Origin of the sequence: Hydrogenophaga sp. Root209 (genome assembly GCF_001428625.1) — a bacterium.
In the GTDB taxonomy this organism is placed as follows: domain Bacteria; phylum Pseudomonadota; class Gammaproteobacteria; order Burkholderiales; family Burkholderiaceae_C; genus Hydrogenophaga.
On the sequence record NZ_LMIE01000012.1, the window covers coordinates 123,827 to 233,742 of the forward strand.

Here is a 109,916-nt window from a genome sequence, read left to right on the forward strand (position 1 = left end):
GCCAGGCTGACCGCGGCCCCACACCCCTCCGACCCGGCATGAAAATCTTTCGTGGCTTGCGCAGCCGCCGCACCAACGCCCTCGATGCAGTCCCCAGCGGCTGCGCGCTCACCATCGGCAATTTTGACGGCGTGCACCGCGGCCACCAGGCCATGCTGGCGCTTCTCAACAACGAAGCAAAGCACCGCGGCGTGCCCAGCTGCGTGATGACCTTCGAGCCGCACCCGCGCGACTACTTCGCCGCGCTACACCACCAGCCAGAGCTCGCCCCCGCCCGCATCGCCACGCTGCGCGACAAGCTGCAGGAGCTCGAACGCTGCGGTGTCGACCAGTGTGTGGTGCTGCCGTTCAATACCAGGCTCGCCGCGCTGACACCACAGGCCTTCATCGAAGACATCCTGGTCGGCTCGCTGGGCGTGAAATACGTATTGGTGGGTGACGACTTCCGCTTCGGCGCCAAACGCGCCGGCGACTACGCCATGCTGGATGCCACCGGCAACCGGCTGGGCTTTGATGTGGCACGCATGCAAAGCTACGAGGTGCACGGCCTGCGCGTGTCCAGTTCGGCCGTGCGTCAGGCTCTGGCAGAAGGCCGCATGGACGACGTCGCGGCGCTGCTCGGCCGGCCCTACAGCGTCAGCGGCCATGTGGTGCACGGGCGCAAGCTGGGCCGCCAGCTGGCCGAGAGCAGCCCTGGGCGGGGCGACGGTTTTCGCACACTCAACCTGCGGTTTTCCCACTGGAAGCCCGCTGCCAGCGGCATCTTCGCGGTGCTGGTGCACGGTCTCGGCCCCCATGTCGATTCACCCCCCCTGTCCGGTGTGGCCAACCTCGGCGTGCGTCCTTCGCTCGACCCCGATGACGTGAACGGTGGGCGGGTGCTGCTCGAAACCCATTGCCTCGACTGGCCCGGGGCTCTGACAGAGAGCCTGCCCGATGGGGAGGCCTACGGTAAAATCGTCCGCGTGGAACTGCTGCACAAACTGCATGACGAGTTGAAATACGACAGTCTGGACGCCCTGACCCAGGGCATCGCACGCGACTGCGCCGACGCACGCGCCTTCTTCGCCTCGCTGCATACCCAAACCCACCGCCAGACCACGCGCGACCGAATTTAGACCTCGCGTCTATCCGGTCGCTGCCCTTCGACAGGCTCAGGGCGAACGGTGTCTCCTTCCGTCTTTTCTCACTCCCCGTTCGGGCTGAGCTTGTCGAAGCCACCACGGAATCCCCGCCATGTCTGAATCCACCGCCGCTGCTGCCGACTACCGCAGCACCCTGAACCTGCCCGACACCCCGTTCCCCATGCGCGGCGACTTGCCCAAGCGCGAGCCGGGCTGGGTCGACAGCTGGAAAGAAGGCGGCCTGTACAAACGCCTGCGCGACGCACGCGCCGGTGCGCCGCTGTTCGTGCTGCACGACGGCCCGCCCTACGCCAACGGCAAGCTGCACATCGGCCACGCGCTCAACAAGGTGCTCAAGGACATGATCGTCAAGAGCCGCCAGCTCTCGGGTTTTGACGCGCAGTACATCCCCGGCTGGGACTGCCACGGCCTGCCGATCGAAAACGCGATCGAAAAACTGCACGGCCGCAACCTCAGTCGCGACGACATGCAGGCCAAGAGCCGCGCCTTCGCCACCGAGCAGATCGGCCAGCAGCGCGAGGACTTCCGCCGCCTGGGCGTGCTAGGCGACTGGGAGCGCCCTTACCGCACCATGGACCCGGCCAACGAGGCCGGCGAGATCCGCGCCTTCAAGCGCGTGATCGAGCGCGGCTTTGTCTACCGTGGCCTGAAGCCGGTGTACTGGTGCTTCGACTGCGGCTCCTCGCTGGCCGAGTTCGAGATCGAATACGCCGACAAGAAGAGTGACACGCTGGACGTGGCCTTCGAGACCGACGACGGCGCAAAGCTCGCGACCGCCTTTGGCCTGGGTGTGTTGCCCGCGGAGAAGACCGCCTTCGCCGTGATCTGGACCACCACCGCCTGGACCATCCCCGCCAACCAGGCGCTCAACGCCCACCCGGATTTCACCTACGCCCTGGTCGACACGCCCCTGGGCTGCCTGGTGCTGGCCGAGACCCTGGTCGACAAATGCCTGGAGCGCTTCGGCCTCACCGGCACCGTGGTCGCCACCGCACCGGGCAAGGCTTTGGGTGGCCTGAACTTCCGCCACCCGCTGTTCGACGTTGATGCCGGCTATCGCCGCCTATCGCCCATGTACCTGGCCGAGTACGTGAGTGACGCCGACGGCACCGGCATCGTGCACTCCTCACCCGCCTACGGCGTGGACGACTTCAACTCCTGCGTGGCGCACGGCATGTCGGTCGACGACATCCTCAACCCGGTGCAAGGCAACGGCGCGTATGCGGCCGAGCTTGCGCTCTTTGGCGGCCTGCACATCTGGAAGGCCGTGCCGGTGATCCTGGAAGCGCTCAAGGCCGCCGGGCGCCTCATGGCCACGCAAAGCATCACCCACAGCTACCCGCACTGCTGGCGCCACAAGACACCGGTGATCTACCGCGCCGCGGCACAGTGGTTCGTGCGCATGGACGAAGGCGAGGGCGTGTTCACGAAAGACAAGGCTCCCAAGACGCTGCGTCAGCTCGCGCTCGATGCCATCGACGCCACGCGCTTCTACCCCGAGAACGGCCGCACCCGGCTGCGCGACATGATCGCCAACCGGCCCGACTGGTGCATCAGCCGCCAGCGCAGCTGGGGCGTGCCGGTGCCGTTTTTCCTGCACAAGGACAGCGGTGAACTGCACCCGCGCACCATGGAGATCCTCGACCAGGCGGCCAACATCGTGGAGAAAGGTGGCATCGAGGCCTGGAGCCGCGTGACGACCGAGGAGATCCTCGGCGCCACCGACGCACCGCACTACACCAAGAGCACCGACATCCTGGAGGTGTGGTTCGATTCCGGCTCCACCTTCTGGCACGTGCTGCGCGGCAGCCACGCAAACGCCTACCCCAACGGCGCGTTTCACACAGAAGGCCCCGAGGCCGACCTCTACCTCGAAGGCCACGACCAGCACCGTGGCTGGTTCCACAGCTCGCTGCTGCTGGGCTGCGCGCTCTACGACCGCGCGCCCTATAAAGGCCTGCTCACCCACGGCTTCGCCACCGACGGCCAGGGCCGCAAGATGAGCAAGAGCCTGGGAAACACGGTGGAGCCGCAGAGCGTGACCAGCAAACTGGGCGCCGAGATCGTGCGCCTGTGGGTGGCCAGCACAGACTACTCGGGCGACCTCAACATCGACGACAAGATCCTCGCCCGCGTGGTCGACGCCTACCGTCGCATCCGCAACACGCTGCGCTTCCTGCTCGCCAACGTGAGCGACTTCGACCCCGTCACCGACGCCGTGCCGCCGGACCAATTGCTGGAGATCGACCGCTACGCCCTGGCGCGCGCGGCGCAGTTCCAGGCCGAGGTGCTCGCGCACTACGCGGTGTACGAGTTCCACCCGGTGGTGGCCAAGCTGCAGGTGTACTGTTCGGAAGACTTGGGCGCGTTCTACCTCGACGTGCTCAAGGACAGGCTCTACACGACGGCACCGGGCAGCCTGGCCCGGCGCAGTGCGCAGACCGCGCTGCACCAGATCACCCACGCCATGCTGCGATGGATGGCGCCGTTCCTCAGCTTCACGGCCGAGGAAGCCTGGCCGGTGCTGGCCGGTGCGCAGAACCAGGGCTCGATCTTCTTCGAGACTTTTGCAAAGCTGCCCGATGCCGATGAAGCACTGCTGGCGAAGTGGTCGCGCATCCGCGCGGTGCGCGAGACGGTGAACAAGGAGATTGAAACGGTGCGCACCGCTGGCGGCGTGGGCTCGTCCCTGCAGGCCACGGTCAGGCTCACCGTGCCGGCCGACGACCACGCCCTGCTGACCTCGCTCGGTGACGACCTCAAGTTCGTGTTGATCGTCTCGCAGGTCGAATTGCTGGAAGGCGATGCCCGGGTCGAGGTGAATCCGGCCACCGCCGCCAAGTGCGAGCGCTGCTGGCACTACCGCGACGACGTGGGGGTGGACATCGCGCACCCCACGCTGTGCGGCCGCTGCATCAGCAACCTGTTCGGCGCGGGTGAAGCGCGTTCGGTGGCCTGAGATGAACCCCCACGCTCATCACTTCGTGTATTCGCTGCCCCCCATGGGGGCGCATGCCTCCCTTGGGACGGCCCGGCGGGAGGCATCATGACCCGCACCAACACTGGCGGCATCTGGCCCTGGCTGGGTCTGGCCGCCTTGCTCGTGGTGGCCGATCAGGCCATCAAGGTGCTGATCCTGGCCAACTACGAGTTGGGCGAGAGCACCACCATCACCAGCTTCTTCAACGTCGTGCGCGTGCACAACACGGGTGCCGCCTTCTCGTTCCTGGCCGATGCGGGTGGATGGCAACGCTGGTTCTTCACCGCGGTGGGGGCGGCCGCGGCCGTCTTCATCGTGTGGATGCTGCGTTCGAACCCGGGCCAGAAGCTGTTTGCGTTCGCGCTGGCCTGCATCCTGGGCGGCGCCATCGGCAACGTGGTCGACCGCCTGCTGCACGGCTACGTGGTGGACTGGCTGGACTTCCACTGGGACTTTCTCGGAGGCCTGTTCCCGGGCGGCCACTTCCCGGCATTCAACATCGCCGACATGGCCATCACGGTCGGAGCCATGGCGTTGATCCTCGACGAAGTCCTTCGCGTGCGGCGCAACCGTTGAACCGGCCTCGTTCACCAGGCAGCCACGCCGCCCAAAGGCGGCAGCGCCCGGGCGTATAGTTTCTGCGTCAATGAAACATCTGTTGGATCTTCTGGCGGCCATCGCCCTCCTCGTCTGGGGCACGCACCTGGTGCGCAACGGCGTGCTGCGTGTTTTCGGCAGCAACCTGCGCCAGATCCTGGCCGCGAGCATGGGCAACCGCTTCACGGCGGCGCTCTCGGGTCTGGGCGTCACGGCGCTGGTGCAGTCCAGCACCGCCACCGCGCTCATCACGGCGTCGTTCGTCGGTCGCGGCCTGATTGCCCTGCCGGCCGCCCTGGCCGTGATGCTGGGCGCCGACATCGGCTCCAGCCTGATGGCCGTGGTGTTTTCCTTCGACCTGTCGTGGCTCTCGCCGCTGTTCATTTTCCTGGGCGTCACGCTGTTCATCTCGCGCCAGGGCACGTCCGTGGGTGACTGCGGGCGCGTGCTCATCGGCCTGGGCCTGATGCTGCTGGCCTTGCGGCTCATCTCCGGCGCCACCAGCGTGCTGACGCAGAACCCGGCGGTGCAACTGATGCTGGAGTCGCTCACCAGCGACCTGCTGCTCGAAATCCTGGTGGGTGCCGCGCTCGCGGTGGTGGCCTATTCCAGCCTGGCCGTGGTGCTGCTGGCCTCCACGCTCGCGTTGCAGGTGGTGGGGCTCGATGTGGCGCTGGGCATCGTGCTGGGGGCCAACCTGGGCAGCGGTCTGCTGGCCGTCATCACCACCGCCAAGTCCGGCATCAGCACCCGCCAGGTGCCGCTGGGCAACCTGCTCTTCAAGGTGTTCGGCGTGGCCATCGCCATCTGGCTCATTCCCACCTGGCTGCGCTTCATGCAGCCCATGGTGCAGGATCCGGCCACGCTGACCGTGCTGTTCCACCTGAGCTTCAACCTGATGGTGGGCGCGGTGTTCATCGGCCTCACCCGGCCGGTGGCCAGGCTGGTGGAGCGCCTGCTGCCGTTGAAGGCGGACAAGAGCCCGCTGGACCGGCCCAACCACCTCGACCCTTCAGCGCTGGCCACGCCCTCGCTCGCCATTTCCTGCGCCGCGCGCGAGGCCATGCACCTGGCCGACATCGTGGAGACCATGCTGCGCGGCGTGGTCACCGTGATCAAGACCAACGACCTCAAGCTGGCACAGGACCTGCGCAAGCTCGATGATTCGGTCGACAGCCTGTACACGGCGATCAAGTACTACCTCACCAAGATCTCGCGCCAGCAACTCAGCGAGGCCGAGAGCCGGCGCTGGACCGACATCATCAGCTTCACCATCAACATGGAGCAAATCGGCGACACGGTCGAGCGCGTGCTGCTCGACATCGAGGACAAGAAGATCCGCAAGGGCCGCAACTTCTCCGAAGCCGGCATGGCCGAGATCAGCGAGCTGCACGCCCGACTGCTGGACAACCTGCGCCTGGGCATGAGCGTGTTCCTCAACGGCAACGTGCGCGACGCCCAGCGGCTGCTGGAAGAGAAGGTGCGCTTTCGCGACATGGAGCGCGAGTACGCCGCGACCCACCTCGATCGCCTTTCGGGCCTGAGCCAGCAGAGCATGGACACCAGCGCGTTGCATCTGGACCTGATCAGTGATCTCAAGCGCATCAACTCGCACATCTGCTCGATCGCCTACCCCATCCTCGACAGTGCGGGCGTGCTCGCTCCCAGCCGGCTTCGCGAGCCACCCTCGGCAGACGTCAGCCGCCTCTGACGGTGTCCGGGCCTTGTGCTGCGCGGCTGCGAAATCGCAGGTGCTGTGCTACGCTGGCCCTCCCTTCCGCGACCCGCCCAGGAGACAACAACATGCCCGGACTGCTGCCCCACATCGACCCCGACGGCCTGCTCGAGTTTTCGGTGGTCTACACCGACCGCGCGCTCAACCACATGTCCAAACGCTTCCAGGGCGTGATGACCGACATCTCGGCCATGCTCAAGCGCGTGTACGGTGCGCACTCGGCGGTGCTGGTGCCCGGCAGCGGCACCTTCGGCATGGAATCGGTGGCGCGCCAGTTTGCCCACGGCAAACACGTGCTCGTCATCCGCAATGGCTGGTTCAGCTACCGCTGGACGCAGATCTTCGACATGGGGAGCATCCCCGCCAGCCACACGGTGATGAAGGCCCGGCGCACCGGCACAGGCGCACAGGCCGCGTGGACTCCGGCACCGATTGAAGAGATGGTCGCAACCATCGCACGCGAGAAGCCCACGCTGGTGTTCGCACCGCACGTGGAAACCGCCGCCGGCATGATCCTGCCCGACGACTATCTGAAGGCCGTGGCCGATGCGGTGCACGCGGTGGGGGGCCTGTTCGTGCTGGACTGCATTGCCTCCGGCGCCATGTGGGTCGACATGAAGGCCACTGGTGTGGACATCCTGATCTCGGCTCCCCAGAAAGGCTGGAGCAGCTCACCCTGCTGCGCCATGGTGATGCTCAGCGAGCGAGCCCGCACCGCCATCGACGCCACGCAGAGCACCACCTTTGCAATGGATCTGAAGAAGTGGCTGCAGATCATGGAAACCTACGAAGGCGGCGGCCACGCGTACCACACCACCTTGCCCACCGACGCGCTGACGCGGCTGCGCGAGACGATGGTGGAGACCGAGGCCTATGGCTACGAGCGGGTGCGGCAGGAGCAGATCGCCCTCGGTTCGCAGGTGCGCGCACTGCTGGAGCGCCATGGTTTCCCCAGCGTGGCGGCCAGCGGTTTTCAGGCGCCCGGCGTGGTGGTGAGTTACACCACCGACCCCGAGATCCAGTCGAGCAAGAAGTTTCTGGCGGTGGGTCTGCAGACGGCTGCGGGTGTGCCGTTGCAATGCGATGAAGGCCCGGAGTTCAAGACCTTCCGCATCGGCCTCTTCGGCTTGGACAAGTGGCACGACGTGCCGGCCACGCTGCAACATCTGGAGCGGGCGTTGGCTGACGTTGCACCCAGGCAGGCGCAGCCTGCCTGACTTTCCGTGCATTGACCTCGCGGGATCGGGGCGTGACGGCGCTCTGCTCCGCGAATGTCCCCCGGGGCCTGCGGCCCCTCCTCCTTTATTTCGCTGCGCAGAACGCCATCACGCCCCGATCAGAGACGTGTGGGCGTTCGAACGTTGGATCGCCCGGGTGCTCGCGGCCTTGGAGCATTGGGTAACCGACGCAGCGAAATAAAGGAGGAGGCGGCTCCAGCCGCCGGGGGACATTCGCGGAGTCGGCTACCCAATGCTCCAAGGCAACCAACAACGCAGGCACGAAAACTCAGGGCAACAGAATGGTGCAGCCAGTGGTAGCCCGCGCCTCAAGACTCTCATGCGCCTTGCGCACCTCGGTCAGGGGAAAACGCTGGTCGATGTGGATCTTCACCTGATTGCCTTCGACCATCGCGAACAAGTCGTCGGCCATGGCCTGCGTGCGCTCGCGGCTGGTGATGTGCGAGAACAGGGTCTGGCGCGTCACGTACAACGAGCCCTTGGGGCCGAGGATGCCGGGCGCGAAAGGCGCCACCGGGCCGGATGCATTGCCAAAGCTCGCCATCAGGCCGAAGGGGCGCAGGCAGTCGAGCGATTTGTCAAACGTGTCCTTGCCCACCGAGTCGTACACCACCTTCACACCCTGGCCGTTGGTGATCTCCTTCACCCGCGCGGCAAAGTCTTCGGTGCGGTAGTTGATGGCGTGGCTGGCACCGTTCTCCAGGGCCAGTTTGCACTTCTCGTCCGACCCCGCCGTACCGATCAGTTGCAGACCGAGCGCCTTGGCCCACTGGCAGGCGATCAGGCCCACGCCACCGGCAGCAGCGTGAAACAGCACGAAGTCGCCCGGCTCCAGTCCGTCGACCGGGCGGCAGTGCTTGAGCAGGTACTGCGCGGTGAGGCCCTTGAGCATCATGGCCGCGCCGGTCTCGAAATCGATCGCCTCGGGCAACTCGCACACGTTCATGGCCGGCATCACGCGCACGTCGCAGTAGCTGCCGGGCGGGTTGGCCGCGTAGGCCGCGCGGTCACCGGCCTTGAGGTGCGTCACGCCCTCGCCCACTGCTTCGATCACGCCCGCGCCTTCCATGCCCAGCGACAGCGGCATGGGAAACGGGTAGAGACCGCTGCGCTGGTAGACATCGATGAAGTTCAGACCGATGGCGTGGTGGCGGATGCGCACCTGACCCGGGCCAGGGTCGCCCACGCTCAGGGTGTCGATGACGAGTTGCTCGGGGCCACCGGGGGCGTGGATGCGGACAGCGCGGGTTTCTTGTGTGCTCATGGAGGGTCTCCTCGTTGTTGAAACAGTGCCCTTGGATGCTGCCACGAATGCACCGGATCGCCGGGGCGACAGCCCATCGTCCCCATCAACCGACCGGACATGCTCGGGTTGCTACAGTCCAGCCGATGTCAGCTGCACCCACCCCACGCCTCACGCCCGCCACCATCGCCCTCCTGGTGATCCCACCGCTCATGTGGGCAGGCAACGCCGTGGTGGGCCGGATGATGCAGGGCGTGGTGCCACCGGTCACGCTCAACTTCCTGCGCTGGGCGCTGGCCCTGTTGCTGATGCTGCCCATTGCCGGGCGCGTGCTGCTTCCGGGCCGCGACGGCATGTGGCCACACTGGCGGCGTTTCGCGCTGCTGGGCCTGCTGGGCGTGGGCTGCTACAACGCCCTCCAGTACGTGGCCCTGAAAACCTCCACGCCATTGAACGTGACGCTGGTCGCGTCGAGCATGCCGGTGTGGATGTTGCTGCTGGGCCGCATCCTTTACGGCGAGGCCATCTCGCGCCGTGCGGCGCTGGGCGCCGTGCTGTCGCTCACCGGCGTGGCGGTGGTGCTCTCGCGCGGCGAACTCGACCACCTGCTGGCGGTGAAGCTGGTGCCGGGTGACGCCTGGATCCTGCTGGCTTCGCTGCTCTGGGCCTGGTACAGCTGGCTGCTGGTGCGGCCCAAGCCAGGCACGGAACCGGCCCACATCAAGGCCGACTGGGCCACCTTCCTGCTCGCGCAGATCGTGATGGGCGTGCTCTGGTCGGGCCTGTTCGCCGCTGGCGAGTGGCTCACGCTGCCGCCGCTGGCCGATGGCGCGCACCACATCCAGTGGGGCTGGCCGCTCGCGGCCGCGCTGGTCTACGTGGCGGTGGGTCCTTCGCTCGTGGCCTACCGCTGCTGGGGCGCCGGCGTGGCGCGGGTGGGCCCGGCCATGGCGTCCTTCTTCAACAACCTCACGCCCCTGTTCGCCGCCCTGCTCTCGGCCACGCTGCTGCGCGAGCCACCGCAGCTCTACCACCTGGCCGGCTTCGTGTTGATCGTGGGCGGGATTCTGGTCAGCTCCCGGCGCTGAGGCAGGCCCGATTCAGCCCGACAATGCGCGGTCGGGCGAGACACCCGCGCCACCCATCCGAGGGCATGCCCATGAGAATCCTGTTGGCCGAAGACGAAACCGAACTGGGCAACTGGCTCACCAAGGCCCTTGCCCAGAGCGACTTCCAGGTCGACTGGGTGAACGACGGCCGCCTGGTGCGCCGCAGCCTCAAGGCCACGAAATACGACGCGCTGATCCTGGATCTGGGTCTGCCCGGACTGGGTGGACACGATATACTGGCCGACCTGCGCGAGGCCGACGAGCGCCTGCCGGTTCTCATCCTCACCGCGCGCGACTCGCTCATGGAGCGCGTGAGCTGCCTGCACGGCGGGGCTGACGACTTCCTGGCCAAGCCCTTCGAGGTGAGCGAACTCGAAGCGCGGCTGATCGCATTGATCCGCCGTTCGCGCGGACAGGAACATCCTCGCTTTGCCTGCGGGCCTCTCAGCTACGACAGCGCCGCCAGACAGTTCCGCCTGCTGCATGAGCCACTCACCCTCACGCCGCGCGAACACGCGGTGTTGCGCGCGCTGATCCAGCACAGTGGCGAAGCCCTGTCCAAGCGCGAACTGGTGGAGCGCGTGTTCTCCGACGAACAGGACGTGAACCCGGAAGCCATCGAGGTGCTGGTGCACCGCCTGCGCAAGCGTCTCGAAGCATCTCCCGTGCGCATCACCACGCTGCGAGGCATGGGTTACCTCCTGGAATGTCCAACATGAGGCTGTCGCACTGGCTCGGCGGCAGCATCCGCCGCACGCTGCTGGTGGTGCTGGTACCGGGCATGCTGCTGGTGTTTTCGGCCGAGCTCTGGCTGGCCTGGCGCACCGCCAGCGAAGCGGCCGACGCGGCCTACGACCGATCCCTGCTGGGCGCGGTGAAGTCCATCGACTCCAGCATTTCCACTGCCAGCGGCGGTCTGGGTGTGGAGTTGCCCTACCGCATGCTGGAGTTCTTCGAGCTCACCGCCAACGGGCAGGTCTACTACAGGATCGCCACCGAAGACGGACTGGTCGAGATCGGCAGTTCCGATCTGCCCCTTGCGCCCAGTCCGCTGCAGTCGGGCAAGCCCCAGTTTCACGAAGGTGTGTACTTTGGAGAACCGGTGCGCGTGGGCAGCTACGCGCGCGAGCTGTCCACACCATTGGCAGGCCAGCCAGGACCGCAGCGTGTGGTGATTCAGGTGGCCGAGACGCTGGAGGCCCGCACCGACTTCCGGCGCTCCCTGGTGCTGCAGTCGGTGGCGCGCGACTTCCTGCTGGTCGCGGTGGCCAGCACCCTGTTCGGTCTGGCCATCGCCTGGGCCATGCGCCCCCTGGCGCGGCTGCGCCAGGACGTGGAAGCCCGCCCACCGCAGGATCTCACCCCGATGGACAGCGAGGGTGTGCCGGCCGAGGTGCTGCCGCTGGTGGGTGCGATCAACCACCATATCGGGCGCAACCGCGAACAGGCCGAGGCGCGCCGGCGCTTCATCGACGACGCCTCGCACCAGCTGCGCACGCCGCTGACCACGCTGGCCACACAGGTGGCCTTTGCCCAACGCGAGGACGACCCTGCCGCGCTGCGCGAGGTGATGGACAACATCCGCCAGCAACTCGACGAAACCATCCGCCAGACCAATCAGATGCTCTCACTGGCCAAGGCGGACAGCGCGGCGCCCGAACCCGAACTGCTGGACGCGGTGGTGCTGGCCGAAGACCTGATGCGCCGCTGGTGGCCGATGGCACGCGAACAGGGGGTGGACCTGGGCCTGCAGGCGCCCATGGCCACGCTGCCCTTTCGCGGCGAGCCCGGCCTGCTGAAGGAAGCCTTGTCCAACCTGCTGCACAACGCCATCCGCCACGGCGGTGCAGGCTGCCACGTGACGCTCGCGGTGGGCCACAGCGAGGACCGTGTGCGCTTCAGCGTGGTCGACAACGGGCCTGGCCTGCCGCCCGACGAACTGGCGCGCGCCGGCGAGCGGTTCTTCCGCGGCCGCCAGGGCCCGTTGCCCGGCTCCGGCCTGGGGCTGGCGATTGCGCGCACCGTGGCCCAGCGCCATGGTGGCGAGATGCGGGTGAGCGCCGGGCCCGAGGGGCGCGGGCTGGAGGTCACGATGGAGTTGGCGAGCGCCGGCACCTCGGCGAGGGATCCGGGTTAACCCTGAAAAATCGGCCTCATCGCTGAAAGCGGCCTGAAAGTGAGCTTTTTCTACAGTGCCCTCATCGCAACAGATCCGTTGCGAGCGTTTCACCCCCAAGAGGAGACACTTTCATGAGCATCACATCCCGTCTGGTTGCTGTGGCCGTCTCGGCCAGCGCCGTCACCGCTTTCGCCGCCGGCGCTCTGGACAAGACCGAGTGCATCGCGCCGGCCAAGCCCGGCGGCGGCTTCGATCTCACCTGCAAGCTGGTGCAAAGCGCGCTGCAGGAGGGCAAGTTCATCGCCGACCCGATGCGCGTGACCTACATGCCCGGCGGCATTGGCGCCGTGGCTTACAACACCGTGATCGCCCAGAAGCCCGACGCGGCCAATGCCATCGTCGCGTTCTCGGGCGGTTCGTTGTTGAATCTGGCCCAGGGCAAGTTCGGCCGCTACACCGAGAACGACGTGCGCTGGCTCGCCGCCATCGGCACCGACTACGGCGCCGTGGTGGTGGCCGAGAACTCACCCTTCAAGTCGCTCAAGGATGTGATGGCCGCCATCAAGGCAGACCCCACCAAGGTGGTGCTGGGCGCCGGAGGCACCGTGGGCAGCCAGGACTGGATGAAGGCTGCACTGACCGCGCGCGCCGCCGGCGTGAACCCCAAGACCATGCGCTACGTGGCCTTTGAAGGCGGCGGTGAAGCACTGACCGCGCTGCAGGGCGGTCACATCCACGTGTTCACCGGCGACGCGGCCGAGGCAGGACAGCAGATCAAGGCCGGCGCCAAGGTCCGCATCCTGGCGGTGATGAACGACAAGCGCCTCACTGGCGACATGGCCAGCATCCCGACCGCCGCCGAGCAGGGTTATGACGTGGAATGGCCCATCGTGCGCGGCTTCTACCTCGGCCCCAAGGTCAGCGACGCCGACTACAAACTCTGGGCCGACACCTTCACCAAGCTGATGGCCACGCCCGCCTACGACAAGCTGCGCAGCGAGCGCGGCCTGTTCCCCCTGGCCCTGACTGGCGCGCCGCTGGACGCCTACGTCAAGAAGCAGGTGGCCGGCTACCGCAAGCTGGCCGAAGAGTTCGGCCTGAACGTCGTGCCCGCCAAGTGATACCCGCAGGGCCACGGCCCTGCTTCGCGGCGCCACCCCTGCGGTGGCTCGCCTCCCGCTTTCTCACCGGAGTCTCCCCATGAGTGACCGCGTTCTCGGCGTGGTGTGTGTTGTCGCGTCCGCCGCCATGGCCTGGGCCGCGCAAGACTACGCCGCCGCCATCTCTTACGAACCTGTCGGCCCGCGCGCTTTCCCGTTGCTGCTGGCGTGTGGTCTGGGCCTCTCGGGCCTCTGGCTGGTGCTGCGCCCCAGCGCAGGCGCCGAAGCCTTCCACGGTGTTCCATGGAAGTCCACGGCTCTGTGCGCGGCCGCCGTGCTGGCCTACGCGCTGCTGTTTCAGTGGCTGGGCTTCCCGCTGGCCACGGCCCTGATGGCCGTGCCGGTGGGCATGGCGTTTGGCGGCAGCTGGAAACAGTCGCTCGCCGGAGGCACTGCACTGGGCCTGGTGCTGTTCCTGCTGTTTGACAAGCTGCTGGATGTGGTGCTGCCGACCGGCCCGCTGGCCGCGCTGCTCGGAGGAAACTGACATGGACGTCCTGCAACACCTGGTCATGGGCTTTGGCGTGGCGCTGAGCCCGACCAACCTGCTCATCGCCGCGCTGGGCTGTTTCATCGGCACCATCGTCGGCCTGCTGCCCGGCCTGGGCCCGATCAACGGCGTGGCCATCCTGATGCCGCTGGCCTTTGCCATGAAGCTGCCGCCGGAAAGCTCGCTCATCCTGCTGGCGGCTGTGTACATCGGCTGCGAATACGGCGGGCGCATCTCGTCCATCCTGCTCAACGTGCCGGGCGACGCGGGCGCCATCATGACCGCGCTGGACGGCTACCCGATGGCACGCAACGGCCAGGGCGGCGTGGCACTGTCCATTTCGGCCTGGAGCTCTTTCGTGGGCTCGCTGGTGGCCACCATCGGCATCGTGCTGTTCGCGCCACTGCTGGCCCGCTGGGCGCTCTCGTTCGGCCCGGCCGAGTACTTCGCGCTCATGTGTTTTGCCTTCGCCTGCATCGCTGGCCTCATGGGCGACGCGCCGGTCAAGGCCGGTCTGGCGGCCCTCATCGGCCTTTCGATGGCCTGCGTGGGCCTGGACTCCAATTCCGGCGTGTACCGCTTCACCGGCGGTGACGTTCATCTGTCTGACGGCATTCAGTTCGTGGTGGTGGTGATCGGCGTGTTCTCGATCAGCGAACTGCTGCTGATGCTGCAGCAACACCACAGCAGCACCGGCATGGTCACCCAGACCGGTCGCATGCTCTTCAACTGGAAGGAACTCAAGTCCACCTGGTGGGGCACGCTGCGCTCCAGCGTGGTCGGTTTTGCGGTGGGCGTGCTGCCCGGCGCGGGCGCCACCATCGCCAGCGCCATGACCTACTCCATGGAAAAGAGCCTGACCGACAAGGAAGGCACGTTCGGCAAGGGCGACATCCGCGGCGTGGCCGCGCCCGAAGCGGCCAACAACTCGGCCGCCACCGGTTCCTTCGTGCCCATGCTCACGCTGGGTGTGCCCGGCTCGGGCACCACGGCGGTGATGGTGGGCGCGCTCTCGCTCTACAACATCACGCCCGGCCCGGCCCTGTTCACGCAGCAGCCCGATCTGGTGTGGGGCCTGATCGCCTCGCTGTTCGTGGCCAACGTGATCCTGCTGGTGCTCAACATCCCCCTGGTGGGCGTGTTCACCAAGGTGCTGAGCGTGCCCAACTGGCTGCAGGTGCCCGGCATCGTGGCCGTCAGCAGCGTGGGCGTTTACGCGGTGCACGCCACCACGTTCGACCTGGTCCTGATGACCGGCCTGGGCTTCGCGGCCTACCTGTTGCGCAAGCAGGGCATCCCCATGGCGCCGCTGATCCTGGGCTTTGTGCTGGGCGACATGATGGAGCAGAACCTGCGCCGCGCGCTGTCCATCAGCAACGGCGACGCGGCCATCCTGGTGGCCAGCCCGATCTCGATCGGTTTGTGGGCCGCTGCCGCGCTGATGCTGCTGGTGCCGCTGGCCACGCGCCTGCTGGCCGCCTTCAAGCCCAGGGTTGTGTGCGCCTGATCGCGATCGGCTTCTGCACGCCCCCTCAGAACGTGCCCGGGTAAGCCCCTCCATCGGCCAGCACGTTCTGGCCATTGATGTAGCCAGCGTGCACGCTGCAGAGGAATGCGCAGATGGCGCCGAATTCCTCCGAGGTACCAAAGCGCTTGGCCGGGATGTTCTTGCGTCGCGCATCGGCGATCGCGTCCACCGACTGACCGGTTTTTTCGGCGGCACCGGCCAGCGTGGTCTTGAGACGGTCGGTGTCAAAGGCTCCGGGCAGCAGGTTGTTGACCGTCACGCCCTGCGCTGCCAGCGGGCTGCGCGCCACGCCGGCAACGAAGCCGGTGAGGCCGCTGCGCGCCCCGTTGGACAGGCCCAGGATGTCGATCGGCGCCTTCACCGCACCCGAGGTGATGTTGATGATGCGACCGAAGCCGCGCTGCGCCATGCCGTCCACCGTGGCCTTGATGAGCTCGATGGGCGTGAGCATGTTGGCGTCAAGCGCCTTGATCCACACGTCGCGGTCCCAGGCTCGGAAGTCGCCCGGCGGCGGACCACCCGCGTTGTTGACCACGATGTCGAAGGCCGCGCCGGGACCGCCCGGCACCGACAGCGCGGCCACACGGCCCTCGGGCGTGGTGATGTCGGCGGCCACCGTCAGCACCGTCACGCCCGCAGCCTCGGCCCGCAGTGCCTGCGCGGCGGCGTCCAGGTCACGCGCACCGCGCGCCACCAGCACCACGTTCACACCCTCGGCGGCCAACGCCTGCGCGCAGCCCAGCCCCAGTCCCTTGCTCGCACCACACACCAGCGCCCATTTGCCCTTGATACCCAGATCCATGAAAAGTCTCCTGAAAAAATCGATCAACTGGCACGGCCGAAGCGCGTCACCAGAAACACACCGGAGAGCACGAGCACCGTGCCCACCACGATCCAGCCGTTGAACGGCTCACCGAGAATCACCACGCCCATGACGATGGTCGACATCGGGCCCACCATGCCGGTCTGCGCCGCCAGGCCCGAGCCGATGCGCTCGATGGCCATCATCACCATGAGCACGGGCGCGAAGGTGCACAGCGTGGCGTTGAGCACCGAGAGCCAGATCACCTCGGGCGCCACCAGTGCCGCGCTCATGGGGCGCAACAACGCGAACTGAGCCAGGCACAACACACAGGCCACGCTGGAGGCCAGCCCCACCAGCCGCATGGAGCCCAGCCGCCGCACCAGCTCGCCGCTGTAAACGAGGTAGATGGCGTAGCTCACTGCGCTGCCGAACACCAGCAGAGCACCCAGCAGCGCGTTGGGTCCCTGCAGACCGGCCTCGTGGCCAAACACCAGCAGCACGCCGCCGTAGCTCACGGCCATGGCGAGTGCCTGCAGTCGCGTGATGCGACGCTTGTAGATCACCCAGCCCAGCACCAGCACCAGCGTTGGATTGAGGTAGAGGATGAGTCTCTCCAGGCTGGCGCTGACGTACTGCAGGCCCCAGAAATCCAGGAAGCTGGCGAGGTAATAGCCGGTGAAGCCCAGGCCCAGGATGCCCATCCAGTCCCGGCGGGTGAGCGGCGCCTTCGCTCCACCTCCTTGCCGGTAGGAGGCCCACCAGGCCAGCGCCAGAAACAGCGGCAGCGCAAACAGCATGCGGTACATGATCAGCGTGACCGCGTCCACACCATGGCGGTAGGCAAGCTTCACGATGATGGCCTTGCCGCTGAAGGCAACGGAGCCTGCGCCCGCGAGCAGCAATCCGGTGGCGAGATGAGGTGTGGGGGCGGCGCGCATCGATCGATTATCGGCAACGCGCGATAACGGACGCCAAGGCGGGGTATGTCTCATGCCGATCCCCCAGGCGTTCCTGTCGCATGCATGACTTCACCTTGATGAAGCCCTGCGCGATCACCCCGCACGCCAGCAAGTCCCTAACCTGTGCCACAGCCAGCTCCGCACCCAGCCTGCGGTTGCTCCGAACACGCCTCACAGGATTTGCCACATGCCATCTTCCCCACGTCCCGCGCCGCTCCTCGAACACGTCGACACCTTGCTGAAAGCCTTGACCGATTCGCGCCGCGGTTCGACCGTGCTGCGCGTGAACGACACCCGCGTGTTGCTACGCCCCCGCGACAACGAGCCCAAGCTGGTGATGCAGGCCCACATCTGCGCCCTGCCGCGCCACAGTGGCCCGCGCGCGTCGCTGTGCGAGGCCTTGTTGATGGGCAACACCAGACTCGGAGACAGCGACCGCCTGGGCATCGAACCCACCGAGAACGCGGCGGTGTACCAGCGCGTGGTGGACATCGAGCTCGATGCCGACGCGCTGGGTCAGGAGGTGTGGGACCTGATCGATGCCGCCGAGCAGTTCAGGCACGGACTCGGGCGGGACTGATGCCCACTGCGGGCCTCACTGCACCGGTGGCGTGCAGGCCAGCACCTCGTCCATGGTGGTCAGGCCCTCGGCCACGCGCATGGCACCGGCCAGGCGCAGCGGGCGCATGCCGTCGGCCACGGCCTGCTTGCGCAGCGCATCCAGGCGCGGCTCGCGGCTGACCTTGTCCTTGAACGATTCGGTGACCGTGAGCAGCTCGTACAGGCCCATGCGCCCGCGAAACCCGGTCATGCGGCAATCCACACAACCCACGGGCTGGTAGGGCCGGTAGCTGCCACTGATCTGCCAGGGCTTGACCAACTCGGCCAGCGACTCGCGTGATGCAGCGGCCTGGGTCTTGTCCTGCTGCGTTCTGCAGGCCAGGCACAGTGTGCGCACCAGGCGCTGCGCGAGCACGCCGAGCACCGTGGCGTTGATGAGGTAGGGCGGAATGCCCAGCTCCATCAGCCGCATGATGGCCGAGGGCGCGTCGTTGGTGTGCAGCGTGGTGAACACCAGGTGGCCGGTGAGCGCGGCCTGCACCGCCATCTCGGCGGTGGCGAGATCGCGCACCTCGCCCACCATGATGATGTCCGGGTCCTGCCGCATGAGGGCGCGCAGGCCCTGCGCGAAGTCCAGGTCCAGGTGGGCCTGCACCTGCGTCTGGTTGAAGGCCGGCTCGATCATCTCGATCGGGTCCTCCACCGTGCTCACATTCACCTCTTCGGTGGCCAGGCGCTTGAGCGTGGCGTAGAGCGTGGTGGTCTTGCCCGAGCCGGTGGGACCGGTCACCAGCACGATGCCGTGCGGGTGTTTGGTGAGCGCCTCCCAGCGCTGCGCGTCGTGGGCGGCGAAGCCCAAGGCACTGAGGTCCTTCACCGTCGACTCGGGGTCGAAGATGCGCATGACGAGTTTTTCACCAAACGCGGTGGGCAGCGTGGACAGGCGCATCTCCACCTCTTCACCGCGCGCGCCCGCCACGCCGGGGCGCAGCGTCTTGATGCGGCCGTCCTGCGGGCGCCGGCGCTCCACCACGTCCATGCGCCCGAGCAACTTGATGCGCGCGGTCATGGCGGTGAGCACACCGATGGGCATCTGGTAGACCGGGTGCAGCACGCCATCGATGCGAAAGCGGATCACGCCCTGCTCGCGCCGCGGCTCCAGGTGGATGTCGCTGGCGCGCTGGTCGAAGGCGTACTGCCACAACCAGTCGACCACCTGCACCACGCCCTGGTCGTTGGCGTCGAGCTGCTTGTTGGCCTTGCCCAGCTCCACCAGTTGCTCGAAGCTGCCAAAGCCGTTCTGGCCACCACTCTTGCTGGCTGCGCGCACCGACTTGGCGAGCGCGAAGAACTCGGCGGTGAAACTGCTGATGGCCTGCGGGCTGGCGAGCACCAGGCGCACATTCTTGCGCGTCTGGCGCTGCACCTCGGGCACCCAGTCGCGGATGTACGGTTCGGCCGTGGCCACCACCACCTCGGTGGGGCTCACCTGCACCGGCAGCACCTTGTGGCGCTCGGCGTAGGCCGCGCTCATCACGTCGGCCACCTTGCCCACGTCCACCTTGAGCGGATCGATGCGCATGTAATCCAACCCGCTGCGCTGGGCCAGCCACTGCGTGAGCAGCTCCACATCGAGCACATGGCTGTCGGCCTTGCGCGCCATGCCCACCACCGACAGGCGTTGCAGCGGATGCTGCGCGCTGTGCGCCGAAGCGCAGCGCGCCACGGTGCGCTCGGCCTCGGCGCTGGAGATCACACCGTCATCCTGCAGCCACTGCACCAGCGTGCGCCAGTCCAGAGGGCCGGTGTGGTCTGTTGCAGCAGGGGATCTGGTGGTTTGTTTCATAGGCGTTTCAGGCAACGGGTTTGAACAGCTTCAACCACTTGACCGCAGGCAGACCCCAGCGTTCCTGCACAAGCTCGGCCCGCGCCAGCAGCTGCATGCGGGTGGGCCGGTGCGGCGTGCGCTGGGCCAGCACCACGGTGTTGCCTTCGCGCGTGGGCTTGAAGGCCCACACGGCGTCGTCGCCGAAGGCGGCGCACAGGCTTTGCAGCGAGCGCTCGTAGCTGGCGTCGCGCCCGAACAGGTTGACCGTGAGGCAGCCTTCGTCGGTGAGGGCGTTGCGGCAGTCGGCGTAGAAGTCCGGGCTGTCGAGCACGGGTGCGGCGGCCTCGTGGTCGTACAGGTCCACCTGCAGCGCGTCGTAGGCGCCCAGGTGGTCGGCCCGGCGAATCTCCTCACCCGCATCGGCCAGCACCACGCGCAGCCTGGGCCCATCGGCGGGCAGCTTGAACCAGTTGCGACACACCACCACCACCTGCGGGTTGATCTCGATGGCGGTGGTGTCCATGCGCAGCTTCTTGAAGCAGAACTTGGTGAGCGCGGCCGACCCCAGGCCGAGCTGCAGGGCGCGGCGTTTGCTCACCGAATCGGGTTCCACGAACAGCAGCCAGGCCATCATGCGCTGGACGTAGTCGAGCTCGATGTCGAACGGTGCGTCCAGCAGCATGGAGCCCTGGATCCACTCGGTGCCCAGGTGCAGAAAGCGCACCTCGCTGTCTTCGGAGATGGTCACCTCGGGCAAGGTCTGCACCGTGCTTCGCTTGCGTGCGGCGGCGTTGGCGCCGGCCTTCATGCGGCAACCCCGTCAGCGCAATGGCATGGCCTGGAGCACAATGCCTCCGCCACGGGGGGCAGGGTATCGAAGGGATTCGGTTCCCCGAGCGGGTGATGTGGGTGCTGCATCTTTGTATCTAACCTGAGGAGGAACGATTATGAACACGGAAGTCATCTGGGATTTTCTCGTCACGCAGGGCGCGGACTTCGGCCTCAAGGTGCTCGGCGCCATCGCGGCCTGGATCGTGGGGCGCTGGCTGATCGGCATTGCCGTGGGTCTGATGGGGCGGGCGATGGAGAAGGGCCGAAAGCTCGACCAGACGCTGATCCACTACCTCAAGTCCATCATTTCGGTGCTGCTGACCATCGTCCTGATCCTCGCGATCCTGGACATCTTCGGCGTGCGCACCACCTCGTTCGCGGCCTTGCTGGCGGGCGCGGGCCTGGCCATCGGTGTGGCCTGGAGCGGCATGCTGGCGAACTTCGCGGCGGGCATCTTTCTGCAGGTGCTGCGGCCCTACAAGGTGGGTGATTTCATCTGCGCCGGCGGCACCACCGGCACCGTGAAGGAGCTCGGCCTGTTCGCCACCACCATCCTCACACCCGACAATGTGACCACCATCGTGGGCAACAACAAGGTGTTCTCCGACAACATCCAGAACTTCAGCCACGAGCCGTTCCGCCGCGTGGACTGCCTGGCGAAGGTGGCGAACAGCGTGGACGTGAACGACGCCATGACGCGCCTGCGCACCGCCGTGGCCGCAATCCCCAACGTGGTCGCGTCGCCGGCGCCCGATGTGGAAATCCTGCAGTTCACGCCCGAGGGACCCCTGCTTTGCGTGCGTCCGTACACGCACACCGACCACTACTGGCAGGTCTACTTCGACACGCACAAGGCGGTGGTGAGCACGTTTGGCGCGGCGGGGTATCCGGTGCCCGAGACGCCTGTTGCTCATCGAACGGTGCCTGTCTGAGTTTTTCTCCGACGGTTCCCTGTCGCTCACAGCGGGGCGGCCGACTCCGCGAATAAGATGGCGCGCCAACATCCGGCTCAGGCCGCTGCACCGGTGTGCTCTGCAGAGCGAAATCAAGGAGGAGGTGGCCGCAGGCCACCGGGGGACATTCGCGGCGCAGAGCGCACCGGTGCAGCGAGCCCGCGATGCCTGTCGAGCGAAAGCACTCACAAGTGACGCAGCAACACGTCAGACCAGGCCGCCAACTTCCGATCAAAGCTCCAACTCGCATTCGCCGGGCTGGTGGACGGCAGCTTGTAGACCGGCAAACCCAGCTTTTCGGTGTGCCGCGCATGCCGAAAACTCTCGCCACCGTTGTGCGCGATCGCTTCGAGCAACGGACACGAGCGCATCACCCACGTGAAATCGTTGAGCTCCGCGTTCTGGATGTTCGCGTCCAGACTGCCCTCACGCTCACAAGCCCCGTACACATCCCACACGCCCACACCACGCTCCAGCAAGGCGGCCACTCGCTCGGGGTAGGCCATGGCGGGCAGGGGCAACCGCCACAACGCGCCCAGGATCTTCCAGAAATGGTTCTGCGGATGGCCGTAGTACTGCTGGGCGCGCAACGATGCCACGCCGGGGAAACTGCCCAGCACCAGCACACGCGTGCTCGCGTCGAGCACCGGCGGCAAACCCTGCAAGCGGCTCATGCGGCAGCAGCCAGCGCCGCCAGCCGCGGCAATGCCGCCAGGGCACTGGCGGTGGTGGCCTTCATCAACGCATCGACCGGCATGCCGCGCAGCTCGGCCACCACCCCACAGATGCGCGGCAGCTCGGCCGGGCTGTTGACGCCTTGCGCCCGGCCCGCTGCCCGCTCGGCCGCGGTGGCGTAGAGCCAGTGCGGCGGAATGTCGGGCGCGTCGGTCTCCAGCACCAGTGCCGCCAGTGGCAACTCGGCGGCCAGCCGACGCAATTGCCGCGCCGGCTCAAAGGTGCACGCACCCCCAAAACCCAGCTTGAAACCCAGACCCAGGAAGGCCTGCGCCTGCTGTTCGCTGCCGTTGAACGCGTGCGCGATGCCACCGCCCGTGGGCAGCTCGCGCAGGTGCTTGAGCAACTGGTCGGCGCTGCGCCGCACATGCACGATCACCGGCAGGCGGTGCTTGCGTGCCAGCCGCAGCTGCGCGCGGTAGAACAAGGCTTGGCGTTCACGCATTTCGGGTGTGCACAGCGCGGGGACGAAGAAGTCGAGCCCGATTTCTCCCACGGCGACCAGCCGCGGATCGTCGCGGTGCTCGGTCAGTGCCGCGTCGAGCGCATCCAGGTCGGCGTCCTGCGCGCGCGGCACACACAGCGGGTGGATGCCCAGGGCGTAGGCGTCACCCAGCCGGTGCGCGAGCTGGCGCACCGTGTCGAAGTTGGAGCGCTCCACAGCGGGAATCACGCACAGGCCCACCCCGAGCGCGGCCGCACGCTCGCGCAGGCTCAGTGCAAGAGCATGGTCGGCGCCGAACTCAGGCGCATCCAGATGGCAGTGTGTGTCGATCCACATGGCGGTATAACGACCATTGTGCCGGCAAGGCTCTCGCTCGCCGGCATCCCGCAACAGGAAGGAACCACCATGCCACCCACTCCCCGCCTCGCCTGGCTCGCCGCTCCCGTGCTGATGGCACTCACCGCCTGCGCCATGCCCGGCGCGCCCGACGCAGCGCCGCTGGTGGGCAGCGAGTGGCGGCTGGAAGACATGGGCGGGCGCGGCGTGCTCGACACCGTGCAGGCCACCCTCGCCTTTCCCGAGGCCGGGCGCGTGGCGGGCAACAGCTCGTGCAACCGCTTCTTTGGCTCCTACACGCTCATGCAGGACCGCATTGCGCTGGGGCAGCTGGGGGGCACACGCATGGCGTGTGCGCCGGCGGTGGACGAGCAGGAAACGCGCTACCTGGACGCGCTGCAGAAGGCGCAGCGGCTCGAAGTGCGGGGCAGGACGATGCTGATGCACGTGCAGGGGTGGGAGAAGCCCCTGCGCTTCGTGCGGACCAAGCCTTAGGTCAGCACACCCGCCGTCAAGCGCAGCACGCGGTTGCATCGCGCTGCCAGCGTCTCGTCGTGTGTGACGACGATGAAGGCCGTGCCTTGGTCGCGGGCGAGCTCCAGCATCAACTGAAACACGCCTTCGGCGGTGGTGCGATCGAGGTTGCCGGTGGGCTCGTCGGCCAGCACGCAGGCGGGCTGCGTGACCAGTGCGCGCGCAATGGCCACGCGCTGGCGCTCACCCCCCGAGAGCTCGGCCGGACGGTGGCCCAGGCGCTCGGCCAGACCCACCCGCGTGAGGATTTTCCGGGCCTGCTCGGCCGCCTCGGCACGCGGCAGACGGCGGATCCACAGGGGCATGGCCACGTTGTCTCGCGCGCTGAACTCGGGCAACAGGTGGTGGAACTGGTAGACGAAACCCAGGTGCTGGTTGCGCAACACGCCCTGCTGCGTGGCGCTCAGCCCCGACATGGTCTGCCCCATGAGCTGCACGCTGCCACTCGTGGGTGCGTCCAGGCCGCCGAGCAGGTGTAGCAAGGTGCTCTTGCCAGAGCCGGAGGCCCCGACGATGGCCACGGTTTCTCCCGCTCGCACCGTGAGGTCCACGCCGGTGAGCACGGTGACGTCGAGGCGGCCTTCGGTGAAGCGTTTGGTGAGGCCTGTGGCGCTCAACACGACATCCGATCGGGCTGAGCTGGGCTCCGTTCGCCCTGAGCCTGTCGAAGGGCTCACCAAGACCGTGGCGGGGGCTTCGACAAGCTCAGCCCGAACGGAGTTGGGGCCAGTTCGAACGGGGTTGTATTCACTCATAACGCAACGCCTCGGCAGGGTTGACGCGGCTTGCGCGCCAGCTCGGGTAGATCGTGGCCAGGAACGAGAGCACCAGCGAGATCACGGCCACCGGCAGGATGTCGGTCTGCTGTGGGTCGCTGGGCATGCGGCTGATGAGGTAGATGTCCTGCGGCAGGAAGCTCGCGCCCAGCAGGCGCTCCAGCGCGGGCACCAGGGTGTCGATGTTGAAGGCGATGCCCAGGCCCAGCAGCAGGCCCGCGCCGGTGCCGATCACGCCCACCATCGCGCCCTGCACCATGAACACGCCCATGATGCTCTGCGGGCTCGCGCCCAGCGTGCGCAGGATGGCGATGTCCGCGCGCTTGTCGGTCACGGTCATCACCAGCGTGGACACCAGGTTGAATGCGGCCACGGCCACGATCAGCGTGAGGATGATGAACATCATGCGTTTTTCAAGCTGCACCGCCGCAAACCAGGTGCGGTTCTGGCGCGTCCAGTCGCGCACCAGCAAGCCGGGGTCGAGGTCGGCGGCGATGGACACGGCCACCTCGCGCGCGGCGTGCAGGTCCTTGATCTTCACGCGCACGCCGGTCGGGCCTTCCACGCGAAAGATGCGCGCGGCATCTTCCTGATGCAGCAGGGCCAGCGCCGAGTCGTATTCGTAGTGGCCTGAATCAAACGTGCCCACCACCGTCATCTGACGGATGCGGGGCACCACGCCGGCCGGAGTCACCTGCCCGCTGGGTGCGATCAGCGTGACGCTGTCGCCGGCGATCACGCCCAGGCTGCGTGCGAGTTCACCGCCCAGGATCACGCGGAATTCACCGGGCACCAGACGCGGCAACACGGTGTCCGCCAACTGAGCCGCGAGGTCGGTCACCTTGGGCTCCAGCGCCGGGTCGATGCCGCGCACCAGAGCGCCCTTCATGTCTTCGCCGCGCGCGATGAGTGCCTGCGCCCCCACGAACGGCGCCGCACCCACCACCTCGGGATGGCGCTCGATTTTTGCCAGCGTGTCGGCCAGGTTGGGAATGGCTTGACCGCCGGGCTCGAACACCTCGATGTGCGAGAGCACACCGAGCATGCGGTCGCGCACTTCCTTCTGGAAGCCGTTCATGACCGAGAGCACGATGATCAGCGCGGCCACACCCAGCGCAATGCCCAGCATGGACACGCCCGAGATGAAGGAGATGAAGCCGTTGCGCCGGGTGGCGCGGCCAGCGCGCGTGTAGCGCCAGCCGAGAATGAGTTCGTAAGGGGTTTGCATGTGAGGTCCAGCGGGCATTGTGGCATCCCCGACAATCGCGTCATGCCCGTTCCCCACATGGCCTCTGAGCCTGCCACGCACCTGCTGGTTCCTTTTGCCAGCGCCAGCGACCCCGCTTGCCGGGCGGCGCTGCCGGGCTTGCAGTTGCCCCACCTCACCGCCTTGCTGGCCGAACTTCAGCCCACACACACCGATTCCGGCACCGACAGTGCGTCCGACCACAGCCTGAGCCCACCCCACGAACGTGCGCTGGCCCAGGCCATCGGCCTGGTGCGGGCGGACGGCTCGGCCTACCCCGATGGCCTGCTGCCCTGGGCCGCAGCGGCCAGCGCCGAGCCTGGGCAACCCCAGGCCTGGTTCTCGCCTTGTCACTTTCAGGTCGGCATGGAGCAAGTCACGCTGCTGCCCGGCGACCAGTTGGGCCTGACCGACGAGCACGCGCGCCCTCTCTTCGATGCGCTGGCGCCTTACTGCGCCGAGGACGGCATCGCGCTGCGTTTTGAGTCCGCCACGCGCTGGCACGCGAGTGGCGAGGTGCTGCGCGGGATCGCCTGCGCCAGCCTGGACCGCGTGGGCGGCCGCTCCGTGGAGGCCTGGATGACCAACAGCTCGGCCAACCTGGCGGGTGGACAGCTGCTCAAGCGGCTGCAGAGCGAAGCGCAAATGCTGTTCTACACACACCCGGCACACGATGCGCGCGAGGCGCTGCGCCTGCACCCGGTCAACGGCTTCTGGCTCAGTGGCGCAGGCGCCATCGACCACCCGACAACGCTGCTGCCACCACCGGCCATGCCGGATGCCCTGCGCAACGCGGCCCTGCAGGCCGACTGGACACGTTGGAAAGACGCCTGGGCTGCGCTGGACACCAACGACATCAAAGACATGCTGGATCGCGCGCGCCGCGGCGAGCCGGTCACACTCACCCTGTGCGGCGAGCGCGCGGCGCAGCGCTTCACGAACGCCCCGCGCGGCCCCGTGGCGCGCGCTGGGCGCCTCATCAAGAACCTGCTGGGCCATGCCCCGGCCTGGAAGACGTTGGAAACCCTATGAAGATCATCACCCGCGACGTGCCACCCCGCGCCGCCTGGGCGCTGGAGCAAGGTGGCCTGCACCCGCTGCTGGCGCGCCTGTTCGCCGCCCGCGGCATCACCAGCACCGACGAGCTCGACGACGCGCTGGCCCGCCTGATCCCGCCTTCTCAAATGTTGGGTGCGCAAGACGCCGCGCGTGCCTTGGCCGACGCGATGGCCGCGAACCAGGCGATCTGCATCGTGGCCGACTACGACTGCGACGGCGCCACCGCCTGCGCGGTCGGCCTGCGCGGCCTGCGCTTGCTGGGTGCCCCCATGGGCTTCGACCGCGTCAACTACCTCGTGCCCGACCGCGTGACCGACGGTTACGGCCTCACGCCGTCGATCTCGAAGCGCGTGAAGGCGCAGGGCGCCGACGTGCTGGTGACGGTGGACAACGGCATCGCCAGCGTGGACGGTGTGCGCGCCGCGCGCGAGCTGGGCTTGCAGGTGATCGTCACCGACCACCACCTGCCCGCCATCAGGGACGGCGAGGTGACGCTGCCGCAGGACTGCATCATCGTGAACCCCAACCAGCCGGGCTGCACATTCGAGAGCAAGTCCATCGCCGGCGTGGGCGTGATGTTTTATGTGCTGCTGGCGCTGCGTGCGGAATTGCGTGAGCGCGGCGTCTTCACTGCGCAGAACCAGCCAAAGATCGACAACCTCTTGCCCTTGGTCGCGCTGGGTACCGTGGCCGACGTTGTCAAGCTCGACGCCAACAACCGCCGCCTCGTCGCTCAAGGCTTGAAGCGCGTGCGAGCTGGCGCCATGCCGCCGGGCATGACGGCCTTGTTCAACGTGGCCGCGCGCAAGCCCGATGCCGCCACCGGCTTTGACTTTGGCTTCGCGCTCGGCCCGCGCCTGAATGCCGCCGGCCGCCTGGCCGACATGACATTGGGCATCGAGTGCCTGACCACCGACGACGCGCTGCGCGCGGACGAGCTCGCGCGCACGCTGGACGGCATCAACCGCGAGCGCAAGGCGATCGAAGGGGACATGCGCGATCAGGCGCTGCAGATGGCCGAGGAGATGTTCGACGAGTCCGAGGAGCCACCGCCCGCGCTGGTGGTGTTCGATCCCGACTTTCACGAAGGCGTGGTCGGCATCGTGGCCTCACGCCTGAAGGACAAGCTGCACCGGCCCACCTTCGTGTTTGCCTCCAGTGGCGCCGAGGGCAAGGAAAACGAGCTCAAGGGCTCGGGCCGATCGATCGCGGGTTTTCATTTGCGCGACGCGCTTGACCTCGTGGCCAAGCGCCACCCGGGTGTGTTGTTGCGCTTTGGCGGCCACGCCATGGCGGCCGGCTGCACCATCGACGAGGAACATCTGGAGACGTTTGAAACCGCGCTGCAGCAGGTGGCCCACGAGTGGCTGGACGCGGCCACGTTGCAGCGCCGCATGGAGGCCGACGGCGCACTGGACACGAAGTACCGTCGCGCCGATCTGGTGGACACGCTGCACAAGGAGGTGTGGGGCCAGGGCTTTGCGCCGCCCGTCTTTTGCGAAGAGGTGCAGGTGGTGTCGCAGCGGCTGGTGGGTGAGAAGCACCTGGCGCTGAAACTCAAGCATCAGGGCGAGCCGGTGGACGGCATCTGGTTCGGCCACACCGAGCCTTTGCCGGCACGCGTGAAGATTGCGTTTCGCCTGGATGCGGATGAGTGGCAGGGTCAGCGGCGGGTGCGGTTCTTGGTGGAAGCTGCAGAGGTCTGAGATTTCACTCCGCGACCTTCGCAGGCTCGAGAGGGCAGCGCGCTCTGCTCCGCGAATGTCCCCCAAACCGGCTGCGCCGGTTTTCCTCCTTGATTTCGCTGCGCAGAACGCACCACCCTCACGAGCGAGTGGTGTGTCTGCATTCGACGCGTTTGGGTTCGCGTACCAGGGAGGTCGTTGCCGGCTGGGGTGACCGGCGCAGCGAAATCAAGGAGGAGGGGCGGCGCAGCCGACCCGGGGGACATTCGCGGAGCCGGTTGCCCCAGTCGGCGACGACCGGAGCAACCCAGGCAGAAAATCAGCTCATCAGAGCTTCACGAACCGCAGCCAGTTGACGGCGCGAGACAGCGAGACGCTCCTCTACCCCGTCCAGACGCACTGTCCAGCCCTCGCCCTCGACCGGGTCGTTGTGCTTCTCCACCGCCCGCACCGCACGGCGCGACACCAGGGCATTGCGGTGCACCCGCACGAACAGGTGCGCATAGCGCTGCTCAAGATCGCTCAACGCGCCATCAAAAATGTGTTCCTTGTCGGCCGTGCGCACCGTGATGTATTTCAGCTCGGCCTTGAGGTAGATCACGTCGGCCAGCGCCACGCGCTCGCTGCGACCACGCTCCTGGATGATCAGGCTCTCGGGCAGCCCCACATCGGCAGCGGTTTCGGCGCGCAGACGTTGCACCTTCTGCAGGGCCTGCTGCAGACGCTCGCGGCGCACCGGCTTGGTCAGGTAGTCCACCGCTTCCAGGTCAAAAGCCTGCACCGCGTGTTCGGCGTAGGCGGTGATGAACACCACCGCCGGTGGCGCCGCCAGCTCACGCAGGGTCTTGGCCAGGGTCATGCCGTCCACGCCGGGCATGTGGATGTCCAGCATCACCAGATCACATCCGGTGCGCTGGATCAACTCCATCGCCTGCACGGCGTTGGCCGCCTCGCCCACCACGTCCGCGCGCGGCTCGCTGCATTCACCCAGCAGAGTGCGCAGCCGGGACCGCGCCAATGCTTCATCGTCAACGATCAGTACCTTCAGTGTCATGTCACGCTCCGTAGCCAGACCCGTTCAATACCCGCTTATACCGGTATTTCAAGGCGAACCTGAAACACCCCATTGACCAATGCGCTCTGGAACCTGCCCTGAACATCGTGCAACAGCGCCAGGCGCTGCCGAACGTTGTCCAGCGCCAGGCCGTTGCCACGCCTCCCGCTGCCCGCCGGCACGGTGTTGGTGACCTTGATCACCACCAGACTCCCGCGCCGCTGGGTGCTGATGCGCACCACCGCGCCCGACGGGCTGGGCTCCACACCGTGCTTCACCGCATTCTCCACCAGTGGCTGCAGGATGAGGGGTGGCAATTTGGCCTTGGAGGCCGCGTCGTCCACACTCCACTCCACCTTCAACCGGTCGCCAAAGCGCACCTGTTCGATGGCCAGGTAGTGCTCGGCCAGCTCCAGTTCCTGCCACAGGGGCACCGCCTCCTGGGCGTCGGCCAGGGCGTGGCGAAACAGTTCGCTCAGATCTTCCAGCAGATTTTCGGCCTTGGCGGGCTCCTCGCGCACCAGAGCGATCGCGCTGTTGAGCGTGTTGAACAGGAAATGCGGCCGGATGCGGGCCTGCAGCTCGGCCAGCCGCGCGGTGGTGCCTGCGGGCATGCGGGCCTTGGCGCGCCACACCAGCGCGCCCACCAGGACCGCCGACACCAGCGCGCCCGAAGCCCCGCTGGCCACCCAGGGCGCCGCGCTGGCCAGCCCCATGAGCACCAGCAAGCCGCAGCCGTACAGGCCAGCCAGCACACCCAGCCCGATGCCCGTCACCCATTGGGCCTGGACCTCCATGCGCCCGAGTCTGCGTTTGAGCGCGCACACACACAGCAGCCAGGCCAGCACGGCCGGCAACGCCGCGCCAGTGAGCACCGCCATCTGGGTGATCCAGGCCACCGGGTTCGCCGCGCCAAAGATGGCCGCCACGGCCACGATGGCCTGCACGAACAGCACGGCCCGCAGCACCACGCCCACCTGGCAGGTGTCAAACACCCGGTCGCGGGCCCGGATGTGCTCGGGCATCTCCTCCAGCGACTGCGTGCCCAGGGTACTGGGCAGATCCTGGAAGGTCGATAAAATTCGGGAGTCTTTCATGGGGCGTGCGTCAATGCTCGGGTCGGTCGACGTGGAATTGTGCGTTGATCCGGGCACCGCGCCCTGGAACCGCACGGCGCTGCGATCGAAAGATCTTTCAGGCCCTTTTTGCCTGCCCCGTGTTCTGCGGTCTTCCGCTCCTATTTTTCCCTCCAAAGCCGCTGGCAACACCGTATGTCCACCAACCAACTCGACAAGAAATCCGAAGCCTGGTCCGCCCTATTCTCGGAGCCGATGAGCGAGTTGGTCAAGCGATACACCGCCAGCGTCTTCTTCGACAAACGCCTCTGGCAGGCCGACATCACCGGCAGCCTCGCGCACGCCGAGATGCTGGCAGCGCAAGGCATCATCGGCGCGGCCGACCTGGCGTCCATCCAGCAAGGCATGGCGCAGATCACGTCCGAGATCGAGGCCGGCAGCTTCGAATGGAAGCTCGATCTCGAAGACGTGCACCTCAACATCGAGGCCCGCCTGACCCAACTCGTGGGCGACGCCGGCAAACGCCTGCACACCGGCCGCAGCCGCAACGACCAGGTGGCCACCGATGTGCGCCTGTGGCTGCGCAGCGAGATCGACCTCATCATCCCGCTGCTGGGCGAACTGCAAGTCGCGCTGGTGGAGGTGGCCGAGAAGAACGTGGAAGTGATCATGCCGGGCTTCACCCACCTGCAGGTGGCCCAGCCGGTGAGCTTCGCGCACCACCTGCTGGCCTATGTGGAGATGTTCTCGCGCGATGCCGAGCGCATGGTCGACGTGCGCCGCCGCACCAACCGCCTGCCACTGGGCAGCGCCGCGCTGGCCGGCACCACCTACCCGCTGGACCGCGAGCGCGTGGCGCGCAAACTGGGCATGGTCGACGAGCGCGGTGAGCCGCAGGTGTGCCAGAACAGCCTGGACGGCGTGAGCGACCGCGACTTCGCGATCGAATTCACCGCCGCCGCTTCGCTGTGCATGGTGCACATCAGCCGGTTCAGTGAAGAACTGATTCTGTGGATGAGCCAGAACTTCGGCTTCGTGAAGATCGCCGACCGCTTCACCACCGGCAGTTCGATCATGCCGCAGAAGAAAAATCCCGACGTGCCCGAACTCGCGCGTGGCAAGACCGGCCGCGTGGTGGGTCACCTCATGGGTCTGATCACGCTCATGAAGGGCCAGCCACTGGCCTACAACAAGGACAACCAGGAAGACAAGGAGCCGCTGTTCGACACCGTGGACACCTTGAAGGACACGCTGCGCATCTTCGTGGAGATGGTGGGCGGTCAGCCGAACCCGGCCACGGGTGCGAAGGAAGGCGGCATCACGGTCAACGCCGTGGCGATGGAAGAAGCGGCCAAGAAGGGTTACGCCACCGCCACCGACCTCGCCGACTACCTGGTGAAGAAGGGTCTGCCGTTTCGCGATGCACATGAAACCGTCGCCCACGCGGTCAAGGCGGCCGTCACGCACAACTGCGACCTGTCAGAACTGCCGCTGTCGGTGCTGCAGGGTTTCAACGCGTCGATCGACAAGGACGTGTACGAGTGCCTGAGCCTGCGTGGCTCGCTGAACGCGCGCAACACGCTGGGCGGCACAGCCCCGGCGCAGGTGCGCGCGCAGATCGCGCGCCACCGCGCGCGGCTCGGCTGAGTCAGTTGCAGGGGTCGGGCTGCGGCACCTCGGTACAGCGCTGAAAGGCCTCCGGCTTGAGACCACCACCCACCACGCGGTACTGGTCAAAACACGCCGCGCTGGACGCATACCGGTGCCAGCGTGCCTCGCAGGCCGTCGTGCCGGGCGGCAGCGGCGCGGAGGCAGACTCCACGCGATCGGCGTAGCGCGGCGGCACATCGGTGATGACGCCATAGTGCAGACGGCCACCGTCGTCGGTCCAGCGCACCAGCTCCGCGCTCAGCACCGACAGCGGCAGGCCGACAGCGACCACCAGGCTCAAGGTCTTGAGAAGCTTGTTCGGTTTCATGTCCCTCTGACACGCTCGGGGCGCCAGGGTTCCTGGGGGCCTTGATGTGCGTCAAGACCCGACCGGCGTGCCGGCGCTAGAGTCCGACTCATGGAGACCACCGCCCACCCCACCGCCACCCTGGAATGGTCGTCCGCCCTGTCGGTGGGCGACGACCGCATGGACCACACCCACGCCGAATTCGTTGAACAGCTCAACCGGCTGCTGACCACCCCCGCCGATCAACTGTTGCCGCTGTACCAGGATTTCCTGGCTCACACGGTGGAGCACTTCGCCCAGGAAGAGCGCTGGATGCTGGCCACAGGCTTCGCGCCCGACAACTGCCACGCCGCCCACCACGCGACCATTCTGGAGACCATGCGGGCCGTGGAAACGCATCACCAGCAGGGTGACCTTGACATCATCACCCGCCTGGCCGAAGCGCTGGCCGAATGGTTCCCCCAACACGCGGCCAGCATGGACGCCGGACTGGCGCTGCATTTGCAAGCGGTGGGCTTCGATACACACACCGAGACCTTGGCCGACCCCGGCCGCGTGCGCCCGGCCAGCATGAGCGGCTGCGGGAGTGTGAGCTGCAGTTGAGCCGCATGGACGCTCCCCTGCCCCGTTTGATCGATGCCCTGCTGGACCCGACACGCTACCCGCACGCGGCAGCGAAGGTCGAGCTCATGGAAACCCATGGTGCGTGGGTGCTGCTGGCAGGTGTTCATGCCTACAAGATCAAGAAGCCGGTGCGCCTGCCCTTCATGGACTTCGGCACGCTCGCCCTGCGCCGCGCGGCCTGCCAGGCCGAGGTGCGGCTCAACCAGCGCTTCGAAACCAGCGACCCGGCCTCGCACCTCTACCTGGGCGCTCTCCCCATCGTCGGCCCGGCCGAGCAGCCCCGCTGGGGTGAACCCGGTCAAGACGACGAGCAGGCCATCGAATGGGCGGTGCACATGCGCCGGTTCGACGAGGCCCGGCGACTCGACCACCTGTGCGCACGCGGCGCCCTGAAGCCCGAACACCTCACATCGCTGGCGCAGCGCATGGCCTGTTTTCAGGCCGCGGCGGCGGTGGCACCCCCGGACAGCACCTGGGGTCGGGCCGCGGACACCCTGGCCTTCGCGCGCGACAACCTCGGCACCTTGCGCGACGGCTTGAACCACGCCAACGATGCGACGAAGATCGAACAACTGAGCCAGTGGACCGAATCGAGCTTCACGCAACGGGCCCCGCAGATGGCGCAGCGCCTGGGCGAAGGCCGGGTGCGCGAAGGCCACGGCGACCTGCACCTGGCCAACCTCGTGCTCATCGGTGACGAGGTGGTGCCCTTCGACGGCATCGAGTTCAATGACGCGCTGCGCTGGATCGACGTCGCCAGCGACATGGCCTTTGTCTGGATGGACCTGCTCGACCACGGCCAGCCCGGCCTGGCCAACGGCTTGCTCAGCGACTGGCTGGACGCCAGCGGCGACACCTGCGCGCCCGACGTGCTGCCGTTCTTCGCGGTCTACCGCGCGCTGGTGCGCGCCAAGGTGGCGGTGATCCGCAGCGCGCAGGCGGGCGCCGATATGGCCGCTTCGCTGAACGAAGCGCGCGGCTACACCGCGCTGGCCAGGCGCATCGCGCAACCACCCGCGCCGCAGCTCGTCATCACCCACGGCCTCTCGGGCAGCGGCAAGACCTGGGCCTCCAGCCGCTGGCTGCAGGCCGAATCCAGCGGCCGGGCCGTCCGCCTGCGCTCCGACGTGGAGCGCAAGCGCCTGCACGGTCTGGGCGCCACACAGGCCAGCGGCTCGGGCCTGAACACCGGCCTGTACAGCCCGCAGGCGCATGGCAATACCTACGCCCACCTGCTGGAACGCGCGCGGCACCTGCTGCAAGAGGGCTGGTCGGTGCTGGTGGACGCGGCCTTCCTGCGGCGCCACGAGCGCGAGGCCTTCAGCGGGCTGGCGCAGACTCTCGCCTGCCCGTTTCACATCCTGGCGACCGAGGCCCCGCTGGACACGCTGCGCGAGCGCATCAACGCGCGCCAGAGGCGCGGGGGCGACGCGTCCGAGGCCACGGTGGCGGTGCTGGAGCAGCAGTTGGGCTGGCTGGAGCCCCTGAGCGTGGACGAACGTGCACGGTGCCTGCCCGTGGCACCTTGAGTTGTTCACCAAAAATTTCAATCCGCGCTGTCGCGCTTTCACAAGCCATTTGTCCGGGGCGCCGCTACCATCGGCGCAACACCTGCCCCAACAACACCGGAGACCTCATGACCGTCATCACCACCGTGGAAGACCTGCGCGTGCTCGCCCAGAAGCGCGTGCCCCGCATGTTCTACGACTACGCCGACAGCGGTTCATGGACCGAGGGCACCTACCGGGCCAACGCCAGTGATTTCCAGAAGATCAAGCTGCGCCAGCGGGTGGCGGTCAACATGGAGAACCGCAGCACCCGCACCACCATGGTCGGCCAGAGCGTGGCCATGCCGGTGGCGATTGCGCCCACGGGTCTGACCGGCATGCAGCACGCCGATGGCGAAATCCTGGCCGCACGCGCCGCGAAGAAGATGGGCATCCCGTTCACGCTCTCCACCATGAGCATCTGCTCCATTGAAGACGTGGCGCAGCACGCCGGCGAAGGTTTCTGGTTCCAGCTCTATGTGATGAAAGACCGCGCCTTCATCGAGCGTCTGATCGACCGGGCCAAGGCGGCGAACTGCAGCGCGCTCGTGCTCACGCTCGATCTGCAGATCCTCGGCCAGCGCCACAAGGACCTGAAGAACGGCCTGTCGGCCCCGCCCAAGCTGACCATCGCCAACATGATCAACATCGCCGGCAAGCCGCGCTGGGCGCTGGGCATGCTGGGCACCAAACGCAAGCAGTTCGGCAACATCGTCGGCCACGTCAGCGGCGTGGCCGACATGAGCAGCCTGAGCGCCTGGACGGCGCAGCAGTTCGACCCAGCGCTCAACTGGGGCGACGTGGAGTGGATCAAGAAGCGCTGGGGCGGCAAGCTGATCCTCAAAGGCATCCAGGACGTGGAAGACGCGAAGCTCTCGGTGGCCTCGGGCGCCGACGCGCTGATCGTGAGCAACCACGGCGGGCGCCAGCTCGACGGGGCGCAGAGCAGCATCGAGGCGCTGCCGGCCATCGTGGACGCGGTGGGCAGCCAGATAGAAGTGCACATGGACGGCGGCATTCGCAGCGGCCAGGACGTGCTCAAGGCCCGTGCGCTGGGTGCGCGCGGTGTCTACATCGGCCGGCCCATGCTCTACGGCCTGGGCGCCATGGGCGAAGCCGGCGTGAGCAAGTGCCTGGAGATCATCCACCGCGAACTCGACCTCACCATGGCCTTCTGCGGCCACACCAACATCGAGACGGTGGACAAATCGATCCTGCTGCCCGGCACGTTCCCCACGGCAACACCATGAGTCCCACCGAACCAGCGGCGCGGCCCCGTACCTCGAAGCTGTGGTTGGGCATCAGCGTGGCACTGGCGCTGGTGCTGCTGGTGGGCGCGGCCACCATGGCCAGCATGTACGAGCAGCTCAAGGCGCAGATCGTGCACCTGCAGGAGCGCCTGGCGGTCACGCCGCAGGTGCGTTACGTGTCGGTGCTGCTGGATGCGCAGGAATTGCCGGCCCTGCTGGTGACGATGGACCCGCAGGCCGGGATCCTGCAGGTTCAGCGCCTCAATGAAGTGAAAGAAGGCCGCGAGGACAGCATGCAGCTGTGGGCGCTAGCCAGTGGCAAGCCACCGCGCTCGCTGGGCGTGATCCAGAGCAAGTTCAAGACGCTGCAGTTGCCCGCGAAAGAAGCTGCGCTGGAGGGCGTCACCCAGCTGGCCATCAGCGTCGAAAACAAGGGTGGCGTGCCGGAGCTGGTCGGACCGCGGCTGCCGTATCTGTTCCAGGGTTGGCTGATCCAGAAAGCGCTCTGACCCGGGCTCACTTCAGCTCATATTCAAAGGTACTGACCACCCGCAGCCGCTTCATGCGCGAGCTGCCGTCGTCGAAGTCATTGCCGTCATCGCCGGTGATGCGGATCACGCCCTGGTTGGCGTTCTTCAGCGGGCCGAGTTCGGCGCCCGCCTCCGCGGCAAACTTGTCGGCCTGCTCGCGCGCGTTGCGGGTGGCCTCGGCCAGCAGCGGTGCCTTCACATCGTTGAAGCCGCGCAACTGGAAACGCGGGCCGCTGCGGCCGCCCTCGTTCTCACCACCGAGCTGCACACCGGCCTGGATCAGTGGATCCACCGCGCGGGCGGCACCCTCCACCTCGGCGACGCGGGCCGATTTCACCAGCACCTGACCGGTGCCGTTGAAGCGAAACGGCTGGTTGCCCTGCGCGTACTCGCGGGTGAACAGGTCTTGCACCTGCAGCGGCTTGGCCTCCACCTCGGTGTCGGTGAAACCACGCGCCTTGAGAAAGGCCGTGACCTTGTCGCGGTCACCCGCCAGGGCCTGCTGCACACCGCCGAAGTCGTTGCCCGCACGGCGAAACGACAGCGTCCACACGGCGAAGTCACTCTCCACGTCCTTTTCGGCCAGGCCCTTGACCGTGACCGAGCGGTCCGACATGCGGAAACGCTCCAGACCCTGGCTCACGGCAAAGCCGGCGATGGCGATGCCGGCGGCGATCAACAGGGCGGTGACGAGGCGGGCAATGGTGTTCATGAAAAGTCCTCCGGAAGCGGTGCGCCGGCCGGTGGCCAGCGTCTCGCAGCATGGTAATCCCGCTATGCTCGACCGCGTGGACGCCCCTTCCGACCAGACCCTGCCGCGGCGCATCGCCCACCTCGACATGGACGCTTTTTTTGCGTCGGTCGAGTTGCTGCGTTACCCACAACTCAAGGGCCTGCCGGTGGTGATTGGTGGCGGACGGCGGCGCGAGGACGATCTGTTGCTGCGCCTGCGCGAGGCCTACCCGGACCGCGAATGGGCCACCGACAGCCTGGACCACATCCCGGTGGACTTCTTTCCGCGCCTGGCCGGCTACACCGGGCGCGGCGTGGCCACCACCGCCACCTACGCGGCGCGCCAGTTCGGCGTGGGCTCGGCCATGGGCTTGATGAAAGCCGCCAAGCTGTGCCCGCAGGCCATCCTGCTGCCGGTGGATTTCGACGAGGTCAAGCGAATTTCGCGCCTGTTCAAGAGCACCATCCGCGAGATCGCACCTGTGGTCGAAGACCGTGGCGTGGACGAGGTCTACATCGACTTCACCCACGTACCTGGCGGCCAGCGCGAAGGTGGGCGGGTGCTGGCGCGGCTGATCCAGAAGAGCATCTTCCAGGCCACGGGCCTGACCTGCTCCATCGGCGTGGCGCCCAACAAGCTGATTGCCAAGATGGCCAGCGAGTTCAACAAGCCCAACGGCATCAGCATCGTGCAACCGGGCGACCTGCAGGCGCTGATCTGGCCACTGCCCTGCCGCAAGATCAACGGCGTGGGCCCCAAGGCCGACGAGAAGCTCCAGGGCCACGGCATCCACACCATCGGCGAGCTCGCGCAGCGCGAACGCGGCTGGCTGGTCGAACACTTCGGCAAGAGCTACGGCGCCTGGCTGCACGAGGTGTCCTGGGGCCGCGACGAGCGCGTGGTGCAGACCGAAAGCGAGCCGGTGAGCATGAGCCGCGAGACCACCTTCGAGCGCGACCTGCACGCCGTGCGCGACCGCGCCGAGCTCGGCGCCATCTTCACCCGCCTGTGCCAACAGGTGGCCGCGGACCTCAGCAACAAGGGTTACCTGGGCAAGACCATCGGCATCAAACTGCGCTATGACAACTTCCAGAGCGTCACGCGCGACGTGACCCTGGACAGCTTCACCGCCGACCCCGCCACCATCCGCCGCCAGGCCGGCCTGTGCCTCAAGCGGGTGGACCTCTCCCGGCGCATCCGCCTGCTCGGCGTGCGCGTGGGCAAGCTCGTCAAGCCCGGGACAGACGGCAGCGTGCCGCAGGTCTACAGTGAGCCGGCTTCACCACCCCCACCACGAGACAAGATCCGCCATGACCGCAACGACCTGCTTTTCCCTGAGCTCGACGGATGACGTCGCCCACCTGGTGATGAGCCGCCCGGCCGAGCTCAACACCATGAACCCGACCTTCTGGCGCGAGCTCGATGAGGTGCTGACAACGCTTCACAACGAAGGCACCGCGCGCGCACTCGTCCTCAGCAGCACCGGCAAACACTTCAGCGCCGGCATGTCGCTGGACACCTTCGCGGGCGCCATCAGCATGGACGACCAGAGCCCGGAAGGCCGCGCCGCCATCTTCGACCTGCTCACCGACATGCAGGCCACCTTCACGAAACTGGAGAACCTGCGCATCCCGGTGATCTGCGCCATCCAGGGCGGTTGCATCGGCGGCGCGGTCGACATGGTGACCGCTGCCTGCATCCGCTATGCGTCGGCCGACGCCTTCTTCTGCATCCAGGAAATCAACATCGGCATGGTGGCCGACGTGGGCACGCTGCAGCGCCTGCCCAAACTGATCCCGCTGGCGGTGGTGAAGGAGCTGGCCTACACCGGCCGCCGCCTGAGTGCGAGCAAGGCACTGGCCCATGGCCTGGTCAACGAGGTGTTCGACACGCATGAGGCCACGGTGGCTGCTGCGCTGCAGTGTGCGAAAGAAATCGCGTCCAAACCCCCGGTGGCGATCTGGGGCACCAAGCAGGCCGTGAACTACGCGCGCGATCACTCGGTGGAAGACAGCCTGCGACAAATGGGCTGGCTGCAGGGCGCCGTGTGGAGCAACGCGCACGTGCGCGAATCGATCAGCGCGATGAAGGACAAGCGCGCGGGCGACTTCACGCCGCTCTCGGCCTTGCAGTCTTTCAAGACCTTGGGCTGAGCGGTCGCCTCAAGCCCCGACTGCCAAGTCGGCGCTGGCCACCGCGAGCACGCGCGGCCCGAAGCTGGAGATGTTCGTCAGCGTTGCGTTGTGGTGATCGATCACCTGGCGCGGCGTGAGCACCGCATTGCCGGCCGAGGTGTGTGCATCGGCCACCAGCGTGACGGGGTAGCCCAGCGCGAGCGCGCGGCGGGTGGTCGTGTCCACGCAGAATTCGGTGTGCATGCCGCAGACGATCAGCTCGCTCACACCATGCGCATCGAGAAGCGCCTGGAGATCGGTGTTCAGGAACGCGTCCGGCGTGGTCTTGCGCACCCGCAGATCGCCCGGCTCCACCTGCAAGCCATCGGCAAGTTGCCATGCGGGGCTGGCGTGCTCCAGATAACCAGCCGTGGACTCGTGCTGGATGAACACCACGGGCACGTGGGCGCTGCGGGCCTGGGCGGCAAGGTTGTTGATGCGCGCAATCACCGCGTCGGATTCGAAAGCGCGGCCCTCGCCTTCGCACAGGCCTTGTTGCATGTCGATGATGAGCAGAGCGCTTGTCATGGAATGGCGCCTCCTGACACGGATGCCACATCCAGGGCGGTGAGCGCATGAACAGCCTCGTAACCCGCGCCCACCACCTCGACAGCTCCGTGCCGCTCCAACTCCGCAGCGCTGAGGCGAGCCTGCGCCAGTTCGGCAACGGCAGTCCGCTCATAGCCGGTCACGAGCAAGGCCCAATCCACACCCGTGTCGGCCCCCCGGATCCGTTGTTCAGCGGTCATCTCGGGCGTCAGACCGCTGCGCAGCAGGTGAACGCTGCTCAGGCCACGCTGCTCGGGGAGCTGGGGCAGCATCTCCTGGCTCAGCCACGATGCGAGTGATGCGTCGTTGCCAGGACCCGGCTTGAAGCGAAGCAGCAACCCAAAATGCCCCATGCCATGCCCGTGGCTGCTGGCCACGGAGCACAGCCCGCGCGTCATGCCGCGGTAGTTCGGCATCATCTTCTGCGTCCAGGGTGAGGGGTTGTTCAGGCGCTCCAGGTAGGCGGGCGACGCGAGCGTTTCCAGGCGCTCGACTTCGTAGAGCACGAGAAACCTGGGCGCCCCCGAGGTGGCCACCCAGCGTGTTCCCCTGAGGAAGCCGGGTATGGAAAGGCGCTCGGGCAAATGCTCGTGGGTGTGCCAGTCATCGTGTTCGGGGATCGCTTCTTCGACAATGTCGAAGGACAGGAGCATGGCGGCTTGACCTGACAAGGGCATCGGGGTTCCTTCACTTCCATGGGGTTTGTCAAGAAGGCTTTGGTGGCCTGACAACCAGCTCCCTGAAGCCCGTTGCCGCATCGTGTTCGCGCGTGAGCGTGCCGTGCGGCAGCAGCGCCAGCAGCACCTCGGCCGTGGTTCTGACGGTGCTCCCGTAGCCCAGGTGACCACCGATCACACGGCCCGATGCATCGGCCACCGACATGTGCAGGTGGGCACCCGCCGCGCTGAGGCTGCCGGACAGGCTCACAATTTCCAGCGGCCCGGTGACCATGCTTGCGTCTGGCGCGTCCGCGTACCGCAGGCTGGCCTGCACAAGACTGCCCATGCCGGCCACCACGAAGGCGGAGTCCGTGCCCTGGCTGGTCGGGAGCGCTTCGAGAGAGCGCCGAAGGTCGACGCCGGGGGAGAGTCGGATGGGCAAGAACGGCATGAGTGGACTATGGCTCGGCTTGTGTGTTGGTCATCTCGCTTGCTCCCAAGTTTGAACATGGCTTGTGTCTTGGGAAATTCAGCAAGCAAAAAGGTGGCGGTACTCTCCAGCACTTCTGGTCCCGAATCATTCTGCATGCGTTTGGAGATACAACATGCACATACCCGATCCAAAATCCGATCTCCTTCCATGAAAACCTTTCACAACCCCCACCACGCCGCCCACGCCGGCCAGCAAGAGATGTTTCGCGGCCGCATGGTGCCGTGCCACGAGGTGCCCGCGCGGCTGGACTTTGTGTTGGCCGAGCTGCAGCGCCGTCCGCTGGGCGCATTGCAAACGCCCGAGGTGGATGACGCCGCCTTGGATGCCGCCATCGGTCGTGTGCACAGCGCGCGTTACGTGGACTTCCTGCGCGGTGCCTGGGCGGAGTGGGTGGCCATGGACCCGGCCAATGCAGAGCGCGATGCCCTGCCCTCGGTGTGGCCGCTGTCCAACCGCCATGGGTTTCGCAACGATGTGTTGCCGGCCAACTTTGCGGCGCGCCTGGGCCTCTTCAGCTTTGATTCGGGCTCACCGCTCACAGCAGGCACCTGGGCTGCCGCGCGCGGGGGCGCCGCCTGTGCATTGGCGGCGGCACGGGACGTGTCAGCGGGTGCACGCAGTGCGTTTGCACTCTCGCGCCCGCCGGGCCACCATGCGGGTCCCGACTTTCTGGGCGGTTACTGCTTCCTGAACAACGCGGCCATCGCCGCGCAGGCGCTGCGCGATGCGGGCCACGCGAAGGTGGCGGTGCTGGATGTGGACTACCACCACGGCAACGGCACGCAGACCATCTTCTATGAGCGAGCCGATGTGCTCACGGTCTCCATCCACGGCGACCCGGTGACCGAGTACCCCTTCTTCCTGGGCCATGCGGACGAGCGCGGCGCGGGTGCGGGCGAGGGCTTCAACGTGAACCTGGCGCTGCCCCGTGGCACTGGCTTTGACACCTGGCGCGCAACACTGACCACGGCCCTGCAAGCGGTCCAGCGTTTTGGTGCCACGGTCCTGGTGGTGCCCATGGGGCTGGACACCTTCGAAGGTGACCCGATCTCGGGCTTCACCTTGAAGAGCGCCGACTACTTTGCCGTGGGCGAAGCCCTGGCCGGTGCCGGGCTGCCCACGGTGTTCACGTTTGAAGGCGGCTACGCGGTGGACGCCGTGGGCACCAACGCGGTGAACCTGCTGGAAGGTTTCCAGCGCTCTGCCTGATCAGGCGCCGAACGAGAACGCGCCGGGCGGTAGCGGACGGCCCAGGGCGCTGGTGAGCACGGTGTAGTGCATGGTTTCGTCGGCGGCCAGGCGCGCAGCCACCTTGGCCAGCTCGCGGTCACCCAGTGCCGGAATCACGCTCAGGTAGGCGTTGGTGGCGCCCAGCTCGAGGCGAGCGGCGAGGTCCAACACATCGGCCTGGCTCTTGAGTGATGCGGCATTGAGTGACTTGGCGTAGTCCTCCAGCTTCATCTCGGCCACCGGCTTGCCGCCAAGCTTCTGGATGGTGGCGATCAGAGCGTCGCGGTGGGTCTTGTGGTGGCCCTGGAACTGCACCGCCACGTCGAGCACCGGCTTTTGCAGCAGGCCGCTGCCGGCACCGAGCTGGTAGGCGTTGATGGCTTCGTGCTCCAGGCCCAGCGCCACGTTGAGGATGCTCACGTCCTTGGACATGTCCATCTTCTGGCCGTGATTGGCTGCCATCACTTCCTGACCGGCCAGCAAGGCCACGGCCGCAGCGGAAAGCACACCCCCGCTGCGCATGAAGCCGCGGCGCGATGCAATGGAAATCAGGGAGTCGGGGGTCTGGATGTTGTTCATGGGAGTTCCTTGGTTGGGTGGGGCGATCAGCTGTCCATCGGCACCAGGCCTTGTGACAACCGTCACGTCAAATACGCAACCCCCACCGCCGGTGGATTCACAAAGCCCCTCAATCGCTGCGGGCCACTGCCGTTTGACGTCGGTTGAATCCACTTTGTTTGGCGTTGCGTATCCAGAGGGCTCGTCAACAACCCACGACCCGTTCACCATGCGCATCCACATCGCCTTCCCCATTCGACTCCTGCCCCTTGCCGCAGCCGTTGCGCTGCTGACCACGTCTCCCGCCCGTGCCGATACCGGCAAGCTGCTGCTCACCGGGGGTGTGAGCAGCATTGAAGGCGCGGCCGGTGGCGGCATTTCGCCCTGGGCCGTGATCGGCAGCCAGGCCACCGAGGGCGAAGTGGGCGTATCGGCCTATATCAGCCGCGCCAGGACGCGGGACTACGGTCTCACCGCCTATGGCGTGGCGGTGGGCATCCACGACCGCGTCGAACTCTCGGTGGGCCGGCAAGACTTCAACACCGGCATCACGGGCACCGGCCTGGGCCTGCCCGGCCTGCACCTGAAGCAGGACATCGTGGGCGCCAAAGTGCGTGTGGCTGGCGACGCCGTGCTGGACAGCGACAGCTTGATGCCGCAGATCGCCGTGGGCGTGCAGTTCAAGAACCTGCAGTCCTCCGGGCTGGACGGCACGCTGAGTGCACTGGGCGCCAAGCGCCACGGGGCCGACGTGTACTTGAGCGCGACCAAGCTGTTCCTCGCGCAAGGCATCCTGGTCAACGGCACGCTGCGCGCGACCAAGGCCAACCAGGGCGGCCTGCTGGGCTTTGGCGCCACGCTGGGCGGCGCCGACAACGGTTACGGACTGCAGCCGGAAATTACTGTGGCGTATCTGATCAACAGCAAGCTGGCGGTGGGCTTTGAATACCGCGCCATGCCCAACAAGCTGCAGCGCGCCGGCCAAGCAGCGGGCCTGGGCGCTGGCCTGCGTGCCGACGACTGGAAAGACATCTTCATCGCGTACGCGCCGAGCAAGAACGTGTCCATTGCCGCCGCCTACGTCGACCTGGGCCGCATCGTGCCGGCCACAACCGGTGGGCGCAAGCAGACGGGTGTGTACGTCTCGGCCCAGATCGCCTTCTGAACTCTTCTCCATTGAGCCTCAACATGAAACACCTCATCACCTCCACCGCCCTCACCCTGCTCGCCCTCGCCAGCGGCGCCACGCTCGCCCAGACCCTGCAACCCACCCCCTCGGCCGCCAGCGCCTACCCGGTGGCACCGGCTGCCGGCCTCTACCAGGCCTTCGGCGAAGAGGCCGGCATCCGCAGCCTCATGGACGACTTCGTGGTTCGCCTCAAAGCCGACCCGCGCATCGGCGAGCAGTTCAAGGACACCAACCTGGCCAACTTCGCAAAGTCCCTGAGCGACCAGCTCTGCCAGCTCTCGGGCGGCCCCTGCGTCTACAAGGGCCCCGACATGAAAACCGCGCACGCCGACCGCGACACGACCCGTGCCCAGTTCAACGCCCTGGTTGAAGTGCTGCAGCAGAGCATGGACGCGCGCGGCATTCCGTTCACGCGCCAGAACCAGATGCTCGCGCTGCTGGCCCCGATGCACCGCGACGTGATCACGGTTCGCTGAAACGTCACCGAGTTCACTCATGAAACACCCGAACTGCGCCGCGATGCTGATCGCCGCCGCCACGCTGTTGCCCCTGGCCGCGCAGGCCGCCACCGTGCAGGTGATCGTGCTCGGGCGCGACGGCAGACCCCTGTCCGATGCGGTGGTGGTCATCGAGCCGACGTCGGGCGCCAAGCCGGCGGCCCCGGCACCGCTCTCGACCGTCGTCACCCAGCAGAAGATGCAGTTCGTGCCCGGCACCAGCGTGGTGCCGGTGGGCTCCAGGGTGACCTTCACCAACCTCGACACCTGGGAACACCATGTGCGCGGCGTGCCTGCGGGCCTGGCCTCGTTGAATGCCGGCACCTCGTCCGGCTTTGAGCTGCGGCTCGATGGCAAGGCCGAAGGCAAGGAACCCGCCAGCACCGAAGTGAAGCTGACCAAGGCTGGTGCGGTGCAGCTGGGCTGCCACCTGCACGGCTCCATGCGCGGCTTCATCTTCGTGACCGACTCGCCCTGGACGCTGGTGACCGACGCGAACGGCGTGGCCACGGTGCAAGGCGTGCCCGAGGGCGCTGCCAAGGTGCGCGTGGTGCACGCCGACCAGATCCTTGAGACGCCGCCGGTGGCGGTCAACATCTCGCCGGTCACGGCCCTGAGCCTGCCCACGCAGGTGCAACCGCGTCGGCGCCGACCATGAACGCCCAGCCCGCCTTCTTCCATGCCCCGGCGCGGGCATGGGGGAAGCCGGTGCCCGACAATGCCCGCATGAGCGCACAACCCGATGACCTGCTGATGGCCCTGATCGACCGCGTGGCCCAGCGCGACGAAGCCGCCCTCAAAGCCCTCTACGACCTGACCTCATCGAAGCTGTATGGCCTGGCCATGCGCGTGGTCGGCAAAAGTGAATGGGCCGAAGACGCGCTGCAGGAAACCTTTCTGCACATCTGGCGCAGCGCGGGCGACTACCGCGCCTCGCTCAGCCCACCCATGGCCTGGCTGGGCCTGATCGTGCGCAGCCGCTCGCTGGACTATCTGCGCCGGCGCACCGCCGAGCGCACCCACCTCACCGACGAGATCGACGATGCGATGGCGGACACCATGGAAGGCAATTCTCCCAACCCGATGGACACCACTCTGGCGAGCCAGCAGGCCTGGGCGCTGCACCAGTGCCTGGCCAAGCTGGAAAACCGCCAGCGCGAAGTGGTGAGCCTGGCCTACCTGCGTGACCTCAGCCACAGCGAGCTGGCCGAACAGCTCAGCCTGCCCCTGGGCACCGTGAAGACGTGGATACGCCGCGGGCTGGACCAGTTGCGCAACTGCATGGCGCGCTTCGCCTGAGGACACACCATGAACCTCATTCAACACCCCGAACTGCTCGACCGGCTGGCCGCAGCCCACGCGCTGGGCACCTTGCGCGGGGGCGCACGCCGCCGCTTTGAAGCCATGGCCCGCGAGCAAGCCCCGGTGCGCGCCGCCGCCCTGGTGTGGCAAAGCCGCGTGTCCAGCATGAACGAACTGCAGACACCGCAACAACCCGCGCCCGCCGTGTGGACACGCATTGAAAACCTGGTGCAGGGCGAGAGCCAGCAGCAGGCCATGGCCGCCGCCCGCGCCCAACCCGAGAAGCCGCCAGCCAGCGGCTGGCTGCGCAGCCTGGCGCTGTGGCGCGGCGCCACCGCCGCCGGCGCGCTGGCCACGGTCTTTGCACTGGTCACGGCCGTGGGCCTGCGCGACAACCTGGGCGCGCAGATCAACGAACTGCAGGCCAGGCTCTCGGCCACGCCGCAGATCGAATACGTGGCCGTGCTCAACGACGACCAGGCCAGTGCCTCGATGCTGGTGACCTTCGACCCGAAGAACGGCAAACTGACTTTGCAACGCGTGGGCGGTTTCCAGGAAGCCAGCGACAAGTCGCTGCAACTCTGGGCCCTGCCGCCCTCGGGCGGACCGCGCTCACTGGGCGTGCTGGGTCAGGAGCGCTTGCTGCAGCTCACGGCGGGCGTGGGTGACGTGCGCGAAGTCCCCGCGCTGGCCATCAGCCTGGAGCCCAAGGGCGGTGTGCCGAGCGAACGCGGCCCGACCGGGCCGGTGCTGTTCAAGGGCGCGCTGATCCAGAAGATGCTGTGACGCAGGTCACTGCCGCGCCGTGCGCACGTTGGCCGGCGGTGACTGCGGGTGGCTGGTGCGCCAGGGGTTGATGTCCAGCCCCCCGCGGCGCGTGTAGCGCGCGTACACCGCCAGCTTGGTTGGCCTGCAGCGCGTCAGCACATCCATGTAGATGCGCTCCACGCACTGCTCGTGGAATTCGTTGTGGTTGCGAAAACTCACGATGTACTGCAGCAGCCCTGCCTGGTCGATCTGTGGGCCGCTGTAGCTGATCTGCACGCTGCCCCAATCGGGCTGACCGGTCACGAGGCAGTTGCTCTTGAGCAGGTGGCTCACCAGGATTTCATCCACCGGCTTTTCATCAAACGCAGCGCTGAGCAGCTCGGGCGCGGGCTGGTAACGCGTGCACTCCACATCGAGCCGGTCGATCGACAAACCGGCGAGTTCCTGCACTTTTTCGCGCTCCAGTTGCTCGGGCAACAGCAGCTTCACGCCCGCGCTGGACTGCAGGGGGCCACCGTGCCAGATGGCGGCACTCACGTCGGCACGGATGCGGTCACGCACCGCGTCGGCGCTGGCGAAGGTGCTGTTGTTGAAGCTGTTGAGGTAGAGCTTGAACGACTTGCTCTCCACGATGTGCGTGCTCTCGCAGGGCACGGTGATGTGGGCCAGGGCAACCTGCGGTTTGCCGCGTGGGTTCAGCCAGCTGAGTTCGAACGCGGTCCACAGATCGGCGCCGAGAAACGGCACGCTGCCGGTGATGCCGATCTCGCGGCGTTTGGTCTCGCGCGGCAGGGGAAACAGCAGGCCGGCATCGTATTGATCCACGTAGGCCGAGGTCTGGCCGAGTTGCGATTGTTCGGGGGTGTTCTGGTTCATGTCGGGACCTGTGCAGTCTGGATGTGCGCAACGATGTGGCTGGCCAGCAGCGTGACCACGCCGGGAGGCCAGTCGTGGCCCATGCCTTCGATGGATTCAAAACGCGCGCCTGCAATGCGCGCGGCGGTGTCCTGTCCACAGGCCAGGGGCACCAGCGGGTCGGCCGTGCCGTGCACCACGAGCGTGGGGCAGACGATGCCCTGCAGCAGGGTGTGGCGCCGCGTGTCGGACACCACCGCGAGCAATTGCCGCGCCTCGCCGGCGGGCCGGTGGCTGCGCACCGCATCGGCCAGCACACGCTGTTCGAAGGCGGGCATGTCTTGCGGGAAGGCGGGGCTGCCGATCAACCTGAACAGCTTCAGTGAATGGGCGGCCACATCTTCGGGGCGGCGGCCGCGCGGGCGCTTGAGCAGGGCGCGGGTCACTTCAGCACGCGGGCCGGGCAAGCCCGGGGCGCCGCTGGAGCTCATCACACTGGTGAGGCTCAGCACGCGGCCGGGCACGGTGGCGGCGATGCGCTGCGAGATCATGCCGCCCATGGAAACACCCACCAGATGGGCGCGCTGAACACCCAGCGCATCGAGCAGGCCGATGGTGTCCAGCGCCATGTCCTGCAGGCTGTAGGGCGATCGCACGGGCAGGCCCAGGCGGGATCGGAGGACCTGCCAGCCGATGTTGGGCACGCCGAGGTGGTCCAGCTCGCTGGAGAGTCCGATGTCGCGGTTGTCGAAGCGGATCACGCGGTAGCCCGCCTGCACGATGGATTGCACCAGCGCGGTGGGCCAGGCGGTGAGCTGCATGCCAAGGCCCATGGTCAGCACCACGGCGGGAGCGTGTTCATCGCCGTCACTCTCGTATTCGATGCGCAGGCCGTTGTGGGTGATGTTCATGCCGGGCGCTTCACACGAACTCGCGTTCGCGCAGCCATTTGGTCGCCACCCATTTGTCGCCCTCGATCACCGGTGCGCCACCGTGCAGCGTGCGGGTGGAAGGGTGCGGTCGGTCGTAGTTGAAGAACACCGCGTTGCCGCGCACCGGGGCCACTTCCAGTCCGGCGTCGGGAAAGGTGGTGCCGCCGCCGCGCGCGGGCTCGCTCAGGTACATCACCAGCGTCGCCAGGCGTTGCCCGCCACGCTTGAGGATGGTGGGCGTGCCGGGTTCGTCGGGGTCGAAGTAGTCGTAGTGCGGCTTGTACTCGGCGCCCGGGCGGTAGTGCAGCACCTGAAGGCCCTCGCCGTTCTCCACCGGCCAGTTCAGCAGGCGGGCAATGCGTGCCTCGATGCGCGCGACCTCGGGCGTTTGCCCGCGCGCGAAGAACGTGCCGCTGCTGGTGCGGTCGGGATTGAGCTCTTCGCCACCGGTCTTGGTGGCCACGGTGAGCGAGCGCGCCAGTTGCGGGCGCGCCGATTCGATCAGCGCATCGCACTCTTCAGCACTGAGCAGGTTGCCCAGCACCACCACACGCGGCTGGCTCAGCGAAGCAATCACGTTCACCATGCGGTCGCCCGCGTCGATCTGGCGCGGCGAGAGGCTCAGGTCGAGGTCGGGCAAGCGGTGCAATGCCGCAGCACCTTCGCGGCGCACGGCCAGGGCGGGCTGGGTCAGCACCGGCACGGGCTCCTTCCAGGTGGACGCCAGCGCCTTGAGCGCCACCGCTTGTTGCCAGCCCGAGGCCACCATGGACGCCATCACGACTTCGCGCGAGAAGCCGGCCGCGGCTTGTTCCACGATCCATTGGCGCAGTTCGATGGTGACGGACTGGTTCATGACCATCCCCTCAAGCCTTGGCCTCGCGGCGGAACACCAGGCGATCGGGCCCGGAGGCGGCGTTGTTGAAACGGTAGCCCTCCAGGTCGAAATGTTTGAGCTGCTCGGGCGTGGTGACGCGGTGCTGCACGGCGTAACGCACCATGAGGCCACGCGCGCGCTTGGCCATGAAGCTGATGACCTTGTAACCGTCGGCCTTGCGCTCTTCAAACACGCAGGTGACCACGCGCGGCAGCAGCACCTTGCGGTCCACCACCTTGAAATACTCTTCGCTGGCCAGGTTGATCACCACCGGGCTCACGTCGGCCTGCGCGCGCTGGTTGAGGTGGTCGGCAATCTGGCGGCCCCAGAACGTGTAGAGGTTCTTGCCCCGGCCGGTGGCCAGACGTGTGCCCATCTCCAGCCGGTAGGGTTGCATGAGGTCGAGCGGGCGCAGCACGCCGTAGAGGCCACTCAGGATGCACAGGTGTTGCTGCAGCCAGTCGAGATCGGGTTCAGCGAGTGTCTTCGCGTCGAGCCCGCCGTACACGTCGCCGTCAAAGGCCAGCACCGCCTGCTTGGAATTCTTTGCAGTGAACTTCGGGCGCCAGGCCTGGTAGCGCGCCACATTCAGGCCCGAGAGCGAGTCTGACAAGCTCATGAGATCTGAGATCTGCAGTGGCGACTGATCACGCAGCACGCTGATGAGCTCGGTCGCCTGCTTCACAAACAGCGGCTGGGTGTGGGCGGCCACATGGGGCGGGGTCTCATAGTCGAGTGCCTTGGCGGGGGAAATGAGGAACAGCATGTTGAAGGGGGCGCCAGGCAGGTTCGCAGGTGTGCGGTGAATCAATGAAAAGGGCTTCCCAAGGGAAGCCCCGATTATGGCCACCGCACCGGTTTACTTCAGGTCGCCCGCGAGAGAGGCCAGCGTTTCAGGGGACACCTGCACATGCGCCGGATAGTGGGTGTGATCGCACCCGATCTTCACTGCGGCCCCGGCCTGGATGGCCGCGCGCATGGAGGGCGTGAATTCGAAGCGCACGAAGTGCACCGCCGAGGTCTTCACGTCGTTCTCGCGGTCCATGTCTTCGTCGGCAATGGCGTAGACGCGCGCATACCCTTCAACCTCGACGAACAAACGGTCCTCCACACCGATCAGGCGCGCGAGCTCGCGCTTGCGCTCGTTGACATCGGTGTACTCGATCATCATCGTGGCCTTCCAGTTGTGGCCATCGGGCACCAGCGGCGCATAGGCCTCGATTTCCTGCTGAATGCCCTCTTCCTCGAACACCTTCTCGACGCGCAGCATTTCCTGAATCTGGTAGCGGATGGTGGTCTCGCTCTCGAACTGCAGGTTGATGTGTTCCCCCAGCCGCACGCTGCGCAGCTTGCGGTGCGCCATCACGTCTGGTTTGTGCACCTTGCGCCACTTGGTGTAGGCCTCCAGGCTCATGAGGCTGTCGGCGGTGATGTGTCCGGTGAGTTGCATGGAGTCTCCTTCAGGATTTTGCCGTGGAGGCTGTCTTCATTTCAGTCCATAGGCCCGGGCAACCAGACTCAACGGGTGCTGCAGCTCCGGCGCGCCCAGACCATTCACTTCAAACCCCTGCGCGATGTGGTGGCCGCCCAGCGGGCAGTCCGAACTGATGTAGTCGGGCTTGGTGCCGTCCTTCATGGTGGCCATGGCCTTGAACACCGGCTTGCCGATCTTCATCGCGGTCTGGTGGTAGGCCTTCTTCACGCCGAACGTGCCGGCGTGGCCCGAGCAGCGCTCGATGGTGTTGAGGGTGGTCTCAGGGATCATCTTGAGCATCTCTTCGGTCTTGCGCCCGATGTTCTGCACCCGACCATGGCAGGGGATCTGGTAGCTCACGTTGCCCAGCTTCTGCGGAAATTCGGTCTTGAGCAAGCCGTCGCGCTTGCGCGCCATGAAGTACTCGAACGGATCCCACAGGTGTTCCTTCACCAGCTGGGTGTCGGCATCGTCGGGGAACATGAGCGGGATTTCCTGCTTGAACATCAGTGCGCAGCTCGGCACCGCGGCCAGGATGGCGAAGCCGTCCTTCGCGTACTTCGCGAGCACGGGGATGTTGGCCTCCTTGCTCGCCTGCACGGCGTCCAGATCGCCCAGCTCCAGCTTGGGCATGCCGCAGCATTTTTCCTTCTCCACGATCACGTACGGGATCTCGTTGTGGTCCAGGATCTTGAGCAGGTCCAGTCCAATGCCGGGTTCGTTGTAGTTGATGTAACAGGTGGCAAAGATCGCGACCTTGCCGGGCGTTTTCTCGCCGTCCTTGACCACCGTGGCCCGCGCTTCGGGTGTACCGGAGCGGAACCGCCTGGTGGCGAGGTCAGGCAACCAGGCGTTCTTGTCGACACCGGCCACGCTTTCCAGCACGTTGCGCGCCACCTTTGTCTTGTTCACCGCGTTGACGGCCTGAACCACGATGGGGATGCCGGCGAACTGGCCGTGCACGTCGGTGGAGGCGAGGAGTTTCTCGGCCAGGCCGACCCCACCCTTCTTGAACTTGATGGACTTGGCGCGCAGCATGGTGTGCGGGAAGTCCAGGTTCCACTCGTGCGGCGGGGTGTACGGGCACTTGGTCATGTAGCAGAGGTCGCACATGTAGCACTGGTCGACCACCTTCCAGTAGTCCCGCTTGTCCACCCCGTCCACTTCCATGGTCTTGCTCTCGTCGACCAGGTCGAACAGCGTGGGAAAGGCCCCGCAAAGGCTCACGCAGCGGCGGCAACCGTGGCAGATGTCGAAGATGCGCTCCATTTCATGGAGACACGCTTCTTCGTCGTGGAAGTCGGGGTTCTTCCAATCCAGCGGATGCCGCGTGGGGGCCTGCAGATTGCCTTCGGTGGCCATGGGATCCTCGTTGGGTGCAGGTTACGTCACAAGGTTTTCGAGAGGGCTCGCAGAGTCCTCTCGAAAACGCTGCGCTCCAGTGAGCGCAGCTTCCAGGACACCGCGGAACTGGCTCCGCCAGGCCGCAGGTGTCGCCCCCTTGAGGGGGTCGCGCGAAGCGCGGCGGGGGTGGGCCAGATCAATCCACCAGCTCGTTCAGCGCCTTGGTGTAGCGGTTGGCGTGCGAGCGCTCGGCCTTGGCCAGCGTCTCGAACCAGTCGGCCACTTCGTCAAAACCTTCCTCGCGCGCGGTCTTGGCCATGCCGGGGTACATGTCGGTGTACTCGTGGGTTTCACCAGCCACGGCGGAGGCCAGGTTCAGGCGGGTGGCACCGATCGGCATGCCGGTGGCGGGGTCGCCGGACTGCTCCAGGAATTCAAGATGGCCATGCGCATGGCCAGTCTCGCCTTCGGCGGTCGAGCGGAACAGCGCCGCCACATCGTTCTGGCCCTCCACGTCGGCCTTGTTTGCGAAGTACAGGTAGCGGCGGTTGGCCTGGGATTCGCCGGCAAAGGCGTCCTTGAGGCATTGCTCGGTTTTCGAGCCTTTCAATGCGGGCATGTGGTTCTCCTTGCGTGGGTTGAAGAAGCGCTCAACGGGTGCAGGGCTGTGCCCGTATCCGCAGAGACCGGCAAACATTAGTCCTGGTGGGGAGCAACGTCTAATTGTTCTGGGCTATGCGCTGGATTGCTTCCGACTATCACCCCAGCTCAACTGGTAACCAATCTCACCGCCATCGACAGCCCCGAATGAAAGCCGCAAACTGGCCTCGTTTGCAGGGCAATTCATTACGATAAGGGAAATGAGTTGCATAATGTTGAATCCCACTCGATCTTGAGGAGACATCCATGAACCCAGTCGCCCTGCCCGCCCCGGCACCGATCCAGCAATTGCACCACTACGCCTACCGGGCGAAGGACGCGGAAGAAACGCGTCGTTTCTACGAAGACATCCTGGGCCTGCCGCTGTACCACATCATCCAGAGTGACCACGTGCCCAGCACGGGCGAGTACTGCCCGTACACGCACTTCTTCTTCCGCTTGCAGGACGGCTCCTTCATCGCCTTCTTCGACCTGGGCGACGACGAGGCCGCGTTGCCCAGTCCGAACACGCCGAAATGGGTCAACCACATCAGCTTTCGCGTGAACACCGAACAGGAGCTGGAGAACACCAAGGCGCGGCTGGAGGCCAGCGGCATCGAGGTGCTGGGCGTGACGGACCATCACATCTTCAAGAGCATTTACTTCTTCGATCCCAACGGCATTCGCCTGGAGTTGACGGCGCAGTTGGCCGACGAGTTCGAGATGCTCGAAGAAAGCAAGACGGCGCACGCGCGGCTGGCTGAGTGGAATACACGCAAAGAGCAGTGGCGGCGCGAGCGGGCCGAAGGCAAGACGGCTGCGCCGCTGAAGCCGCAGCAAAACGACCGGCCTGAGGTGGTGGGGCGGGCTCCGGCCTGAGGTTTTTGGCTTTGGCGGTGCTCCGGTCTGCGATGACTGGGCGAACGGCTCCGCGAATGTCCCCCGGTGGCCTGCGGCCACCTCCTCCTTGATTTCGCTGCGCCATTCGCCCAGTCATCGCGCTCTGCGCAGCGAAATCAAGGAGGAGGCGGCACCAGCCGCCGGGGGACATTCGCGGAGCAGAGCGCCATGCACCCTTGAGCCCCACACAACCGATGCACGAAACGCGACGAAAGACAAACCAAGGAGCGATGCATGTCCCCGATGACGTACCGCGAAACAGCACACACCAACAGCTACGAGTTCACCGCCGGCGCAGGCTACGAGCTGCCCGAGTACCCGTTTGTAGAACCGCCTGAACTGCACAGCCCCACCCTCGTGCGACACCCCGTGGTGATCGTGGGCGGTGGCATCACCGGCCTCACCCTCGCCTGCTCGCTGGCCCGCCTGGGCGTGCGCGCGGTGCTGATCGACGAAGACAACACCGTGGGCGTGAAGGGCGCGTCTTCGCGCGGCATCTGCTATACGCAAAAGTCACTCGAAATCTTCGAACGCCTGGGGCTCTTTGATCGCATCGCCGCCAAGGGCGTGCAGTGGAGCGTGGGCCGCACCTTCGCCGGCGAGGACGAGGTCTACAGCTTCGACCTCCGTCAACAAGGCCAGTACCACCTCTCGCAGCAACCGCCCTTCATCAACATCCAGCAGTTCTACATCGAAGGCTTCCTGGTCGAGCGCATCCAGGAGCTTGGCGCCGTGGAGCTGCGCTGGCAGAACCGCCTCACCGCCTTCGAGCAAAACACCGACTTCGCCACACTCACCGTGGAGACACCCGCCGGCAGCTACCGCATGGAAGCCGAACACGTGATCGACGCCACCGGCTCGCACAGCCCGCTGCGCAAATGGCTCAACGTGCCCTTCGACTCGCGCCGAGGCGACGACCGCTGGTGTATCGCCGACGTGCGCTTCTCCACCCACCCGCCGCAGGAACGCCACACCTGGATCGAAGCGCCTTTCAACGAAAACCGCGCGGTCTGGCAGCACCTCATGGCCGACGACGTCTGGCGCATCGACTACCAGATGGCGCCCAACGCCGACCCCGAATACGTGAGCCGCGAGGACGTGGTGCGCGAACGCCTGGCGCGCCAATTCGGGCCCGATGTGCAGGTCGAGATCGTCTGGGTCGGCCCCTACGCCTACCGCAGCGAGTGCGTGCACGCCATGCGCCACGGTCGCGTCTTCCTCATGGGGGACTCGGCCAAGGTGGTCAGCCCGTTTGGCGCGCGCGGCGGCAACACCGGCGTGGCCGACGCCGACAACCTGGCCTGGAAGCTGGCTGCCGTGCTCTGCGGCAAGGCCGATGGCGCACTGCTGGAGAGCTACAACGACGAGCGTCTGGACGCCGCGCAACAGAACGTGTGCGTGACCAACCGCACCGCACGCTTCCTGCGCCCGGCCGACGGCACCGAGCGCCTGTTCCGCCAGGCAGCCATCGGTCTGGCCAAACAGCACCCCTTTGCCCGCGCGCTCATCAACACCGGTCGCATGGCCGTGGCCAATACGTACGCCCGCTCACGCGCCTGCACCTACGCACCGGTCAGCGCCGCGGGCCAGTCGGTGCAGAACGTGGGGTTTGAATGGGCCGACGGCTCGCAGGGCGACGTGAACGACCTGCTCAACTGGGCCCATGGCGACCTGCTGGTGCTGGTGTTCGGCGACCTGCCGGTCGCCGCCCTGCAGCGCCTGAGAAGGCTGTGCCTGGACGCACCGGTGCGCAGCGTGCAGGTGCTGGGTGCTGATGGCACCGCGCAGGCGCTCGAGCACGTGCGCGACCCCCGGGGCCATATGCAAGGCGCCTGCCACGTGTTCGGCCACGCCTGGGCGCTGGTGCGCCCCGACGGCTACCTGGCCGCCACGGGAGAGACCATCAACGCCCAACTGGTGCGGGCGATCGAACGATCGCTGGGCCTGCGCGGAGACCAACCATGAAAACCAACCCCCACTTCCAGGACGCCGACGCCTTCTACGAGCAACTGCTCGATGCCCACGCGGGCCTCAGCCGCGAAGACTCGGAGTTGCTCAATGCGCGCCTGATTCTGCTGCTGGCCAACCAGATTGGTGAGGCGAGCGTGCTCAAGGCGTGCATCGACGCCGCGCGGGAACTGCCCGCCGCCCCGGTCTGAGAGGCCTGTCGAATAAAATTCAGCGGTAACCCCATTTCCCCTGACGGCATCCTGCGGGATGCCGTTTCCATTTTTGGCGCGCCCCATGACCGACACCCTGAACCAACCCGGCCTGCAATCCCTGGCCAAATCGTTCGAACCCGCTCCGCTCGAAGCCCGCTGGGGCCCCGAGTGGGAACAGCGCGGCTACGGCGTGGCGGGCTTTCGCGGCACCGGCGCGCCCCAGGCCGACGCACCGTCGTTCGCCATCCAGTTGCCACCGCCCAACGTGACCGGCACGCTGCACATGGGCCACGCGTTCAACCAGACCATCATGGACAGCCTCACGCGCTACCACCGCATGGCCGGCGCCAACACGGTCTGGGTACCGGGCACCGACCACGCCGGCATCGCCACGCAGATCGTGGTGGAGCGCCAGCTGCAGGCGCAGGGCATCAGCCGCCACGACATGGGCCCGACACCTGCCGAGGCGCGCAAGAATTTCGTCGCCAAGGTGTGGGAGTGGAAGGAAGAAAGCGGCAACACCATCACCACGCAGATGCGCCGCATGGGCGACAGCGTGGACTGGAGCCGCGAGTACTTCACCATGGATGAGAAGCTCTCGACCGTGGTCACCGAGACCTTTGTGCGCCTGTACGAACAAGGCCTGATCTACCGCGGCAAGCGCCTGGTGAACTGGGACCCGGTGCTCAAGACCGCCGTGTCCGACCTCGAAGTGGAGAGCGAGGAAGAAGAAGGCTCGCTGTGGCACATCGCCTATCCCCTGTCGGATGGCAGCGGCTCGCTGACCGTGGCCACCACCCGCCCCGAAACCCTGCTGGGCGACGTGGCGGTGATGGTGCATCCCGAAGACGAGCGCTACACCCATCTCATCGGCAAAACGGTGAAGTTGCCGCTGTGTGACCGCGACATCCCGGTGATCGCCGACACCTACGTGGACCGGGCCTTCGGCACCGGCGTGGTGAAGGTCACGCCCGCGCACGACACCAACGACTACGCGGTGGGCCAGCGCCACGGCCTGCCCATCATCGGCGTGCTCACGCTGGATGCCACCATCAACGACAACGCGCCCGCGAAGTACCGCGGCATGGACCGCTTCGTGGCCCGCAAGGCCGTGGTGGCCGACCTGGAAGCCGCCGGCCTGCTGGTGGAGACCAAAAAGCACAAGCTCATGGTGCCGCGCTGCGCCCGCACCGGCCAGGTCATTGAACCCATGCTCACCGACCAGTGGTTCGTGGCCATGCAATCCAAAGGCAACGCGCAGAACACCAGCGGGACCTCCATCGCCGACAAGGCCATCGCGGCCGTGCAGTCGGGCGAGGTGAAATTCGTGCCCGAGAACTGGGTCAACACCTACAACCAGTGGATGAACAACATCCAGGACTGGTGCATCTCGCGCCAGCTCTGGTGGGGGCACCAGATCCCGGCCTGGTACGACGAAGCGGGCAAGGTGATCGTGGCGCGCAACGAAGCCGAAGCGCAGGCGAAAGCCCCGGGCCAGACGCTCACGCGCGACCCCGACGTGCTCGACACCTGGTACTCCTCGGCCCTGGTCCCATTCAGCACCATGGGCTGGCCGAACCAGAAGGACGGCGCCACCGACGACTTCAACCTCTACCTGCCCAGCACCGTGCTGGTCACCGGCTACGACATCATCTTCTTCTGGGTCGCCCGGATGATCATGATGACGACCCACTTCACCGGCCGCGTGCCGTTCAAGCACGTCTACATCCACGGCCTGGTGCGCGACGCGCAGGGCCACAAGATGAGCAAGAGCGAAGGCAACGTGCTCGATCCGGTGGACCTGATCGACGGCATCTCGCTCGCGCCCCTGCTGGAGAAACGCACCACCGGCCTGCGCAAGCCCGAGACCGCGCCCAAGGTGCGCAAGCAGACCGAAAAGGAATTCCCCGACGGCATTCCAGCCTACGGCGCGGACGCGCTGCGCTTCACCTTCGCCGCGCTGGCCTCGCTGGGCCGCAGCATCAACTTCGACAGCAAGCGCTGCGAGGGCTACCGCAACTTCTGCAACAAGCTCTGGAACGCCACGCGCTTCACGCTCATGAACTGCGAGGGTCAGGATTGCGGCCTGGAAGACCACACCAAGGCCGAGTGCGCGGTGGGACAACCCTTCCACGGCTACCTCAGCTTCAGCCAGGCCGACCGCTGGATCTCCTCACTGCTGCAGAAAACCGAAGCCGAGGTGGCCAAGGGCTTCGCCGAATACCGGCTGGACAACGTCGCCAACACGATCTACGACTTCGTCTGGAACGAGTTCTGCGACTGGTACCTGGAGATCGCCAAGGTGCAGATCCAGATCGGCGACGCATCACAACAGCGCGCCACCCGCCGCACGCTCATCCGCACGCTCGAAGCCATCCTGCGCCTGGCGCACCCGGTGATCCCCTTCATCACCGAAGAGCTGTGGCAGAAGGTCGCGCCCGTGGCCGGTCTGCCCGGTGAGTCGGTGAGCATCGCGCGTTACCCGCAGGCCCAGCTCAACAAGATCGACGAGGCGTCGATTGCCCACGTCACCAAGCTCAAGGCTCTGGTCGACGCCTGCCGCAACCTGCGCGGCGAGATGAGCGTCTCACCGGCAACGCGCCTGCCGCTGTACGTGCTGGGTGACACCGCCTACATGCAGTCCATGGGCCCGGTGCTGCAAGGCCTGGCCAAGCTGAACGAGGTGAAAGTATTCACCGACGAGGCTGCTTGGGCGGCAGCTGCACAAGCCGCTCCGGTGGCCGTGGTCGGCGAGGCCCGCCTGTGCCTGTTCATGGAAATCGATGTTGCGGCTGAAAAGCTTCGGCTGGGCAAAGAGGCCGCGCGGCTGGAAGGCGAGATCACCAAGGCCACGGCCAAGCTGTCCAACGAAGCCTTCGTGGCCAAGGCGCCACCCGCGGTGATCGATCAGGAAAGAAAACGCGTGGCCGACTTCACAGCGACGCTGGAGAAGATGCGGGAGCAGCTTGCCCGACTCGGCGCCTGAGAGAGATTCGGAAAAATCTCACCGGCGAGGGGAAGCTCATCCAGGAATGCCGCGGGACTGGCTTTGCCAGACCGCAGGCATTGCCCCCCTTCAGGGGGGTCGCGCAAAGCGCGGCGGGGGGTCAGCCCCTATGAAGTGCGAGCGATCCCCACTGCGATGGCGTGACCGCCTGCGGGTCTTCGGGCTCGTGGTACTCGAGGCTGTCGAGCACCGAAAAATCGCTCACCCGCCCTTCCTGGCCCACGGCATGCGGCGACAGGGTTTCGTGGATGCGGTGCGCCACGTACCAACTCGCGCGCAGCTTGGCTTCACGGGTGTGCGAGCCCAGCCGCGGCGTGAGGTGCAGGTTGGGGATGCCGTGCAAGGGCGTGCCTTCGGCAGCGAACTGTGGGTTCGCGCCATCCATCAAGCAAGCATCAATGCGCCCGTCGCACAAGGCCAGCGCCAGCGCATCGGCGTCGAACAGCGTGCTGCGGCTCACGCCCACCCACAACTGACCCGCCTTGCAATGGTTGAGCAACCGCTCATTGATCCAGCCGCGAAAACGCGAGGCATAGACCATCTGCAGCGAGATCGCGTCCGAGCGCGACAGCAGGTCCTGCAGGGTCACAGGCTCCACGCCGAGCTTGTTCCAGATGGCCGCGGCGTGATGCACCGCTGGGTCGTAGCCCAGCAAGCGCACACCCAGGCTTTTGAGCATGGGCGCCAGCGTGTGGGCCACAGGCGCCAGACCCAGCAAACCCACGGTGCTGCCGGAGAGCTCGCGACCCATGCGCACCTGGGAAATCTTGCGACCGAGCAGCGCGCTGATCATGCCGCGGCGATACAGCATGAGCAGGCCGTAGAGCAGGTACTCGGCATTGGAACGCACTGTGGCGCTGCGCGCCTGCAACACGCGCACATGGCGCCGCGCACAGGCATCGAGATCGGTGTTGTCGCTGGAGATCTGCATGCGCGCCACGATCTCGAGCTTGGGCGAGAAGTTGAGGAATTCTTCGGAGACGACCACGTGCGGCGGCAGCACGATGGCGCGCGTCTTGTAGGTGGCCTTGCGCAGCTCCACCGGATCGTCGCCCAGCTCGGGGCGATACGTGACCTCGTGCCGCTCCTGCAACCAGGACAGGGCCTCGGGCACCAGTGGGTCGACGAGCAGGACTTCCATGGGGGTGGACTGGTGCGTGCCGGCTTCAGCGACGTTTGAGCAGCGTGAAGTATTCGTTGGCCACCGTTTGCTGTTCGACCAGCACATTGCCGGTCTGTTTGGCAAAGGCCTGGAAATCACGCACCGAACCCGCGTCGGTGGAAATCACTTTCAGGGTCTGGCCACTGTGCATGTCGGCCAGGGCTTTCTTGGCTTTCAGGATGGGCAGCGGGCAGTTCAAACCGCGGGCATCGAGTTCTTTGTCGGCGTGCATGGGGGCTTTCCTTGGAATTGATCATTCTAAGCGGCGCGTCTTTTACCCTGCACCGCACCGCAGCGCGCTTTTGCGCTAGGCGACGGGATCCGCAGGTCGCTGAACGTCTTCCATGAACACGGGTTCCAGACCTTGACTGCGCAACCAGTCGGCCAGCGCAAAGCCAGTGCCGGCGCGCCAGCAGCGGATGTTGGCCGGCTCCATGAGCTTGTATTCCAAGAGCTCGGGCGAGAGCTTGACCTCGCCGTGCGCGACCGCGTGGTAGGTCACGATCACCTGATTCATGCGCTGAAAATCATGCACCCCCACCAACGTGAGTTTTGTCACATTCAGCGAAGTTTCTTCGGCAATTTCGCGACGAATGCCTTCTTCTGGCGACTCCCCCGCTTCCATGAAGCCGGTGATGAGCGCAAACGTGCGACCCGACCAGGCCGCGTTGCGCGCCAGCAGGATGCGGCCATCCACCTCGACGATGGCGGCCAGCACCGGGGTGGGGTTGTTCCAATGCGTGAACCCACAGGCCGGGCAACGCAGCCGCTCGGTGAATCCACCGTCTTCTTCCTGGCCGATCAAGGCGAGGGGGGTTGCGCACGCGGGGCAAAACTTGAACGTGTTGTTCATGGGAAGCAACCGGGCATCAGGCGGGGAAGACACCCGTCGACAGGTAGCGGTCTCCGCGATCGCACACAACGAAGGCGATGGTGGCGTTTTCCACCTGGGCAGCGATCTGCTGCGCCACCCAGCACGCGCCAGCGGCTGAGATGCCGGCAAAAATGCCTTCCTCACGCGCCAGTTGGCGGCACATGGCCTCGGCATCGGACTGGCTCACATACACCAGCTCGTCGACCGCGCTCGGGTCGTAGATTTTCGGCAGGTATTCGGTCGGCCACTTGCGGATGCCGGGAATGCGCGAACCCTCGCTGGGCTGGGCTCCAATGATGCGGATGGCCGGGTTCTTTTCCTTCAGAAAGCGCGAGACGCCGGTGATGGTGCCGGTGGTGCCCATGGCGCTCACGAAGTGCGTGATGCGTCCCGCGGTCTGTGCCCAGAGCTCCGGGCCGGTGGTCTCGTAATGCACGCGCGGGTTGTCGGCGTTGGCAAACTGGTCCAGCACCCTGCCCTTGCCTTCGGCCTGCATCTTCTCGGCCAGATCGCGGGCCGACTCCATGCCGCCGCTCTTGGACGTGAGAATGAGTTCGGCGCCAAATGCCTTCATGGTTTGCGCGCGTTCGATGGACAAGTCCTCCGGCATGATCAGCACCATGCGGTAGCCCTTGATGGCCGCGGCCATGGCCAGTGCGATGCCGGTGTTGCCCGAGGTGGCCTCGATGAGCGTGTCACCAGGCTTGATCTCGCCTCGTTCCTCGGCGCGCTTGATCATCGAAACAGCGGGCCGGTCTTTCACCGAACCGGCGGGGTTGTTGCCTTCGAGCTTGCCGAGCACCACGTTGCCGCGCTGCGCGTTGGCCTGGGCACCGATGCGTTGCAATGCCACCAGCGGGGTGTTGCCGATCGCGTCTTCAATCGTGGGGTAGTTCATCGCTTGCACTGTGCCATAATTTGCAACCCCTTTCAGGACGCCCGGGTGGTGAAATTGGTAGACGCGCCGGACTCAAAATCCGGTTCCGAAAGGAGTGCCGGTTCGATTCCGGCCCCGGGCACCACAGATCAGGCCGCGCAAGTTTCTTGCCCGGCCTTTTTTGTTGCCTGCTCAGCTCTCAGCTGCCAGCAGGCCTTGGGCCACGGTGGGGTAGCGCAGACGCAAGCCCAGTTCCTGCTTCATGCGCTGGTTGTGCAGCCGGCGCGACTCGCGCATGAAACTCAGCAGCATCAGCGGCAGTTGGTCACCCGCTGCGTCTCGCGCCACGCGGGGCGGGCGCGTCAGGCCGTACAGGTCGGCCGCCAGATCAAAGTAATCACCCATCCGCAGTTCGGTGTCGTCCACCACGTTCACGTTGCGCTGCGGCCGGCCGCGCCACAAGGCCAGCACGCAGGCGCGAGCGAGATCGTCCGCGTGGATGTGGTTGGTGTAGACGTCGTCCTCGGTGCGAAGCACCGGCGTGCCGCGCAGCAAGCGTTCGCGCGGCGTGCCGCCTTCACGATCGGGCGCGTAAATGCCGGGAATGCGCAGCACCGTGGTGCGCACGCCGGTGGCCCGGCCCAGCCAGTGCACCGCCGCTTCCGCGTCCACCCGGCGCCAGGCGCGCGGTGTGAGTGGCCTGGCAGGCGTTGTCTCGTCCACCCAACGGCCCTGGCAGTCGCCGTACACGCCCGACGTGGAGCCATACACCAGCACCGAAGGCAAGGAGCGTTGGACCAGCGCACGGGTGAGTGCGCGGGTGCGTGGGTCCAGGCGCCAGTCGGTCAACTCACCCGAAGGCGGCGGCGCCAGGTGCAGCACGCGAGTGGCTAGGCCAGCCAGCCGACGCAGGCTGATGGGGTCGTCCAGGTTGCCCTGCAGCGGCGTGATGCCTTGCGCGCGCATGGCCGGCGCACGGGATGGACTGGAGGTGAGTGCCAGCACGCGCACGCGCGGCGAACCGCCCAGCACACGCGCTGCGCGCAGGCCCACGTCGCCACAACCAATGATCAAGACCCGTTCACGCCGAAAGCGTGCGGGCAAAGCGCCAAGGAGGCTCATGCAGATTCCGAATTTGAGACAATGACCGGTTGCCGGACAGGCACCATCGGGCTGTCGGGACTCTCCATTCATCAAGTGCCAGTATGACATTCACCATCACCGTCGAGCCCAGTGGGCGCACCTTCTCCGCCCAACCCGACGAGGCCATGCTGGCCGCCGGTATTCGTCAGGGCATTGGTTTGCCCTACGGTTGCAAGGACGGTGCCTGTGGCTCGTGCAAGTGCAAGCTGGTCTCGGGCAGCGTGGTGCACGGGCCTCACCAACCCAAGGCACTGAGCGCCGACGAAGAGGCGGCGGGTTACGTGCTGACCTGCTGCGGCGTGGCGCACAGCGACGTGGTGATCGAGTCGCGCCAGGTCACGGAAGCAGGTGCCTTCCCCATCAAGAAAATGCCGGTCCGAGTGAGCGCGCTGGAGCGCGCCTCGCACGATGTGATGGTGCTGCGTCTGCAGCTGCCTGCCAGCGACGCCTTTCAGTACCACGCCGGGCAGTACGTCGAGTTCCTCCTGCGCGATGGCGACCGCCGCAGTTACTCCATGGCCAACGCACCGCACACACAATCCGCCGCGCCTTCGCTGGAGCTGCACGTGCGCCACATGCCCGGCGGCAAGTTCACCGACCACGTATTCAGCGCGATGAAGGAGAAGGACATCCTTCGCATCGAAGGCCCCTACGGCAGCTTCTTCCTGCGCGAGGACAGCACCAAGCCGATGGTCCTGCTGGCCTCGGGCACCGGGTTCGCGCCCATCAAAGCCGTCATCGAGCACATGCAGTTCAAGGGCATCACGCGCGATGCCGTTTTGTACTGGGGCGGCCGCCGCCCGGCCGACCTGTACCAGAGTGCCTGGATCGACGCGAAGCTGGCGGAAATGCCGAACCTGCGCTACGTGCCGGTGGTGTCCAACGCCCTGCCCGACGATGCGTGGACCGGTCGCACCGGCTTCGTGCACGAGGCGGTGCTGCAGGACCTGCCCGACCTGTCGGGCCACGAGGTGTACGCTTGCGGCGCACCGATCGTGGTCGAGTCGGCCAGACGAGACTACACGACCAAGGCCGGCCTCCCTGAGGAAGCATTCTTCGCCGACTCGTTCACCAGCGCCGCCGACAAAGTGGTCTGAGCTTTCATACAAAAGAACCGGAGACAACCCATGCTGAACCGCCGCCAACTGATCACCCGCTCTGCCCTGGCTTCGGCCACCCTTGCCCTGCCTGGTTTTGCCATGGCGCAAGCCGGCACCACGCGCATCATCGTGCCCTTCGCTGCCGGCGGTCCGATCGACGTGACCGCGCGCATCCTGGCCGATGCGGTCAAGGGGGCACTGGGCACGGTGATTGTGGAGAACCGGCCCGGCGCGGGAGGCAACATCGGCGTGAGCGCGGTGGCCAAGGCCGCGCCCGACGGCCTCACGTTGGGCATTGCCACCACGGCGTCGCACGGCATCAATCCCTGGCTGTTCAGCAAGCTGCCCTACGACCCGGCCAAGGATTTCGCACCCATCACGCAGATGCTGCGCGTGCCCAACGTGCTGGTGATGAACGCGGACGCGGCCGCGCGCCTGAACATCAACTCCCTGGGCGATCTGATCGCCTACGGCAAGGCGAACCCGGGCAAACTCAACTACGGCTCGGGTGGCAACGGCAGCGCCGGCCACCTCGCGGGCGAACTCTTCAAAAACCAGGCCGGCATCTTCGCGGTGCACATCCCCTACAACGGTGGCAACCCGGCGCAGCTCGGCCTGCTCTCGGGTCAGGTCGATTTCAACTTCGACAACCTGGCCACCGCCGCAGCCAACATCCGCTCGGGCAAGCTCAAGGCCCTGGCCGTGACCACCGCGCAGCGCAGCGGCGTGGTGCCGGATGTGCCCACGGTGGCGGCCACCCTGCCCGGCTTCGAGATCGACACCTGGTGGGGCCTGATCGCACCGGCCGGCACACCCGCCGATACCGTGCGCAAGCTCAACGCGGCGTTCGGCGATGCGCTGAAGTCGCCCGAGGTGAAGAGCCGCTTCGCCCTGCTGCTGGCCGAGCCCGCGCCCAACACGCCAGAGCAGTTCGGCGACTTCATGAACCGCGAGCGTGCGAAGTACGAGCGCATGGTCAAGCTCAGCGGCGCCAAGGTGGACTGAGTCCGCCGCGCTCAGCCCAGACGAATCGGCACGAAGATCTGGTTGCCGTCTCTCTGGATCAGCAACGCGAGTGATTTGGTGGAGCCGCCCAGCATGGCGCGCACCTGCTCGACACTCTGCACCTTCGCACCATTCACCGCGAGCAGCACATCTCCCGCCTCCACCCCGGCCAGGGCCGCCGGGCCTTGTGCGTCTTCGACCAGCAGGCCGCCGTCTGGCCCCTCCAGACCGGCCGCGCGGCGCTCCTGCGGCGCCAGGGGTCGCAGCGCCAGGCCCAACCGACCTTGATCGGTCGCGCTGTCGGCGCGGGCCACTTTCACCGCCTTGTCGGACGCATCGCCCAGCTTGGCGCTGAGCACAACCGCCTGCCCCTTGCGCCAGACGTTCAACTGCACGGTCGACCCGGGCAGGGTCTGACCGATCAAGGCCGGCAGATCGCCCGACGCCACGATGGTCTGTCCGCCCACCTGCCGGATCACATCGCCCACCTGCAGGCCGGCTTTGGCGGCCGGGCTGTCCGGCTCCACGCTGGACACAAGAGCGCCTTCAGGCTTGTCAAGCTGGAACGACTCGGCCAGGGTCTGGTTGATCTCCTGCACGGTCACACCCAGGCGCGCATGGCTGGCCTTGCCGTGCGCCACGATCTGGTCCTTGACATGCAGCACCGTCTCCATCGGGATCGCAAACGACAGGCCCTGGTAACCACCGGTGCGGCTGTAGATCTGCGAGTTGATGCCCACCACCTCGCCGCGCGCGTTGAACAGCGGCCCACCCGAGTTGCCGGGATTCACCGCCACGTCGGTCTGGATGAAGGGCACAAAACTGTCGTCCGGCAGCGAGCGCCCTTTCGCGCTGACCACACCCACGGTCACGCTGTTCTCGAAGCCGAACGGCGAGCCGATGGCCAGCACCCACTCACCCACCTTCAGGTCCTTTGCGCTGCCCAGCGGCACCACGGGCAGGTCTTTCGCGTCAATCCGCAGCACCGCCACATCGGTTTTCGGATCCGTGCCGAGCACCTTGGCCACGAACTCGCGGCGGTCAGTGAGCTTCACGGTCACGCGCTGCGCGTTGCGCACCACGTGGGCATTGGTCAACACCAGACCATCGGCGCTGATGATGAAGCCCGAGCCCTGACCACGTGCCGGCATCTCGCGCTCGCCGCCCTGTCCGCCTGGGCCCTGGAAGCGCTTGAAAAATTCGAAGAACGGGTCGTTGGGGTCGATGCCGGGTGGCAGGCGGTTCTGCGCCTGTTGCTCATCTTCCACGCCGGCTTTGCCGACCACGCTGATGTTGACCACGGCAGCGCCATGGCGTTGCGCGATCTGCGAGAAATCGGGCAAGGCAGTGCCGGCCGCCACGGGCGCTGTTTGCAATGTGGCCACGGGTGTGGCGGCGCTGGCAGGGGTGCCGGAAACCAGGCCCACGCTGGCGCCGCCGACGATACCCGCGGCGGCGAGCGACAACACCAGACGCGTCGCGGTGAGAGAGAGGGTTTTCATGAGAGCTCCTTCAGCAAGGACAGGTTGAACATGTCCTTGAATATGGGCTCGCAGAGTTAGCCGGTTCTTAAAGGCAACCGCAACCCGATGCGCAGGCCGCCGAGACGCGGCGAGCGGTCCAGTTCCAGCGTGGCGCCGTGCAGTTGTGCAATGGCACTCGCAATCGCCAGTCCCAGCCCGCTGCCGGTGGTGGTCGAACCGGGCACGCGGTAGAAGCGGTCGAGCACGCGCGCGCGGTCCGCCTCCGAGATGCCCGGGCCGCTGTCTTCCACCGCCAGCACCTGTTGCCCGGCCTCGCGCCGCACCGACACGTCCACCGTGCCACCCTCGAGCGTGTACTTCAGCGCGTTGTCCACCAGGTTGGTGAGCAGGATGCGCAGCGGCTCGGCATGGCCATGGACCCGTCCCGCATCGGCCTCAACCAGGCCCAGATCGATGTGCTTCGACACCGCCAGCGGGACCATATCGGCCACGACCTGCGCGGCGAGTGTGGCCAAGGCCACTGGCTGAGGTGGCTCACCGCCTGCGGGCCGGGCCTGCTGGCGCGCGAGCATCAGCAGTTGCTCGACCAGGCGTGTGGCGCGGTCGATGCCGGTCAGCAGACGCTCCACCGCGAGCTCGCGCGTGGCGTTGTCGCGCGCACGCTGCAGACCCTGCACCTGCAGCCGCAGCGCGGCCAGCGGCGAGCGCAGTTCGTGCGCGGCCTCGGCCACGAAGTTCTTTTGCGCATCGAAGGCCTGGCGCACGCGGCCAAAGAGCAGGTTGAGCTCGTGCACCAGCGGACGGATCTCGTCGGGCAAACCGGCTTCGCTCACCTCCGCCAGTTCATCGGCCTCGCGCGCGGCCACCTGCCGCCGCACACGCGCCACCGGCGCGAGCGAGGCACTCACCACGGCCCAGGCCACCAGCATCAGCAGCGGCGCGATGCCGACAATCGGCCACACCGTGCGCCAGGCCAGCGCACGCGCCATCGCCTGGCGCGGCCGCATGTCCTGCGCGACCTGGATGACCTGCGCGCGCGTTTGCATCGAATACACCCGGTACGGCCTGCCATCGATCTCGAAGTTGGAGAAGCCCAGCGTCGCGCGCTGCGGCAGATCGGCCGAGGTGCCGGACTGGAACACGCGCAGGCCCTCGTGCGTCCAGGCCTGCACGAAAAAATCGAAGGCCTCGGGCGTCGGTCGGTCATCGCGAGGCACCGGCGCCGGTGGCATCGGTGATGGCAGACCGGGCATGGCCACGCCCGCGCGCAGCGCCTGGGCCATCTGCTCCATGAGGTAATCGAAGATGCTGTCGGCCTCGGCGCGCGCCTGCCGGTAGACCACCGCCACCTGCACCCCCGCCGCGAACACGATGGCCAGCAGCAGCAGGCCGATCAGCCGCGTGCGCAGCGAGCGCGGTGAAAAGAGGCGTGCCAGCCCGTTCATGCCTTGGGCACCATGTAGCCGACCCCACGCACGTTCTGGATCAGGCCGGCACCGAGCTTCTTGCGCACACCGTGGATGTACACCTCGACCGCGTTGCTGCTGACGTCGTCCTTCCAGCCAAAGAGTTTTTCCTCGAGTTGCGCGCGCGAGAGCACCAGGCCCGGGCGCGCGATCAGGGGCTCGAGCACGGCCCACTCGCGCGCCGACAACACCACCGGTTCGCCCTGAGCCATCACCTCACGCGTGGTGGTGTTGATGCTCACGCCCAGGTGCTCGTACACCGACTCGGCGCGCCCCGATGCGCGGCGCAACAGGGCTCGGATGCGCGCGAGCAACTCATCAAGGTCGTAGGGCTTGAGGATGTAGTCGTCGGCACCGGCGTCCAAACCCTGCACGCGCTGCTGCACCGAGTCGCGCGCGGTGGCAATGAGCACCGGCACGCGGTTCTTGCGGGCGCGCAGTTCGCGCAGCACGTCCAGGCCGTCACGGCGCGGCAGGCCCAGGTCGAGCAGGATGAGGTCGTAGGTTTCGGATTGCGCTGCCGTGGCCGCCATGTCACCGTCGCGCACCCAGTCCACCGCGTAGTGCTCCGCGCGCAAGAGATCCAGCACGGCCTCGCCGATCATGGTGTCGTCTTCCACCAGCAACAGCCTCATGTGCGCGTTCTCCAGACACGGTGTACCCGCCGGCATCGTGCGCGGGCCCGCTTAGGTGGGGCTTAGGGCTCGCTCAGGACGCCAGCAGCTTCTTCAGGTCGCTTGCCAGCGCGGGCGCGCCACTGCCGTAGCGGTGGTACAGGCGAATGCGTCCCTGCGTGTCGTACACGTAGCTCCCGGCCGAATGGTCCATGGAGTAGCTGGTGGGCGTGGGCCCGTCGACCTTCTTGTAGTAGATCTTGTAGCTCTTGGCCAGATCGGGCAGTTGGTCGGGGGCGGCGTACAGCGCGAGAAAGCTGGGGTCGAAGCTGGCCATGTACTGCTTCATGATCTCGGGCGTGTCGCGCTCGGGGTCGATGCTGACGAACAAGCCCTGCAGGCGATCACCATCGGCACCCAGCAGGCGCCTGGCTTCGGCCAGCTCGCTCATCGTCGTCGGGCACACGTCGGGGCACTGGGTGAAGCCGAAGAACAGCACCACCAGCTTGCCCTTGAAATCGGCGAGGGTGCGTGGCTGGCCGTTGTGGTCGGTCAGCGAAAAACCGGTGGCGTAGTCGGCCCCGGTGATGTCGATGCCGGAGAAGCTGGCGGCCGGTTCGCTGCAGCCGGCGATGAGCAGACCGGTGGCACCAAGCGTGGCGCCCAGCAAATGGCGGCGGGTGAGTGCGGTGTGGGAAGACATGGCGGTCACAGGTAGTGGTCAATCAAGAGTGCGGCGAACAGCAGCGACAGATGGATCAACGAGAAGCGGAAGGTCCTGCGCGCGAGCGCGTCGGAGTAGTTGCGCCACAGTGCCCAGGCATAGCCGCAGAAGCCGATGCTCAGCGCGATGGCGCTGGCCAGGTAGAACCAGCCGCTCATGCGCATCATGAAAGGCATGAGGCAGGCCGCAAACAGCACAAAGGTGTAGAGCAGGATCTGCAGCCGCGTGAACTCCGAGCCATGGGTGACCGGCAGCATCGGCAAGCCGGACTTGCGGTAGTCCTCCACGCGGTAGAGGGCGAGCGCCCAGAAGTGCGGCGGCGTCCAGAGGAAGATGATCAGGAACAGGATCAGCGATTCGGGCGAGACCACACCGGTCATGGCGGCCCAGCCCAGCACCGGCGGCATGGCACCGGAGGCGCCGCCGATCACGATGTTCTGAGGCGTCAGCGGCTTGAGGATCACGGTGTAGACCACCGCATAACCCACGAAGGTGGCGAAGGTCAGCCACATGGTCAGCGGGTTGACGGCGAAGTACAGCACCGCAGAACCAGCTGCGCACAGGGCGGCCGAGAAGGAGAGTGTCTTGCCGTTGGTGAGCTGACCCTTGGCGGTGGGCCGCCAGGCGGTGCGCTTCATCTTGGCGTCGATGTGCTGCTCGACCACGCAGTTGAAGGCCGCGGCCGCACCGGCCACGAGCCAGATGCCTAAGCAGGCGGTGGCCGCGAGCTGCACCTGCGCCCAGGTGGGCACGCCGGGCACGGCCAGCACCATGCCGATCAGCGCGCAGAACACGATGAGCTGGATCACGCGTGGTTTGGTCAGCGCGTGGTACTGGCGCCAGACCGAGGGCAAGGCAACAGCCACGGAGGGAGAGGAAGCGGCGCTCATGGGGTCGATCGGAACATGTTCAGGGCGGGAGCGCCGGTTGTTTCAGCGCGGCGGGGTGCGGCACTGCGCGTGCCGCCCAGGGCGCCGGTGAAGACGATCACGAGCGCCGCGGCACCGGCCGTGTGACCCACCGCGGCCAGCAGCGGCCAGTCGAGAACGACGTTGGTCAATCCGCTGGCGAACTGCCAGAGCGCGAGCAACAGCAGCGCACGACCCGTTTGACGCATGCCCGGCACACGCCACAGCCGCCAGCCGAGCCAGACCATCGCGCCGAGCACCACAAAGGCCATGAGCCGGTGCACCATGTGGATGGCGGTGAGCGCGGGGAAGGCGATCGCCTCACCGGCGCTGTTCATGCCCAGGTGGCGCCACAGCGCGAATCCTTCGCGGAAATCCATGCTCGGCCACCAGCTCCCCTGACAGGTGGGGAAATCGCTGCAGGCCAGCACGGCGTAGTTGGTGCTGACCCAGCCACCCAGCGCGATCTGCAGCCACAACAGGCCGAACACCGCCACCAGCGCATGGCGCAACCGCCCTGGCAACTCCACCCGGCCACGGGAGCCCGGTTCGGCCAGCCGGTAGCCCACCGCCTGCGCACGCAACAAGGCCAGCAAGCCCAGGCCACCGAGCAGATGCAGCGTGACGATGGCGGGGAACAGCTTCATGGTGACCGTGAGCGCACCGAAGGCGCCTTGCAGGCAGACCCACACCAGCGTCACCAGCGGCCACACGAACGACACCGAGAGGCGGCGCCGCTCCATCCAGCTCACCAGCGCCAACACCAGAATCAGAACACCCACGGCGGTCGCGAGGTAGCGGTGGATCATCTCGATCCAGGCCTTGGAGAACGTCACCGGGCCGCTGGGCATGGCGTCCTGCGCGGCGGCGATCGCCGTGCTCGCGCCCACCGGACTCACACTGCCGTAGCAGCCGGGCCAGTCGGGGCAACCGAGGCCCGAGTCGGTCAGGCGCGTGAAGGCACCGAAGAGCACGAGGTCGAAGGTAAGGAACAGTGTGATCAGGGTGAGCACGCGCAGCCGCTGCGCCGGCAACGCATGGCGGTTGCGTACCCACACCCAGGCCAAGGGCCCGAGCGCGATCACCACGCCCAGCAGCATGAGGCGGGCGATGGGGGCCAGGTCGTACAGCGGTTGGGCGTCCATATCAGTGCACCAATGCCCAGGAACGTTCACGATGGAAAAGGTGCCAGCCAGAGACACCGCGGAACTGGCTTTGCCAGGCCGCAGGTGTCGCCCCCTTGAGGGAGTAGCGCGAAGCGCTGCGGGGGTGTTTCATGGTCTGCCCTCTTTGTCCCAGAACGCAGAGGCACGCAGCAGCCGGTCCAGGTCGCGTTTGGCCTGCTTGGGATCGATATCGGCGGGGAACCGCATCATCCAGTTGCCCAAAGGATCGACCACGTAGAGGTGATCCTCGATCTTCTGGCCAGCCGCAGGCTGCAGCCAGGCCGCCAAAGGCTGGGCGTCGATCTGCAACACCTGCGCAGCTGCGGTGGCCTGTTTCAGGGGTTCGGACAAGGGTGCGTCTCCGGTGCGCAGCCAGACCCAGTCCAGGCGCTCCTTTTCGCGGCCCAGCGTTTCACGCAGTTGGCGTTGCAATAGAAGGTGCTCCTGACAAGCCTCGTTGCAGGCGCTGTCGGCCGCGCTGATCAAAAGCCACTGGTCCTTGAGCGCTTGCATGGGCACGGTCTGGCCCCGGGCATTGACCACCGTGATGGCGGGCAACGGGCGCTGCGGGTCGATCAACTCGCCATAGTTGCGCCGACCTTCGGGTCGGATGACGTAGTAGGTGAGGTACGACGCCACCACCGGCGCCACACACACCAGCGCCAGGCCCAGCAGCTTCCAACGCCCCGCGCGCGCATTCACCACAGCCCCGGCGCCACCCTGGTCGAGCTGGGGCAGGTTGTGCACGGTGAGGGTCAGGGGTTCATCGGGCATCTGTGCCATGGGAAATGCGCTTTCGGCGGGGGGAAATGAATTGGAACCAGATGTAGAGCAGGCCTGCAAGGGCACACAAGCCAAACCACTGGAAGGCGTAGCCGTGGTGCTTGTCGACACCCAGCGCTGCGCGAGGCCATTCGCGCAACAGGCCTTCGGGGGAAGCACCGGTTTGCTGCACGGACACGGCCAAGAGGTTGAGTCCGGTTTCCTCGGCAAAGCCGCCGAGGTCGACATTTTGCCGGATCGCACCTTTGCCTGCCTCGCCCAGCTGGTATAGCTTGCCCGGCGGCGGGGCCAAACGGCCCTCTACCTGCACCTCACCCGCGGGCGTGTCGATCGTCGGCACGCGGCTTCGGTCGGTGAAATCGCGCGGCACCCAGCCCCGCTGCACCAGCACGGCGCGCTGGCTGCCCGCCAGCTGCAGCGGTGTGATCAGAAAAAAACCGTTTCGGGCTGCCATCTGCCGGTTGTCAAGAAACACCGTGGCGCCGTTCACCCACTGCCCTCGGAGTTGCACCGGGCGGTGCAGACCCTCCAGTGGATCGGTCGCCAGCAGCAGATCGTCCGTCTGCCAGGCGGGCAGGTTGGCGTGCTGGTTGATCTGCTCCTGCAAAGCGATTTTCTGTCGCGCTCGGTCCAACTGCCAGAAACCCAGCGACGCGGTGACTGCCATGGTGAAAACGGTGGCCGCAGTAACAACGACGAACCGCGCACGCGCAGACATCATGATCCGGCTCCCGGCCCCGGACCGATGCCCGACGCAACACCGTGGGGTTCTGCCGCGCCGATAATCCGATGCATGAAATATCTGGTCATCGTGGCATTCATTGCCATCATTGGAAGTCTGGCCGCGGCCCTGGTGTTCATGATGCGCGGCGGCCAGTCCGACGCAGCCGATGCGCCCGACAGCCGGCCCCGCAAGAACCACATGGCCAGAGCGCTTGCGTTCCGCGTCGGGTTTTCCATCCTGTTGTTCGTGGTGGTGCTCATCAGCTATCTGATGGGCTGGATCCAGCCCACCGGTCTCCCATTGCAACGCTGATCAAACGCCCCCTGGCTTCTGTTGTAACAACAAAAAAGCGCCTGATGGCGCTTTTTTGTTGAGCCACCAGGGGTTGCCGAGCACCCCGGGAACCGCTCACAACCAATAGACCAGGATGTAGAGGCCCAGCCACACCACGTCCACGAAGTGCCAGTACCAGGCAGCGCCCTCAAAGCCGAAGTGGCGTTCGGGGGTGAAGTGGCCCTTCTGCAGGCGCAGGGTGATGAACAGCAGCATCAGCATGCCCACGAACACGTGGAAACCGTGGAAACCGGTGAGCAGGAAGAACGTGGAGCCGAAGATGCCCGAGGACAGCTTGAGGTTGAGGTCGGCGTAGGCGTGTGCGTACTCGTAACCCTGCACGAACAGGAACACCATGCCCAGGACCACGGTCATCCACATGAATGCGATGGTCTTGCCGCGGTTGCCCGCTTGCAGCGCGTGGTGGGCAATGGTCAGCGTGACACCCGAGGTCAGCAGCAGCGCGGTGTTGATCGTGGGCAGCCAGAATGGTCCCATGGTCTGGAAGGGCTCGACGATGCCGCCAGGCGATGCGGTGGCACCGGCCTGCATGCTGGGCCACACGGCCGAGAAGTCGGGCCAGATCAGCGAGTTCTCGATGTTGCCCAGCGCCGGCACCGAGTGGACACGGGCCCACCAGAGCGCAGTGAAGAAGGCACCGAAGAACATCACCTCGGAGAAGATGAACCAGCTCATGCTCCAGCGGAAGGACAGGTCGATCTTGCGGCCGTACATGCCGCTTTCGCTCTCGCCGACCGCTTCACGGAACCACTGGAACAGCACGATCAGCCAGAAGGCCAGGCCGAAGGCGAGCGAATATGCACCCCAGCCGTGGCCGTTGACCCATTGCCCCGCGCCAAGAATGACGAAGAACAGGCCGATCGCCGCCATCACCGGGTGCCGCGAAGGGCCCGGAACGTAGTAGTAGGGCGTTGTGCCGTGGGATGCTGCTGACATGCTCACTCCAGTTTTCGCTTGTTTGAATATGAAAAATCGTTCGGATCAGGGGCAGACTTTCAGCCCACGACCCAGTTCACCAACAGGATCAGGGCCAGAACGAACAGAAACGCCATGCCCACCCCCACTGCAATCAGGTGCAAGGGATTGAGCTTGGCAATGTCGTCCTGGTAATCGGCGTTGCGGCGCACGCCCAGGAAGCCCCACAGCACGGCCTTCACCGTTCCGACAAAGGAACCCTTGCGTTTGTGCAACGGCTCGGTCATACGGCACCTGCCGGCTTCAAGGCGGTCGGGGTCTCCACCTGCACCGCCACGTCGTCCGGAGCCGCCGGCACCTTGCCGCCGACTTCAAAGAACGTATAGGACAACGTGATCGTGGTCACGTCCTTGGGCAGGCGCGGGTCGATCACAAAGGCCACGGGCCAGGCCTTCTTCTCACCCGCCTGCAAGGTGTACTGCGTGAAGCAGAAACACTCAAGCTTGTTGAAATGGGCCATGGCCTGCTTGGGCGCATAGCTCGGAATGGCCTGAGCCGCCATGGTGCGGTTCTGGATGTTCTGGAACTCGTACATCACCGTGGTCAACTCGCCCGGGTGCACCTGCAGCGAACGCACGGCTGGCTTGAAATGCCACGGTCCACGGCTGTTCACATCGAACTCCACCGTGATGGTGCGGCTGGTGTCCACCTGCGTGTTGGCCGCAGCCTTGGACGTGGCTCCCGGAATCTGGCGGTCAGACAGCGACAGGACGTTGATTCCTGTGGCTTCGCAGATGGCGTTGTAGATGGGCACCAGCGCATAGCCGAAGGCGAACATGCCCAGCGTGATCACGCCGAGCTTGCCCACCATCTTGAAATTCTCGCTGCGCAGTCCCACGGTCTGGTTCCTGTGTTCGGTGATGCCGGGGCGTCAGCCGCCCAGGAACACCATCTTGCCGACGAACCCGATGAAGAACACCAGCGCCACCGACGCCAGGATCAATGCCAGGCGCTGGTTGTGCTTCTTTTGTTCAGGGGTCATGTTGCGAGCCATGGCTGTTTCAGCCAATCACCTTGGTGGCGGTGGCGTCGAGCTTGGGCGGATTTTCGAAGGTGTGGAACGGTGCCGGCGACGGCACTTCCCACTCCAGGCCTTCGGCGCCTTCCCAAGGCTTTTGCGAGGCTTTTTCGCCTTGGCCGCGCATCGCGGGCAGCGCCACGAACAAGAAGAAATACACCTGCGCGATGCCGAAGCCGAATGCGCCCACCGAGGCAACGGCGTTGAAGTCGGCGAACTGCATCGGGTAGTCGGCGTAACGGCGCGGCATGCCGGCCAAGCCCAGGAAGTGCATCGGGAAGAAGGTCACGTTGAACGAGATCATCGACCACCAGAAGTGGATCTTGCCGCGCGATTCCTTGTACATCACGCCGGTCCACTTGGGCAGCCAGTAGTAGATGCCCGAGAACATGGCGAACAGCGAACCGGCCACCAGCACGTAGTGGAAGTGAGCCACCACGTAGTAGGTGTCCTGCATCTGGATGTCGATCGGTGCGACCGACAGGATCAGGCCGGTGAAGCCACCAATGGTGAACACGAAGATGAAACCCACGGCCCACAGCATCGGGGTCTCGAAGGTCATCGAGCCCTTCCACATGGTCGCGATCCAGTTGAAGATCTTCACGCCCGTGGGCACGGCGATCAACATGGTCGAGTACATGAAGAACAGCTGGCCCGTCACCGGCATGCCGGTGGTGAACATGTGGTGCGCCCACACGACGAAGGACAGGATGGCGATCGAGCCGGTGGCGTACACCATGGACGCGTAGCCGAACAGTTTCTTGCGCGAGAACGCGGGCACGACCTGGCTCACGATACCGAAGGCCGGCAAGATCATGATGTAGACCTCGGGGTGGCCGAAGAACCAGAAGATGTGCTGGTACATCACCGGGTCACCGCCGCCGGCGGGGTTGAAGAAGCTGGTGCCGAAGTGGCGGTCGGTCAGCGTCATGGTGATGGCGCCCGCCAGCACGGGCATCACGGCGATGAGCAGGTAGGCGGTGATCAGCCAGGTCCAGCAGAACATGGGCATCTTCATCAGCGTCATGCCGGGCGCGCGCATGTTGAGGACGGTCACGATGATGTTGATCGAACCCATGATGGAGGACGCGCCCAGGATGTGCATGGCGAAAATGCCGGCGTCCATCGAGGGGCCCATCTGCAGGGTCAGCGGGGCGTACAGCGTCCAGCCGGCAGCGGGTGCGCCGCCGGGCATGAAGAAGGAGCCCACCAGCATGAGCGCGGCGGGGATCATCAGCCAGAAGCTGAAGTTGTTCATGCGGGCGAAAGCCATGTCGCCAGCGCCGATCTGCAGCGGGATCATCCAGTTCGCAAAGCCCACGAAGGCCGGCATGATCGCGCCGAACACCATGATCAGGCCGTGCATCGTGGTCAGCTGGTTGAACAGGCCGGGGTTGACCAGTTGCAGGCCAGGCTGGAACAGCTCGGCGCGGATCAGCAGGGCCAGCACGCCACCGACCATGAGCATGGTGAACGCGAACAGCAGGTACAGCGTGCCGATGTCCTTGTGGTTGGTGGCGTACACCCAGCGGCGCCAGCCCGTGGGGGCGTGGTGATCGTGGTCGTGGCCGTGGGCGTCGTGGTGGTCGAGAACAGCACTCATGGTCGATTTCCTTGGAAGCTCAAAGTTTTTTCGGCAACGCGATCACTGGCGGGCGGCTTGCACTTCGGCCGGCTGCACGATCTGCTGGGTCTGGTTGGACCAGTTGTTCTTGGCGTAGGTCATGACCGCGGCCAGCTCTGTGTCGCTGAGCTGTTTCCAGGCAGGCATGGCGCCGTTGTTTTGTCCATTGAGCAAGACGTTGATCATCTTGCCTTTGTCTGCGTCCACCACGACGGCCGAGCCGTCAAGTGGCTTGATGGGGCCGGCACCCTTGCCATTGGCCTGGTGGCAGGCAGCGCAGTTGGCGGCATACACCGACTCACCGCGCTTGACCAGATCGGCCAGCACCCACACTTTGGACGGGTCATCGGCCGCGGCGGCCATGGCCTTCTGTTTCTCGCCCACCCAGGCGCTGTAGGCCTCGGCGGACACCACTTTCACGTGGATAGGCATGTAGGCGTGTTCCTTGCCGCAGAGTTCGGCGCACTGACCGTAGAAGTCACCGGTCTTCTCGGCACGGAACCAGGTGTCGCGCACGAAGCCCGGGATGGCGTCCTGCTTGACACCGAAAGCCGGCACCATCCAGGCGTGGATCACGTCGTTGGCGGTGGTGATGATGCGCACCTTCTTGCCGACCGGCACCACGAGCGGGTTGTCGACCTTGAGCAGATAGTCGTCGGTGGCCTCGGGCTTGCCGCTGTTGGACATCACACGCTGGTTGTTGTCCAGGGTGGAGAGGAAGCCGATGCCCTCGCCTTCACCTTTGATGTAGTCGTAACCCCACTTCCACTGCATGCCCGTGGCCTTGATGGTCAGGTCGCTGTTGGTGGTGTCTTTCTGGGCCACCAGCACTTTGGTGGCCGGCAGCGCCATGCCGATGACGATCAGCAGGGGAACGATGGTCCAGCCCAGTTCCACCCAGATCGGCTCGGCCAGCACCTGCGACTTGTGACCCACCGACTTGCGGTGCTTCAGGATGGAATAAAACATCACGCCGAAGACGATGAGGAAGATGACGGCGCACAAGGCCATCATGAACCAGTGCAGCCAGTGCTGCTCCTCGGCAATGCGGGTGACCGGAGGCGCAAAGTTGAGTTGATTGACGGCAGGGCCGCCAGGCAGGTCGTTGACCTTCTGTGCCGCGACCGTGGTCCAGGCGCCCAGACCGAGCATCAGCGTGGAGGCGGCAGCGCAGAGCTTGGCCCAGGGGTTCCGTGGGGAATGCACCGTTTTCTTCGTCGTACTCACTTTTAGCGCCTCAAATATAAGTATTGATTTATATCAATGCCGATTAGAACAAACTTTCTGGGCCCCACCCAGCACAAAACCACTCAACCAGATCCCGGGGTCCCGTCAAACCCCACGCAGGGCTTGGCGGATCTCCCGGGCCAGCCTCGGTCGCAGGTCGGATCGCACAAACCGCCCCACCTGCACCGACTGCCCCCCACCGCGGACCTCGATCAACCGATCTGAATCCGCCAACGGTTCAACGCGCACCCACTCGCAAACAAACTCACACCGTGAGGACCTTCCCCCAGTTTCCCACTCCACCACCAGGCGCCCATCCAGCAACCTGATGCACTCGCTGTCGGTCGCGTGGCGTGCGTAAACCAGAAAGGCCGCCCCCACCGCAACCAACTCCAACACCGCAAATGGCAACACCAAAGTGGCACCTTGCAACCAGAAAAACCCCGCCACACCCATCGAAAGGATGCACAAGGAAGCGTAGAAGTAGCCCAATTGAGCCGGGGTGACCGAGCAGTTGCGCTTCAGGGTCCACTCGATGCCTTGTTCAGACATCGTCGCGAATTGGAAAGCGTTGGTTGCCTGGCTCACCATCCACCACCGGTACTGGTCGCCACCGCCTCGAAAGACGGAGCGTTGGCAAAGGGAAAATACCCTCGGAATTTTGGCCAGCGTCGATTGTAGCGGCGTGAAACCGGGACTCCCCTGACAAAGGCGTCACTCCCGACCGGGACAAGGTGGCATGCAGCCCTCAGCGACGGCTGGCGCGCAGCATGGCCCGCATGTCGTCCACCGCCAGCGACGTGGATGTGGCGATCGGCACGCGGGGCTCGGGCTTGAAGGCATGGCCGTAAATGATCTCGAAGGTCAGCGTCAGTCTGCCGTCGGGCGCACGCGGCAGGCCCGCCTCGATCACGGCGCACAACCTTGCGTGCCAGAGGCGCGATCGGCAAGCGCCAAACCGCTGGTCGCTCAGGTTGTGACCCAGCCCGCGCAGCTCGGCGAGCAGGGGAGCAGCACCGCTGTAGGACAGGGTGATGCGCTCCATGTCCATCACCGGTTCGGCAAAGCCGGCGTGCACGAGCATGTCGCCCCAGTCGTGCATGTCGGTGAAGGCATGCGCCGGGGCTGGCCAGCCGTGTTCGGCGTAGAGCGCGCGCAACTCCTTGAGGCTGTCGGGGCCGAGACAGGAAAACATGAGGAAGCCATCGGTTTCGATCTGCTGGTGCCATTGCGCCAGCAAGGCCTGCGGTAGAGGCTCCATGTGCAGCGCCATGTTGGCCCACACCATGCGCGCGCGGGTGTCGGTCGTCGCGGCCGTCGGACCGGTGGCTCGGCCCCATTGCAAAGGGTTCCACGACCTAGACGGTGCTTCGCGCGTGGCCTCAAGAGCCTCGGGCAACCGCCGTGCCATCACGTGGCAAGGTGCGTCGGGCAGCATGCCGCGCAGCTTGCGGTGAACCTCAAGCCCGCCTTGCACCGGCTCCCAGTGCAGCCAGCTGGTGGGCTGTTCGCGAAACCACGGTAGCCGATCGGCCATGCGCGAACCCACTTCTTCGTGCAACCACGGACTGGCCGCACCGGCGCGGTTCAACCAGCGCTGCGCCGCGCCAGGATCCATTCCAGGCACGGGTTTCTCTGAGGTGACGGGTGTGTTCAAGCGGCAAAACGGGCGGTCAGCCCAAAGGGGTATCGGCGGGAGCGCGTCAGTATATTGGCCCGATGCTCGCCGCCCGACACGCCATCGTGGAATCCCTGCCCGCCGCCTGCCAGGTCTGCGCCGCCTGGCCGACCCAGCCGGTGTGCGAAGCCTGCATCCAGCGGTTTGCACCACCCCAATCCCGTTGCAGGGCGTGCGCCGCCGTGTTGCCGGGCGAGCCTGGCTTGTGCGGCGCCTGCCTGACCCGACCCGATGCGGCCGCCGTGCAGCAGTGCGTGGCCGCAGTGGATTACGCCTACCCGTGGGACGGCCTGATCGCGCGCTTCAAGTTCCGCTCGGAACCGGGTTGGGCGCAGCCATTCGCCCAGCGTCTTTTGCAGGAGCCGCAAACCCAGCAGTTGCTGCAAACCCGGCCGTTGGTGGTGCCCATCCCCTTGACCGCAGCAAGACTGGGCGAGCGTGGCTACAACCAAGCCTGGGAGCTGGTCAAGGCGCTGCACGCCCGGTGCCGCCGGCACCCGCCTGCCCCGCCCTTCGACACGCTGGCCACCGCCCTGGTGCGCCTGGGCGAGACGCCCGATCAACACAGCTTGGGCCGTGAGGCGCGTTTGCGCAACCTGCGCGGCGCGTTCGCCGCCCACCCTTCACACACCCATCGGTTGGTGGGGCGACACGTGCTGCTGGTGGACGATGTGACCACCACCGGCGCCACGCTACAAACGGCCGCGCAAGCCGTGCTGCATGCCGGGGCCGATCGGGTCAGCGCACTGGTGTTCGCACGCACGCCAGCGAGCCGGTAAGCTCTGCCGCCATGTTCAACATCGTTCTCGTCAGCCCCGAAATTCCGCCCAACACCGGCAACGTGATCCGGCTCAGCGCCAACACGGGCTGCGCGCTGCACCTGATCGAGCCGCTGGGCTTTTCCATGGACGACAAGCACATGAAGCGCGCCGGACTCGACTACCACGAGTACGCAACCCTGCACCGGCACGCGGACTGGGCCACGTTCCTTCGCACGCGGCAACCCGATCCCGCCCGGCTGTTCGCCTTCACCACACGCGGCAGTCACAGTGTTTTCCACAACACCTTCCAACCCGGCGACTGGCTGGTCTTCGGCTCCGAGACCAGCGGCCTGCCGGAGGCACTGCGCGAGTCGATACCAGCGACTCAACGCCTTCGCCTGCCCATGATGGCGGGCCAGCGAAGCTTGAATCTCTCCAACTCGGTGGCGGTGGTGGTCTTCGAGGCGTGGCGGCAGCAGGCCTTTGCGGGCGCGGTTTCGTGACGCAGGTCACGCGCCAGGCGAATGAAAACCATCGACTTCTACGACACTCGCCCGATAATTTCCCATGCCTGCCCGCATCCTGTCACCAGCCGCTTCGGCCCAGCCCCGTACCCTGGCTGCGCCGTTCGCCCGGAGAATCGATTGATCACTTCCTTTGCCCGCTGGCTGGGCGTGAGTTTCACGCCTCGCAGGCGCAGCACCCACAAGGCGACGCTCAAGGACCTGGCGGTTATCCGCCGGCCGCTCCTGCATGCGATCGAGGATTGCATCGATCAACAGGCACTGCGCCTGCGCACCAAGATCGAGTCGGCGCGCACCCCACAAGAACTGTGGATGCTGCGCAACGACGCCTTTCAGCTGATCTCGCAGCAGCACAACCAGTCGGTGGCGGCCGAGCGCATCAACGAACTGATTCAATGCTTCGAAGGCTGGCTCGAGCCCAAGCAGCTCATGCGAATCAAGTAACCCTGCCCCGTCAGGGATAGCGCCGGACCAGCGATTCGGCGAAGCACACCGGCTTGTCCGCGCCCTCGCGCTCCACCACCACGCCCCAGGTCATTTGCTGGCCACCGTGTTCGATGGCCTCGCAGGCCTGAAGCGTCATGCGGGCTCGCACCCGGCTGCCCACGGGCACGGGCGAGGTGAAGCGCACGCGGTTGAGTCCGTAGTTCACGCCCATGCTCGAGCCTTTGATGTCCAGCGCGGACTCGAAGAACACCGGCAGCAAGGACAGCGTGAGGAAGCCATGTGCGATCGGTGCGCCGAACGGGCCGGTCTTGGCACGCTCCACATCGACGTGGATCCACTGGTGGTCGCCGGTGGCCTCGGCGAAGCGGTTCACCTGCTCCTGGGTGATGGTGACCCAGTCGCTCACGGCCACTTCCTGGCCCACGCAGGCCGCCACATCGGCCAGGGATTCGAATGTTTTCATGCCGCTCACTGTACGACCGCGAGGCGCCAAAGCATGTCGGCACCGGGACAGCATCAGGCGCTCAGGCGTCCAGCCACCGGCAGATGGCCTGCCACTGCTGCAGGTCCTTGTCGACCCGACCGGGCGCCACGTCGAACAGGGTGAGGCCACGCGCCGCGAGGTGGATGTAGTTCTGCGTGTCGCGCAGCGTGCCCAGCACCGGCAGCCCCAGACTGGCCACGAATTCGTTGAGCTTGTCGGCCGCGATGGTGCGCGGGTCGACCCGCATGCCGACGATGCCGATCTGCAGCTTGTCGGCTCGGCGGGTTTCGGCCAGTTCGTCGAGGAAGGCGCGGGTGGCGTAGATATCGAAGATGCTGGCCTGCAACGGCACCAGCACCTTGTCGGCGATCTTGAGCACGTCCTTGAAGCGCCAGCCATGCAAGCCGGCGGGCGTGTCCAGCACGACGTGGGTGGTGTCCTTGGGCGGGCGGGCGATCAGGTCGTGCGACACCGCCCAGCTCTGGATCGGACGCGCGGCCGGTGGACGCAACTTGAGCCACAAGGCCGACGACTGCTGGCGGTCGACGTCGCCCAACATCACCGGGTGGCCCTTGCTGGCAAAGTAGCCGGCGACGTTGGTCGACAGCGTGGATTTGCCCACGCCTCCTTTGGGATTGGCAACCACCACGATCGGCATCTGGAGCTCCTTTGCGCGAGAACAGCCCGCACGGCGAAGGCGCGGGCAAGGGCTGGTACGGCGAGCGCCTATGTTATCGCCAGCGCGTCCCACACCAGTTTGCAGCCCGTGAGAAACATGCCGGTGTAGACCATCCGGTAGAACAGCTGCGGCTTGATGCGGTGCGCAATGCGCACGCCCACCCACACGCCGATGGGCGCGAACGGCAACAGCGCCAACGAGGTCGTCATGTTGCGCACATCGAGCAAGCCCAGCCAGGCATAAGGAATCCACTTGGCCAGGTTGATGAAGAAAAAGAAGAAGGCCAGCGTGCCGGTGAACAGCAGAGGGGGCAGGCGCAGCGGGATCACGTAGGCATTGAGCGGTGGCCCGCCCGCGTGCGCGATGAAGCTGGTGAAACCGGAGGTGACGGTGAGCAGTGCACCGATCCATTTCGGCGGCGGCGCGCTGTCGGGCTTGGGCGGGAACGCAAGGCGCTGGGCCAGGAACAAGAGCGTGAACACACCCACGATGCCGGCCACCATGCGCGCGTCCAGCACCTTGAACAGCAGCGCGCCCACCACGATGCCGGCCAGACCGAACGGCAGCAGGAACATCAGCAGGCGCCGGTCCACGTTCTTGCGAAACGCCGCCATGCCCAGCAGATCCATGAGCAGCAGCACCGGCATGAGGATGGCCGCGGCCTGTGGCACCGTGACCGCCAGCGCCATCATGGGCACGGCCAACGAGCCGAAGCCCGCGCCGAACCCGCTCTTGCTCACACCCAGCAACAGCACGGCGGGAATCGCCACGGCATAAAAGAACGGATCGGTGATGAGGGACAGGGCCACGGGCAGCAGACAAAAGAAGAGCCCGCTTCACGGAGCGGGCTCGTTGAGGTGGTTGGATTATCGGCGGGTGCTTCAGGCTGTGTAGTCCACCTGGTGACGCGCCACACGCAGGCCTTCGATGGCCTGGCGCACCCGCAGGTGTTCGGGGTGCACGGCGTAAGCGTCGAGCGCAGCCTGCGACTCGAATTCGGAATACAGCACCACGTCACAGGCGTAGTCGACACCGCTGCGGTCCACGCCGATCTCCAGATGAAGCAAACCGGGAATCTTGCCGCGCAAGGCTTCAAACGCGGCTTTGACGCGGTCGATCGAAGCGGCCTTGGCCCCGTCGGACCCGCCCTGGATGTTCCACATGACGATGTGCTTGACCATGGTGTTCAAGCGGCGGGCGGGAAGCCGGCCTTTTGGGGCCAGAGGTTGACGAACGCATGCACCGAGGAGCTGCCATACAGACCGGCCTGGGTGAACGGCTCTTCTGCCAGCCAGGCGTGGGCCGCGTCGCGCGTCGGGAAGTCGATCACCAGCAGGCTGCCCAGCATGGTGGCACCGTCGTCGTGCACGAACGGACCGGCAAACGCGATGCGATCGGCCACCGCCGCCAGATAGGCCTTGTGCGGCGGGCGCACAGCGGCGCGCAGCGCGGCGGAATCGGGTTTATCGATGAGGATGAAGGTGAACAGCATGGTTGTCTCAGAGGTAGGCCAGCGAAGTGGACAGGCTGGGGAAGGCGGCCAGGATGACCAGCACGACGACCATCATCAGCACGAACGGAAAGCTGCCGGCGAAGATGTCGCGCACGGTGATGCGCGGGTCGTTCAGCGCCGACTTCACGGTGTAGACCGACACGCCGAAGGGCGGCGTGAGCAGGCCGATTTCCACCGCCACCACGGTGATGACGCCGAACCACACCACGTCCATGCCGAAGGCGCGCGCGATCGGCAACACGATGGGCAACATGATCAGCATGATGGAAACCGAATCGATGATGCAGCCCAGCGCGATCACGATCAGCACGTACATGAACAGAAAGCCCCAAGGGCCCAGACCCATGTTCGTGATGCCTTCGGTCACGGCTGAGGGCATGCCGGTGAGCGCGAGCATGCGGCTGTAGAGCATGGCCGCGATGATGAGGAAGAGCACCGAAACCGACACAAAGCCGGTCTCCACCAGCACCTGCCACAGCTTGCGCCAGGTGAGGCGCCCGCGCACCAGTGCAATCACCAACGCCCCCGCAGCACCCACGGCACCCGCTTCGGTGGGTGTGAAGAAGCCCGCATACAGGCCGCCGAGCACCAGGGTGATGAGCAGCAGGATGGGCACGAACTTCTTGGCGGCCGACAGCGGTGTTTCTTCAATCCCGGCGCCCACACCCGCCAGCGCTTCAGGCGTGCCCACCTTGTGCGGCACCAGCCACGCCATGCCCACGATCAGCACACAGAAACCTAGCGCCAGCAAGGCGCCGGGAATGATGCCGGCGATGAACATGCGGCCAATGGATTCTTCAGCCAGCACGCCGTAAATGATCATCAGCAGGCTGGGTGGAATGAGCATGCCCAGCACGGAAGAGCCGGCCACCACGCCCACCGAGAAGCGCGGTGTGTAGCCGTGGCGGATCATCTCGGGCACCGCAACCTTGGTGAACACCGAGGCCGAAGCGATGGAGATGCCGGTGATGGCGGCGAACACCGCGTTGGCCGCCACCGTGGCCAGGCCCAGGCCGCCGCGGATGCGGCGCAAGAGCCACTGGAACACGTCGAACGTGTCTCTCCCCACCCCCGACACACTCACCAGCATGCCCATGAGCACGAAGAGCGGGATGACGCCAAACAGATAGTCGCGGATCGCGTCGTTGGCAGACGCCGCCACAAAACGTGCCGCAACCTCGGGGCTCTTGATCAGCCACACGCTCACGAACGAGGTGGCGATCAGCGCGATGCCGATGTGCATGCCGAAGTAGATGCCTGCGAGCATGCAGACGATGGCGGCAATGCCGATGTGCAGTTCGGTCATGCGGTCTCTCCGGCTTCGCGCCAGTCCTGAAACGCCAGCAAGGCGTATTGAATGGCAGCCAGCGCCGCACCCCCCAGCACCACCAGCCGCATGGGCCAGGTGGGGAAGGTGAAGATGCCTTCGATGCCCAGGAACTCGTCGTTGCCCCAGGCGCGGCTGAGCAGCGGCCAGGTGGCGTAAGCGATGACGCCGCAGGCGAAAATGCCCACCACCGAAAACACCGCGCGCAGCCGCCTGCCGGCGCGGGGACGCTTGAGGATGTAGGGGTCGATGAACAGGTCGGCCCGGCTCATGCGGCCGTGGCGCAAGGTCGCCGGCAGCTGCAGGAACACGATCACCACGATGGACGTGGCCACCAGCTCGGCCACGCCGTCGATGGGGTGGTTGAGCAGGTTTCGCATCAGCACGTCCACCACCATCAGCACCATCACCAGGCCGATGACGATCGAGCCAAAGGCATTGAGGCTGTCGATCAGGCGCCCGAACGCACTGGTGGGCGCACCGGAAGGCGGTGGACCCGCTTCTAGGTCGGTGTTGGCTTCATAGCTCATGTCAGAGCTCTTTGTCCCAGTCGCGCGCGGGCTTCACGCCCCGCTTGCGCAGCGCATCCATGTAGGTCTTCACGATCTCCTTCGCCGGGCCCTTGGATGCATTCGTCTTGGCCCACTCGGCCGCCAGGTTGGGCATGGTCTTGACCCACTTGTCGCGCTCGCCCGAACTCATGTTGGTGATGCGCACCGACGGCGTCTGCTTCGCGCCGTTGGTCTCCATGGTCTTGAGCGCGGTCTCGTAGCGCTGCATCAGCGTGGCGCCCAGCGCCTTCGAATACTCCTTGCCCACGTCTTTCACGATCTGCTGCACCTCGGGCGGCAGGCCGGCGTAGCTGTCCTTGTTCATGGCCATGCCGCCGATGTAGAGCGCACCGATGTTCACCGTGGTCACGTAAGGCGCCACCTCGTAGATCTTGTTGGGCAGGATCCCGGTGGCGATCGAGATCGTGCCCTCGCTCACGCCCGTCTGGATGTCGGTGTAGTAGCTGGTCAGCGAGCCGTCCACCGGCACCGCGCCCGAACCCTTGAGCCACAGACCGATGCTGCCGGGCGCGCTGATCTTGCGGCCCTTGAGGTCGGCGTAGGTGGCGATCGGGTTCTTGGTGAACAGGTGGTAGGTGTCCACGCCGGTGGCGCCCAGGAACACCATGTTGTTCTTCTCCCATTCCTTTTGCAGCGCAGGCACCTTCTCGTTCATCTCGTTGGCCACGTCCAGAATGATGCGCACGTCGTCGGTGGTGAACGGGGTCACGGTGCCGAACTGCGAGAGCGGCATCTTGGCGGCTTCGAGGTTGTGGAACACCCAGCCGATGTCGGTGATGCCCTGCTCCACGCTGGTGAGCGTGGCGTTCATCTTGTAGAGCTGGCCACCGTAGGCTTCGCGCCATTCGATCTTGTAGCCCTTGTTGAGCGCGGCCACGCGCTTGTTGACCTCGGGCACGAACAGCGAGCTCATGAGACCGACCCAGGGCAGCGTGGTCGGGTGGCTCGACGCGATGGTGAGCTTGAAGGTTTGCTGCGCATGGGCGGTGCCCATGCCGGCGGCGGTGAGAGCGGCCACCAGCGTGGTGGCGAGGAAGGCGCGTTTCATCATGGTCTTGTCTCCTTGTGGTGGGGCGGTAACGAAAAGGATCAGGCGGCCGGGTTCAGCACGAAATCAAACTCGACGAGGTAAGTGCCGTCGGCCTGGGGCAGCCAGTCGGCGATCAGCGATTCGCGCACGCCGAACACCGCGTCGGAATCCAGGTACTGGTCGCCGTTGCGAAACACATGGGTGATCAGCGTCTGGTAGCCCGGGGCCTTGATGAGGAAGTGCAGGTGGGCCGGGCGCCACGGGTGGCGTTTGGTGGCTTTGAGCATGTCGCCCACCGGGCCGTCGTCGGGAATCGGGTAGGCCTCGGCCAGGATCGAGGTGAAGTGGTAGCGGCCCCGCTCGTCGGCCTGCAGCACGCCGCGGGCCTGGGCACCATCGCAGTCGGGGCGCTGCACGTCGTACATCCCCTCGGCGTCGGCCTGCCAGACCTCGATGTGCGCCAGCGGCACCGGCGCACCGTCCAGGCCGCGCACCGTCCCGCGCACCTCGCACGGCGTGCCCTTGGCGCCCTGCGCCACGTCGCCACCCAGCTCGATGTGCGGTGCGCCTTCGACATGGAACGGGCCGAACACCGTGGCCTCGGTGCAGCCGGGCGGCTTGTCATTGTTCATCGCCACGGTCAGCATCGACAGACCCAGCGTGTCGGACAGCAAGATGAACTCCTGGCGCTTGTCATCGCACTTCTGGCCGGTGGCCGTGAGGAATTCGATGCCCTGCATCCACTCGGCCTCGGTCAGCTTCACCTCGCGCGCAAAGGCGTGCAGGTGTTGCACCAGGCTGGTCATGATCTCCTTCAGGCGCGGATCGGGCGTGTGCGCGAAGCGCGCGATCACCGCTTGCGTGATGTTGTATTGGTCGAGGTTGCGCACGGCTGGTCTCCTTCGAGTTCTTCCTGCTGGTTCTTCCTGCGGGGTTTTCTCTGTATGCCCGCACTGTAGAAGCTGAGCACAATGTCATCCAGTGCGGCGCTGCAAATGACTTTTCCGCGCGCTGCAAATACGGGGTGAACATGGATCGCTGGACCGAGATGGAGTTGTTTGTGCACGTGGCCGAGAGCGGCAGCTTGAGCCGTGCGGCGGAGTTGATGGACATGTCCAACGCCAGCGCCAGCCGCCAGCTGGCCGCGCTTGAAGAGCGCCTGGGCGTGCGCCTGGTGGAGCGCAACACGCGCCGCCTCTACCTCACCGACACGGGTCAGGAGTTCTTTCAGCGCGCCCGCAGCATCCTGGCCGACCTGCGCGACGCCGAGTCCACGGTGAACGCCGCCGCGCTCAACCCAACCGGCACGCTGCGCATCAGCGCCTCGCTCTCGTTCTCGCTGCACCACATCGCACCGCTGCTGCGCGAATACACCGAGCGTTACCCCAACGTGACCGTGCACGTGGAAGCCGCCAACCGCTACCTGGACATCATCGACAACAACATCGACGTGGCGATCCGCAACCGCGAGGTCGAGCCCGACAGCAACATCACCATCCGCCGCCTGGCCGAAACCCGCCGCGTGCTCACCGCCTCACCGCGGTATCTCGCCAAACACGGTTTCCCCAAGACGCTGGACGATCTGCAGCGCCACCACCTGTTGATTTATGTGCACGCCAACAACCCCTACGAACTGCGCTTCACGCGCGGTGAAGAGAGCCAGACGGTGGCAGTGAAGGCCCTGCTCGAATCGAACGACGGCCAGATCCTGCGCGCCGCCGCACTCGACGGCCTGGGCATCCTGGTGCAGCCCAGCTACATCGTCTACGACGACATCGTGGCCGGTCGCCTGGTGCCCGTGCTTGACGACTGGGACCTGCCCCGCATCACGGTGAACCTGGCCTACCCCAGCCGAAAACACCTCAGCGCCAAGGTGCGCACCTTCATCGACTTCATGGCCGAGCACTTTGTGAAGATGGGGTATGAGCGCAAGTGGACGGGGCGGTTCACGGTGTACTGACGCTGGGACGCTCAGTGCAGTTTCACCAGCGGCGTGGCCCGCTTGACCAGGAAGCGAGCCAGCGCCAGCACTGCGGTGCGCATGGTGCCGAGCACGGCCTGGTGGTGCATCAGATGCAGGCTCACGTACATGGTGCGGGCCAGCAGGCCCTGCACAAACCAGGTTGAGCGGAACAGGTTGCCCATGAGGTTGCCCACCGACGACTGCGTGCCCAACGACACCAGCGAGCCGTGGTCCTTGTAGACATAGGGTCGATCGGGTGCTGACTGGCCCTGGGCACGCCGCGTGAGCGCCTCTACCAGGTAGCTGGCCTGCTGGTGCGCGGCCTGGGCGCGCGGCGGCACCCAGCCGCCGTCGGCCGTGGGGCAGGCGGCGCAGTCGCCCAGGGCGTAAATGTCGGTCTGGCCCTGCACCAGCAGGCGGTCCGTCACCTGGAGCTGCCCTGATCGACCGGTGGGCATGCCCAGCGTGGCCAGCACGTCGGGCGCCTTGATGCCGGCGGCCCACACCACCAGATCGGAAGGAAACACGCGAGCTGCGGCGTCCTCCACCTGTTGCGGCGTGATGCGCGCCACCCGGCAGTTCACTTCGATGTTCACATGGCGCTCTTTCAGCAACTGCGCAGCGGCGACCGACACCTTCCCGGGCAAAGGCGCGAGGATGCGATCGGCACCTTCGAGCAAGGTGATCTGCACGTCGCGGTGCGGGTCGATCCGGCGAAAGCCGTAGCGCGAATGCACCACGCTGGCTTCGCGCAATTCGGCCGCCAGCTCCACGCCGGTGGCGCCGCCCCCGATGATCACGATGCGCACCTGGCCCTCTGCGCCGGCGCTCTTGCGCAGATCGGCCGCCGTGAGCAGCTTGAGCATGCGCAGGCGAAAGTGCTCCGCATCTGCCGGGCGGTTGAGCGAAAGCGTGAACTCCGCAGCCCCGGGCACGTTGTAGTGGTTGGCCGTGCTGCCCACGGCGAAGACCAATTGGTCAAACGGCAACTGGCGCGCCGGCACCAGTTCCTCGCCGTGCTCGTCCACCACGGGCGCCACGCTCAGCACCTTGCCGGGCAAGTCCAGCCCGGTCATGGCGCCCAGGCAGAAGGTGAAGCCGTTGTCGTGCGCCAGCATTTCGTACGACAAGCCCTCCTGGTGGATGTCGAGCGTGCCTGCGGCCACCTCGTGGAGAGAGGGTTTCCAGATGTGGAAGAGCTGCTGGTCCACCAGCGTGACCTGTTCCGCACCCATCCGGCGCCCGAGTTTGCACGCCAGTTCCAGGCCGCCTGCGCCGCCTCCCACGATCACGATGCGCTGTTGTTGCATGTGTGTCTTCCCTGCATGAGTTACAGGTCCGACTGTAGAGGAGCGCAGGTCGGGCCGAGATCAACCCGGTCGTCGCCCCTCGAACGCATCCTGCAACAACCGCCGGATCGCCTCTGCCTCCAACGCCCGCGGATTCGGGTACTGGTTGCTCATCGCAATCTCACAGGCCCGGTCCAGATCGGCCTCCAGCATGCCGATGTCACGCAGCGCCACGGGAGCGCCGTTGTCCCGCGCCAGATCGAACACCGCTTGTGCCGCGTTGGTGCCGCCCAGCGCGGTGGCGATGCGGGCCACGGCCTCGGGCACTGCGGCCGCGTTGTAGGCCAGCGCATGCGGCAGCACGATGGTGTGGGTTTCGGCGTGCGGCAGGTTGAAGCTGCCGCCCAGGGTGTGGCAGAGCTTGTGGTGCAGAGCCATGCCCACCGCGCCGAGCACGGTGCCGCAGAGCCAGGCGCCGTACAGCGCATCAGACCGCGCGGTCACGTCGCCGGGGTTGGCCTTGATCACCGGCAGCGCGCGGCCCAGGGCCGCGATGCCTTCCTGCGCCATGAGGCTGATGATGGGGTTGGCGTCGACCGCGTACAGGCCTTCGGCGGCGTGCGCGATCGCGTTGATGCCGCTGGTGACGCTCAGTCCGACGGGCAGGCCCAGGCTGAGTTCGGGGTCGTAGATCACGGTGCGCGGCAACACGCGAATGTCCTTGCCGGTCTTCTTCAGACCGGCCTCGGTGATGCCGTAGATCGGCGTCATCTCGGAGCCGGCGTAGGTGGTGGGGATGGCCAGGATGGGCAGACCCGAGTCAAGCGCGATGGCCTTGCCCAGACCGGTGGTGGAACCGCCGCCGATGGCCACGGCACAGTCGGCGCCCAGCTGGTGCGCCACCTCGCGGGCTTCGCGCGCCGTCTCGATGGGCACGTGCATCACGGCGCGGTCGAACACGCCGGCGGCGCGCTCACCCAGCAGGGCCACCACACGCTCGGCCATGCCACGCTGCTCGGGCGTGCACAGCACCAGCGCGCGGTGCGCGCCCATGGCATCGATCTCTTGCGGCAGCTCGGCCAGCGAGCCTGCGCCAAACACCACCCGCGAGGGCAGGCTCTGATAGTGGAATCGTTTCATGTGGTCAGCCCTGCACTGCGTTCGACCGCCTTGATGATGGCGGCGTAGTCGGCATCCGCATCGCCGTGGGCGCGCGCGGCGTCCATGAGCTGGCGGGTCAGGGCGGTCTGGGGCAGCGGCACCTGGTGTTCGCTCGCGGCACCCAGGATGAGGTCGAGGTCCTTGACCATCTGGTTCACGGTGAAGGTGGCGGAAAAATCGCGCTCCGCGAGTTGTGCCGACTTGGCCTTGACGATGGGCGAAGCCACGGCGCTCGCGCCCATCACGCGCCACATGTCGTGCCAGTCCAGTCCGCCCTTGCGGCCCAGCGTGAGCGCCTCGCCCAGCATGGCGCTGGTCTGCGCGATCATGAGGTTGATCACCAGCTTCATCAGGCGCGCCTGCTCGGCCTCGCCCAGGTAAAACTGGTTCGGCCCCCAGCGCTGCAGCAGCGGCAGCAGCCGGTCGTAGGTGTCGCGCGGGCCCGAAGCCAGCACGGTGAGCTGCGCGGCTTCGGCCATTTTGTTGTTGCCCGACACGGTGGTGCGCACATGCTCGATGCCCGCGCCTGCGCAGATCTGCGCGGCCCGCGCCGACGCGGTGGGCGAGACGGTGCTGGTGTCGACCCAGAACGTGCCCGATCGCGCGTACGTGGCCACCTGTTCGGCCACTTTCAGCAGGGCGGCGTCGTGCGGCAGGGACGAAAACACGCCATCGGCCTGTTGCAGCGCCAGCGCCACGTCGGTGGTCACGGCAAGCCCCTGCTCAATCGCGATCGTGTGGCGTGCGGGGTCGTTGTCGCTCACGCTGAGGTCGGCGCCGCTGGCGCGCAGGTGCAGGGCCATGGGCAGGCCCATCTTGCCCACACCAATGAAGTGCAATCGCATGTGTTGTCTCCTGGTCGCCGGTCGCGTGCGAAGGTGCCCGCTCCAGCCTTGCGGGCAGTGTCGCGGGCCTGCCGTGCCACTTCAACCGGCGCCGCGCAAATCAGTTTTGCGCGCGCCGGAAAACGCGCGCGTCAGACGCGTTCGATCACCAATGCAATGCCCTGCCCCACGCCGATGCACATGGTGCACAGCGCGTAGCGCCCGCCGGTGGCGTGCAGGCGGTTCACCGCCGTGGTGGCCAGACGCGCGCCGCTGGCGCCCAGCGGGTGGCCCAACGCAATGGCGCCGCCCCAGGCGTTCACACGCTCGTCGTCGTCCTGCAGGCCGAGCATGCGCAGCACGGCCAGGCCTTGCGCGGCAAAGGCCTCGTTGAGTTCGATCACGTCCATCTGCGCCAGCGACAGGCCGGTGAGCGCCAGCACCTTCTTCGTGGCCGGCGCCGGGCCGATGCCCATGATGCGCGGGGCCACGCCCACCGTGGCCATGCCGACCACACGGGCGCGTGGCGTCAGGCCGTTCTTCTTCGCGCTCGCTTCATCGGCCAACAGCAGGGCGCAGGCGCCGTCGTTCACGCCGCTGGCGTTGCCGGCGGTCACGCTGCCGTCGGGCCGCACCACGCCCTTGAGCCTGGCGAGCGACTCCATGGTCGTGGCGCGCGGGTGTTCGTCGTGCTCCACCACGAGGGCGTCGCCCTTCCTCTGCGGGATCGTCACTGCGACGATCTCGCGCGCGAGATGCCCGGCCTTCTGCGCGGCCACGGCTTTGGTCTGGCTGGCCAGGGCCATGCGGTCCTGCGCCTCGCGCTCGATCTTGAATTCGGTCGCCACGTTCTCGGCGGTCTCGGGCATGGAGTCCACGCCGTACTTTTCTTTCATCAACTTGTTGACGAAGCGCCATCCGATGGTGGTGTCGTACACCGCGTTGTTGCGGCCGAAGGCGGTCTCGGCTTTGGGCATCACGAAGGGCGCGCGGCTCATGCTCTCCACGCCGCCGGCGATCATGAGGCCGGCCTCGCCCGCGCGGATGGCGCGCGCCGCGGTGCCCAGGGCATCGAGGCCCGAGCCGCACAGGCGGTTGATGGTGGCGCCGGGCACTTCCATCGGCAGGCCGGCCAGCAGGCTGGCCATGTGGGCCACGTTGCGGTTGTCTTCGCCGGCCTGGTTGGCGCAGCCAAAGATCACGTCGGTGATGCTGGCCCAGTCCACCCCCGGGTTGCGCTGCATCAGCGCGCGCAGCGGGATGGCGCCGAGGTCGTCGGTGCGCACGCTGGAGAGCGCGCCGCCGTAACGGCCGATGGGGGTTCGGATGGCGTCGCAGATGAAGGCTTGGGTCATGGCAGGTACTTCAAAAACACCGTTCGCCCTGAGCTTGCCCTTCGACAGGCTCAGGACGATCGGCAGGAAATCCGTTCGGACTGAGCTTGTCGAAGTCTTCGCTTGATGTTGGCGAGGGGGCTTCGACAGGCTCAGCCCGAACGGGGAAATGGGTGTGCACGAGCAGATGAAACTTGTGCATCCCGACGAGACTATTTTGCGATGGGCAGACCCACCAGGCTTTCTAGTTCGGCGTGTTCCAGGCCATCGACCTTGTCGATGAGCCGCAGGCCCTCGGGCGTGCACGCGAGTGTGGCGAGATCGGTGTAAATGCGTTTCACGCAGGCGACACCGGTGAGCGGGTAGCTGCAGGTGGCCACCACCTTGCTGCGGCCCTGTTTGTCGAGCAGGTCCATCATCACCCAGGTCTGTTTGGCGCCCACGGCCAGGTCCATCGCGCCGCCCACGGCGGGAATGGCGCCGGGCTCGCCGGTGCTCCAGTTGGCCAGGTCGCCGGTGGCCGAGACCTGGAACGCACCGAGCACGCAGATGTCGAGGTGGCCGCCGCGCATCATGCCGAAGCTGTCGGCGTGGTGGAAGTACGAGCCGCCGGGCAGCAGCGTCACCGGCTGTTTGCCGGCGTTGATGAGGTCGTAGTCCTCATCCCCCGCGGCCGGCGCCGGGCCCATGCCCAGGATGCCGTTTTCGCTGTGCAACACCACCTCGATGCCCTGGGCCAGGTGGTTGGCCACCTGGGTGGGCATGCCGATGCCCAGGTTCACATAGGCGCCGTCGTGAATGTCGCACGCCACGCGTTGGGCGAGTTCGGCCTTGCTGCGTTTCTGGTAGTTCATACGGACCCCTTGAAGCCGCCGGCTTGAGTGGCCACGCGATCGATGCGAACGATTTTTCCAACGTGGATGCCGGGCGTGACGATTGTCTCGGGGTCGAGCTCACCGAGTTCAACGATGTGGTGCACGGTGGCGATGGTGTGGCGCGCGGCCATGGCCATCACCGGCCCGAAGTTGCGCGCGGCCTTGCGGTAGATGAGGTTGCCCCAGCGGTCGCCGCGCTCGGCCTTGATCAGGGCCACGTCACCCGCCAGCGGCGACTCGAACACGTGGTGGCGGCCGTTGATCTCACGCGTTTCCTTGCCCTCGGCCAGCGCCGTGCCGTAGCCGGTGGGCGTGAAGAAGCCGCCAATGCCGGCACCGGCGGCGCGCAGCCGCTCGGCCAGGTTGCCCTGAGGCACAAGCTCCAGCTCGATCTTGCCGGCGCGGTAGAGACCGTCGAACACATGGCTGTCGGCCTGGCGCGGGAAGCTGCAGATGATCTTGCGCACCCGCCCGGCGGCCAGCAACGCGGCGAGACCCGTGTCGCCATTGCCGGCGTTGTTGTTCACCACCGTGAGCTCGCGCGCGCCGTGCTCGATCAGGCCGTCGATCAGCTCGGCGGGAATGCCCGAGGTGCCGAAACCACCGATCAGCACGGTGTGCCCGTCGCGCACCACCGAAAGTGCGTCGGCGATCGAGGGGGAAATCTTGTTGATCACGTTGTCTCCTGTTCGGGTCGAATGCGGCGCCGTGAAATCTGTTCGTACAAAGAACAAATGTTCGCAGAATGAATTATAAACAGGCATTCACCGAATGCGATCCATGCCCTCAGTCACCAACGCCCCACCCCGCCCCGGCGACAGCTACGTGCAATCGTTCGCGCGCGGGCTCGAAGTCATCCGCAGCTTCAGCGCACAGGCGCCGCGCCAGACCCTGAGCGAAGTCGCCGCGCGCAGCGGCCTCACACGCGCCGGCGCGCGCCGCATCCTGCTCACGCTGCAGGCGCTGGGTTATGTGGAAACCGACGGTCGCGACTTCCGTCTCACCGCGCGCATCCTCGACCTGGGCTTCGCCTACCTCTCGTCCATGCCGATCTGGAACCTGGCCGAGCCGGTGGTCGAGGCGCTGGTCGAGTCGGTGAAGGAATCGAGTTCGGCCGCGGTGCTGGACGGCACCGACATCGTCTACGTCATGCGCGTGCCCACCCACAAGATCATGAAGAACTCGCTGGGCATCGGCTCGCGCCTGCCGGCCTACTGCACCTCGCTGGGCCGCATGCTGCTCGCCGGCCTGAGCGACGACGAGGTGCGCACGCGTCTGGATGCGTCCGACCTCAAGCCACTCACCCGCCACACCATCACCGACCCGGCCACCCTGCTCACCCGCGTGCAGCAGGTGCGCAAGCAGGGCTGGTGCCTGGTGAACCAGGAACTGGAGGAAGGACTGATCTCGCTGGCCGCGCCGCTGGTGGACGGCGGCGGGCGCATGGTGGCGGCGCTGAACCTCAGCGGCCAGGCCAACCGCACCAGCGCCCGCGTGGTGCAAGACACCCTGCTGCCGCCGCTGCTGGAAGCTGCCCGCCAGATCTCCGCGCTGCTGGCGGTGAAAGGCGGCGCATGAACCCGGCCATGAGCAACGTCGCGCTCTGGGGCGAAGGCCTGCGCCTGCTGGTCGAGATCAGCGCCACCGCCGCCTTTGCGCTGTCGGGCGTGATGGCCGGCGCGCGCAAGAAGCTCGATGCGGTGGGCGTCTGCGTGGTCGGGTTCCTGGCCGCGTTTGGTGGCGGCACCTTGCGCGACTTGCTGCTGGATCAACGACCATTTTTCTGGGTGCGCCATGTGGAGCTGCTGTGGGGCGTGTTCGCGCTGTGCGTGCTGGCCATGCTGTTCCTGCGCTCGCGCCATTTCCCGATCACCGAGCGCGCCATGCAGTGGCCCGACGCGCTGGGCCTGGGCCTGTTTGCCGCCACCGGCGTGCACCAGGCGTTGCTGCTGGACATGCCCGCGCTGGTGGCCGTGCTCATGGGGCTGACCACCGGCGTCTTCGGCGGCGTGCTGCGCGACGTGGTGTGCAACGAGATTCCCACCGCCTTCCACGACCACCGGCCCTACGCCGTGTGCGCCTTTGCCGGCAGCTGGGTCTACGTGGGCCTGTGGCACCTGCAGGCCCCGGGCTGGCTGGCGCTGCTGGCCTGTGTGGGCGTCACCGCCGGGCTGCGCGGTCTGGCCCTGTGGCGCAACTGGCAATTGCCCACCTGGCGGCTGTGACGCGCTGCGCTGCGGGACAATCGCCCCATGTTCAACCCGACCCAAGCCGACGTGCGCCGCTTCTTCTGCGCCGTGCACGCCAAGACGCTGCAACAGCAGCCCATGGAAGCCATCGAGTCGCTGGCCAGCCAGTGGATCGCCGAGCACCCGGAGTACCACGCCGAGCTGAATGACGTGGATGCCGCGCTGGCACGCATCGGCGAGCCAGGCACCGAGCGCGACAACCCGTTTCTCCACCTGTCCATGCACCTGTCGATCAGCGAGCAGTGCAGCATCGACCAGCCCCCGGGCATCCGCCAGGCGGTGGAGCTGCTCACCGCGCGCCGCGACGACCTGCATGCCGCGCACCACGAGGTGATGGAGTGCCTGGGCACCATGCTGTGGGAGAGCCAGCGCGCCGGCCGGCCACCGGACGGCCAGGCCTACATCGATCAGGTCCGCCGACGCGCGACGCAAGACTGAACACAAACGAAAAAGCCGCTCGGTGAGCGGCTTCTGCGGGGTGGCGCGGTGCTTACTTGAAGCGCGGCTGCGACACCACTTTCAACTCGCTGTCCAGCGACCCCAGGTACTTGGCAATCTCGCGCATCTCGGCGGTCGAGTACTGCTTGGCGATGCCGGCCATGATGCCGTTGGAGCGACCCACCACCTTGTTGCCTTCGACCGTGTACGCCTTGAGGGCGAAGAAGAGGTAGTCAGGGTGCTGGCCAGCCAGCTTGGGGTAGCTAGGGTCGATCGGCTTGCTGAAGTTGGCACCGTGGCAGGAGGCGCAGGCACCCTTTTCGATCAGTGCGGCGGCCGCGGTGCTGGCGGTGCGCGGTGCGTCGGGGGCGGTCTTGTCGGCGTGCGAGGCGTAGTACGCAGCCAGATCGGCCATGTCCTGCTCGCTCAGCGAACCGGCAATGCCGCGCATGGTGGGGTGCTTGCGGTCGCCCTTCTTGTAGGCGTTGAGCGCCGACACGATGTAGGCGCCCGACTGGCCCGAGATCATCGGCACCTTGTGGATTTCGGGGAAGCTGTTCTGGTAACCGGTGATGCCGTGGCAGCCGATGCACATGTCGGCCTTCTTCTGACCAGCGGCCACATCACCCGTGACACCCTGGGCGTGAACCGAAAAAGCGGCTGCGGAAAGCGTCGCAGCGGCGACAAGGGTGCGGGTGATCGTGGACAACAGTGAGGTCATTTTGCAAGCACAATGAATGAGTCAGCGGGGGAAAATCAACCGCTGATTATATAGACCGGTCGAGGCGCCCTATCCCTCAAAACCCCCGGCGGTGCGGGCATTGTCAGGCTGCAGCCAGCACCCATGGGGCCAGATCACCCAAGATGCCCCATTCCGTTCAACCCTTCCAGCAGAGCATTTCATGAAATTCCAAGGCTCCGAGAACTACGTCGCCACGCAAGACCTGATGCTGGCCGTCAACGCCGCGATCACGCTCAAGCGCCCACTGCTCGTGAAAGGCGAGCCGGGCACCGGCAAGACCATGCTGGCCGAAGAGGTGGCCACCGCGCTCAAGCTGCCGCTCTTGCAGTGGCACATCAAGAGCACCACCAAGGCGCAGCAGGGTCTGTACGAGTACGACGCGGTGAGCCGCTTGCGCGACAGTCAGCTGGGCGAGGAGAAGGTCAAGGACATCCACAACTACATCTTGAAGGGTGTGCTGTGGCAGGCCTTCACCGCCGACGAGCCGGTGGCGCTGCTGATCGACGAGATCGACAAGGCCGACATCGAGTTTCCGAACGACCTGCTGCGCGAACTCGACCGCATGGAGTTCTATTGCTACGAGACGCGCGAACTGGTGCGCGCCAAGCACCGCCCGCTGGTCTTCATCACGTCCAACAACGAAAAGGAGCTGCCCGACGCCTTCCTGCGCCGCTGCTTCTTCCACTACATCAAGTTCCCCGACGCCGAGACCATGCAGCGCATCGTGGACGTGCACTTCCCCAGCCTCAAGAAAGAGCTGCTGGCCGCGGCCATGAAGACTTTCTACGACGTGCGCAACCTGCCAGGCCTGAAGAAAAAACCCAGCACCTCCGAACTGCTCGACTGGCTCAAGCTGCTGATGGCCGAAGACATCCCGCTCGAAGCGCTGCAAAGCGCCGACAGCAAGGTCAGCATCCCGCCGCTGGTGGGCGCGCTGCTGAAGAACGAACAAGACACCACACTGTTTGAAAAGCTGGTGTTCATGAATCAGAGAAACCGTTGAACGGATTCGTCATGGCTTTCGTCGAACCCGTCATCCTGCGCAACAACGGCATTGCCCTGGTCCCGCTGTCGCTGGACCACGAAGACGGCCTGCGCGCCGCCGCGGCCGATGGTGAACTCTGGAAGCTGCGCATCACCTCGGTGCCCGAGCCGCACGAGACGCGCGGCTACATCGAGACGGCGCTGAAGATGCGCGACGAGGGCCACCGCTTCGCTTTCGCCGTGACCAACGAGGCCACCGGTCAGGTGCTCGGCAGCACCAGCTTTCACGACATCCTGCCAGCGGTCAAACGCGTGGAGATCGGCTACACCTGGTACGCCAAAAGCGCGCAGCGCAGCCATGTCAACACCACCTGCAAGCTGCTGATGATGGGCCACGCCTTCGATACGCTGGGCTGCCACGTGGTGGGCTGGCGCACCGACAACTACAACTTCGCATCGCAACAGGCCATCGAGCGGCTCGGTGCAAAGAAAGACGGCGTGATCCGCGGCCACGCCCTGCGCCGCGACGGCACGATTCGCGACACGGTGATGTACAGCATGCGTGCGGGTGAGTGGCCGGAGGCGAAAGCCCAGCTGCTCTACCTGCGGGCACTTCGCGCCTGAAACCGGGAGATCACCATGTTGATCGACTTCTTCTACACGCTGCGCTCGGCCAAGCTGCCGGTCTCCGTCAAGGAATACCTGATGCTGCTGGAGGCCCTGCAGGCCGACGTGGTCGGGCCGCGCAACCCCGATGCCTGCAGCATGGACGACTTCTACTTCCTGGCGCGCACCGCGCTGGTGAAGGACGAGAAGCACTACGACAAGTTCGACCGCGCCTTCGCCGCCTACTTCAAGGGCGTGGAGATGATCGCGGACTTCACCAAGCCGATCCCCGCCGACTGGCTGCGCCAGGAGATGGAGCGCATCCTCTCCGACGAGCAGAAGGCCAACGCGCCCAAGATGGACTGGGACGAGCTCATGGAGACGCTGAAAAAGCGCCTTGAGGAACAGAAAGAACGCCACGAGGGCGGCAGCAAATGGATAGGCACCGGCGGCACCTCGCCGTTTGGCAACAGCGGGCAGAACCCGCAGGGCGTGCGCATTGGCGGCAAGGGTGGCAACAATAGCGGCGTGAAGGTGTGGGAGCAGCGCGCCTACCGCGACTACGACGACACGCAGGAACTCGGCACGCGCAACATCAAGGTGGCGCTGCGCCGCCTGCGCAAGTTCGCGCGTGAGGGCAACGAATTCGAGCTGGACCTGCCCGACACCATCCGCGCCACCGCGGCCAACGCCGGCTACCTGGACATCAAGATGATCCCGGAGCGGCACAACAACGTGAAGGTGCTGCTGCTCATGGACGTGGGCGGCACGATGGACGAGCACATCCAGCGGGTTGAGGAGCTGTTCTCGGCCGTCAAGGGCGAGTTCAAGCACCTCGATTTCTATTACTTCCACAACTGCGTCTACGACTTCATGTGGAAGAACAACCGCCGCCGCTACGCCGAGAAGTTCCCCACCTGGGACATCATCCGCAAGTACAACAAGGACTACAAACTGATCTTCGTGGGCGACGCGACCATGAGTCCTTACGAAATATTGCAACCTGGCGGCAGCGTGGAATACAACAACGAGGAGGCTGGCGCCGAGTGGCTGCAGCGCCTCACGCACGCTTTTCCCAAGTACGCATGGATCAATCCGGAACCTCAGGGCGTGTGGCAGTATCGACAGAGCATCAGCGTGGTCCAGCAACTCATGAGCCAGCGCATGTTCCCGCTGACCTTGAAGGGGCTGGAAGACACGATGAGATTGCTCTCCAAATAACTGCATGAAATGTTCAGTTCCGGACTCCATCCGCTGGGTGAGGTCTCTCCTGCTTTGCGCAGCCGCCCTGTGGCCGCTCGTGCTGCCGCAGGCCGCGTGGGCACAGGCGGTGGACGTGCCCGAGGAACCGGCTGACGCGGACGTGCCAACACCGGCTGCCGGCGCGAGCACCCCGCGCGAGCGCTCGCGCACACCCCGCCCGCCGGCCGCGCCCCGCTTCGAGATCGACCTGCAGGCGCCCGACGAGGTGCGCGAATTCCTGCTGCGCCACATCGAACTGCAGCGCTTTCGGCTGCTGCGCAACCTCGATGCCAACGAACTCGCCCGCCTGCTGGCCGCCGCGCCCGCCAACCTGCGCGAGCTGCTCGCCACGCTGGGTTACTTTTCGCCACTGGTGGATGTGATCGGACCGCCCGCCTTGACCGAGGCCGCCGACACGGCCGCCGGCGACATCGCCACCGCGCCCGAAGCCGCCGAACAGCGCGAGACCATCCAGCGCCAGGTGCGGGTGATGCAGGGCCTGCCGTTTTCGCAGAGCGACTGGGACCGCACCAAGGACGCGGCCCTGCGCGCCCTGATCGCGCGGCGCTACCCCGCGGGACGGATCCAGAACAGCCTGGCCGACATCGACGCCGACAACCGCCAGGCCAACCTCTACATCGAGCTCGATTCCGGCCGCGCCATGCGCATGGGCGAGGTGGTGGTGGAGGGAGCCGAACGCTACGACAAGACCACGGTGGAGCGTCTGGTGCGCCTGTCGGGTGTGGTGCCCGGCAGCGACTACGACCTGGCCCGGTTGCAGACCGCGCAGCAGCGCCTGATCGAAAGCGGCTACTACGACTCGGCCTTCGTGTTCGTGGAGCCGAGCATGGACGGCGCGTCCTTGCCGGTGAAGGTGCAACTGCGCGAGAGCCTGCGCCAGAAGCTGGTGCTCGGTGTGGGCGGCAGCACCGACAGCGGCGCGCGCCTGTCGATCGAGCACACGCACCACAGCGTGCCCGGCATCAACTGGCGCGCCGTGAGCGTGCTCAAGGTCGAGCGCGTGGACCAGCTCGCCAGCACCGACTGGAGCTCCCCGCCGAACAACGACGGCTGGCGCTGGATCGCCGGCGGGCGCCTGCTGCAGGAGCAGGACGACTTCAACATCACCACCAGCCAGCGGCTGCGCGCTGGCCAGTCGCAGGTCGGCATCGAATACGACCGCAGCTTTTATTTGCAGTACGACCGCGCGAGCGTCTTCAACGAAGCCACGCAGACCTTGCGCACGGCCGAGGCCAACTCCTCGATCACCGCCAACTACGCCTGGACGCGCCGCCGGTTTGACGACCCGATCTCGCCCAATTCGGGCTATGGGCTGGCGGTGGAGCTGGGCGTGGGCTACACGCTGGGCACGACCCGCCTGCCCTTCACGCGCACGCAGGCGCGCTGGCTGGGCTACTGGCCGCTGGGCGACCGCTCGCCGCCACCCGAGCCGAAAGTGGGTGAAGCACGCGTGGTGAACCCGTCGAGCAACCGCACCAACCTGGGCCGCCTGGCGCTGCGCCTTGAGGGCGGCGCGGTGCTCGCCAAACGCAGTGCCGCCATTCCCGACACCCAGCTCTTCCTCACCGGCGGGGACGCCACGGTGCGCGGCTACGGTCTGCGCGACATCGGCGTGCGCCAGGCCGACGGCAGCGTGCTGCCCGGGCGCTACAAGGGCGTGGTGAGCCTGGAATGGCAACGCCCCATCTTCAACGCCAACGGCCGCTCGCCGGTGGAGAGCGTGCTCTTCATCGACGGCGGCGCCGTGGCCAACCGCGCGGGTGACCTCAAACCCCTGTGGGGCGTGGGCACCGGCGTGCGCTACAACAGCCCGGTGGGTCCGCTGCAGCTCGACCTGGGCTACGGCCTGGAGACCAAGCGACTGCGCCTGCACCTCAACGTCGGCTTCACCTTCTGACGGTTGGCGCCATGAACGACGAGTCCGATCCCAAGCCCAACCTGCGGCGCAAGCGCAGCGCTTGGCACCGGATCGCGCTCTGGTTGCCTGTGGGGCTGCTCGGCCTGGTGCTGTCGGTGGCCATCGCCGTCTGGGTGTGGGCCGGCACGGCGGGGTCGCTGGCGCGGGCCATCGGCTGGGGCCAGTCCTACATGGCAAACCAGGGGCCGAGCGCGGGCACGCTGAGCGTGGCCGAGGTTCAGGGCAGCCTGCGCAACGGCGGCGAGATCGGGCGCCTGCAATGGCAGCGCGACGAACTCACCGTGCAGGCCACCAGCGTGCGCATCGCGCTGGACAACCGCTTCTGGCTCGACGCCCTGCTCGCGCGCGGCCTGCGCCTCTCGCAATTCGACATCGGCCGCCTGCAGATCACCGACCGCCGTCCACCCACCCCGGTGGAGCCGCTGCAGCCCATCACCCTGCCCATGGCCGTCACCCTGCCGTGGTCGGTGGGCGAGCTGGTGCTCGACGGCAACCAGGAGGTCTCGCTCAGTGGCCTCAAAGGCCAGTACCGCTATCGCCCGGTCGACAGCGTGTGGAAGCTCGGCGTGGCCGACGCCCACCAGCTGGATCTGGAGAACTTGCAAGTGGCTGGCGGGCTCTACCAGATCCAGGCCGTGATGGGCGCACAGGCACCGATGCCGTTGCGGGTGGACGCGCGGGGCGAGGTGAAGGCCACCGTGCCCGGCGGCGAAGACCTGGTGCTCAAGGCCATCGCCAAGATCACCGGCCAGCTCGCCGAATCGGACGCGGCACTGGATGCCACTGCCAGCCTGACCACCAGCGCAGCGAGCGCCACCGACACGCCCGTGCTCGACGCCACCGCGCGCATCCGCCCGTGGATGAGCCAGCCCATCGAATCGGTCAATGCCCGCATGAACCGGCTCAACCTCGCCACACTCTGGCCTCAGGCCCCGGTCACCGAACTCAGCGGCACCGTGACGGCACAACCCGAGGGCGAAGCCTGGCACGCCGAGGTGCGCCTGACCAACGCCGTGCCCGGCCCCGCCGACAAGCAGCGCTTGCCGCTGCAAAGCCTGCAGGCCGATCTGGAGCAGCGCGGCACGCGCTGGACGCTCACCAATCTGGACGCCCAGCTCGGCGGCGGCCGCCTGAGGGGCCAAGGCTGGCGCGAGCCGGCGGCCTCGCCCCTGGGCGACTTTCAGGGCGAACTCACCGCCAGCCGCATCAACCCCGCCGCGCTGTGGAGCAGCATCGCGCCGGCCGCGCTCGACGGCACCGCTTCCGTGCGCGCGGTGAACGTCGAATCGGCCAACCCGGCGATCGACATCAACGCCGTGGTGAAGCCTTCGGGCACCCAGCCCAAGGCAGGCCAGCTCGCCGGCCTGCGCCTGCGCGACCTGAACCTGCAAGGCCGCTGGACGCCCACACCCGCCAACCCTGCACTTGGCGTGCTCGACTTGCGCAAGCTCAGCGCCGGCCTGGCCGATGCCACGCTGGACGGCCAGGGAAAGCTCGACGTGGGCGCGCGCAGCTTTGAAGGCCAACTTGCGTTCCAGCTGCCCGGCGCCCAGGGCGAAGTGCAAGGCCGCGTGGCCCATGCGCAGGGCAAGGGCGAGTTGAACCTGGCGCTGGACGACGCCTCGCGCGTGCTCGCCTGGGTGCGCAGCCTGCAGACCCTGCCCGTGGTCGGCCCGCTGCTGCGCGCGCAACTCGAGGCCCAGCCCGGCCTGCAGATCGAGGGCAGCGCCCGCCTCGGCGCGACATGGGACGGTGGCCTGGGCGTGCTCGGCTACCCCGCGCCGGTGACCGGCGCCACCGCCGCCGCGCCGCCGCGCGTGCAGGCCCGTCTGCAGACGCCGCGCCTGGCCATCACACGCGGCACAGCGGCGCGGGCGGCCGACCCGGCCACCGGCGCCGACGCGGTGGTGGGCACGTTGCAGACTCTGAGCCTGGCCGACCTGAACCTGCAAGCCAGCGGGCAGCCGCACCAGCTCAACATCACCGCCACCGGCCAGGCCGAACAAGGCCCCTGGCGCGGCACGCTGGACACCCAGGGCAGGCTGCAACTCGGCAGCGCTCAAAAGCCCGACATCGACAGCGGGCGGCTGGACCTGACCCGCCTGCAGCTGCGCGCCACCGACAGCGCGCGCAAGGACCGCGTGGTCGTCTGGGCGCTGCAGACCGTCGCCGCGCTCGGCCTGCGCTGGCAAAACGCGCGCAGCGCCATCAACCTGCAGGCCGACGCCGGCCAGCTGCGCCTGCAACCCACGTTCAGCAACCGCGCGGGCGGCGCACCGGCGGCCTCATCCACAACGGCGGCGGCCACCACCAGCCCCATGACCCTGGCCTGGGAGCAGCTCAGCTGGCAACAAGGCGCGCTGCTCACGCGCGGCCAGCTCACCGGCCTGCCGCTGTCGTGGATCGACGCACTCACCACCGCCGAAGGCGCGCGCAGCGGTGCGCTGAGCCAGGCAGGTCTGGGCGGCGACGTGGTGTTCGACGGCAGCTGGGACTTCTTCCTGCCCGCCGATGCCGCCACACCACCGCGGCTGAACGCCCAGCTGCAACGCCGCAGTGGCGACCTGTCGGTGCAGACCGACGGGGCGTTCGAACAAAACACCACCTCCACCCAGCGCCTGCAGACCGGCGTGAAGGAGGCGCGCCTGAGCGTGACCACACAAGGCGCCAACGTGCAGGCCAGCCTGCGCTGGGACAGCGAGCGCCTGGGCCAGGCCAGTGCCGACCTCGGCACCACACTGAGCCCACCGGGTGGCGACCAGACGGCCTGGCACTGGGCGGCAGACGCGCCCCTGCGCGGCACCATCACGGCCAGCCTGCCCCAGGTGGGCGTGTGGTCGGCGCTGGCGCCACCGGGCTGGCGCGTGCGCGGCACGCTGGCCGCCAGCGCCACGCTCAGCGGTACGCGCGCCAACCCCCTGTGGAACGGCACGCTGCAGGCCGACCAGCTCGCCCTGCGCTCCATCGTGAACGGCATCTCGTTCTCGCGCGGCGAACTGCGCGCCACGCTGGCGGGCGAGCGCGTCACCATCGAGCGCTTCTATTTGCAGGGCCGCGGTGGCGCCGAGGCGGGTGGCACGCTGCTGGCCAGCGGCACCACCGAGTTCCGACGCGTCACGGTGGACGGCGTGAGCCAGCGCCAGCCCTACATCAACCTGCAGGCAACCGCCACCAAGCTGCGCGTGTCCTCACGCGCCGACCGGCGCCTCACGCTGTCGGGCCAGTTGCAGGCCGAGCTGGTGGGCACGGCGCTGCAGATCCGTGGCCGGCTCCTGGCCGATTCCGCCCTCTTCGTGCTGCCCGACGAATCCACCCCGAGCCTGGGCGCCGACGTGGTGGTGCGTGGCACCGAGACCGCGCTGGAGACGCCGGGCGCGTTCCGCGTGCGGCCCGACGTGTTGGTCGACATCGACCTCGGCGACGATTTCCAGGTGAGTGGCCAGGGCCTTCAGACGCGGCTGGCCGGGCAGATCAACGTGCGCAGCACACCCGAGCTGCCCACGCCGCGCGTGCTTGGCGACGTGCGCACCGTGCGCGGTTCGTACCGCGCCTACGGACAGCAACTCACGATTGAAAACGGCGTGCTGCGCTTCACCGGGCCGTACGACAACCCCACGCTGGACATCACGGCCGTGCGCCCCAACACCAGCCAGCGCGTGGGCGTGCAGATCAGCGGCACCGCGCAGACGCCGCGCGTGCGCCTGTTCTCCGACCCCGAACTGCCCGACAGCGAAAAACTGGCCTGGCTGGTGCTCGGCCGCCCGGCCAGCGGCGCCGGGGCCGAGGCCGCCGTGCTGCAGCAAGCCGCGCTCGCCCTGCTGGCGGGACGCGACGGGCGGCTGGATGGCGGCCTGGCCAGTGCCCTCGGTCTGGACGAACTCTCGATTGGCGGCAGCGCCACCAACGCCGACGGCTCAGCCGCTTCGGCGGCGCTCACGCTGGGCAAGCGCCTGTCCAACAACCTGTACCTCAGCTACGAACGCAGCCTGGCCGGTGCGCTGGGCACGGTGAGCATCTTCTACGACGTGTCACGCCGCCTGACGGTGCGAGCGCGCGCTGGCGAAGAGAACGCGCTCGACCTCATTTTTACGATCCAGTACGACTGACCTTCAGGCCAGCGCGGCCTCGGCCGTGTGGCTGGCGATCTCGCCCTCGGCCGTCGTCAGCGCCTGGGCCTTGGCATCCGGGCCCATGGCCACGCCCTCGGCGCGCACGAAGCGCACGTCGGTGATGCCGATGAAACCCATCACGGTCTGCAGGTAGCTCTCCTGGTGTTCCATGGCGCGGCCACCTTCGCTGGTGGAATACACACCGCCGCGCGTCAGCGCCACGATCACCGTCTTGCCGCCCGCCAGACCTTTCGGGCCCTTGTCGGTGTAGGTGAAGGTGCGGCCGGCCTGGGCAATGCGGTCGATCCAGGCCTTGAGCTGGGTCGGGATGGTGAAGTTGTAGAGCGGCGCGCCGATCACGACCACGTCGGCCGCGAGGAACTGGCTCACCAGCGCTTCGGACAACGCGTTTTCACGGCGCTGCACCTCGGTGGTGGCGGCTTGGCCAGTGCGGAAACCCAGCGCGTCGGCGCTCAGATGGGGCACCACGTCGGCGGCCAGATCGAGGTGTTGCACCTGCGTGCCGGGGTGGGTGGCCACCCAGGCGGCCACGGTGCGGGCGGTGAGCTGGCGGGAAACGGACTGGTCGCCGGTGATGGCGGAATCGATGTGCAGCAGTTGCATGAGGGGCTCCAGAGAAAGGGGTTACCACGCGAGTGGCGATGGATAGATTCTGATTTCCGACCGAATGTTTGATAAGCCGGCAAAATCACGCCAGACCGTTCCACCAACAGGACAATCAAAGCCCATTTCCATGCAAGACCTCAACGACATGCTGTATTTCGCCGAAGTGGTCGAGCGCGGCGGCTTTGCCGCGGCGGGCCGGGCGCTGGGCCTGCCCAAGTCGCGCCTGTCGCGCCGCGTCGCCGGGCTGGAGGCCCAACTCGGCGTGCGCCTGCTCCAGCGCACCACGCGCAAGCTCTCCCTGACCGACGTGGGCGAAACCTACCTGCGCCACTGCCAGGCGCTGCGCGAATCGGCCCAGGCCGCGGCCGACGCCGTGGCCCATGCGCAGACCGAACCGCGCGGCACCATCCGCGTGGTGTGCCCCGTCACCCTGGCGCAGACCGTGCTGGCCGACGTCATGCCGATCTACCTCGCGCGCCACCCGCAGGTGCGCGTGGAAATGGAAGTGAACAACCGCGTGGTCGACCTCGTGAAGGACGGCGTGGACGTGGCGCTGCGCGTGCGCCTCACGCTGGAGGAGAGTGGCAGCCTCGTCGTCAAGCGGCTGGACGCGGCGCGCTCGGTGCTCGTGGCCAGCCCGGCCCTGCTCGCGCGCCAGGGCACGCCCACCACGCTGGAGGAGGCGGGCCGGCTCGACAGCGTCGCGATGTCGGCCGCGGATGGACTGGTCAGCGTGCGCCTGACCAACGCCGAAGGCCGCGAGGCCGTGCTGCAGTACCGCCCCCGCTTCATCGCCGACGACCTGCTCACCCTCAAGCTCGCTGTGCTCGGCGGCACCGGCATGTGCTGGCTGCCCGACTACATGTGCGAGGACGAGCTGCGTGACGGCCGGCTGGTGCGCCTGCTGCCCGACTGGTCCACACAGGTGGGCGTGGTGCACGCGGTGTTTCCCTCGCGCCGTGGCCTGACTCCGGCCGTGCGCAGCTTTCTCGATTTCCTGGGCGAATACGTGCCCGTGTGTGGCAATGTGCTGCGCCTGCCGGCCGCCGCTCGCTCAGAACAGCCCCCGTACAATGCGGGCTCGCTTTCGCGGCCATAGTTCAATGGATAGAACGGGCCCCTCCTAAGGGCCAGATGTAGGTTCGATTCCTACTGGCCGCACCAGGCCTTGCAGGCTGACCGCTCCTGCTCAGCGCAAGGCACGTGCCAGCGACCTGTCGGGCCGAGCCCTTTACAGCTCTCCCAGCTTCGCACCGTCCACCGGTTCTCCCAGCCACGTGGCGATGTCACCCCCCAATGCATACGTCACCCGTCCGACCATGTTGCAAGTGCTGCGAGGCAGGCCGAAGTGAAGGAACGACTGGCGCTGCGCGTTGAAGTGCACGGGCGCAACGCCATCGCGCTCCAGAGTGCCACGCAGTTGCACGATCTTTGGGCCGCCGTAGAGCCCACCGGCGTTGGCCAGGATGTCCGTGATCTGGATGCGCAGGGTCGGTGCACCGATCACATTGGTCGATGGCGTCGGCACGGAGAATTTGTACGGCGCCTCCAACTGTTCCTGGATGGCTTGCGCCAGCGAAGTGGGAACGTCGCATGCATCGTCGCCCTTGCTCAGCTGCAGGCCGCTGGCTGTCTTGCCATAGGTGATGACGGGCAGTATCACCGTGTTGCGGGCGCTGGCCGTCGGCTCCGGCTGCGCTGGTTCAGCGACGGTGGGGCCGCGCGAGCCGCAGGCGGTGAGCATGGTGGCTGCCAATGCGGCGATGACGATGACGTGCTTTCTGGTATTCATGGATTTCTCTTGAAGGTAGTTTCGTTATGACGGATGCGCTGGGGCCTTCGTCGTTGATGGCGAAGATCAATCGTCTCACCGAGTGACGTATCCATCCTTGGAAAGGAAAAGACTCGCCGCGCTGGCTGGATTCGGACAGACTCGCAGTTTCGCTGGCACGGGCTTTGGGTTGTCCGCATCAGTGACCTCTCTCACGACCATGCCACAACCTTTGTCCAGCCATTTGAATTCAACCGCGTAGGCTTTTCGTGCCTCCGGCTGAAAGCTGGCAACCAATGGTCCGCAACTCGCGTCGCCCCGATCGGCTCTTGCATAGCCCTTGATGCGCAATTCTGTGTTGATGGAAATCCGGGCCTCCCTGGCTTGCATGCGGATTCTCTCGGGCATGCTCGAAAGCCATGAGCTGGGTAGACCGTAGGTGGATTCGCTGACAAGCCCGACGTATTCGAAGCCACCACAGGTCCCCGCCTCGGAACTGAGCGAATACTGAACCGTGACGCCGCCACTGGAGCGCATGGACAAGGACGCGTCTTCTTCGTTCATGCTGTAGTTGCGTATGGGATCGCTGGCGCAGCCGGCAAGAATCAATGCCATTGCGATGGCAGACAAGGTTTGTGATGTCTTCATGGCCGCTGATCCTTTGCGGGGTTACCGTCAATTGATGGTTCGCCAAAGCTCATGTACACCCAGGTGCCGTTGGCATCACCCCGATAGGCACCTGAAGCGCCGTCTTGCTGCGCAGCCAAGGCCGTGAACTGCCATGCCTCGTCTTCGGTGCAGTCCACGCTTCGGGTCGTCCATCGGTGGATGCCGAGTTCCTGGCCGAGCGTGTGCACTTGTTGGGCAGCCCGCCTGAGTGGCTCGGGCACCGAGGGGTGATCCCATCCCAACATGAAGCTGTTGTTCTTCGTGTTGTAGGTGCCCACCACTTGCACGGCGGCCTGCACCACACGGCCGTCGCCCAAAGTCCAACTCAGCCAGCCCTCGTTTATGTCGAGGTTCCAGTTGGTCTCGCTGCCCAG

The 109,916-nt window shown here is 66.4% G+C and carries 114 protein-coding genes and 2 tRNA genes (1 of these 116 cut by a window edge); 51 read left to right on the forward strand and 65 right to left on the reverse strand.

The features are described from left to right. Positions 1–38: 38 nt before the first annotated feature. The 5 genes from ASE11_RS09330 (at position 39) to ASE11_RS09350 (ending at position 7,674) form a co-directional block, all read left to right on the forward strand. The gene (locus ASE11_RS09330) at positions 39–1,118 is read left to right on the forward strand and encodes a bifunctional riboflavin kinase/FAD synthetase (RefSeq protein ID WP_056269570.1); all 1,080 of its coding nucleotides are present in this window, start codon (positions 39–41) and stop codon (positions 1,116–1,118) included. A gap of 118 nt (positions 1,119–1,236) precedes the next feature. After that, positions 1,237–4,104, forward strand: a complete 2,868-nt coding sequence (gene ileS / locus ASE11_RS09335; RefSeq protein WP_056269573.1) for an isoleucine--tRNA ligase — start codon at positions 1,237–1,239, stop codon at positions 4,102–4,104. An 87-nt stretch (positions 4,105–4,191) separates the two neighbouring features. Beyond that, positions 4,192–4,701: a signal peptidase II gene (lspA, locus tag ASE11_RS09340; RefSeq protein ID WP_056269576.1), complete on the forward strand. Its 510-nt coding sequence runs from the start codon at positions 4,192–4,194 to the stop codon at positions 4,699–4,701. A 70-nt stretch (positions 4,702–4,771) separates the two neighbouring features. Further along, the gene (locus ASE11_RS09345; protein WP_056269577.1) at positions 4,772–6,433 is read left to right on the forward strand and encodes a Na/Pi cotransporter family protein; all 1,662 of its coding nucleotides are present in this window, start codon (positions 4,772–4,774) and stop codon (positions 6,431–6,433) included. Between the two features lie 92 nt (positions 6,434–6,525). After that, positions 6,526–7,674, forward strand: a complete 1,149-nt coding sequence (locus ASE11_RS09350; protein ID WP_056269580.1) for an aminotransferase class V-fold PLP-dependent enzyme — start codon at positions 6,526–6,528, stop codon at positions 7,672–7,674. A gap of 289 nt (positions 7,675–7,963) precedes the next feature. Here ASE11_RS09350 and ASE11_RS09355 read toward each other — a convergent pair whose 3' ends face one another. Continuing rightward, positions 7,964–8,959: a quinone oxidoreductase family protein gene (locus ASE11_RS09355; RefSeq protein ID WP_056269583.1), complete on the reverse strand. Its 996-nt coding sequence runs from the start codon at positions 8,957–8,959 to the stop codon at positions 7,964–7,966. A 125-nt stretch (positions 8,960–9,084) separates the two neighbouring features. Here ASE11_RS09355 and ASE11_RS09360 point away from each other — a divergent pair, with 125 nt between their 5' ends. The 6 genes from ASE11_RS09360 (at position 9,085) to ASE11_RS09385 (ending at position 15,323) form a co-directional block, all read left to right on the forward strand. Next, a complete protein-coding gene (locus tag ASE11_RS09360; protein WP_056269586.1) occupies positions 9,085–10,026 on the forward strand; it encodes a DMT family transporter in 942 nt (313 codons plus the stop codon). Positions 10,027–10,097: 71 nt separating this feature from the next. Continuing rightward, positions 10,098–10,766 carry a response regulator gene (locus tag ASE11_RS09365; protein WP_056270625.1) on the forward strand — a complete coding sequence of 223 codons (669 nt, stop codon included), beginning with the start codon at positions 10,098–10,100 and terminating at the stop codon, positions 10,764–10,766. Further along, entirely contained in the window at positions 10,763–12,184 is a 1,422-nt protein-coding gene (locus tag ASE11_RS09370; protein ID WP_056269589.1) for a sensor histidine kinase, read from the forward strand. The genes ASE11_RS09365 and ASE11_RS09370 overlap by 4 nt, the downstream gene beginning before the upstream one ends. 113 nt (positions 12,185–12,297) lie before the next feature. Further along, positions 12,298–13,287, forward strand: a complete 990-nt coding sequence (locus ASE11_RS09375) for a Bug family tripartite tricarboxylate transporter substrate binding protein (RefSeq protein WP_056269591.1) — start codon at positions 12,298–12,300, stop codon at positions 13,285–13,287. 79 nt (positions 13,288–13,366) lie between these two features. Beyond that, positions 13,367–13,813: a tripartite tricarboxylate transporter TctB family protein gene (locus tag ASE11_RS09380; protein WP_056269594.1), complete on the forward strand. Its 447-nt coding sequence runs from the start codon at positions 13,367–13,369 to the stop codon at positions 13,811–13,813. Between the two features lies 1 nt (position 13,814). Beyond that, a complete protein-coding gene (locus tag ASE11_RS09385; RefSeq protein WP_056269597.1) occupies positions 13,815–15,323 on the forward strand; it encodes a tripartite tricarboxylate transporter permease in 1,509 nt (502 codons plus the stop codon). Between the two features lie 25 nt (positions 15,324–15,348). Here ASE11_RS09385 and ASE11_RS09390 read toward each other — a convergent pair whose 3' ends face one another. Together ASE11_RS09390 and ASE11_RS09395 are read right to left on the reverse strand one after the other, a co-directional pair. After that, entirely contained in the window at positions 15,349–16,146 is a 798-nt protein-coding gene (locus tag ASE11_RS09390) for an SDR family oxidoreductase (RefSeq protein WP_056269600.1), read from the reverse strand. A gap of 23 nt (positions 16,147–16,169) precedes the next feature. Further along, positions 16,170–17,087: a DMT family transporter gene (locus ASE11_RS09395; protein WP_056269603.1), complete on the reverse strand. Its 918-nt coding sequence runs from the start codon at positions 17,085–17,087 to the stop codon at positions 16,170–16,172. A 208-nt stretch (positions 17,088–17,295) separates the two neighbouring features. On the opposite strand from ASE11_RS09395, the gene ASE11_RS09405 reads away from it, so the two are divergent. After that, positions 17,296–17,688, forward strand: a complete 393-nt coding sequence (locus tag ASE11_RS09405) for a type III secretion system chaperone (protein WP_056269610.1) — start codon at positions 17,296–17,298, stop codon at positions 17,686–17,688. 15 nt (positions 17,689–17,703) lie between these two features. Here ASE11_RS09405 and ASE11_RS09410 read toward each other — a convergent pair whose 3' ends face one another. Both ASE11_RS09410 and ASE11_RS09415 read right to left on the reverse strand, forming a co-directional pair. Further along, on the reverse strand, positions 17,704–19,515 hold the full coding sequence (locus tag ASE11_RS09410) for a GspE/PulE family protein (RefSeq protein ID WP_056269612.1): 1,812 nt from the start codon (positions 19,513–19,515) through the stop codon (positions 17,704–17,706). Between the two features lie 7 nt (positions 19,516–19,522). Continuing rightward, entirely contained in the window at positions 19,523–20,305 is a 783-nt protein-coding gene (locus ASE11_RS09415; RefSeq protein WP_056269614.1) for a spermidine synthase, read from the reverse strand. Positions 20,306–20,444: 139 nt separating this feature from the next. On the opposite strand from ASE11_RS09415, the gene ASE11_RS09420 reads away from it, so the two are divergent. Beyond that, positions 20,445–21,260: a mechanosensitive ion channel family protein gene (locus ASE11_RS09420; protein WP_056269617.1), complete on the forward strand. Its 816-nt coding sequence runs from the start codon at positions 20,445–20,447 to the stop codon at positions 21,258–21,260. A 206-nt stretch (positions 21,261–21,466) separates the two neighbouring features. Here ASE11_RS09420 and ASE11_RS09425 read toward each other — a convergent pair whose 3' ends face one another. Both ASE11_RS09425 and ASE11_RS09430 read right to left on the reverse strand, forming a co-directional pair. Continuing rightward, positions 21,467–21,955, reverse strand: coding sequence for a DNA-deoxyinosine glycosylase (locus ASE11_RS09425; protein WP_056269619.1), 489 nt, complete (start codon positions 21,953–21,955; stop codon positions 21,467–21,469). After that, entirely contained in the window at positions 21,952–22,797 is an 846-nt protein-coding gene (locus tag ASE11_RS09430) for a TatD family hydrolase (protein ID WP_056269621.1), read from the reverse strand. Before ASE11_RS09430 ends, ASE11_RS09425 begins: the two co-directional genes overlap by 4 nt. Before the next feature lie 69 nt (positions 22,798–22,866). On the opposite strand from ASE11_RS09430, the gene ASE11_RS25295 reads away from it, so the two are divergent. After that, positions 22,867–23,292 (forward strand): META domain-containing protein, encoded by a 426-nt coding sequence (locus ASE11_RS25295; RefSeq protein ID WP_056269623.1) that lies wholly within the window; start codon positions 22,867–22,869, stop codon positions 23,290–23,292. Here the strand turns inward: ASE11_RS25295 and lolD are convergent. Together lolD and ASE11_RS09445 are read right to left on the reverse strand one after the other, a co-directional pair. Continuing rightward, complete coding sequence (gene lolD / locus ASE11_RS09440) at positions 23,289–23,948, reverse strand: lipoprotein-releasing ABC transporter ATP-binding protein LolD (RefSeq protein WP_414842438.1); 660 nt, start codon at positions 23,946–23,948, stop codon at positions 23,289–23,291. The genes ASE11_RS25295 and lolD overlap by 4 nt on opposite strands. Positions 23,949–24,078: 130 nt before the next feature. Continuing rightward, the gene (locus ASE11_RS09445; RefSeq protein WP_056269625.1) at positions 24,079–25,335 is read right to left on the reverse strand and encodes a lipoprotein-releasing ABC transporter permease subunit; all 1,257 of its coding nucleotides are present in this window, start codon (positions 25,333–25,335) and stop codon (positions 24,079–24,081) included. A 42-nt stretch (positions 25,336–25,377) separates the two neighbouring features. Here ASE11_RS09445 and ASE11_RS09450 point away from each other — a divergent pair, with 42 nt between their 5' ends. Beyond that, on the forward strand, positions 25,378–26,385 hold the full coding sequence (locus ASE11_RS09450; protein ID WP_156406289.1) for a phosphoglycerate mutase: 1,008 nt from the start codon (positions 25,378–25,380) through the stop codon (positions 26,383–26,385). Further along, on the forward strand, positions 26,382–28,118 hold the full coding sequence (recJ, locus tag ASE11_RS09455; protein ID WP_056269631.1) for a single-stranded-DNA-specific exonuclease RecJ: 1,737 nt from the start codon (positions 26,382–26,384) through the stop codon (positions 28,116–28,118). The genes ASE11_RS09450 and recJ overlap by 4 nt, the downstream gene beginning before the upstream one ends. Before the next feature lie 298 nt (positions 28,119–28,416). Here the strand turns inward: recJ and ASE11_RS09460 are convergent, their stop codons facing one another. After that, on the reverse strand, positions 28,417–29,151 hold the full coding sequence (locus ASE11_RS09460; protein ID WP_056269634.1) for a LytR/AlgR family response regulator transcription factor: 735 nt from the start codon (positions 29,149–29,151) through the stop codon (positions 28,417–28,419). A gap of 35 nt (positions 29,152–29,186) precedes the next feature. Further along, entirely contained in the window at positions 29,187–30,248 is a 1,062-nt protein-coding gene (locus ASE11_RS09465; protein WP_056269638.1) for a sensor histidine kinase, read from the reverse strand. A gap of 174 nt (positions 30,249–30,422) precedes the next feature. Between ASE11_RS09465 and argH the strand changes: the two genes are divergently transcribed. Continuing rightward, on the forward strand, positions 30,423–31,874 hold the full coding sequence (argH, locus tag ASE11_RS09470; RefSeq protein ID WP_056269643.1) for an argininosuccinate lyase: 1,452 nt from the start codon (positions 30,423–30,425) through the stop codon (positions 31,872–31,874). Between the two features lies 1 nt (position 31,875). On the opposite strand, the gene ASE11_RS09475 is transcribed toward argH, so the two are convergent. Continuing rightward, positions 31,876–32,205: a DUF4124 domain-containing protein gene (locus ASE11_RS09475; protein WP_056269646.1), complete on the reverse strand. Its 330-nt coding sequence runs from the start codon at positions 32,203–32,205 to the stop codon at positions 31,876–31,878. A 90-nt stretch (positions 32,206–32,295) separates the two neighbouring features. Here ASE11_RS09475 and ASE11_RS09480 point away from each other — a divergent pair, with 90 nt between their 5' ends. The 4 genes from ASE11_RS09480 (at position 32,296) to ASE11_RS09495 (ending at position 36,114) form a co-directional block, all read left to right on the forward strand. Beyond that, positions 32,296–32,787 (forward strand): hemerythrin domain-containing protein, encoded by a 492-nt coding sequence (locus tag ASE11_RS09480; RefSeq protein ID WP_056269649.1) that lies wholly within the window; start codon positions 32,296–32,298, stop codon positions 32,785–32,787. A gap of 5 nt (positions 32,788–32,792) precedes the next feature. Continuing rightward, positions 32,793–34,337: an AAA family ATPase gene (locus tag ASE11_RS09485; RefSeq protein WP_056269652.1), complete on the forward strand. Its 1,545-nt coding sequence runs from the start codon at positions 32,793–32,795 to the stop codon at positions 34,335–34,337. Between the two features lie 107 nt (positions 34,338–34,444). Beyond that, positions 34,445–35,605, forward strand: a complete 1,161-nt coding sequence (locus ASE11_RS09490; RefSeq protein ID WP_056269656.1) for an alpha-hydroxy acid oxidase — start codon at positions 34,445–34,447, stop codon at positions 35,603–35,605. Beyond that, a complete protein-coding gene (locus tag ASE11_RS09495; protein WP_056269661.1) occupies positions 35,602–36,114 on the forward strand; it encodes an anti-sigma factor domain-containing protein in 513 nt (170 codons plus the stop codon). The genes ASE11_RS09490 and ASE11_RS09495 overlap by 4 nt, the downstream gene beginning before the upstream one ends. A gap of 7 nt (positions 36,115–36,121) precedes the next feature. On the opposite strand, the gene ASE11_RS09500 is transcribed toward ASE11_RS09495, so the two are convergent. After that, entirely contained in the window at positions 36,122–36,847 is a 726-nt protein-coding gene (locus tag ASE11_RS09500; protein ID WP_056269665.1) for an SIMPL domain-containing protein, read from the reverse strand. Positions 36,848–36,911: 64 nt separating this feature from the next. On the opposite strand from ASE11_RS09500, the gene ASE11_RS09505 reads away from it, so the two are divergent. Next, positions 36,912–38,219, forward strand: a complete 1,308-nt coding sequence (locus ASE11_RS09505) for a Y-family DNA polymerase (RefSeq protein ID WP_056269668.1) — start codon at positions 36,912–36,914, stop codon at positions 38,217–38,219. Further along, positions 38,179–39,021 (forward strand): enoyl-CoA hydratase-related protein, encoded by an 843-nt coding sequence (locus ASE11_RS09510; RefSeq protein ID WP_056269671.1) that lies wholly within the window; start codon positions 38,179–38,181, stop codon positions 39,019–39,021. The genes ASE11_RS09505 and ASE11_RS09510 overlap by 41 nt, the downstream gene beginning before the upstream one ends. A gap of 9 nt (positions 39,022–39,030) precedes the next feature. Here ASE11_RS09510 and ASE11_RS09515 read toward each other — a convergent pair whose 3' ends face one another. Genes ASE11_RS09515 through ASE11_RS09525 form a run of 3 tightly spaced genes read right to left on the reverse strand, consistent with a single transcriptional unit; the run spans position 39,031 to position 40,701 of the window. Continuing rightward, positions 39,031–39,570 (reverse strand): cysteine hydrolase family protein, encoded by a 540-nt coding sequence (locus ASE11_RS09515; RefSeq protein WP_056269674.1) that lies wholly within the window; start codon positions 39,568–39,570, stop codon positions 39,031–39,033. Beyond that, the gene (locus ASE11_RS09520) at positions 39,567–40,244 is read right to left on the reverse strand and encodes a hypothetical protein (protein ID WP_156406290.1); all 678 of its coding nucleotides are present in this window, start codon (positions 40,242–40,244) and stop codon (positions 39,567–39,569) included. The genes ASE11_RS09515 and ASE11_RS09520 overlap by 4 nt, the downstream gene beginning before the upstream one ends. Positions 40,245–40,296: 52 nt before the next feature. Then, entirely contained in the window at positions 40,297–40,701 is a 405-nt protein-coding gene (locus ASE11_RS09525) for a PPC domain-containing DNA-binding protein (RefSeq protein WP_056269682.1), read from the reverse strand. Between the two features lie 189 nt (positions 40,702–40,890). Between ASE11_RS09525 and ASE11_RS09530 the strand changes: the two genes are divergently transcribed. Then, positions 40,891–41,952: a histone deacetylase family protein gene (locus ASE11_RS09530; RefSeq protein WP_056269686.1), complete on the forward strand. Its 1,062-nt coding sequence runs from the start codon at positions 40,891–40,893 to the stop codon at positions 41,950–41,952. Here the strand turns inward: ASE11_RS09530 and ASE11_RS09535 are convergent, their stop codons facing one another. Further along, on the reverse strand, positions 41,953–42,552 hold the full coding sequence (locus ASE11_RS09535; protein ID WP_056269689.1) for a ferritin-like domain-containing protein: 600 nt from the start codon (positions 42,550–42,552) through the stop codon (positions 41,953–41,955). It lies immediately after the preceding gene. 208 nt (positions 42,553–42,760) lie between these two features. On the opposite strand from ASE11_RS09535, the gene ASE11_RS09540 reads away from it, so the two are divergent. From ASE11_RS09540 to ASE11_RS09560, 5 genes are all read left to right on the forward strand, one after another. Further along, a complete protein-coding gene (locus ASE11_RS09540; RefSeq protein WP_056270633.1) occupies positions 42,761–43,696 on the forward strand; it encodes a DUF3034 family protein in 936 nt (311 codons plus the stop codon). A gap of 23 nt (positions 43,697–43,719) precedes the next feature. Next, on the forward strand, positions 43,720–44,196 hold the full coding sequence (locus ASE11_RS09545; RefSeq protein WP_056269692.1) for a group I truncated hemoglobin: 477 nt from the start codon (positions 43,720–43,722) through the stop codon (positions 44,194–44,196). A 19-nt stretch (positions 44,197–44,215) separates the two neighbouring features. Then, positions 44,216–44,875 carry a plastocyanin gene (locus tag ASE11_RS09550; protein ID WP_235501241.1) on the forward strand — a complete coding sequence of 220 codons (660 nt, stop codon included), beginning with the start codon at positions 44,216–44,218 and terminating at the stop codon, positions 44,873–44,875. A gap of 68 nt (positions 44,876–44,943) precedes the next feature. Beyond that, complete coding sequence (locus ASE11_RS09555) at positions 44,944–45,516, forward strand: RNA polymerase sigma factor (RefSeq protein WP_056270641.1); 573 nt, start codon at positions 44,944–44,946, stop codon at positions 45,514–45,516. Between the two features lie 9 nt (positions 45,517–45,525). Next, entirely contained in the window at positions 45,526–46,305 is a 780-nt protein-coding gene (locus ASE11_RS09560; protein ID WP_056269695.1) for an anti-sigma factor domain-containing protein, read from the forward strand. A gap of 6 nt (positions 46,306–46,311) precedes the next feature. Here the strand turns inward: ASE11_RS09560 and queF are convergent, their stop codons facing one another. The 7 genes from queF to ASE11_RS09595 form a co-directional block, all read right to left on the reverse strand. Beyond that, positions 46,312–47,163: an NADPH-dependent 7-cyano-7-deazaguanine reductase QueF gene (queF, locus tag ASE11_RS09565; protein ID WP_056269700.1), complete on the reverse strand. Its 852-nt coding sequence runs from the start codon at positions 47,161–47,163 to the stop codon at positions 46,312–46,314. Beyond that, positions 47,160–48,053, reverse strand: a complete 894-nt coding sequence (locus tag ASE11_RS09570) for an alpha/beta fold hydrolase (RefSeq protein WP_056269704.1) — start codon at positions 48,051–48,053, stop codon at positions 47,160–47,162. Before ASE11_RS09570 ends, queF begins: the two co-directional genes overlap by 4 nt. A gap of 10 nt (positions 48,054–48,063) precedes the next feature. Beyond that, positions 48,064–48,930 (reverse strand): 2OG-Fe(II) oxygenase, encoded by an 867-nt coding sequence (locus tag ASE11_RS09575; protein WP_056270644.1) that lies wholly within the window; start codon positions 48,928–48,930, stop codon positions 48,064–48,066. Positions 48,931–48,940: 10 nt separating this feature from the next. Continuing rightward, positions 48,941–49,717 (reverse strand): peroxide stress protein YaaA, encoded by a 777-nt coding sequence (gene yaaA, locus ASE11_RS09580; protein WP_056269708.1) that lies wholly within the window; start codon positions 49,715–49,717, stop codon positions 48,941–48,943. A gap of 93 nt (positions 49,718–49,810) precedes the next feature. Next, positions 49,811–50,401 (reverse strand): DUF3501 family protein, encoded by a 591-nt coding sequence (locus ASE11_RS09585; protein ID WP_056269711.1) that lies wholly within the window; start codon positions 50,399–50,401, stop codon positions 49,811–49,813. 36 nt (positions 50,402–50,437) lie between these two features. Next, positions 50,438–51,787 (reverse strand): (Fe-S)-binding protein, encoded by a 1,350-nt coding sequence (locus ASE11_RS09590; protein WP_056269714.1) that lies wholly within the window; start codon positions 51,785–51,787, stop codon positions 50,438–50,440. 178 nt (positions 51,788–51,965) lie between these two features. Continuing rightward, positions 51,966–52,388, reverse strand: a complete 423-nt coding sequence (locus ASE11_RS09595) for a rubrerythrin family protein (RefSeq protein WP_056269717.1) — start codon at positions 52,386–52,388, stop codon at positions 51,966–51,968. 287 nt (positions 52,389–52,675) lie between these two features. Between ASE11_RS09595 and ASE11_RS09600 the strand changes: the two genes are divergently transcribed. From ASE11_RS09600 to ASE11_RS09615, 4 genes are all read left to right on the forward strand, one after another. Then, complete coding sequence (locus tag ASE11_RS09600) at positions 52,676–53,287, forward strand: VOC family protein (RefSeq protein ID WP_056269721.1); 612 nt, start codon at positions 52,676–52,678, stop codon at positions 53,285–53,287. Positions 53,288–53,542: 255 nt separating this feature from the next. Continuing rightward, the gene (locus tag ASE11_RS09605) at positions 53,543–55,273 is read left to right on the forward strand and encodes an FAD-dependent oxidoreductase (protein ID WP_056269725.1); all 1,731 of its coding nucleotides are present in this window, start codon (positions 53,543–53,545) and stop codon (positions 55,271–55,273) included. Next, entirely contained in the window at positions 55,270–55,467 is a 198-nt protein-coding gene (locus ASE11_RS09610) for a DUF2783 domain-containing protein (protein ID WP_056269729.1), read from the forward strand. The genes ASE11_RS09605 and ASE11_RS09610 overlap by 4 nt, the downstream gene beginning before the upstream one ends. Positions 55,468–55,552: 85 nt before the next feature. Beyond that, the gene (locus ASE11_RS09615) at positions 55,553–58,456 is read left to right on the forward strand and encodes a valine--tRNA ligase (RefSeq protein WP_056270647.1); all 2,904 of its coding nucleotides are present in this window, start codon (positions 55,553–55,555) and stop codon (positions 58,454–58,456) included. A gap of 121 nt (positions 58,457–58,577) precedes the next feature. On the opposite strand, the gene ASE11_RS09620 is transcribed toward ASE11_RS09615, so the two are convergent. The 4 genes from ASE11_RS09620 to cysM all read right to left on the reverse strand — a co-directional run bounded on the left by ASE11_RS09620 (position 58,578) and on the right by cysM (position 61,411). Beyond that, a complete protein-coding gene (locus ASE11_RS09620; protein ID WP_056269732.1) occupies positions 58,578–59,618 on the reverse strand; it encodes an NAD(P)-dependent oxidoreductase in 1,041 nt (346 codons plus the stop codon). Between the two features lie 25 nt (positions 59,619–59,643). Beyond that, positions 59,644–59,871, reverse strand: a complete 228-nt coding sequence (locus ASE11_RS09625; RefSeq protein ID WP_056269736.1) for a sulfurtransferase TusA family protein — start codon at positions 59,869–59,871, stop codon at positions 59,644–59,646. A gap of 75 nt (positions 59,872–59,946) precedes the next feature. Beyond that, positions 59,947–60,492 (reverse strand): NUDIX hydrolase, encoded by a 546-nt coding sequence (locus ASE11_RS09630; protein ID WP_056269739.1) that lies wholly within the window; start codon positions 60,490–60,492, stop codon positions 59,947–59,949. A 16-nt stretch (positions 60,493–60,508) separates the two neighbouring features. After that, positions 60,509–61,411: a cysteine synthase CysM gene (cysM, locus tag ASE11_RS09635; protein ID WP_056269744.1), complete on the reverse strand. Its 903-nt coding sequence runs from the start codon at positions 61,409–61,411 to the stop codon at positions 60,509–60,511. A 39-nt stretch (positions 61,412–61,450) separates the two neighbouring features. Between cysM and ASE11_RS09640 the strand changes: the two genes are divergently transcribed. Further along, positions 61,451–61,535: transfer RNA gene (locus ASE11_RS09640), tRNA-Leu, on the forward strand. 47 nt (positions 61,536–61,582) lie between these two features. Here ASE11_RS09640 and ASE11_RS09645 read toward each other — a convergent pair. After that, positions 61,583–62,512 (reverse strand): SDR family oxidoreductase, encoded by a 930-nt coding sequence (locus tag ASE11_RS09645; protein WP_056269747.1) that lies wholly within the window; start codon positions 62,510–62,512, stop codon positions 61,583–61,585. A gap of 83 nt (positions 62,513–62,595) precedes the next feature. Here ASE11_RS09645 and ASE11_RS09650 point away from each other — a divergent pair, with 83 nt between their 5' ends. Both ASE11_RS09650 and ASE11_RS09655 read left to right on the forward strand, forming a co-directional pair. Further along, positions 62,596–63,630 (forward strand): CDP-6-deoxy-delta-3,4-glucoseen reductase, encoded by a 1,035-nt coding sequence (locus ASE11_RS09650; protein ID WP_056269751.1) that lies wholly within the window; start codon positions 62,596–62,598, stop codon positions 63,628–63,630. 30 nt (positions 63,631–63,660) lie between these two features. Then, positions 63,661–64,638: a Bug family tripartite tricarboxylate transporter substrate binding protein gene (locus tag ASE11_RS09655; RefSeq protein ID WP_056269755.1), complete on the forward strand. Its 978-nt coding sequence runs from the start codon at positions 63,661–63,663 to the stop codon at positions 64,636–64,638. A gap of 11 nt (positions 64,639–64,649) precedes the next feature. Here ASE11_RS09655 and ASE11_RS09660 read toward each other — a convergent pair whose 3' ends face one another. The 8 genes from ASE11_RS09660 to ASE11_RS09695 all read right to left on the reverse strand — a co-directional run bounded on the left by ASE11_RS09660 (position 64,650) and on the right by ASE11_RS09695 (position 72,450). Beyond that, positions 64,650–66,140 (reverse strand): Do family serine endopeptidase, encoded by a 1,491-nt coding sequence (locus ASE11_RS09660; RefSeq protein ID WP_056269758.1) that lies wholly within the window; start codon positions 66,138–66,140, stop codon positions 64,650–64,652. A gap of 56 nt (positions 66,141–66,196) precedes the next feature. Next, the gene (locus ASE11_RS09665) at positions 66,197–67,567 is read right to left on the reverse strand and encodes an ATP-binding protein (protein WP_056269761.1); all 1,371 of its coding nucleotides are present in this window, start codon (positions 67,565–67,567) and stop codon (positions 66,197–66,199) included. Beyond that, the gene (locus ASE11_RS09670; RefSeq protein WP_056269764.1) at positions 67,564–68,223 is read right to left on the reverse strand and encodes a response regulator; all 660 of its coding nucleotides are present in this window, start codon (positions 68,221–68,223) and stop codon (positions 67,564–67,566) included. Before ASE11_RS09670 ends, ASE11_RS09665 begins: the two co-directional genes overlap by 4 nt. Positions 68,224–68,296: 73 nt before the next feature. Further along, a complete protein-coding gene (locus ASE11_RS09675) occupies positions 68,297–68,905 on the reverse strand; it encodes an SCO family protein (protein ID WP_056270650.1) in 609 nt (202 codons plus the stop codon). A gap of 5 nt (positions 68,906–68,910) precedes the next feature. Continuing rightward, positions 68,911–69,816 carry a heme o synthase gene (cyoE, locus tag ASE11_RS09680; protein ID WP_056269768.1) on the reverse strand — a complete coding sequence of 302 codons (906 nt, stop codon included), beginning with the start codon at positions 69,814–69,816 and terminating at the stop codon, positions 68,911–68,913. Next, the gene (locus ASE11_RS09685) at positions 69,813–70,979 is read right to left on the reverse strand and encodes a COX15/CtaA family protein (RefSeq protein ID WP_056269771.1); all 1,167 of its coding nucleotides are present in this window, start codon (positions 70,977–70,979) and stop codon (positions 69,813–69,815) included. Before ASE11_RS09685 ends, cyoE begins: the two co-directional genes overlap by 4 nt. 129 nt (positions 70,980–71,108) lie before the next feature. Then, positions 71,109–71,783, reverse strand: coding sequence for an SCO family protein (locus ASE11_RS09690; RefSeq protein ID WP_056269774.1), 675 nt, complete (start codon positions 71,781–71,783; stop codon positions 71,109–71,111). Then, complete coding sequence (locus ASE11_RS09695; RefSeq protein WP_200959332.1) at positions 71,764–72,450, reverse strand: SURF1 family protein; 687 nt, start codon at positions 72,448–72,450, stop codon at positions 71,764–71,766. Before ASE11_RS09695 ends, ASE11_RS09690 begins: the two co-directional genes overlap by 20 nt. Positions 72,451–72,576: 126 nt before the next feature. Here ASE11_RS09695 and ASE11_RS09700 point away from each other — a divergent pair, with 126 nt between their 5' ends. Then, positions 72,577–72,819 (forward strand): twin transmembrane helix small protein, encoded by a 243-nt coding sequence (locus tag ASE11_RS09700; protein WP_056269780.1) that lies wholly within the window; start codon positions 72,577–72,579, stop codon positions 72,817–72,819. A 96-nt stretch (positions 72,820–72,915) separates the two neighbouring features. On the opposite strand, the gene ASE11_RS09705 is transcribed toward ASE11_RS09700, so the two are convergent. The 8 genes from ASE11_RS09705 to ASE11_RS09735 all read right to left on the reverse strand — a co-directional run bounded on the left by ASE11_RS09705 (position 72,916) and on the right by ASE11_RS09735 (position 79,323). Continuing rightward, positions 72,916–73,797 carry a cytochrome c oxidase subunit 3 gene (locus ASE11_RS09705; protein ID WP_056269781.1) on the reverse strand — a complete coding sequence of 294 codons (882 nt, stop codon included), beginning with the start codon at positions 73,795–73,797 and terminating at the stop codon, positions 72,916–72,918. Positions 73,798–73,856: 59 nt separating this feature from the next. After that, positions 73,857–74,063 carry a DUF2970 domain-containing protein gene (locus ASE11_RS09710; RefSeq protein ID WP_056269785.1) on the reverse strand — a complete coding sequence of 69 codons (207 nt, stop codon included), beginning with the start codon at positions 74,061–74,063 and terminating at the stop codon, positions 73,857–73,859. After that, positions 74,060–74,674, reverse strand: a complete 615-nt coding sequence (locus tag ASE11_RS09715; protein ID WP_056269790.1) for a cytochrome c oxidase assembly protein — start codon at positions 74,672–74,674, stop codon at positions 74,060–74,062. Before ASE11_RS09715 ends, ASE11_RS09710 begins: the two co-directional genes overlap by 4 nt. A gap of 33 nt (positions 74,675–74,707) precedes the next feature. Then, positions 74,708–74,818, reverse strand: a complete 111-nt coding sequence (locus tag ASE11_RS26545; RefSeq protein WP_235501242.1) for a cytochrome oxidase small assembly protein — start codon at positions 74,816–74,818, stop codon at positions 74,708–74,710. Between the two features lie 19 nt (positions 74,819–74,837). Next, positions 74,838–76,457: a cytochrome c oxidase subunit I gene (gene ctaD, locus ASE11_RS09720; RefSeq protein WP_056269794.1), complete on the reverse strand. Its 1,620-nt coding sequence runs from the start codon at positions 76,455–76,457 to the stop codon at positions 74,838–74,840. A 42-nt stretch (positions 76,458–76,499) separates the two neighbouring features. Further along, positions 76,500–77,630, reverse strand: coding sequence for a cytochrome c oxidase subunit II (gene coxB / locus ASE11_RS09725; protein WP_056270654.1), 1,131 nt, complete (start codon positions 77,628–77,630; stop codon positions 76,500–76,502). Between the two features lie 180 nt (positions 77,631–77,810). After that, complete coding sequence (locus ASE11_RS09730; protein ID WP_414842443.1) at positions 77,811–78,257, reverse strand: DUF2244 domain-containing protein; 447 nt, start codon at positions 78,255–78,257, stop codon at positions 77,811–77,813. Positions 78,258–78,453: 196 nt separating this feature from the next. Continuing rightward, complete coding sequence (locus ASE11_RS09735) at positions 78,454–79,323, reverse strand: hypothetical protein (RefSeq protein ID WP_056269800.1); 870 nt, start codon at positions 79,321–79,323, stop codon at positions 78,454–78,456. A 101-nt stretch (positions 79,324–79,424) separates the two neighbouring features. On the opposite strand from ASE11_RS09735, the gene ASE11_RS09740 reads away from it, so the two are divergent. Genes ASE11_RS09740 through ASE11_RS09750 form a run of 3 tightly spaced genes read left to right on the forward strand, consistent with a single transcriptional unit; the run spans position 79,425 to position 81,112 of the window. Then, positions 79,425–80,162 carry a ComF family protein gene (locus tag ASE11_RS09740; RefSeq protein WP_056269804.1) on the forward strand — a complete coding sequence of 246 codons (738 nt, stop codon included), beginning with the start codon at positions 79,425–79,427 and terminating at the stop codon, positions 80,160–80,162. An 11-nt stretch (positions 80,163–80,173) separates the two neighbouring features. After that, the gene (gene trmL / locus ASE11_RS09745) at positions 80,174–80,647 is read left to right on the forward strand and encodes a tRNA (uridine(34)/cytosine(34)/5-carboxymethylaminomethyluridine(34)-2'-O)-methyltransferase TrmL (RefSeq protein WP_056269807.1); all 474 of its coding nucleotides are present in this window, start codon (positions 80,174–80,176) and stop codon (positions 80,645–80,647) included. Positions 80,648–80,668: 21 nt separating this feature from the next. Continuing rightward, positions 80,669–81,112, forward strand: coding sequence for a hypothetical protein (locus tag ASE11_RS09750; RefSeq protein WP_156406291.1), 444 nt, complete (start codon positions 80,669–80,671; stop codon positions 81,110–81,112). 10 nt (positions 81,113–81,122) lie between these two features. On the opposite strand, the gene ASE11_RS09755 is transcribed toward ASE11_RS09750, so the two are convergent. The 9 genes from ASE11_RS09755 to ASE11_RS09795 all read right to left on the reverse strand — a co-directional run bounded on the left by ASE11_RS09755 (position 81,123) and on the right by ASE11_RS09795 (position 87,610). Then, on the reverse strand, positions 81,123–81,578 hold the full coding sequence (locus ASE11_RS09755) for a MaoC family dehydratase (protein WP_056269817.1): 456 nt from the start codon (positions 81,576–81,578) through the stop codon (positions 81,123–81,125). Positions 81,579–81,639: 61 nt separating this feature from the next. Further along, on the reverse strand, positions 81,640–82,257 hold the full coding sequence (locus ASE11_RS09760; protein WP_056269821.1) for a ParA family protein: 618 nt from the start codon (positions 82,255–82,257) through the stop codon (positions 81,640–81,642). A 68-nt stretch (positions 82,258–82,325) separates the two neighbouring features. Then, positions 82,326–83,087 (reverse strand): sulfite exporter TauE/SafE family protein, encoded by a 762-nt coding sequence (locus ASE11_RS09765; RefSeq protein WP_056269825.1) that lies wholly within the window; start codon positions 83,085–83,087, stop codon positions 82,326–82,328. A gap of 72 nt (positions 83,088–83,159) precedes the next feature. Next, positions 83,160–83,459: a Dabb family protein gene (locus tag ASE11_RS09770; protein ID WP_056269828.1), complete on the reverse strand. Its 300-nt coding sequence runs from the start codon at positions 83,457–83,459 to the stop codon at positions 83,160–83,162. A gap of 5 nt (positions 83,460–83,464) precedes the next feature. Continuing rightward, positions 83,465–83,770, reverse strand: a complete 306-nt coding sequence (locus ASE11_RS09775) for a YciI family protein (RefSeq protein ID WP_056269832.1) — start codon at positions 83,768–83,770, stop codon at positions 83,465–83,467. 7 nt (positions 83,771–83,777) lie between these two features. Further along, entirely contained in the window at positions 83,778–85,097 is a 1,320-nt protein-coding gene (locus ASE11_RS09780) for a TRAP transporter large permease (RefSeq protein WP_056269835.1), read from the reverse strand. Then, on the reverse strand, positions 85,094–85,648 hold the full coding sequence (locus ASE11_RS09785; protein ID WP_056269838.1) for a TRAP transporter small permease subunit: 555 nt from the start codon (positions 85,646–85,648) through the stop codon (positions 85,094–85,096). Before ASE11_RS09785 ends, ASE11_RS09780 begins: the two co-directional genes overlap by 4 nt. Position 85,649: 1 nt before the next feature. Beyond that, positions 85,650–86,741: a C4-dicarboxylate TRAP transporter substrate-binding protein gene (locus ASE11_RS09790; protein ID WP_056269841.1), complete on the reverse strand. Its 1,092-nt coding sequence runs from the start codon at positions 86,739–86,741 to the stop codon at positions 85,650–85,652. Between the two features lie 38 nt (positions 86,742–86,779). Then, entirely contained in the window at positions 86,780–87,610 is an 831-nt protein-coding gene (locus ASE11_RS09795; protein WP_056269846.1) for an intradiol ring-cleavage dioxygenase, read from the reverse strand. A gap of 140 nt (positions 87,611–87,750) precedes the next feature. On the opposite strand from ASE11_RS09795, the gene ASE11_RS09800 reads away from it, so the two are divergent. After that, positions 87,751–88,680, forward strand: coding sequence for a LysR family transcriptional regulator (locus ASE11_RS09800; protein WP_056270659.1), 930 nt, complete (start codon positions 87,751–87,753; stop codon positions 88,678–88,680). Positions 88,681–88,691: 11 nt separating this feature from the next. Here the strand turns inward: ASE11_RS09800 and ASE11_RS09805 are convergent, their stop codons facing one another. From ASE11_RS09805 to ASE11_RS09830, 6 genes are all read right to left on the reverse strand, one after another. Beyond that, entirely contained in the window at positions 88,692–89,993 is a 1,302-nt protein-coding gene (locus ASE11_RS09805; RefSeq protein ID WP_056269851.1) for an NAD(P)/FAD-dependent oxidoreductase, read from the reverse strand. A 60-nt stretch (positions 89,994–90,053) separates the two neighbouring features. Continuing rightward, positions 90,054–91,112 (reverse strand): maleylacetate reductase, encoded by a 1,059-nt coding sequence (locus ASE11_RS09810; RefSeq protein WP_056269854.1) that lies wholly within the window; start codon positions 91,110–91,112, stop codon positions 90,054–90,056. After that, positions 91,109–91,978, reverse strand: coding sequence for an NAD(P)-dependent oxidoreductase (locus ASE11_RS09815; protein ID WP_056269857.1), 870 nt, complete (start codon positions 91,976–91,978; stop codon positions 91,109–91,111). The genes ASE11_RS09810 and ASE11_RS09815 overlap by 4 nt, the downstream gene beginning before the upstream one ends. Before the next feature lie 131 nt (positions 91,979–92,109). Beyond that, positions 92,110–93,312 (reverse strand): 3-oxoadipyl-CoA thiolase, encoded by a 1,203-nt coding sequence (gene pcaF / locus ASE11_RS09820; RefSeq protein WP_056269861.1) that lies wholly within the window; start codon positions 93,310–93,312, stop codon positions 92,110–92,112. A gap of 191 nt (positions 93,313–93,503) precedes the next feature. Further along, on the reverse strand, positions 93,504–94,145 hold the full coding sequence (locus tag ASE11_RS09825) for a 3-oxoacid CoA-transferase subunit B (protein WP_056269864.1): 642 nt from the start codon (positions 94,143–94,145) through the stop codon (positions 93,504–93,506). Beyond that, a complete protein-coding gene (locus tag ASE11_RS09830) occupies positions 94,142–94,843 on the reverse strand; it encodes a 3-oxoacid CoA-transferase subunit A (RefSeq protein ID WP_056269869.1) in 702 nt (233 codons plus the stop codon). The genes ASE11_RS09825 and ASE11_RS09830 overlap by 4 nt, the downstream gene beginning before the upstream one ends. Positions 94,844–94,946: 103 nt before the next feature. Between ASE11_RS09830 and ASE11_RS09835 the strand changes: the two genes are divergently transcribed. Genes ASE11_RS09835 through ASE11_RS09845 form a run of 3 tightly spaced genes read left to right on the forward strand, consistent with a single transcriptional unit; the run spans position 94,947 to position 96,853 of the window. Further along, positions 94,947–95,744 carry an IclR family transcriptional regulator domain-containing protein gene (locus tag ASE11_RS09835; RefSeq protein WP_056270662.1) on the forward strand — a complete coding sequence of 266 codons (798 nt, stop codon included), beginning with the start codon at positions 94,947–94,949 and terminating at the stop codon, positions 95,742–95,744. Positions 95,745–95,752: 8 nt separating this feature from the next. Beyond that, positions 95,753–96,391 carry a trimeric intracellular cation channel family protein gene (locus ASE11_RS09840; protein ID WP_056270667.1) on the forward strand — a complete coding sequence of 213 codons (639 nt, stop codon included), beginning with the start codon at positions 95,753–95,755 and terminating at the stop codon, positions 96,389–96,391. 27 nt (positions 96,392–96,418) lie between these two features. Further along, entirely contained in the window at positions 96,419–96,853 is a 435-nt protein-coding gene (locus ASE11_RS09845) for a DUF1841 family protein (RefSeq protein WP_056269872.1), read from the forward strand. Between the two features lie 52 nt (positions 96,854–96,905). Here the strand turns inward: ASE11_RS09845 and ASE11_RS09850 are convergent, their stop codons facing one another. After that, positions 96,906–97,574 (reverse strand): c-type cytochrome, encoded by a 669-nt coding sequence (locus ASE11_RS09850; RefSeq protein WP_056269876.1) that lies wholly within the window; start codon positions 97,572–97,574, stop codon positions 96,906–96,908. A gap of 181 nt (positions 97,575–97,755) precedes the next feature. Here ASE11_RS09850 and ASE11_RS09855 point away from each other — a divergent pair, with 181 nt between their 5' ends. From ASE11_RS09855 to ASE11_RS09875, 5 genes are read left to right on the forward strand one after another with little or no spacing between them, the layout of a single operon-like run. Next, complete coding sequence (locus tag ASE11_RS09855) at positions 97,756–98,598, forward strand: AAA family ATPase (RefSeq protein WP_056269880.1); 843 nt, start codon at positions 97,756–97,758, stop codon at positions 98,596–98,598. 11 nt (positions 98,599–98,609) lie between these two features. Continuing rightward, entirely contained in the window at positions 98,610–99,203 is a 594-nt protein-coding gene (locus tag ASE11_RS09860) for a GNAT family N-acetyltransferase (RefSeq protein WP_056269884.1), read from the forward strand. Between the two features lie 15 nt (positions 99,204–99,218). Beyond that, entirely contained in the window at positions 99,219–100,406 is a 1,188-nt protein-coding gene (locus ASE11_RS09865) for a vWA domain-containing protein (RefSeq protein ID WP_056269887.1), read from the forward strand. A gap of 4 nt (positions 100,407–100,410) precedes the next feature. Continuing rightward, positions 100,411–102,345: an autotransporter assembly complex protein TamA gene (locus ASE11_RS09870; RefSeq protein WP_082585649.1), complete on the forward strand. Its 1,935-nt coding sequence runs from the start codon at positions 100,411–100,413 to the stop codon at positions 102,343–102,345. An 11-nt stretch (positions 102,346–102,356) separates the two neighbouring features. Then, positions 102,357–106,472: a translocation/assembly module TamB domain-containing protein gene (locus ASE11_RS09875; RefSeq protein ID WP_056269896.1), complete on the forward strand. Its 4,116-nt coding sequence runs from the start codon at positions 102,357–102,359 to the stop codon at positions 106,470–106,472. A 3-nt stretch (positions 106,473–106,475) separates the two neighbouring features. Here ASE11_RS09875 and ASE11_RS09880 read toward each other — a convergent pair whose 3' ends face one another. Beyond that, a complete protein-coding gene (locus ASE11_RS09880) occupies positions 106,476–107,099 on the reverse strand; it encodes an FMN-dependent NADH-azoreductase (RefSeq protein WP_056269899.1) in 624 nt (207 codons plus the stop codon). A 130-nt stretch (positions 107,100–107,229) separates the two neighbouring features. Here ASE11_RS09880 and ASE11_RS09885 point away from each other — a divergent pair, with 130 nt between their 5' ends. Beyond that, the gene (locus ASE11_RS09885; RefSeq protein WP_056270670.1) at positions 107,230–108,201 is read left to right on the forward strand and encodes a LysR family transcriptional regulator; all 972 of its coding nucleotides are present in this window, start codon (positions 107,230–107,232) and stop codon (positions 108,199–108,201) included. Then, positions 108,192–108,266, forward strand: a tRNA-Arg gene (locus tag ASE11_RS09890). Before ASE11_RS09885 ends, ASE11_RS09890 begins: the two co-directional genes overlap by 10 nt. A gap of 67 nt (positions 108,267–108,333) precedes the next feature. Here ASE11_RS09890 and ASE11_RS09895 read toward each other — a convergent pair. From ASE11_RS09895 to ASE11_RS09905, 3 genes are all read right to left on the reverse strand, one after another. Beyond that, the gene (locus ASE11_RS09895; protein WP_056269903.1) at positions 108,334–108,894 is read right to left on the reverse strand and encodes a hypothetical protein; all 561 of its coding nucleotides are present in this window, start codon (positions 108,892–108,894) and stop codon (positions 108,334–108,336) included. Positions 108,895–108,969: 75 nt separating this feature from the next. Beyond that, entirely contained in the window at positions 108,970–109,521 is a 552-nt protein-coding gene (locus tag ASE11_RS09900; RefSeq protein ID WP_056269906.1) for a hypothetical protein, read from the reverse strand. After that, a protein-coding gene (locus ASE11_RS09905; protein ID WP_156406292.1) for a DUF6882 domain-containing protein crosses the window boundary here: on the reverse strand, positions 109,518–109,916 show its 3' end. The gene runs 510 nt beyond the window's last position; 399 of the gene's 909 nt are visible here — the last part of the coding sequence; the start codon falls outside the window, past its right edge; it ends in the stop codon at positions 109,518–109,520. Before ASE11_RS09905 ends, ASE11_RS09900 begins: the two co-directional genes overlap by 4 nt.

Bases quoted from the DNA above. Each gene is read 5' to 3' on its own strand.
- ASE11_RS09330 (WP_056269570.1), top strand. From the start codon at position 39: ATGAAAATCTTTCGTGGCTTGCGCAGCCGCCGCACCAACGCCCTCGAT.
- ileS (WP_056269573.1), top strand. From the start codon at position 1,237: ATGTCTGAATCCACCGCCGCTGCTGCCGACTACCGCAGCACCCTGAAC.
- lspA (WP_056269576.1), top strand. From the start codon at position 4,192: ATGACCCGCACCAACACTGGCGGCATCTGGCCCTGGCTGGGTCTGGCC.
- ASE11_RS09345 (WP_056269577.1), top strand. From the start codon at position 4,772: ATGAAACATCTGTTGGATCTTCTGGCGGCCATCGCCCTCCTCGTCTGG.
- ASE11_RS09350 (WP_056269580.1), top strand. From the start codon at position 6,526: ATGCCCGGACTGCTGCCCCACATCGACCCCGACGGCCTGCTCGAGTTT.
- ASE11_RS09355 (WP_056269583.1), bottom strand. From the start codon at position 8,959: ATGAGCACACAAGAAACCCGCGCTGTCCGCATCCACGCCCCCGGTGGC.
- ASE11_RS09360 (WP_056269586.1), top strand. From the start codon at position 9,085: ATGTCAGCTGCACCCACCCCACGCCTCACGCCCGCCACCATCGCCCTC.
- ASE11_RS09365 (WP_056270625.1), top strand. From the start codon at position 10,098: ATGAGAATCCTGTTGGCCGAAGACGAAACCGAACTGGGCAACTGGCTC.
- ASE11_RS09370 (WP_056269589.1), top strand. From the start codon at position 10,763: ATGAGGCTGTCGCACTGGCTCGGCGGCAGCATCCGCCGCACGCTGCTG.
- ASE11_RS09375 (WP_056269591.1), top strand. From the start codon at position 12,298: ATGAGCATCACATCCCGTCTGGTTGCTGTGGCCGTCTCGGCCAGCGCC.
- ASE11_RS09380 (WP_056269594.1), top strand. From the start codon at position 13,367: ATGAGTGACCGCGTTCTCGGCGTGGTGTGTGTTGTCGCGTCCGCCGCC.
- ASE11_RS09385 (WP_056269597.1), top strand. From the start codon at position 13,815: ATGGACGTCCTGCAACACCTGGTCATGGGCTTTGGCGTGGCGCTGAGC.
- ASE11_RS09390 (WP_056269600.1), bottom strand. From the start codon at position 16,146: ATGGATCTGGGTATCAAGGGCAAATGGGCGCTGGTGTGTGGTGCGAGC.
- ASE11_RS09395 (WP_056269603.1), bottom strand. From the start codon at position 17,087: ATGCGCGCCGCCCCCACACCTCATCTCGCCACCGGATTGCTGCTCGCG.
- ASE11_RS09405 (WP_056269610.1), top strand. From the start codon at position 17,296: ATGCCATCTTCCCCACGTCCCGCGCCGCTCCTCGAACACGTCGACACC.
- ASE11_RS09410 (WP_056269612.1), bottom strand. From the start codon at position 19,515: ATGAAACAAACCACCAGATCCCCTGCTGCAACAGACCACACCGGCCCT.
- ASE11_RS09415 (WP_056269614.1), bottom strand. From the start codon at position 20,305: ATGAAGGCCGGCGCCAACGCCGCCGCACGCAAGCGAAGCACGGTGCAG.
- ASE11_RS09420 (WP_056269617.1), top strand. From the start codon at position 20,445: ATGAACACGGAAGTCATCTGGGATTTTCTCGTCACGCAGGGCGCGGAC.
- ASE11_RS09425 (WP_056269619.1), bottom strand. From the start codon at position 21,955: ATGAGCCGCTTGCAGGGTTTGCCGCCGGTGCTCGACGCGAGCACGCGT.
- ASE11_RS09430 (WP_056269621.1), bottom strand. From the start codon at position 22,797: ATGTGGATCGACACACACTGCCATCTGGATGCGCCTGAGTTCGGCGCC.
- ASE11_RS25295 (WP_056269623.1), top strand. From the start codon at position 22,867: ATGCCACCCACTCCCCGCCTCGCCTGGCTCGCCGCTCCCGTGCTGATG.
- ASE11_RS09445 (WP_056269625.1), bottom strand. From the start codon at position 25,335: ATGCAAACCCCTTACGAACTCATTCTCGGCTGGCGCTACACGCGCGCT.
- ASE11_RS09450 (WP_156406289.1), top strand. From the start codon at position 25,378: ATGCCCGTTCCCCACATGGCCTCTGAGCCTGCCACGCACCTGCTGGTT.
- recJ (WP_056269631.1), top strand. From the start codon at position 26,382: ATGAAGATCATCACCCGCGACGTGCCACCCCGCGCCGCCTGGGCGCTG.
- ASE11_RS09460 (WP_056269634.1), bottom strand. From the start codon at position 29,151: ATGACACTGAAGGTACTGATCGTTGACGATGAAGCATTGGCGCGGTCC.
- ASE11_RS09465 (WP_056269638.1), bottom strand. From the start codon at position 30,248: ATGAAAGACTCCCGAATTTTATCGACCTTCCAGGATCTGCCCAGTACC.
- argH (WP_056269643.1), top strand. From the start codon at position 30,423: ATGTCCACCAACCAACTCGACAAGAAATCCGAAGCCTGGTCCGCCCTA.
- ASE11_RS09475 (WP_056269646.1), bottom strand. From the start codon at position 32,205: ATGAAACCGAACAAGCTTCTCAAGACCTTGAGCCTGGTGGTCGCTGTC.
- ASE11_RS09480 (WP_056269649.1), top strand. From the start codon at position 32,296: ATGGAGACCACCGCCCACCCCACCGCCACCCTGGAATGGTCGTCCGCC.
- ASE11_RS09485 (WP_056269652.1), top strand. From the start codon at position 32,793: ATGGACGCTCCCCTGCCCCGTTTGATCGATGCCCTGCTGGACCCGACA.
- ASE11_RS09490 (WP_056269656.1), top strand. From the start codon at position 34,445: ATGACCGTCATCACCACCGTGGAAGACCTGCGCGTGCTCGCCCAGAAG.
- ASE11_RS09495 (WP_056269661.1), top strand. From the start codon at position 35,602: ATGAGTCCCACCGAACCAGCGGCGCGGCCCCGTACCTCGAAGCTGTGG.
- ASE11_RS09500 (WP_056269665.1), bottom strand. From the start codon at position 36,847: ATGAACACCATTGCCCGCCTCGTCACCGCCCTGTTGATCGCCGCCGGC.
- ASE11_RS09505 (WP_056269668.1), top strand. From the start codon at position 36,912: ATGCTCGACCGCGTGGACGCCCCTTCCGACCAGACCCTGCCGCGGCGC.
- ASE11_RS09510 (WP_056269671.1), top strand. From the start codon at position 38,179: ATGACCGCAACGACCTGCTTTTCCCTGAGCTCGACGGATGACGTCGCC.
- ASE11_RS09515 (WP_056269674.1), bottom strand. From the start codon at position 39,570: ATGACAAGCGCTCTGCTCATCATCGACATGCAACAAGGCCTGTGCGAA.
- ASE11_RS09520 (WP_156406290.1), bottom strand. From the start codon at position 40,244: ATGCTCCTGTCCTTCGACATTGTCGAAGAAGCGATCCCCGAACACGAT.
- ASE11_RS09525 (WP_056269682.1), bottom strand. From the start codon at position 40,701: ATGCCGTTCTTGCCCATCCGACTCTCCCCCGGCGTCGACCTTCGGCGC.
- ASE11_RS09530 (WP_056269686.1), top strand. From the start codon at position 40,891: ATGAAAACCTTTCACAACCCCCACCACGCCGCCCACGCCGGCCAGCAA.
- ASE11_RS09535 (WP_056269689.1), bottom strand. From the start codon at position 42,552: ATGAACAACATCCAGACCCCCGACTCCCTGATTTCCATTGCATCGCGC.
- ASE11_RS09540 (WP_056270633.1), top strand. From the start codon at position 42,761: ATGCGCATCCACATCGCCTTCCCCATTCGACTCCTGCCCCTTGCCGCA.
- ASE11_RS09545 (WP_056269692.1), top strand. From the start codon at position 43,720: ATGAAACACCTCATCACCTCCACCGCCCTCACCCTGCTCGCCCTCGCC.
- ASE11_RS09550 (WP_235501241.1), top strand. From the start codon at position 44,216: ATGAAACACCCGAACTGCGCCGCGATGCTGATCGCCGCCGCCACGCTG.
- ASE11_RS09555 (WP_056270641.1), top strand. From the start codon at position 44,944: ATGAGCGCACAACCCGATGACCTGCTGATGGCCCTGATCGACCGCGTG.
- ASE11_RS09560 (WP_056269695.1), top strand. From the start codon at position 45,526: ATGAACCTCATTCAACACCCCGAACTGCTCGACCGGCTGGCCGCAGCC.
- queF (WP_056269700.1), bottom strand. From the start codon at position 47,163: ATGAACCAGAACACCCCCGAACAATCGCAACTCGGCCAGACCTCGGCC.
- ASE11_RS09570 (WP_056269704.1), bottom strand. From the start codon at position 48,053: ATGAACATCACCCACAACGGCCTGCGCATCGAATACGAGAGTGACGGC.
- ASE11_RS09575 (WP_056270644.1), bottom strand. From the start codon at position 48,930: ATGAACCAGTCCGTCACCATCGAACTGCGCCAATGGATCGTGGAACAA.
- yaaA (WP_056269708.1), bottom strand. From the start codon at position 49,717: ATGCTGTTCCTCATTTCCCCCGCCAAGGCACTCGACTATGAGACCCCG.
- ASE11_RS09585 (WP_056269711.1), bottom strand. From the start codon at position 50,401: ATGCAACTCACCGGACACATCACCGCCGACAGCCTCATGAGCCTGGAG.
- ASE11_RS09590 (WP_056269714.1), bottom strand. From the start codon at position 51,787: ATGGCCACCGAAGGCAATCTGCAGGCCCCCACGCGGCATCCGCTGGAT.
- ASE11_RS09595 (WP_056269717.1), bottom strand. From the start codon at position 52,388: ATGCCCGCATTGAAAGGCTCGAAAACCGAGCAATGCCTCAAGGACGCC.
- ASE11_RS09600 (WP_056269721.1), top strand. From the start codon at position 52,676: ATGAACCCAGTCGCCCTGCCCGCCCCGGCACCGATCCAGCAATTGCAC.
- ASE11_RS09605 (WP_056269725.1), top strand. From the start codon at position 53,543: ATGTCCCCGATGACGTACCGCGAAACAGCACACACCAACAGCTACGAG.
- ASE11_RS09610 (WP_056269729.1), top strand. From the start codon at position 55,270: ATGAAAACCAACCCCCACTTCCAGGACGCCGACGCCTTCTACGAGCAA.
- ASE11_RS09615 (WP_056270647.1), top strand. From the start codon at position 55,553: ATGACCGACACCCTGAACCAACCCGGCCTGCAATCCCTGGCCAAATCG.
- ASE11_RS09620 (WP_056269732.1), bottom strand. From the start codon at position 59,618: ATGGAAGTCCTGCTCGTCGACCCACTGGTGCCCGAGGCCCTGTCCTGG.
- ASE11_RS09625 (WP_056269736.1), bottom strand. From the start codon at position 59,871: ATGCACGCCGACAAAGAACTCGATGCCCGCGGTTTGAACTGCCCGCTG.
- ASE11_RS09630 (WP_056269739.1), bottom strand. From the start codon at position 60,492: ATGAACAACACGTTCAAGTTTTGCCCCGCGTGCGCAACCCCCCTCGCC.
- cysM (WP_056269744.1), bottom strand. From the start codon at position 61,411: ATGAACTACCCCACGATTGAAGACGCGATCGGCAACACCCCGCTGGTG.
- ASE11_RS09645 (WP_056269747.1), bottom strand. From the start codon at position 62,512: ATGAGCCTCCTTGGCGCTTTGCCCGCACGCTTTCGGCGTGAACGGGTC.
- ASE11_RS09650 (WP_056269751.1), top strand. From the start codon at position 62,596: ATGACATTCACCATCACCGTCGAGCCCAGTGGGCGCACCTTCTCCGCC.
- ASE11_RS09655 (WP_056269755.1), top strand. From the start codon at position 63,661: ATGCTGAACCGCCGCCAACTGATCACCCGCTCTGCCCTGGCTTCGGCC.
- ASE11_RS09660 (WP_056269758.1), bottom strand. From the start codon at position 66,140: ATGAAAACCCTCTCTCTCACCGCGACGCGTCTGGTGTTGTCGCTCGCC.
- ASE11_RS09665 (WP_056269761.1), bottom strand. From the start codon at position 67,567: ATGAACGGGCTGGCACGCCTCTTTTCACCGCGCTCGCTGCGCACGCGG.
- ASE11_RS09670 (WP_056269764.1), bottom strand. From the start codon at position 68,223: ATGAGGCTGTTGCTGGTGGAAGACGACACCATGATCGGCGAGGCCGTG.
- ASE11_RS09675 (WP_056270650.1), bottom strand. From the start codon at position 68,905: ATGTCTTCCCACACCGCACTCACCCGCCGCCATTTGCTGGGCGCCACG.
- cyoE (WP_056269768.1), bottom strand. From the start codon at position 69,816: ATGAGCGCCGCTTCCTCTCCCTCCGTGGCTGTTGCCTTGCCCTCGGTC.
- ASE11_RS09685 (WP_056269771.1), bottom strand. From the start codon at position 70,979: ATGGACGCCCAACCGCTGTACGACCTGGCCCCCATCGCCCGCCTCATG.
- ASE11_RS09690 (WP_056269774.1), bottom strand. From the start codon at position 71,783: ATGGCACAGATGCCCGATGAACCCCTGACCCTCACCGTGCACAACCTG.
- ASE11_RS09695 (WP_200959332.1), bottom strand. From the start codon at position 72,450: ATGGCAGTCACCGCGTCGCTGGGTTTCTGGCAGTTGGACCGAGCGCGA.
- ASE11_RS09700 (WP_056269780.1), top strand. From the start codon at position 72,577: ATGAAATATCTGGTCATCGTGGCATTCATTGCCATCATTGGAAGTCTG.
- ASE11_RS09705 (WP_056269781.1), bottom strand. From the start codon at position 73,797: ATGTCAGCAGCATCCCACGGCACAACGCCCTACTACTACGTTCCGGGC.
- ASE11_RS09710 (WP_056269785.1), bottom strand. From the start codon at position 74,063: ATGACCGAGCCGTTGCACAAACGCAAGGGTTCCTTTGTCGGAACGGTG.
- ASE11_RS26545 (WP_235501242.1), bottom strand. From the start codon at position 74,818: ATGACCCCTGAACAAAAGAAGCACAACCAGCGCCTGGCATTGATCCTG.
- ctaD (WP_056269794.1), bottom strand. From the start codon at position 76,457: ATGAGTGCTGTTCTCGACCACCACGACGCCCACGGCCACGACCACGAT.
- coxB (WP_056270654.1), bottom strand. From the start codon at position 77,630: ATGCTCGGTCTGGGCGCCTGGACCACGGTCGCGGCACAGAAGGTCAAC.
- ASE11_RS09730 (WP_414842443.1), bottom strand. From the start codon at position 78,257: ATGTCTGAACAAGGCATCGAGTGGACCCTGAAGCGCAACTGCTCGGTC.
- ASE11_RS09735 (WP_056269800.1), bottom strand. From the start codon at position 79,323: ATGGATCCTGGCGCGGCGCAGCGCTGGTTGAACCGCGCCGGTGCGGCC.
- ASE11_RS09740 (WP_056269804.1), top strand. From the start codon at position 79,425: ATGCTCGCCGCCCGACACGCCATCGTGGAATCCCTGCCCGCCGCCTGC.
- trmL (WP_056269807.1), top strand. From the start codon at position 80,174: ATGTTCAACATCGTTCTCGTCAGCCCCGAAATTCCGCCCAACACCGGC.
- ASE11_RS09750 (WP_156406291.1), top strand. From the start codon at position 80,669: ATGAAAACCATCGACTTCTACGACACTCGCCCGATAATTTCCCATGCC.
- ASE11_RS09755 (WP_056269817.1), bottom strand. From the start codon at position 81,578: ATGAAAACATTCGAATCCCTGGCCGATGTGGCGGCCTGCGTGGGCCAG.
- ASE11_RS09760 (WP_056269821.1), bottom strand. From the start codon at position 82,257: ATGCCGATCGTGGTGGTTGCCAATCCCAAAGGAGGCGTGGGCAAATCC.
- ASE11_RS09770 (WP_056269828.1), bottom strand. From the start codon at position 83,459: ATGGTCAAGCACATCGTCATGTGGAACATCCAGGGCGGGTCCGACGGG.
- ASE11_RS09775 (WP_056269832.1), bottom strand. From the start codon at position 83,770: ATGCTGTTCACCTTCATCCTCATCGATAAACCCGATTCCGCCGCGCTG.
- ASE11_RS09780 (WP_056269835.1), bottom strand. From the start codon at position 85,097: ATGACCGAACTGCACATCGGCATTGCCGCCATCGTCTGCATGCTCGCA.
- ASE11_RS09785 (WP_056269838.1), bottom strand. From the start codon at position 85,648: ATGAGCTATGAAGCCAACACCGACCTAGAAGCGGGTCCACCGCCTTCC.
- ASE11_RS09790 (WP_056269841.1), bottom strand. From the start codon at position 86,741: ATGATGAAACGCGCCTTCCTCGCCACCACGCTGGTGGCCGCTCTCACC.
- ASE11_RS09800 (WP_056270659.1), top strand. From the start codon at position 87,751: ATGGATCGCTGGACCGAGATGGAGTTGTTTGTGCACGTGGCCGAGAGC.
- ASE11_RS09805 (WP_056269851.1), bottom strand. From the start codon at position 89,993: ATGCAACAACAGCGCATCGTGATCGTGGGAGGCGGCGCAGGCGGCCTG.
- ASE11_RS09810 (WP_056269854.1), bottom strand. From the start codon at position 91,112: ATGAAACGATTCCACTATCAGAGCCTGCCCTCGCGGGTGGTGTTTGGC.
- ASE11_RS09815 (WP_056269857.1), bottom strand. From the start codon at position 91,978: ATGCGATTGCACTTCATTGGTGTGGGCAAGATGGGCCTGCCCATGGCC.
- pcaF (WP_056269861.1), bottom strand. From the start codon at position 93,312: ATGACCCAAGCCTTCATCTGCGACGCCATCCGAACCCCCATCGGCCGT.
- ASE11_RS09825 (WP_056269864.1), bottom strand. From the start codon at position 94,145: ATGAACTACCAGAAACGCAGCAAGGCCGAACTCGCCCAACGCGTGGCG.
- ASE11_RS09835 (WP_056270662.1), top strand. From the start codon at position 94,947: ATGCCCTCAGTCACCAACGCCCCACCCCGCCCCGGCGACAGCTACGTG.
- ASE11_RS09840 (WP_056270667.1), top strand. From the start codon at position 95,753: ATGAGCAACGTCGCGCTCTGGGGCGAAGGCCTGCGCCTGCTGGTCGAG.
- ASE11_RS09845 (WP_056269872.1), top strand. From the start codon at position 96,419: ATGTTCAACCCGACCCAAGCCGACGTGCGCCGCTTCTTCTGCGCCGTG.
- ASE11_RS09850 (WP_056269876.1), bottom strand. From the start codon at position 97,574: ATGACCTCACTGTTGTCCACGATCACCCGCACCCTTGTCGCCGCTGCG.
- ASE11_RS09855 (WP_056269880.1), top strand. From the start codon at position 97,756: ATGAAATTCCAAGGCTCCGAGAACTACGTCGCCACGCAAGACCTGATG.
- ASE11_RS09860 (WP_056269884.1), top strand. From the start codon at position 98,610: ATGGCTTTCGTCGAACCCGTCATCCTGCGCAACAACGGCATTGCCCTG.
- ASE11_RS09865 (WP_056269887.1), top strand. From the start codon at position 99,219: ATGTTGATCGACTTCTTCTACACGCTGCGCTCGGCCAAGCTGCCGGTC.
- ASE11_RS09870 (WP_082585649.1), top strand. From the start codon at position 100,411: ATGAAATGTTCAGTTCCGGACTCCATCCGCTGGGTGAGGTCTCTCCTG.
- ASE11_RS09875 (WP_056269896.1), top strand. From the start codon at position 102,357: ATGAACGACGAGTCCGATCCCAAGCCCAACCTGCGGCGCAAGCGCAGC.
- ASE11_RS09880 (WP_056269899.1), bottom strand. From the start codon at position 107,099: ATGCAACTGCTGCACATCGATTCCGCCATCACCGGCGACCAGTCCGTT.
- ASE11_RS09885 (WP_056270670.1), top strand. From the start codon at position 107,230: ATGCAAGACCTCAACGACATGCTGTATTTCGCCGAAGTGGTCGAGCGC.
- ASE11_RS09895 (WP_056269903.1), bottom strand. From the start codon at position 108,894: ATGAATACCAGAAAGCACGTCATCGTCATCGCCGCATTGGCAGCCACC.
- ASE11_RS09900 (WP_056269906.1), bottom strand. From the start codon at position 109,521: ATGAAGACATCACAAACCTTGTCTGCCATCGCAATGGCATTGATTCTT.